This is a genomic window from Acinetobacter sp. ANC_7588 (genome assembly GCF_056783995.1).
This window is the reverse complement of the sequence record NZ_JBWYIU010000001.1, coordinates 230,687-346,029: the sequence shown is the minus strand read 5'-3', so window position 1 is coordinate 346,029 and position 115,343 is coordinate 230,687. Positions and strand designations below refer to the sequence as shown.

General features: G+C 38.8%; 111 protein-coding genes, 1 tRNA gene and 3 pseudogenes (2 of these 115 running past the window's edge). 48 read left to right on the top strand and 67 right to left on the bottom strand.

The features are described 5' to 3' along the window. The 3 genes from AC1M9J_RS01675 to AC1M9J_RS01665 all read left to right on the top strand — a co-directional run. Nucleotides 1-2,143, top strand: the 3' portion of a protein-coding gene (locus AC1M9J_RS01675; RefSeq protein ID WP_481951780.1) for a fimbria/pilus outer membrane usher protein. 371 nt of this gene lie to the left of the window's left edge; only the last 2,143 of its 2,514 coding nucleotides appear in the window; the start codon falls outside the window, past its left edge; it ends in the stop codon at nt 2,141-2,143. Continuing rightward, nucleotides 2,140-3,147 (top strand): fimbrial protein, encoded by a 1,008-nt coding sequence (locus AC1M9J_RS01670; RefSeq protein ID WP_481951749.1) that lies wholly within the window; start codon nt 2,140-2,142, stop codon nt 3,145-3,147. Before AC1M9J_RS01675 ends, AC1M9J_RS01670 begins: the two co-directional genes overlap by 4 nt. Before the next feature lie 102 nt (nt 3,148-3,249). Further along, nucleotides 3,250-3,522 carry a hypothetical protein gene (locus tag AC1M9J_RS01665; protein ID WP_481951748.1) on the top strand — a complete coding sequence of 91 codons (273 nt, stop codon included), beginning with the start codon at nt 3,250-3,252 and terminating at the stop codon, nt 3,520-3,522. An 89-nt stretch (nt 3,523-3,611) separates the two neighbouring features. Here the strand turns inward: AC1M9J_RS01665 and AC1M9J_RS01660 are convergent, their stop codons facing one another. Genes AC1M9J_RS01660 through AC1M9J_RS01640 form a run of 5 tightly spaced genes read right to left on the bottom strand, consistent with a single transcriptional unit; the run spans nt 3,612 to nt 8,251 of the window. Beyond that, nucleotides 3,612-4,400, bottom strand: a complete 789-nt coding sequence (locus AC1M9J_RS01660) for an ABC transporter ATP-binding protein (RefSeq protein WP_481951747.1) — start codon at nt 4,398-4,400, stop codon at nt 3,612-3,614. Next, a complete protein-coding gene (locus tag AC1M9J_RS01655; protein ID WP_481951746.1) occupies nt 4,397-5,413 on the bottom strand; it encodes a FecCD family ABC transporter permease in 1,017 nt (338 codons plus the stop codon). Before AC1M9J_RS01655 ends, AC1M9J_RS01660 begins: the two co-directional genes overlap by 4 nt. Nucleotide 5,414: 1 nt before the next feature. Next, nucleotides 5,415-6,452 carry a FecCD family ABC transporter permease gene (locus AC1M9J_RS01650; protein WP_481951745.1) on the bottom strand — a complete coding sequence of 346 codons (1,038 nt, stop codon included), beginning with the start codon at nt 6,450-6,452 and terminating at the stop codon, nt 5,415-5,417. Between the two features lies 1 nt (nt 6,453). Further along, nucleotides 6,454-7,404, bottom strand: a complete 951-nt coding sequence (locus AC1M9J_RS01645; protein WP_481951744.1) for an ABC transporter substrate-binding protein — start codon at nt 7,402-7,404, stop codon at nt 6,454-6,456. 37 nt (nt 7,405-7,441) lie between these two features. Beyond that, nucleotides 7,442-8,251: a siderophore-interacting protein gene (locus tag AC1M9J_RS01640; RefSeq protein ID WP_481951743.1), complete on the bottom strand. Its 810-nt coding sequence runs from the start codon at nt 8,249-8,251 to the stop codon at nt 7,442-7,444. Between the two features lie 232 nt (nt 8,252-8,483). On the opposite strand from AC1M9J_RS01640, the gene AC1M9J_RS01635 reads away from it, so the two are divergent. Next, nucleotides 8,484-9,806, top strand: a complete 1,323-nt coding sequence (locus AC1M9J_RS01635; protein WP_481951742.1) for a condensation domain-containing protein — start codon at nt 8,484-8,486, stop codon at nt 9,804-9,806. A gap of 37 nt (nt 9,807-9,843) precedes the next feature. Here AC1M9J_RS01635 and AC1M9J_RS01630 read toward each other — a convergent pair whose 3' ends face one another. Continuing rightward, the gene (locus AC1M9J_RS01630) at nt 9,844-10,614 is read right to left on the bottom strand and encodes an SDR family oxidoreductase (protein ID WP_481951741.1); all 771 of its coding nucleotides are present in this window, start codon (nt 10,612-10,614) and stop codon (nt 9,844-9,846) included. A gap of 160 nt (nt 10,615-10,774) precedes the next feature. On the opposite strand from AC1M9J_RS01630, the gene AC1M9J_RS01625 reads away from it, so the two are divergent. The 7 genes from AC1M9J_RS01625 (at nt 10,775) to epmA (ending at nt 18,007) form a co-directional block, all read left to right on the top strand. After that, complete coding sequence (locus tag AC1M9J_RS01625; protein WP_481951740.1) at nt 10,775-12,004, top strand: isochorismate synthase; 1,230 nt, start codon at nt 10,775-10,777, stop codon at nt 12,002-12,004. Between the two features lies 1 nt (nt 12,005). Next, nucleotides 12,006-13,670 (top strand): (2,3-dihydroxybenzoyl)adenylate synthase, encoded by a 1,665-nt coding sequence (locus tag AC1M9J_RS01620; protein ID WP_481951739.1) that lies wholly within the window; start codon nt 12,006-12,008, stop codon nt 13,668-13,670. A gap of 15 nt (nt 13,671-13,685) precedes the next feature. Beyond that, on the top strand, nt 13,686-14,330 hold the full coding sequence (locus tag AC1M9J_RS01615; RefSeq protein ID WP_481595607.1) for an isochorismatase family protein: 645 nt from the start codon (nt 13,686-13,688) through the stop codon (nt 14,328-14,330). Nucleotides 14,331-14,332: 2 nt separating this feature from the next. Beyond that, complete coding sequence (locus tag AC1M9J_RS01610) at nt 14,333-14,566, top strand: phosphopantetheine-binding protein (RefSeq protein ID WP_092765993.1); 234 nt, start codon at nt 14,333-14,335, stop codon at nt 14,564-14,566. 119 nt (nt 14,567-14,685) lie between these two features. Then, on the top strand, nt 14,686-15,852 hold the full coding sequence (locus AC1M9J_RS01605) for a type III PLP-dependent enzyme (RefSeq protein WP_481591300.1): 1,167 nt from the start codon (nt 14,686-14,688) through the stop codon (nt 15,850-15,852). Between the two features lie 110 nt (nt 15,853-15,962). After that, nucleotides 15,963-17,030 (top strand): 4-phosphoerythronate dehydrogenase, encoded by a 1,068-nt coding sequence (locus tag AC1M9J_RS01600; RefSeq protein ID WP_481595606.1) that lies wholly within the window; start codon nt 15,963-15,965, stop codon nt 17,028-17,030. After that, entirely contained in the window at nt 17,027-18,007 is a 981-nt protein-coding gene (gene epmA / locus AC1M9J_RS01595; RefSeq protein ID WP_481595605.1) for an EF-P lysine aminoacylase EpmA, read from the top strand. The genes AC1M9J_RS01600 and epmA overlap by 4 nt, the downstream gene beginning before the upstream one ends. A gap of 13 nt (nt 18,008-18,020) precedes the next feature. Here the strand turns inward: epmA and AC1M9J_RS01590 are convergent, their stop codons facing one another. After that, nucleotides 18,021-18,476, bottom strand: a complete 456-nt coding sequence (locus AC1M9J_RS01590) for a GNAT family N-acetyltransferase (protein WP_481595604.1) — start codon at nt 18,474-18,476, stop codon at nt 18,021-18,023. A 166-nt stretch (nt 18,477-18,642) separates the two neighbouring features. Here AC1M9J_RS01590 and AC1M9J_RS01585 point away from each other — a divergent pair, with 166 nt between their 5' ends. Then, entirely contained in the window at nt 18,643-19,269 is a 627-nt protein-coding gene (locus AC1M9J_RS01585; protein WP_481595603.1) for a LysE family translocator, read from the top strand. 35 nt (nt 19,270-19,304) lie between these two features. On the opposite strand, the gene AC1M9J_RS01580 is transcribed toward AC1M9J_RS01585, so the two are convergent. The 8 genes from AC1M9J_RS01580 to AC1M9J_RS01545 form a co-directional block, all read right to left on the bottom strand. Then, on the bottom strand, nt 19,305-20,543 hold the full coding sequence (locus tag AC1M9J_RS01580) for a multifunctional CCA addition/repair protein (protein ID WP_481951738.1): 1,239 nt from the start codon (nt 20,541-20,543) through the stop codon (nt 19,305-19,307). Nucleotides 20,544-20,622: 79 nt separating this feature from the next. Beyond that, nucleotides 20,623-22,902, bottom strand: a complete 2,280-nt coding sequence (locus AC1M9J_RS01575) for an NADP-dependent malic enzyme (protein WP_481951737.1) — start codon at nt 22,900-22,902, stop codon at nt 20,623-20,625. Between the two features lie 133 nt (nt 22,903-23,035). Beyond that, on the bottom strand, nt 23,036-25,900 hold the full coding sequence (locus tag AC1M9J_RS01570; RefSeq protein ID WP_481591307.1) for an EAL domain-containing protein: 2,865 nt from the start codon (nt 25,898-25,900) through the stop codon (nt 23,036-23,038). Between the two features lie 169 nt (nt 25,901-26,069). Beyond that, entirely contained in the window at nt 26,070-26,780 is a 711-nt protein-coding gene (locus AC1M9J_RS01565) for a 16S rRNA (uracil(1498)-N(3))-methyltransferase (RefSeq protein WP_481591308.1), read from the bottom strand. A 100-nt stretch (nt 26,781-26,880) separates the two neighbouring features. Next, on the bottom strand, nt 26,881-27,717 hold the full coding sequence (gene metF / locus AC1M9J_RS01560; RefSeq protein WP_035266512.1) for a methylenetetrahydrofolate reductase [NAD(P)H]: 837 nt from the start codon (nt 27,715-27,717) through the stop codon (nt 26,881-26,883). Between the two features lie 76 nt (nt 27,718-27,793). Then, the gene (gene ahcY / locus AC1M9J_RS01555) at nt 27,794-29,176 is read right to left on the bottom strand and encodes an adenosylhomocysteinase (protein WP_481588499.1); all 1,383 of its coding nucleotides are present in this window, start codon (nt 29,174-29,176) and stop codon (nt 27,794-27,796) included. Between the two features lie 212 nt (nt 29,177-29,388). Further along, nucleotides 29,389-29,631, bottom strand: a complete 243-nt coding sequence (locus tag AC1M9J_RS01550) for a DUF6500 family protein (protein WP_481591343.1) — start codon at nt 29,629-29,631, stop codon at nt 29,389-29,391. A 47-nt stretch (nt 29,632-29,678) separates the two neighbouring features. Further along, nucleotides 29,679-30,173, bottom strand: coding sequence for a DUF2938 family protein (locus AC1M9J_RS01545; RefSeq protein WP_481591309.1), 495 nt, complete (start codon nt 30,171-30,173; stop codon nt 29,679-29,681). Nucleotides 30,174-30,244: 71 nt separating this feature from the next. On the opposite strand from AC1M9J_RS01545, the gene AC1M9J_RS01540 reads away from it, so the two are divergent. Further along, entirely contained in the window at nt 30,245-30,622 is a 378-nt protein-coding gene (locus AC1M9J_RS01540) for a MerR family transcriptional regulator (protein ID WP_092766006.1), read from the top strand. A gap of 84 nt (nt 30,623-30,706) precedes the next feature. After that, nucleotides 30,707-31,210, top strand: a complete 504-nt coding sequence (locus tag AC1M9J_RS01535; protein WP_481951736.1) for a cysteine peptidase family C39 domain-containing protein — start codon at nt 30,707-30,709, stop codon at nt 31,208-31,210. 130 nt (nt 31,211-31,340) lie between these two features. On the opposite strand, the gene AC1M9J_RS01530 is transcribed toward AC1M9J_RS01535, so the two are convergent. Further along, entirely contained in the window at nt 31,341-31,853 is a 513-nt protein-coding gene (locus tag AC1M9J_RS01530; protein WP_035265647.1) for a tetratricopeptide repeat protein, read from the bottom strand. 292 nt (nt 31,854-32,145) lie between these two features. On the opposite strand from AC1M9J_RS01530, the gene AC1M9J_RS01525 reads away from it, so the two are divergent. Further along, a complete protein-coding gene (locus AC1M9J_RS01525) occupies nt 32,146-33,744 on the top strand; it encodes a bifunctional 3-(3-hydroxy-phenyl)propionate/3-hydroxycinnamic acid hydroxylase (RefSeq protein WP_481951735.1) in 1,599 nt (532 codons plus the stop codon). Between the two features lie 76 nt (nt 33,745-33,820). On the opposite strand, the gene AC1M9J_RS01520 is transcribed toward AC1M9J_RS01525, so the two are convergent. The 4 genes from AC1M9J_RS01520 to AC1M9J_RS01505 form a co-directional block, all read right to left on the bottom strand. Continuing rightward, a complete protein-coding gene (locus tag AC1M9J_RS01520; RefSeq protein WP_481612843.1) occupies nt 33,821-34,714 on the bottom strand; it encodes a LysR substrate-binding domain-containing protein in 894 nt (297 codons plus the stop codon). A 153-nt stretch (nt 34,715-34,867) separates the two neighbouring features. Then, nucleotides 34,868-35,206: a DUF3325 domain-containing protein gene (locus tag AC1M9J_RS01515; RefSeq protein ID WP_092766011.1), complete on the bottom strand. Its 339-nt coding sequence runs from the start codon at nt 35,204-35,206 to the stop codon at nt 34,868-34,870. Nucleotides 35,207-35,211: 5 nt separating this feature from the next. Beyond that, nucleotides 35,212-36,990, bottom strand: a complete 1,779-nt coding sequence (locus tag AC1M9J_RS01510) for a PepSY-associated TM helix domain-containing protein (RefSeq protein WP_481951734.1) — start codon at nt 36,988-36,990, stop codon at nt 35,212-35,214. Nucleotides 36,991-36,993: 3 nt separating this feature from the next. Next, the gene (locus AC1M9J_RS01505) at nt 36,994-37,347 is read right to left on the bottom strand and encodes a hypothetical protein (RefSeq protein ID WP_035265656.1); all 354 of its coding nucleotides are present in this window, start codon (nt 37,345-37,347) and stop codon (nt 36,994-36,996) included. Between the two features lie 165 nt (nt 37,348-37,512). Here AC1M9J_RS01505 and rutD point away from each other — a divergent pair, with 165 nt between their 5' ends. The 7 genes from rutD to AC1M9J_RS01470 all read left to right on the top strand — a co-directional run bounded on the left by rutD (nt 37,513) and on the right by AC1M9J_RS01470 (nt 43,769). Then, nucleotides 37,513-38,307, top strand: a complete 795-nt coding sequence (gene rutD, locus AC1M9J_RS01500) for a pyrimidine utilization protein D (RefSeq protein WP_481951733.1) — start codon at nt 37,513-37,515, stop codon at nt 38,305-38,307. A 300-nt stretch (nt 38,308-38,607) separates the two neighbouring features. Continuing rightward, nucleotides 38,608-39,720, top strand: coding sequence for a pyrimidine utilization protein A (gene rutA, locus AC1M9J_RS01495; protein ID WP_035265660.1), 1,113 nt, complete (start codon nt 38,608-38,610; stop codon nt 39,718-39,720). Beyond that, nucleotides 39,717-40,466, top strand: a complete 750-nt coding sequence (gene rutB, locus AC1M9J_RS01490) for a pyrimidine utilization protein B (protein WP_481594187.1) — start codon at nt 39,717-39,719, stop codon at nt 40,464-40,466. The genes rutA and rutB overlap by 4 nt, the downstream gene beginning before the upstream one ends. Nucleotides 40,467-40,499: 33 nt before the next feature. Further along, nucleotides 40,500-40,880: a pyrimidine utilization protein C gene (rutC, locus tag AC1M9J_RS01485; RefSeq protein WP_481951732.1), complete on the top strand. Its 381-nt coding sequence runs from the start codon at nt 40,500-40,502 to the stop codon at nt 40,878-40,880. A gap of 70 nt (nt 40,881-40,950) precedes the next feature. Next, entirely contained in the window at nt 40,951-41,490 is a 540-nt protein-coding gene (gene rutF / locus AC1M9J_RS01480; protein WP_481951731.1) for an NADH-dependent FMN reductase RutF, read from the top strand. Between the two features lie 28 nt (nt 41,491-41,518). Next, nucleotides 41,519-42,889 carry a pyrimidine utilization transport protein G gene (gene rutG, locus AC1M9J_RS01475; RefSeq protein WP_481951730.1) on the top strand — a complete coding sequence of 457 codons (1,371 nt, stop codon included), beginning with the start codon at nt 41,519-41,521 and terminating at the stop codon, nt 42,887-42,889. A gap of 13 nt (nt 42,890-42,902) precedes the next feature. Beyond that, a complete protein-coding gene (locus AC1M9J_RS01470) occupies nt 42,903-43,769 on the top strand; it encodes an NAD(P)-dependent oxidoreductase (RefSeq protein WP_481951729.1) in 867 nt (288 codons plus the stop codon). Nucleotides 43,770-43,840: 71 nt separating this feature from the next. Here the strand turns inward: AC1M9J_RS01470 and AC1M9J_RS01465 are convergent, their stop codons facing one another. From AC1M9J_RS01465 to lipA, 4 genes are all read right to left on the bottom strand, one after another. Next, nucleotides 43,841-44,224, bottom strand: coding sequence for a carboxymuconolactone decarboxylase family protein (locus AC1M9J_RS01465; RefSeq protein ID WP_179998434.1), 384 nt, complete (start codon nt 44,222-44,224; stop codon nt 43,841-43,843). Nucleotides 44,225-44,274: 50 nt separating this feature from the next. After that, the gene (locus tag AC1M9J_RS01460; protein WP_481588487.1) at nt 44,275-45,456 is read right to left on the bottom strand and encodes a thiolase family protein; all 1,182 of its coding nucleotides are present in this window, start codon (nt 45,454-45,456) and stop codon (nt 44,275-44,277) included. 258 nt (nt 45,457-45,714) lie between these two features. Further along, complete coding sequence (locus AC1M9J_RS01455; RefSeq protein WP_481951728.1) at nt 45,715-48,189, bottom strand: acyl-CoA dehydrogenase; 2,475 nt, start codon at nt 48,187-48,189, stop codon at nt 45,715-45,717. Between the two features lie 282 nt (nt 48,190-48,471). Continuing rightward, on the bottom strand, nt 48,472-49,485 hold the full coding sequence (gene lipA / locus AC1M9J_RS01450; RefSeq protein ID WP_481951727.1) for a lipoyl synthase: 1,014 nt from the start codon (nt 49,483-49,485) through the stop codon (nt 48,472-48,474). Nucleotides 49,486-49,695: 210 nt separating this feature from the next. Here lipA and sthA point away from each other — a divergent pair, with 210 nt between their 5' ends. After that, on the top strand, nt 49,696-51,111 hold the full coding sequence (gene sthA, locus AC1M9J_RS01445) for a Si-specific NAD(P)(+) transhydrogenase (RefSeq protein WP_035265673.1): 1,416 nt from the start codon (nt 49,696-49,698) through the stop codon (nt 51,109-51,111). Between the two features lie 72 nt (nt 51,112-51,183). Here the strand turns inward: sthA and chrA are convergent, their stop codons facing one another. Further along, the gene (chrA, locus tag AC1M9J_RS01440; RefSeq protein WP_481951726.1) at nt 51,184-52,389 is read right to left on the bottom strand and encodes a chromate efflux transporter; all 1,206 of its coding nucleotides are present in this window, start codon (nt 52,387-52,389) and stop codon (nt 51,184-51,186) included. 124 nt (nt 52,390-52,513) lie between these two features. After that, complete coding sequence (locus AC1M9J_RS01435; protein ID WP_481607065.1) at nt 52,514-53,377, bottom strand: pirin family protein; 864 nt, start codon at nt 53,375-53,377, stop codon at nt 52,514-52,516. Between the two features lie 99 nt (nt 53,378-53,476). Here AC1M9J_RS01435 and AC1M9J_RS01430 point away from each other — a divergent pair, with 99 nt between their 5' ends. Next, the gene (locus tag AC1M9J_RS01430) at nt 53,477-54,403 is read left to right on the top strand and encodes a LysR substrate-binding domain-containing protein (protein WP_481588482.1); all 927 of its coding nucleotides are present in this window, start codon (nt 53,477-53,479) and stop codon (nt 54,401-54,403) included. Nucleotides 54,404-54,531: 128 nt separating this feature from the next. On the opposite strand, the gene AC1M9J_RS01425 is transcribed toward AC1M9J_RS01430, so the two are convergent. The 5 genes from AC1M9J_RS01425 to map all read right to left on the bottom strand — a co-directional run bounded on the left by AC1M9J_RS01425 (nt 54,532) and on the right by map (nt 60,628). After that, a complete protein-coding gene (locus tag AC1M9J_RS01425; RefSeq protein WP_481951725.1) occupies nt 54,532-55,746 on the bottom strand; it encodes an MFS transporter in 1,215 nt (404 codons plus the stop codon). Between the two features lie 140 nt (nt 55,747-55,886). Then, nucleotides 55,887-56,987, bottom strand: a complete 1,101-nt coding sequence (locus AC1M9J_RS01420; protein ID WP_481951779.1) for an OmpW/AlkL family protein — start codon at nt 56,985-56,987, stop codon at nt 55,887-55,889. Between the two features lie 160 nt (nt 56,988-57,147). Next, nucleotides 57,148-58,218 carry an OmpW/AlkL family protein gene (locus tag AC1M9J_RS01415; RefSeq protein WP_035265681.1) on the bottom strand — a complete coding sequence of 357 codons (1,071 nt, stop codon included), beginning with the start codon at nt 58,216-58,218 and terminating at the stop codon, nt 57,148-57,150. Nucleotides 58,219-58,451: 233 nt separating this feature from the next. Next, nucleotides 58,452-59,540, bottom strand: coding sequence for an OmpW/AlkL family protein (locus tag AC1M9J_RS01410; protein WP_081403241.1), 1,089 nt, complete (start codon nt 59,538-59,540; stop codon nt 58,452-58,454). Nucleotides 59,541-59,803: 263 nt separating this feature from the next. Further along, nucleotides 59,804-60,628, bottom strand: a complete 825-nt coding sequence (gene map / locus AC1M9J_RS01405; RefSeq protein ID WP_035265682.1) for a type I methionyl aminopeptidase — start codon at nt 60,626-60,628, stop codon at nt 59,804-59,806. A 209-nt stretch (nt 60,629-60,837) separates the two neighbouring features. Between map and rpsB the strand changes: the two genes are divergently transcribed. From rpsB to AC1M9J_RS01375, 6 genes and pseudogenes are all read left to right on the top strand, one after another. Further along, nucleotides 60,838-61,590 carry a 30S ribosomal protein S2 gene (rpsB, locus tag AC1M9J_RS01400; RefSeq protein WP_035265684.1) on the top strand — a complete coding sequence of 251 codons (753 nt, stop codon included), beginning with the start codon at nt 60,838-60,840 and terminating at the stop codon, nt 61,588-61,590. Nucleotides 61,591-61,730: 140 nt separating this feature from the next. Further along, nucleotides 61,731-62,606: a translation elongation factor Ts gene (tsf, locus tag AC1M9J_RS01395; RefSeq protein WP_035265686.1), complete on the top strand. Its 876-nt coding sequence runs from the start codon at nt 61,731-61,733 to the stop codon at nt 62,604-62,606. Between the two features lie 113 nt (nt 62,607-62,719). Beyond that, nucleotides 62,720-63,232, top strand: a complete 513-nt coding sequence (locus AC1M9J_RS01390; protein ID WP_481951724.1) for a DUF3465 domain-containing protein — start codon at nt 62,720-62,722, stop codon at nt 63,230-63,232. A 103-nt stretch (nt 63,233-63,335) separates the two neighbouring features. Next, a complete protein-coding gene (locus tag AC1M9J_RS01385; protein WP_481951723.1) occupies nt 63,336-64,151 on the top strand; it encodes an AraC family transcriptional regulator in 816 nt (271 codons plus the stop codon). Between the two features lie 93 nt (nt 64,152-64,244). Then, nucleotides 64,245-64,944: pseudogene (locus tag AC1M9J_RS01380) on the top strand (AzlC family ABC transporter permease). A gap of 2 nt (nt 64,945-64,946) precedes the next feature. Next, nucleotides 64,947-65,264: an AzlD domain-containing protein gene (locus AC1M9J_RS01375; RefSeq protein WP_092766028.1), complete on the top strand. Its 318-nt coding sequence runs from the start codon at nt 64,947-64,949 to the stop codon at nt 65,262-65,264. 49 nt (nt 65,265-65,313) lie between these two features. Here AC1M9J_RS01375 and AC1M9J_RS01370 read toward each other — a convergent pair whose 3' ends face one another. The 7 genes from AC1M9J_RS01370 to AC1M9J_RS01340 form a co-directional block, all read right to left on the bottom strand. Beyond that, nucleotides 65,314-65,757, bottom strand: a complete 444-nt coding sequence (locus AC1M9J_RS01370; RefSeq protein ID WP_481951722.1) for an Mpo1 family 2-hydroxy fatty acid dioxygenase — start codon at nt 65,755-65,757, stop codon at nt 65,314-65,316. Between the two features lie 172 nt (nt 65,758-65,929). Beyond that, nucleotides 65,930-66,541 (bottom strand): septal ring lytic transglycosylase RlpA family protein, encoded by a 612-nt coding sequence (locus tag AC1M9J_RS01365; protein ID WP_218947276.1) that lies wholly within the window; start codon nt 66,539-66,541, stop codon nt 65,930-65,932. Nucleotides 66,542-66,824: 283 nt separating this feature from the next. Further along, nucleotides 66,825-67,766, bottom strand: coding sequence for a lytic murein transglycosylase B (gene mltB / locus AC1M9J_RS01360; RefSeq protein WP_416224309.1), 942 nt, complete (start codon nt 67,764-67,766; stop codon nt 66,825-66,827). A 309-nt stretch (nt 67,767-68,075) separates the two neighbouring features. Continuing rightward, nucleotides 68,076-68,729, bottom strand: a complete 654-nt coding sequence (locus AC1M9J_RS01355) for a hypothetical protein (RefSeq protein ID WP_035265692.1) — start codon at nt 68,727-68,729, stop codon at nt 68,076-68,078. A 25-nt stretch (nt 68,730-68,754) separates the two neighbouring features. After that, nucleotides 68,755-69,573 carry an NADPH-dependent 7-cyano-7-deazaguanine reductase QueF gene (gene queF / locus AC1M9J_RS01350; RefSeq protein ID WP_481951721.1) on the bottom strand — a complete coding sequence of 273 codons (819 nt, stop codon included), beginning with the start codon at nt 69,571-69,573 and terminating at the stop codon, nt 68,755-68,757. Beyond that, nucleotides 69,573-70,346 carry an ABC transporter permease gene (locus AC1M9J_RS01345; protein ID WP_481951720.1) on the bottom strand — a complete coding sequence of 258 codons (774 nt, stop codon included), beginning with the start codon at nt 70,344-70,346 and terminating at the stop codon, nt 69,573-69,575. Before AC1M9J_RS01345 ends, queF begins: the two co-directional genes overlap by 1 nt. Further along, nucleotides 70,343-71,278: an ABC transporter ATP-binding protein gene (locus AC1M9J_RS01340; RefSeq protein WP_481951719.1), complete on the bottom strand. Its 936-nt coding sequence runs from the start codon at nt 71,276-71,278 to the stop codon at nt 70,343-70,345. Before AC1M9J_RS01340 ends, AC1M9J_RS01345 begins: the two co-directional genes overlap by 4 nt. Nucleotides 71,279-71,465: 187 nt before the next feature. Here AC1M9J_RS01340 and AC1M9J_RS01335 point away from each other — a divergent pair. Both AC1M9J_RS01335 and AC1M9J_RS01330 read left to right on the top strand, forming a co-directional pair. Continuing rightward, nucleotides 71,466-71,541, top strand: a tRNA-Arg gene (locus AC1M9J_RS01335). 470 nt (nt 71,542-72,011) lie between these two features. Beyond that, the gene (locus AC1M9J_RS01330; RefSeq protein ID WP_481951718.1) at nt 72,012-72,665 is read left to right on the top strand and encodes a hypothetical protein; all 654 of its coding nucleotides are present in this window, start codon (nt 72,012-72,014) and stop codon (nt 72,663-72,665) included. A 477-nt stretch (nt 72,666-73,142) separates the two neighbouring features. On the opposite strand, the gene AC1M9J_RS01325 is transcribed toward AC1M9J_RS01330, so the two are convergent. Further along, nucleotides 73,143-73,499, bottom strand: a complete 357-nt coding sequence (locus AC1M9J_RS01325; RefSeq protein WP_481592887.1) for a hypothetical protein — start codon at nt 73,497-73,499, stop codon at nt 73,143-73,145. A 258-nt stretch (nt 73,500-73,757) separates the two neighbouring features. Then, nucleotides 73,758-74,459 (bottom strand): putative quorum-sensing-regulated virulence factor, encoded by a 702-nt coding sequence (locus AC1M9J_RS01320; protein ID WP_481951717.1) that lies wholly within the window; start codon nt 74,457-74,459, stop codon nt 73,758-73,760. Nucleotides 74,460-74,862: 403 nt separating this feature from the next. Between AC1M9J_RS01320 and glyA the strand changes: the two genes are divergently transcribed. Both glyA and rnk read left to right on the top strand, forming a co-directional pair. Then, nucleotides 74,863-76,116, top strand: a complete 1,254-nt coding sequence (glyA, locus tag AC1M9J_RS01315) for a serine hydroxymethyltransferase (RefSeq protein ID WP_035265704.1) — start codon at nt 74,863-74,865, stop codon at nt 76,114-76,116. Between the two features lie 144 nt (nt 76,117-76,260). After that, nucleotides 76,261-76,665, top strand: coding sequence for a nucleoside diphosphate kinase regulator (gene rnk, locus AC1M9J_RS01310; protein ID WP_481588470.1), 405 nt, complete (start codon nt 76,261-76,263; stop codon nt 76,663-76,665). A gap of 38 nt (nt 76,666-76,703) precedes the next feature. On the opposite strand, the gene AC1M9J_RS01305 is transcribed toward rnk, so the two are convergent. The 5 genes from AC1M9J_RS01305 to AC1M9J_RS01285 form a co-directional block, all read right to left on the bottom strand. Further along, nucleotides 76,704-77,108, bottom strand: a complete 405-nt coding sequence (locus tag AC1M9J_RS01305) for a DUF3106 domain-containing protein (protein WP_481595544.1) — start codon at nt 77,106-77,108, stop codon at nt 76,704-76,706. Further along, nucleotides 77,098-77,424, bottom strand: coding sequence for a hypothetical protein (locus AC1M9J_RS01300; RefSeq protein WP_481595543.1), 327 nt, complete (start codon nt 77,422-77,424; stop codon nt 77,098-77,100). The genes AC1M9J_RS01305 and AC1M9J_RS01300 overlap by 11 nt, the downstream gene beginning before the upstream one ends. Continuing rightward, complete coding sequence (locus AC1M9J_RS01295; RefSeq protein WP_171260669.1) at nt 77,414-78,034, bottom strand: RNA polymerase sigma factor; 621 nt, start codon at nt 78,032-78,034, stop codon at nt 77,414-77,416. The genes AC1M9J_RS01300 and AC1M9J_RS01295 overlap by 11 nt, the downstream gene beginning before the upstream one ends. 160 nt (nt 78,035-78,194) lie before the next feature. Then, the gene (locus tag AC1M9J_RS01290) at nt 78,195-78,971 is read right to left on the bottom strand and encodes a TrmH family RNA methyltransferase (protein ID WP_481595542.1); all 777 of its coding nucleotides are present in this window, start codon (nt 78,969-78,971) and stop codon (nt 78,195-78,197) included. A 50-nt stretch (nt 78,972-79,021) separates the two neighbouring features. Further along, nucleotides 79,022-79,996, bottom strand: a complete 975-nt coding sequence (locus tag AC1M9J_RS01285) for a class 1 fructose-bisphosphatase (RefSeq protein ID WP_180027536.1) — start codon at nt 79,994-79,996, stop codon at nt 79,022-79,024. A 172-nt stretch (nt 79,997-80,168) separates the two neighbouring features. On the opposite strand from AC1M9J_RS01285, the gene AC1M9J_RS01280 reads away from it, so the two are divergent. Further along, on the top strand, nt 80,169-80,354 hold the full coding sequence (locus tag AC1M9J_RS01280; protein WP_035265716.1) for an NF038105 family protein: 186 nt from the start codon (nt 80,169-80,171) through the stop codon (nt 80,352-80,354). 47 nt (nt 80,355-80,401) lie between these two features. Here the strand turns inward: AC1M9J_RS01280 and pal are convergent, their stop codons facing one another. From pal to ybgC, 6 genes are all read right to left on the bottom strand, one after another. Continuing rightward, a complete protein-coding gene (gene pal / locus AC1M9J_RS01275) occupies nt 80,402-80,974 on the bottom strand; it encodes a peptidoglycan-associated lipoprotein Pal (RefSeq protein WP_481595541.1) in 573 nt (190 codons plus the stop codon). 28 nt (nt 80,975-81,002) lie between these two features. Beyond that, nucleotides 81,003-82,286, bottom strand: coding sequence for a Tol-Pal system beta propeller repeat protein TolB (gene tolB, locus AC1M9J_RS01270; protein WP_179998402.1), 1,284 nt, complete (start codon nt 82,284-82,286; stop codon nt 81,003-81,005). Nucleotides 82,287-82,423: 137 nt separating this feature from the next. After that, nucleotides 82,424-83,641 (bottom strand): cell envelope integrity protein TolA, encoded by a 1,218-nt coding sequence (gene tolA, locus AC1M9J_RS01265; RefSeq protein ID WP_481595540.1) that lies wholly within the window; start codon nt 83,639-83,641, stop codon nt 82,424-82,426. Nucleotides 83,642-83,644: 3 nt separating this feature from the next. Next, nucleotides 83,645-84,094, bottom strand: coding sequence for a protein TolR (gene tolR / locus AC1M9J_RS01260; protein WP_481951716.1), 450 nt, complete (start codon nt 84,092-84,094; stop codon nt 83,645-83,647). Next, nucleotides 84,095-84,793, bottom strand: coding sequence for a protein TolQ (gene tolQ / locus AC1M9J_RS01255; protein ID WP_481595538.1), 699 nt, complete (start codon nt 84,791-84,793; stop codon nt 84,095-84,097). A gap of 23 nt (nt 84,794-84,816) precedes the next feature. Further along, on the bottom strand, nt 84,817-85,224 hold the full coding sequence (gene ybgC / locus AC1M9J_RS01250; RefSeq protein ID WP_035265725.1) for a tol-pal system-associated acyl-CoA thioesterase: 408 nt from the start codon (nt 85,222-85,224) through the stop codon (nt 84,817-84,819). Between the two features lie 262 nt (nt 85,225-85,486). On the opposite strand from ybgC, the pseudogene AC1M9J_RS01245 reads away from it, so the two are divergent. Then, a pseudogene (locus AC1M9J_RS01245) lies at nt 85,487-86,714 on the top strand (acetamidase/formamidase family protein). Between the two features lie 50 nt (nt 86,715-86,764). On the opposite strand, the gene AC1M9J_RS01240 reads toward AC1M9J_RS01245, so the two are convergent. Beyond that, a complete protein-coding gene (locus AC1M9J_RS01240) occupies nt 86,765-88,108 on the bottom strand; it encodes an amidohydrolase (protein ID WP_481951715.1) in 1,344 nt (447 codons plus the stop codon). Between the two features lie 206 nt (nt 88,109-88,314). Between AC1M9J_RS01240 and AC1M9J_RS01235 the strand changes: the two genes are divergently transcribed. Beyond that, the gene (locus AC1M9J_RS01235) at nt 88,315-89,190 is read left to right on the top strand and encodes a hypothetical protein (RefSeq protein WP_051586525.1); all 876 of its coding nucleotides are present in this window, start codon (nt 88,315-88,317) and stop codon (nt 89,188-89,190) included. Nucleotides 89,191-89,213: 23 nt separating this feature from the next. Here AC1M9J_RS01235 and ruvB read toward each other — a convergent pair whose 3' ends face one another. From ruvB to AC1M9J_RS01220, 3 genes are all read right to left on the bottom strand, one after another. Continuing rightward, the gene (ruvB, locus tag AC1M9J_RS01230; protein ID WP_035265728.1) at nt 89,214-90,221 is read right to left on the bottom strand and encodes a Holliday junction branch migration DNA helicase RuvB; all 1,008 of its coding nucleotides are present in this window, start codon (nt 90,219-90,221) and stop codon (nt 89,214-89,216) included. 11 nt (nt 90,222-90,232) lie between these two features. Continuing rightward, nucleotides 90,233-90,835 carry a Holliday junction branch migration protein RuvA gene (ruvA, locus tag AC1M9J_RS01225; protein ID WP_481595535.1) on the bottom strand — a complete coding sequence of 201 codons (603 nt, stop codon included), beginning with the start codon at nt 90,833-90,835 and terminating at the stop codon, nt 90,233-90,235. A gap of 120 nt (nt 90,836-90,955) precedes the next feature. Then, nucleotides 90,956-92,296, bottom strand: a complete 1,341-nt coding sequence (locus AC1M9J_RS01220; protein WP_035265731.1) for a deoxyguanosinetriphosphate triphosphohydrolase — start codon at nt 92,294-92,296, stop codon at nt 90,956-90,958. 428 nt (nt 92,297-92,724) lie between these two features. On the opposite strand from AC1M9J_RS01220, the gene sohB reads away from it, so the two are divergent. Then, a complete protein-coding gene (sohB, locus tag AC1M9J_RS01215) occupies nt 92,725-93,687 on the top strand; it encodes a protease SohB (protein WP_092766081.1) in 963 nt (320 codons plus the stop codon). Between the two features lie 52 nt (nt 93,688-93,739). On the opposite strand, the gene AC1M9J_RS01210 is transcribed toward sohB, so the two are convergent. Further along, entirely contained in the window at nt 93,740-94,381 is a 642-nt protein-coding gene (locus AC1M9J_RS01210; RefSeq protein ID WP_481951714.1) for a DUF2238 domain-containing protein, read from the bottom strand. A gap of 161 nt (nt 94,382-94,542) precedes the next feature. On the opposite strand from AC1M9J_RS01210, the gene AC1M9J_RS01205 reads away from it, so the two are divergent. Next, a complete protein-coding gene (locus AC1M9J_RS01205) occupies nt 94,543-94,782 on the top strand; it encodes a hypothetical protein (protein WP_481951713.1) in 240 nt (79 codons plus the stop codon). Nucleotides 94,783-94,856: 74 nt separating this feature from the next. Here AC1M9J_RS01205 and purB read toward each other — a convergent pair whose 3' ends face one another. From purB to AC1M9J_RS01185, 4 genes are read right to left on the bottom strand one after another with little or no spacing between them, the layout of a single operon-like run. Then, nucleotides 94,857-96,245 (bottom strand): adenylosuccinate lyase, encoded by a 1,389-nt coding sequence (purB, locus tag AC1M9J_RS01200; protein WP_092766083.1) that lies wholly within the window; start codon nt 96,243-96,245, stop codon nt 94,857-94,859. A 55-nt stretch (nt 96,246-96,300) separates the two neighbouring features. Beyond that, complete coding sequence (gene hflD, locus AC1M9J_RS01195; protein WP_092766084.1) at nt 96,301-97,032, bottom strand: high frequency lysogenization protein HflD; 732 nt, start codon at nt 97,030-97,032, stop codon at nt 96,301-96,303. A 14-nt stretch (nt 97,033-97,046) separates the two neighbouring features. Beyond that, nucleotides 97,047-98,180 (bottom strand): tRNA 2-thiouridine(34) synthase MnmA, encoded by a 1,134-nt coding sequence (mnmA, locus tag AC1M9J_RS01190; protein WP_481951712.1) that lies wholly within the window; start codon nt 98,178-98,180, stop codon nt 97,047-97,049. Between the two features lie 4 nt (nt 98,181-98,184). Beyond that, a complete protein-coding gene (locus tag AC1M9J_RS01185) occupies nt 98,185-98,670 on the bottom strand; it encodes an NUDIX hydrolase (RefSeq protein WP_481951711.1) in 486 nt (161 codons plus the stop codon). Nucleotides 98,671-99,051: 381 nt separating this feature from the next. Here AC1M9J_RS01185 and AC1M9J_RS01180 point away from each other — a divergent pair, with 381 nt between their 5' ends. After that, a complete protein-coding gene (locus AC1M9J_RS01180) occupies nt 99,052-99,804 on the top strand; it encodes an acetolactate decarboxylase (RefSeq protein WP_153371340.1) in 753 nt (250 codons plus the stop codon). Between the two features lie 127 nt (nt 99,805-99,931). Here the strand turns inward: AC1M9J_RS01180 and AC1M9J_RS01175 are convergent, their stop codons facing one another. From AC1M9J_RS01175 to AC1M9J_RS01160, 4 genes are all read right to left on the bottom strand, one after another. Continuing rightward, nucleotides 99,932-100,330 carry an Imm63 family immunity protein gene (locus AC1M9J_RS01175; protein WP_481951710.1) on the bottom strand — a complete coding sequence of 133 codons (399 nt, stop codon included), beginning with the start codon at nt 100,328-100,330 and terminating at the stop codon, nt 99,932-99,934. A 66-nt stretch (nt 100,331-100,396) separates the two neighbouring features. Then, nucleotides 100,397-100,927: a gamma carbonic anhydrase family protein gene (locus AC1M9J_RS01170; protein WP_481596841.1), complete on the bottom strand. Its 531-nt coding sequence runs from the start codon at nt 100,925-100,927 to the stop codon at nt 100,397-100,399. Nucleotides 100,928-101,012: 85 nt separating this feature from the next. Continuing rightward, nucleotides 101,013-102,161 (bottom strand): D-alanyl-D-alanine carboxypeptidase PBP5/6, encoded by a 1,149-nt coding sequence (gene dacC, locus AC1M9J_RS01165; RefSeq protein WP_035270478.1) that lies wholly within the window; start codon nt 102,159-102,161, stop codon nt 101,013-101,015. A 119-nt stretch (nt 102,162-102,280) separates the two neighbouring features. Then, complete coding sequence (locus AC1M9J_RS01160) at nt 102,281-102,679, bottom strand: MCR_0457 family protein (RefSeq protein WP_481588451.1); 399 nt, start codon at nt 102,677-102,679, stop codon at nt 102,281-102,283. A gap of 291 nt (nt 102,680-102,970) precedes the next feature. Between AC1M9J_RS01160 and surE the strand changes: the two genes are divergently transcribed. The 3 genes from surE (at nt 102,971) to AC1M9J_RS01145 (ending at nt 105,745) form a co-directional block, all read left to right on the top strand. Next, a complete protein-coding gene (gene surE / locus AC1M9J_RS01155) occupies nt 102,971-103,741 on the top strand; it encodes a 5'/3'-nucleotidase SurE (protein WP_035270482.1) in 771 nt (256 codons plus the stop codon). Between the two features lie 128 nt (nt 103,742-103,869). Then, nucleotides 103,870-104,709: a peptidoglycan DD-metalloendopeptidase family protein gene (locus AC1M9J_RS01150; protein ID WP_035270483.1), complete on the top strand. Its 840-nt coding sequence runs from the start codon at nt 103,870-103,872 to the stop codon at nt 104,707-104,709. 103 nt (nt 104,710-104,812) lie between these two features. After that, complete coding sequence (locus tag AC1M9J_RS01145) at nt 104,813-105,745, top strand: LysR family transcriptional regulator (RefSeq protein ID WP_179998372.1); 933 nt, start codon at nt 104,813-104,815, stop codon at nt 105,743-105,745. Nucleotides 105,746-105,798: 53 nt separating this feature from the next. Here AC1M9J_RS01145 and AC1M9J_RS01140 read toward each other — a convergent pair whose 3' ends face one another. After that, the gene (locus tag AC1M9J_RS01140; RefSeq protein ID WP_481951709.1) at nt 105,799-107,010 is read right to left on the bottom strand and encodes an acetylornithine/succinylornithine family transaminase; all 1,212 of its coding nucleotides are present in this window, start codon (nt 107,008-107,010) and stop codon (nt 105,799-105,801) included. 161 nt (nt 107,011-107,171) lie between these two features. Here AC1M9J_RS01140 and grxD point away from each other — a divergent pair, with 161 nt between their 5' ends. Then, complete coding sequence (gene grxD / locus AC1M9J_RS01135) at nt 107,172-107,513, top strand: Grx4 family monothiol glutaredoxin (protein ID WP_092766094.1); 342 nt, start codon at nt 107,172-107,174, stop codon at nt 107,511-107,513. Nucleotides 107,514-107,646: 133 nt separating this feature from the next. Here the strand turns inward: grxD and AC1M9J_RS01130 are convergent. Then, a pseudogene (locus AC1M9J_RS01130) lies at nt 107,647-110,190 on the bottom strand (Lon protease family protein); the annotation flags it as partial. Between the two features lie 183 nt (nt 110,191-110,373). Between AC1M9J_RS01130 and AC1M9J_RS01125 the strand changes: the two are divergent. From AC1M9J_RS01125 to rpmE, 4 genes are all read left to right on the top strand, one after another. Next, nucleotides 110,374-112,551 (top strand): AmpG family muropeptide MFS transporter, encoded by a 2,178-nt coding sequence (locus AC1M9J_RS01125; RefSeq protein WP_481595524.1) that lies wholly within the window; start codon nt 110,374-110,376, stop codon nt 112,549-112,551. Between the two features lie 9 nt (nt 112,552-112,560). Next, entirely contained in the window at nt 112,561-112,962 is a 402-nt protein-coding gene (gene gloA / locus AC1M9J_RS01120; protein WP_481588447.1) for a lactoylglutathione lyase, read from the top strand. 98 nt (nt 112,963-113,060) lie between these two features. Further along, on the top strand, nt 113,061-114,032 hold the full coding sequence (locus tag AC1M9J_RS01115) for a bile acid:sodium symporter family protein (RefSeq protein WP_481595523.1): 972 nt from the start codon (nt 113,061-113,063) through the stop codon (nt 114,030-114,032). 216 nt (nt 114,033-114,248) lie between these two features. Continuing rightward, a complete protein-coding gene (gene rpmE, locus AC1M9J_RS01110; protein WP_004971624.1) occupies nt 114,249-114,473 on the top strand; it encodes a 50S ribosomal protein L31 in 225 nt (74 codons plus the stop codon). A gap of 55 nt (nt 114,474-114,528) precedes the next feature. On the opposite strand, the gene AC1M9J_RS01105 is transcribed toward rpmE, so the two are convergent. Beyond that, nucleotides 114,529-115,343, bottom strand: the 3' end of a protein-coding gene (locus AC1M9J_RS01105; RefSeq protein ID WP_481951708.1) for an EAL domain-containing protein. The gene runs 1,396 nt beyond the window's last position; only the last 815 of its 2,211 coding nucleotides appear in the window; the start codon falls outside the window, past its right edge; it ends in the stop codon at nt 114,529-114,531.

The window sequence follows — 115,343 nt, the reverse complement described above, 5'->3', positions numbered from 1 at the left end:
TATTGAAAATTGGGTGGAAAATGCATTTTATGAGTTTGATTCTGCTCGTTTAAGACTAGATATTTCTATTCCTCAAATTGCGATGCAACAAAATGCTCAGGGCTACATCGACCCAAGTGCTTGGGATCGAGGGATTAATGCTGGATTTATTTCATACAGTGCCTCAGCATATAAAACAAAAAATAACTCTGAAACCAATCCCGAAATTAACAATGCCTTCATGTCTTTGTCAACTGGTGCAAATTTAGGTGGGTGGCAACTCCGTCATAATGGTCAATGGAAATGGTCTGATCACGAAGATCAGGGGCGTAATAAAAGTAGTTACGATGCAGTCACGACTTATGTACAACGTGCCTTTCCCCAATATCGAGGTATGTTGACACTCGGTGATTATTTTACCAATGGTGAATTATTTGATTCTGTAGGTTATCGCGGTCTTGATTTCACAAGTGATGAACGGATGTTACCCAATAGCATGACGGGTTATGCGCCCCGAATTCGTGGTAATGCTCGTACGAATGCTAAAATTGAAATTAAACAACAAGGTCAAATTATTTATCAAACTACAGTTGCACCGGGTAGTTTTGAAATTAATGATCTTTATCCCACTGGCTTTGGTGGTGAATTAGAAGTTTCAGTCATTGAATCTGACGGTCAAATTCAGCGCTTTTCTGTACCTTATGCATCAGTTGTACAAATGCTAAGACCTGGTATGAACCGTTATTCATTTACGATAGGTGAGTTTAGAGATAAGGATATTGATTTAGATCCATGGGTTGGTCAGGCAAAATATCAACATGGGATCAATAACTATATTACAGCCTATTCAGGGCTACAATTTTCTGAAAATTATCAGGCATATTTAGTCGGTACAGCTTTTGCGACACCAATTGGTGCGATTGCAATTGATATCACGCAATCTGATGCTAAGTTTGATCGAAGAAAAGATCAGACTGGACAAAGTTATCGTTTGAGTTACAGCAAGTTAATTAGCCCGACGAATACGAATTTAACTTTGGCTGCCTATCGTTATTCAACTGAAAACTTTTTGAAACTACGCGATGCCTTTTTAATCCAAGATCTGGATGAAAAGGGGGTAAGCTCAGGTCATGTAGGTAAGCAGAGAAGTGAGTTTACCATCACGTTAAACCAAGGATTACCAAATAATTTAGGCAATTTCTATGCTACAGGTTCTTGGAGTGATTATTGGAACACCAACCAAAAGTCTAAACAATATCAAGTCGGCTATAGTAACACTTATAATTTGCTGACGTATGGCTTATCTGCCATTAAACGTGAATTAGAAAATAATAATACGAATATTCGTAGCAACGATACGGAATATATGCTGACGCTTTCTTTGCCGCTCACATTTAAAAAGAGCGCTTTAAATCTCAGCTCAATTACCACGCAAGATCGTATTAATGTAGGTGCGAGTGGTACAGTGGGCGAAAAATTCAATTACGGATTTTCGACTTCCGCGGATTATGGCAATAATCCAAGTTTTAACACCAACGTACAATATCGAACAAATTATTCAACTCTTGGCGCGTCTTATAGTTTGGCGGGTCGATATCAACAAATGTTAGTCACTGCCCGAGGCAATATAGTTGTACACCGTGATGGCGTACATTTTGGACCAGATCAGGGGCAAACGATGGTCTTGGTCTATGCCCCTGAAGCCTCAGGTGCAAAAGTAAATAATTCAACAGGTCTGGAAATTAATAAATCTGGTTATGCGATTATTCCTTATGTCACACCATATCGTCTGAATGACGTTAGCTTGAACCCTGAAGAGATGTCGACAGATGTAGAGTTAATGCAAACTAGTCAAAGAATTGCACCTTATTCAGGCGCGATAACGAAAGTGAATTTTGCGACTAAATCAGGGAAGGCAATTTATATCAAAAGTACGCTAAAAGATGGACAATCATTACCATTTGCAGCAGAAGTATTCAATTCTCATCAAGAAAGTATTGGTTTAGTTGCTCAAGGTGGTTTGGTTTATGTCAGAACCGCAGTACTCAAAGATACTTTAAACATCGTTTGGGGTGATGAGCCAGATGATCGTTGCCAAATCCAATATGATGTCACTGCGCATCAGTCTGAAAATATGATTACGACAGAGGCACTATGTCAATGAAAACTAAGATTTTAATAGGTGCTGTTGTACTCTCAGGTTTTGCCATAACTTCTGTTCAAGCAGCTTGTACACCTCAAGCAAACTTTAGAACAGTTGATATTAGCATGGCTGTTGGCAGAGTCGTAGTCAGACCATCTGATCCAGTAGGCCGAGTTTTAACCAAAAAAACGTTTCCAATTTCACCGAATGGTTCAAGTATTCGGTGTGATCGAAATCCTGTAAATATTAATGCAAGACTGATTCAAAATGGTCAGTTGAGTCCCGCTGGGGATTCTGTTTATGAAACCAATATTCCAGGTATTGGGATTAGGCTTTATCGTGAAGCCGCAAATAATCAAAATTTTTCAGGTTATTATCCATACTCTCGTAGGTTAACGGCTAATACAACTTATAACTTAGATAATGGTTTTTTTGTTGTCGAAATTATCAAAACTGCAGTGAATACGGGTTCAGGTGTAATAGCACCGGGACGTTATAGTACTTATTATGTAGAGGGCTATCCTCAGCAAGCTTTTTTAACCAGCACAGTATATGGTAATGCGATTACGATTGCTTCAAGTTCATGTGAGATCCAAGGAAATATCAATAAAACGGTGAATTTACCTACAGTAAATAAATCTGATTTTAAAGGTGTTGGATCTACAGCGGGTGAGCAGGCATTTGATATGAATATCTTATGTAATGGTGGAGATAATCCGACGAGTGTGACAGAAACAAACCGAATTAGCCTAAGCTTTGATTACACTTCAAATGGAAATAATTCAATCGTAAATGATGCAGCGTCAAATGTCAGAGCCAAAGGTGTAAATACACAATTAATTTCCAATTATCAAAATCAAAATAAAGTTATTACTCAAGGTGAGCAAATACAACTTGGCACCGTGAGCTCGAATCAAACGGTTCAATATAACTTGCCATTGAAAGCACGCTATATCCAAGTTGAAAACCAAGTAGAACCTGGTCGTGTGAGAGGTCAGTCAACGGTCACAATCCAATATCAATAGTGATATGTAGTTCACATTAATAAAAAATATTTAATTTATAATATTGTTTTAACTTTATTTTTATGTAAATTTAAAGATCGTATGCTTTATTGGGGAAAGGCAATGCGATCATTATTTATACTTATTCTAAATATGGTCATTTTGGTGCACGTCGTGCATGCTCAAAATATTGAATTTCAAGGTTCAGTCATTGAAAATTATAGCTGTTCTGAAAGTTCTTTAGAAAAATATTGTATTGAATTACATGAACTCATTCAGCAGTTAAAAGATCATCAAGTGACTCAAGATGATCGTTTAAGTTTAGATCATTATGTGGTTCAAGTAAGCAATGTAAATGGGCAAGATAAGAAAATGATTTCAGTTTATTACCACTAATTAATCTCAAAAGCTTGCAATGGAATAATGCTCTTCCATAAGAAATCTACGTTGTCATTAATGGAGATGGATTGAATTGGTATTGAAGATTAATCACCAAACTTATTTGGGATGACCAGTAACCTTTTTTTGAGTTGATCATCTTCAACCAGTCTGACTTCAGCATCTAAGTTATAGAGTTGATGGACTAATTGCTTTGTTAAAACATCTTCTGATTTTCCTTGTGCAATGATTTGACCATCTTTCATGGCAACTAGAAAATCGGCACAGCGTGCAGCAGTGGCTAATTCATGTAGAACCATCACTATGGTTTTACCTTGTGAGGCTAGAGAGCGGACTAAATTTAAAATATCGGCTTGATGACCGATATCGAGCATACTGATTGGTTCATCTAAAAGAATTAAAGGAGTTTGTTGTGCGAGTACCATTGCGATCCATGCACGTTGACGTTGACCTCCTGATAGATTACTTAAATTTTGATTTTTTAATTCGCTTAAATGGGTCGCAGACAAAGCGTCATCAATCGCTTTTTGGTCTTCGATGTTGAGTCGTTTAAACCAACCTTGGTGTGGAAAACGACCGAAGCGCACTAACTGCTCAACTGTCATGCCGTTGGGTGCAGTTACATGCTGTGGAAGTAATGCAAGTTGTTTAGCGAGCAACTTTTTACTGAGTATATTCAGTTGATTTTTTTCCCAAATGACTTCGCCTTGATCATATGGATGAATTTGAGCAATACATTTTAACAAGGTCGATTTTCCACAGCCATTTGGACCAATGAGGACGATGACTTGACCCTGCTGAAATTCAGCATTGATACCCTTCAAAACTTGATGATGATTATATCCAGCACTTATTTGATTGATGATTAAACTCATGTACGACTCATACTTCTAGAATGACGATATAACAACCACAACAACAATGGACCACCAACCATGCCACTAATAATGCCTGCGGGAATTTCGACAGGGGCAAGCAAATTTTTTCCAAGTAAATCAGCACTTAAAACCATTAATGCACCAATACACATGGTTTGGAAAATCGGAAATAAATGATGAGGAAATGATTTAAATGCGATGATTGGTGCGGCAATAGCCACGAATCCAATGGGGCCCGCAATACTGACAGCGGTCCCAGCGAGAAACGCAGCAATAATAATGAGCATCAGTCTAATTTTAGGTAAGGGTTCTCCTAGACTATCAATGACAGAATCAGGGAGAACCATTGAACTAAATAGTCGCCGCCACAGCACAATAATACTGACAAGCAGCATGATAAAAATCGAAGTTGGTAGCAAGATGCTGTAGCTTCGACCAATCAAACTACCACTACTAAAAATTAAAATATTACTGGTGTGCATTACTGGCAGTGTCGCAAGGATAAGGTCAAAACTGGCTTTCATGAGTGTTGCAATTCCGACCCCGATGACCAAAATACGATACCCCTGTGTTCCTACGCCGCCTGAAGCAATTAAAATAAAAAAAACACAGAAGATCGCACCCACTAATGCTTGCCACCATTGACCTAACATACTAGCGCTTGAGAGGAGAATGGTGAATGCCAAAGCAAGCACTGCACTGTCACTGATACCAAAAACATCTGGGCTCGCAAGAGGGTTTTTGGTGATAATTTGAAGAATGAGACCAGATAAGGCGAGTGCAGCGCCAATCAATAAGGCTGCCAAAAGTCGTGGTAATCTAATCTTTTCAACGAGAAGTTGATGTGGAGCTGACGCATTGCCTGTCAATACATTCCATAGCGTATTCAAATTTAATGTGATTTCACCGTACATCAGGCTAAATAAACTGAGTGATATCAGTAAAATCGCAATGATTATCCAAGCCTTTATCACTGATTTTTGTTTTAAACGACTCAACAGAGAATACATATTATTTCTCCGCTTGAATGATATTTTGTAAGTTATTTTGACGTACCATCCATATCAAAATAGGCGCACCTAATAAGGCTAAAAGAATACTGACAGGGGCTTCGAAAGGTTGCACGACTGCACGTGCGATGATATCCGCGATCAGCAACAACAACATGCCAAATAGTCCGCTATAGATGAGTTGTTTCTGAATACTCTGAGCACCAATAGCTCGTGCAAAGTAAGGTGCAATCAAGCCTAAAAAGGCAATTGGTCCTGTTAATGCAACGGCACTTCCAGTTAATAAAACCACAGCTAAAATGCACAATGCATCAAGTAGTTTCGTATTTAAGCCTAAGCTATTCGCCAGTTGATCACCAACTAAGCTAAGACCCAGGGGGCGTATCACCAATATAGCGATGATGAGTCCGATCGCCATTAAAATTAGTGCAAGACCGAGATATTGAATATCAACGCGATTGAGCGAACCCAAAACCCAAAAACGATAGTCATCTAAACCATTTTGGAAACTCAGAAGAATGGCAGCCATAAAACCTTGGAATGTACTGGTGATTGCCAGTCCAGCCAAGACTAAACGTGTAAGTGAGCTATGATCTGTCATTTGACGAGGGGTGATGGCAAAGACCAATAATGCACTCACTAAAGCTCCAATCAGCGCCCAAAAAAATAGTCCGAAGGTATCCATTTGAAGAACAATGGCCAAAACAATGGCAAGAGATGCACCACTATTGATTCCGATTAATCCACTATCAGCCAAAGGGTTTTTAAGCAAGTTTTGAAGGATGACGCCTGAGATCGCTAAAGCTAATCCGACACTCACCGCCGCAATAGTACGTGGAATTCTAATTTCCAATAGGGGAGTGATTGGTTCTAAGGACCATTGACTTAGTGCCTGAAGAATAAGTTGCAAACTGTCTGTAAAGTAGGGCTGACCAGCGCCGTACGCGATCGACAAAACAGCGCAACATAAAATAATCAAGCTAAGCACGATTCCCATCAGCGGGAATCGGTCAAGTACAGTTGTAGCATTCGTCAGCATATTAATTATGGAGATGCTTCATTACATCATCAATGGCATGTCGAGCAGCATGTGGTCCACCTATGCCAGTCCACATAGATGCATCAACCACGAAATAATGCTTGTTTTTTGCAGCATTAAGACGTTGGAATTCTGGTAATTTTTCTAGTTCTGCCAGTTGCTTTTCCGAGTTTAGATGATTGCCAATGATGAGCCAGTCTGCATCAATTTGATCAAAACGCTCTCGACTGATTGGAGGCGTATGGCTTGCACCTGGTTGTTGCTGATGTTGAGGTCGTGTTAAGCCAATATCTTTTAAAACTTGGCTCGCAAATGAATCATTTAGCATATACACAGGTCCATTGGCTGTCCAACGAATGACACTGACTGATTGACCTTGTTGAGCTTGTAATTTCTGTTGAGCTTCTTGCGCATATTGATCGTACGCTTCTAGAGCTTTTTGGGCTTGTTGTTCTTTGTTTAATAAATGAGCTACCTTTTTGAAACTGTCTTTCCATGGCTCTCCGCGTGCAAAACTGACTGCAGTGGGTGCAATCTGCTGCAATTGATTAATCATTTGTGTATCAATCATGCTTCCAGCAATAATTAAGTCAGGTTGTAACGTGAGAATTTGTTCCATGCTCGGTTGTCCAAAGTTACCGACGGAGGCGATTTGTTGTGTTTCATTTTTGAGGTAATCTGGAAAATTACTTTGACCTCGAACATAACTACTGCCTATAGGTTTTATTCCAAGCGCAATAGCACTATCCAAATCAAGTTCACTTAAAACCACAACACGTTGTGGCTGTACAGGAATTGTGACTTGACGACCTAAAGCATCTTCAATTTGTCGTGTCGTATTTATTTGAGATTCAACCGTCGCTTTATTGTCTCGTGAAGAAGGTTCATTTGACTGAGAGCATGCTGTGAAGAGAGTGATAGCACTCAACATAATTGCAATTTTATATTTCATATCTTTCTACATATTTCATTAAAATAATTCTATTCACTTATTCAACGGCATCCATCACTTGATGGCGTTCCTCATGATAAGCCTCTTCGTTGTGACCTTGCTTCCAATAAGGCACAGCATATAAATTGCTCTTGGGTAGCTGGAAGTTTTGTCTCAGTATTTTACGAAGTTCAACCACCGTTGAATTTTCACCTGCCAGTGATACTGAAATATCTTTATTTTTCCAGTCTAAGTTTTGCAAAGAATCACGGATGTTATTATTCAATTCATGAGGGCCTTTGCACCAATGAACCTTAATGTGTTCAGGCTTATTCAGATGTATTTGGTCTGAATCATCTTCGATCTCGATCCAAACTTCACCATGAGCGTCTTTTGGTAATTGTTCAAGTGAGGCAGCGATCATCGGGATTGCTGAAAGATCTCCAACAAAAATCCAATATTCTGCATCGATTTTAAAACGTGCTGGTCCTCCTGGACCGGCTAGACCTAACAGATCACCTGGACTGGCATGCTTTGCCCAATCAGCCGCTATACCAAAATCTTCATGTCTTACAAAATCGATGACTAAAAGTTGCTGTTCTTCATCGAAATCTCGAACAGTATATGTCCGCGTAATTGGTTTCTTTCCATTTGGCCACGTAATTTTGCCTAAAGAATTTCGAAACGGGAGGTCAGGTGCTTGTTGATCAGGGTTCGGAAAAAACAATTTGATGTGCGCACCACCATCACATTTTGCATAACCTGTGAAATCCTTACTTTTAAACCTAATACGCTGTAAATGAGAGGAAATTTGTTCTGTTGAATGGACAGAAATATGTCGAGCTAGAGGAGGAGATTGTGTCGTCATTATTTAATCTTCTGTACTTATCAATGGAGTGAAGATCGTCGATACAGTAATACGTGCGTCAGTCGACAGATTTGAATGGTTATTAATCTAAATCAAACAAATTAAATTTGCAAATGATAATCATTATATTTAATAATGTTTTTGTGCCAAAGTGTAATCACAAAATATGAAGGTTGAAATATTTTGTAAAACTTTGATTTTATAATGAAAATTAAATTTATGCGGTTGTCTTATGCAAATCAATGAATCCCATGATCTATTAACTCGTGCACAACACAGTATGTGGAAAGGACATCATTATCATGGCAGTTATCCTTTTCATACGGCGGAGTGGTTGGTTATTGAGGGACCATTAGATCGAGAGCTTTTTCAAAAAGCAGTTTATCTCACATTAAAGGAAGCTAAATCGCTTCATTGGCGAGCTTTAGTTCAGGGTGAACACGTCTATCGAGTAGATGATGTCACGATACGGAAACCTAGCTTCGTTGATTTATCTCAGCTTGATGAGGAGGAAATTTTAGCGTGGGCTGAAAAAGAAGTAGAACCAGCATTTAATTTAGAATCGGGTCATTTATATGACTATGTGTTTGCACACTTAGGTGAGCAAAAGTATGGATTATTTTTTAAAGCGCATCACGTTGCATTAGATGGCTACGCTTACGGACTGATGATTAGCCGATTTATTGATTATTATCAATCTCTCAAAAATGGTACTGAATTAAAAATTAAAGGGTTCGATCATTATGAAAAGTTTATTGTAGAAGAACAGCACTACCTTCACTCTGAAAAAGCTAAAAAAGATTTGGACTTTTGGAAGGCTAATTTTTCGTATGAGAAAGCCCCTAAGAAACGACTTAAACGAAAATTAAAAGAACCATTTTCACAAGGGCCACGTTATGAAGAGGTAATTGATTGGCCTACACAGCTACAATTAAATGCATTAGCAACTGAATTAAAATTGCCCAGTGCTCTTATCGTTATGGCGGTGATGATGAGTTATTTAATGAAACAGTCTAAAGATCCTCAACAATGCTTTGGGGTACCTTTTATGTCTCGGTTGGGAACTTCATCTATGCGTATTCCGTGCTTAGTCATGAATATCCTGCCATTAAGGTTGGGCATTACTGGACAGGAAAACTTAAAAGAAATCATTTTATTATTAACGAGAAGGTTTGCCGAAATTCGACCGCATCAGCAAAGCTATTTTGAGCAAATGCGATTTGTATTAGAAGATTTTGATCCCTATGAAAATATCTTATTTGGACCTATTGTGAATTGGATTCCTTATCCTTTACCTGAACATTTCGAAGGGTGTAAGTTAACAAAAACAACCATATCCGCTGGCCCAATTGAAGACTTTGATACCGCGATTACCAATAAGTTTGTTGATGGTATTGAACGATTGTATCTCGCTGTTGACGGACATAAAGAACTTTATGATGTGCCGAGTCTCAAAGCTTATTGGTATGATTTTATGGAGATGATGAAAACTTGGTTAGCTCAACCAGAACTTGTTTTTGAACAACTTCAAATTCACAAACCACTGCCAGAATAGTCTGGCAGTTTATCCTTTGAATGAGGCAATAGGGCTGTTACACGCCTAGAGTTGCTCCACCATCAACCACTAATTCGTGCATTGTGATTTGGCGTGCTTGCTCTGAAAGTAAAAACATCACGGCATTGGCAATATCTTCAGCCTCAGCAATCTTTTGCAATGGAATACCATTTCGGAATTGTTCTAGATTTCCGTTGACAATGCCTGCTGGAGGGCGATCCTCAGTCCATAGTTGTTTTTGCATTTGTGTAAGGGTTGAGCCAGGTAAAACTAAGTTACAGCGAATATTGTGAGGCGCGAGTTCCAACGCAAGATTTTTAAAATAGTGACTCACTGTAGCTTTGGTCGTTGCATACAGACCCATATTCATTCTTGGAATGAGGGCTGCATTTGAACTGATGCTCACAATCGCACCTACTCTTTGAGGAATCATTTGGTGAGCGACCCAACGACTAAGTTCGGCAGGGCCAATGAAATTTATCGACAAATTTTCATGCCATTGTTCAACAGATGTATTTAATAAAGATCCCATTTCTAAGACCCCCACAGCATTCACTAACCCCGTGATCGTGCCTTTAAAAAGTATAGAATTTTCAATGTGCTGAATAATCTGATTGGTCTTACGAATGTCACAGCTGATGTGGTCTAGATGGTTGAGTGATGCTTCAGGAATTAATTTAAAAAGTTCCCATTGATTGATGTCATCAATCCGATCAATTGCGATGACTTGATGATCCTTCTGCAATAGTTGACGACAAATTTCAGCACCAATTCCTCTGGCTGCACCCGTCACGATATATAAACCCATTTAAGTATCCTTTAATTTTATTAACAAATTGAAACGATAATCATTTTCAATTGGGAATAATAATTATTATATTGGTTGCGTTCAACTCCTAGAGGTTGTCCTTTTGTGAATGTTGAAAGTTTGATGCACGCAGTGTGAACAGATAATCGTGAGAACAAATATGTTGCCAATAGAACCGTCAGTTTTTCAAAATATGATAGGCATAAAAAAGGAAGAGTTAATTGAGGAAGATCAACCTGGCTTCGTGTTCGCAACGCCAACGGGGACCATTTCAAGTAAAAAGTTAGTTGAACATATCGAATTTGATCGAGCTTCTCATTTAAATTTTAATCAGCAGCAAGCACAGTGGCTCGAACAAGCAAAATCTGCACTACAAAAAAAAATCGAATTAACAGCGAATAAAGATCTTATTTTGGTCGGGAGCTTGCCTTTTGATCATCGAGATTTACCAGAAATCTCGATTGCGGAAGCAAAAAACACATTTGTAAATGAGCGCATTGATCAATCGGTTCAGTCTTCTCTTAATGATCAAGTGCAAGCGACTCTCATCCCAGCACAAGAGGAATACATTGCTGGTGTGGTTAAATTGGTTGAATTGATGAAGTCATCACCGCTAGAAAAAGCAGTATTGGCTCGGGCAATTGATCTTAAAACCCAACACAAAATTAATATTATTGATTTATTTTACCAGTTGTTGGCCTCTAATCCTGATGGCTACACATTTGCGTTGGCCCAAAACCCAAAACAATCTGGTTGGTTTATAGGGGCAAGTCCAGAACTTCTCGTTGCGAAGCAAAATGAATATTTGTTTAGCCATCCAGTTGCAGGAACATTAGCACGTCATTCAGATCCAACACTGGATCAACAACAAGCTGAAAAATTGCTTGCTTCGCAAAAAGATCAGCATGAACACGCCGTCGTCATCGAAGCCATTGCAGATCAACTCTCTCCCTTGTGCAAAACGCTTAATATCCCAAAATCACCTTCACTGATTAAAACAGAGGCGGTTTGGCACTTGGCGACCAAAATTCAGGGAACGTTGAAAGATCCAGAGCAACATATCTTTGATGTGGTCTCAATTTTACATCCAACGCCAGCAGTCTGTGGACAACCAGCCCCTATGGCTCGCCAGTTGATTTCGGAACTAGAGCCTTTTAACCGTAACCTTTTTGCTGGAACCATGGGGTGGTGTGATGCCCGAGGGAATGGTGCTTGGGCAGTGAATGTACGTTGTGGGCGTATCTTTGACCATTATGCGCGTCTTTATGCGGGTGCAGGAATTGTCGAAGCTTCACAGCCGACCAGTGAACTGTCAGAAACCATCGTGAAATTTAAAACGATGTTAAATGCATTGGGTTTAGATTCTCAGCACTTAAATCATGGGGAATAAAATGAATGCAAATGTAAATGACGAGTCTTTGCTCTGGGATGGCATCGTGCCATACCCAGAAGAATTCGTAGAACGTTACATTCAAAAGGGATATTGGAAAGGTCAAACCATTTCTGAATTTTTTCAAGAATCAGCCCAGAAATTTGCCAATCAGGTGGCATTGATTTGTGGTGATCGCCAGTATTCTTATCAAGAGCTGAATCAAAATATTGAACAATTTGCAGTCTTCTTGACTAAACAAGGCTATGGGCTGGCAGATGCTGTTGTGATTCAAATGCCAAATATAGCAGAGTTTTTTATTGCTTATTTTGCAGCTTTGCGGATAGGGATGCGACCAGTGATGAGTTTACCAGCACACCGTCATGCCGAAGTAAGTCATTTTATTCAGCAAACAGATGCCAAATTGTATATCTGTGCAGATAAGCATCAAGGCTTTGATTACAGATCCTTAGCGCAAGAGTGCCAGGGCAGATGTCCGACTTTACAGCAAGTGATTGTCGTTGGTGATGCAGGCGATTTTGATCCTTGGCCGAATCTTACATCGTTTAAAAATCATATGGTTTCAAAGCCCAAAATAACGGCTCGCCATGTGGCTTTTTTTCAACTTTCAGGGGGCAGTACTGGCACACCGAAACTTATACCACGAACACATGATGACTATTTGTATAGTGTTCGTGCCAGTGCAGATATTTGTGAACTTCATACAGAAAGCCGTATGCTTATGGTGCTTCCAGTAGCACATAATTTCAGTATGAGTTCGGCTGGTTCATTGGGTCTATTTTATGCAGGTGGAACACTTGTTTTAGCGAAAGATCCTTCTCCCCAAACTGCATTTCCACTCATTGAAGCGCACCATATTACGCATGTTGCTCTTGTCCCTGCATTAGCAGCAACATGGTCTGAAGCAGTTCAATACGGCGCAACAAATATTTTTAAGAAATTAACGGCTTTACAGGTCGGTGGGGCAAGGTTGCCAGATGCTTTAGCTGAAAAGTTGATTGATCAATACCAATGCCGATTACAACAAGTATTTGGTATGGCAGAAGGCTTGGTGAATTACACGCGTTACGATGATCCGAAAGAAGTCATTATAGGTACCCAAGGTTCCCGTATAAGTCCAGATGATGAAATAAAAATCGTCGATGAGGAGGATCACGAGCTGCCATTGGGCGAGGTGGGGCATCTTTTAACTCGCGGCCCTTATACCATTAGAGGTTATTATCGGGCTTCAGAACATAATCGAAGTGCTTTTACCTTAGATGGATTTTATCGCACTGGTGATTTAGTACGATTAACGCCAGAAGGCAATATTATTGTTGAAGGACGAAGTAAGGAACAAATTAATCGTGGCGGTGAAAAAATCGCGACGGAAGAAGTCGAACAGGTTTTAAATCAACACCAACAAATCATCTTGTCCGCCTTGGTTGCACAACCAGATCCAAAGTTAGGAGAAAAAAGTTGTGCATTTATTCAATGGCGACCTAACGATCAAGATGCATCAGAAACAAGGCTGAAACTGCAAATTAGACAATTCGTTCAAGCATACGGTCTGGCGACCTATAAGATCCCAGATCGCATCGAATTTATTGAAGAAATGCCTTATACGGCATTGGGCAAAATCGACAAGAAACAACTCAGAAAACGCCTCACCGAAGACACGATTTAACTAAGGAAATAAAATATGTCAATCCCACGTATTGCAAGTTATCCCATGCCATCTGCTCAAGATTTTCCAGTTAACAAAGTTGATTGGACTTTAGATGCGTCACGGTCGGTTTTATTGGTACATGATGTTCAGCAATATTTTTTAGATTTTTACGATCAGACCCAAGCGCCCATTCCCACATTAATCCGAAATTGTAAAGCCCTTATTGATCAGGCACATGCACTAGGAATTCCAGTCTATTACACCGCACAACCTGGAGATCAGACGCAAGAACATCGTCAACTATTAACGGATTTTTGGGGTAAAGGTTTGTCAGCTGATCCAGCATTGACCAAAATTATTGATCCGCTTCAACCAAAAAATGAAGACACCGTGCTGACAAAATGGCGCTATAGCGCATTTAAAAAAAGTGATTTTGAGCAGCAAATCAAACAAGCCAATCGCGATCAATTAGTGATTTGTGGAGTATATGCCCATATTGGTTGCTTATTAACAGCTGCCGAAGCATTTATGTTGGATATTCAAGCATTTATGGTGGGTGATGCCTTGGCGGATTTTAGCCGAGAAGAACATGATCTTGCACTAAAGTATGCGACTGGGCGCTGTGCAAAAGTCATAGATACTCAGACTGTGATTAACGCCTTAGGTCAGGGGCAATGATCATGAATGAATTAAGCATGCTTGAGTTAAAAAATATGGTCGCTCATCAATTGAATTTACCTGTAGATGAAATTCAGCAGGAGGATAATTTATTTATGTTAGGACTTGATTCAGTAAGTCTTATGACGCTGGTTGGATTGCTACGTGAAAAAGGCTTTCAAATTGAATTTCAAGATCTGGTGGAGGAGCCAACGTTGAATGAATGGAGTGATCGTCTTAAATTGGATAGAGATTAATGTAAGACTAATGTGCATACCTTGAAAATCAACACATGCACAATCAACGGCCCTAGCCAAAACACTTATAGCCAAAGGTCATTTTCGTTAAATTATTCGCTAACGTGAGTGGATCTTACATGCAATTAGAAAAATACTATTCTGATCAACAATGGAAAAAAATCCAAAATTTTGCCGAAACAAAGCAAAGCCCTTTTTTAGTTGTTGATTTAGATCAAGTGCAAACTCAATTTATTGAGTTGCAAAATAGCTTTCCAAAAGCCCATATTTATTATGCAGTGAAAGCAAATCCAGGTCGTGAAATTATTCATAAACTTGATCAACTTGGCTCATGTTTTGATGTTGCATCAATTTATGAGTTAGACAAAGCGCTTGAATGTGGAATTCATCCAGATCGTATTTCATACGGTAATACTATTAAAAAAGCTTCAGACGTTGAATACGCTTACCAAAAAGGAATCCGTTTATTTGTCACTGATGCTGAAGCAGATCTCGCCCAAATAGCCGAATTCGCACCGAACTCTAAAGTCTTTGTCAGGGCAATGGTAGAGTCAGGAGGTACAGCAGATTGGCCACTATCACGTAAATTTGGATGCCATCCAGATATGGCGGTTGATTTAATGGTGAAAGCTAGACAATTGGGTTTAATACCCTTTGGCGTGTCATTCCATGTCGGTAGTCAGCAACGTGATGTCACTGTATGGCGTTCAGCTTTAACGATAGTGAAGCAAATATTTAATACTTTGAAAGACCAATACGGTATCAGTTTACAATTAATCAATTTGGGTGGTGGTTTCCCAGCACATTACTTAGCTGATGTTGACAGTATCCAAAGTTATGCGCACGAGATTCAACGCTATCTTGATGAACACTTTGATGATCAGGTGATATTATTTTTGGAGCCAGGCAGATCGTTGGTGGGTAATGCTGGTGTGATTGTTTCAGAGATTGTTCTTATCGCCAATAAATCAGCACATGATGATAAACGATGGGTCTACACGGATGTGGGCGTCTTTAATGGACTAATTGAAACTTTAGGTGAGATGATCAAATATCCTATATACACACCTAAAATGCATTCAGCACCTGAGCATTCAAGTGTTGTGCTTGCAGGCCCGACCTGTGATTCAACTGATATCATGTATGAAAAAGTGCCTTATCAGTTACCTAAAAACTTGAGCATTGGAGATCGACTCTATTGGTTAAGTACTGGAGCTTATACAACCTCTTATGCTTCGGTCGAATTTAATGGTTATCCACCTTTAAAAACGTTCTATTTAGATTGATTTAAGGAATGGTGCTATGTGGTTGGTAGTCAGTCGCTCAAGCTGCGAGCCACATAGCCTAACCCTCCCAGAAGCGTTATCATAATGCTAAAATCTTGATGGGTAGGCTCATGAAAATCGTTGCAGATGAAAATCTCGCATTCACAGATTATTTCTTTTCAGAATTTGGCGATATTGATAATAAAGCTGGTCGTACCTTAAAGCATGAAGATGTGGTCGATGCTGAAGCCTTATTAGTACGTTCTGTGACGAAAGTGAATTCTGCGCTCATTCAAAATACTGCATTAACCTTTGTGGGTAGTGCAACGATCGGCACAGATCATTTGGACATTCCAGCAATTGAACAACAAAATATTCATTGGTCAAATGCTGCAGGATGTAATGCCCAAGCTGTTTCTGAATATGTTATTACTGCGTTATTAGCTCTAAATCCTCATCTTCTAGATGCTGAACAAGATTTCACTTTAGCCATTATTGGGCTGGGTAATGTCGGTTCACGACTCGCACATATGGCGAAACTATTGGGATGGAGCGTCATCGGGGTTGATCCTTTTGTACAAAGAGAAAATATTCAGCAAGTCACTTTAGATGAAGTTTTTTCAAAAGCAGATGCAATTTCTATCCATGTGCCATTAACCACTTCAGGGATGCATGAAACCCGACATATGTTTAATGCTGAGACCTTAAAAAAGCTTAAACCATCTACAATTTTAATTAATTCTGCCCGTGGGCCAGTCATTGAAGAACAAGCTTTGATTGCAGATATTCGAGCAACAGGTCGTAAAGTTGTACTAGATGTCTTTGAGCATGAACCAGTCATTACGGAAGAGTTACTGGATCTTGTGCAATTGGTGACACCTCATATTGCGGGGTATAGTCTTGAGGGTAAAGCGCGTGGTACCCAGATGATTTATGATGCTTTCTGTCAGCATTTCGGTCATCAACCTTCAAAACAGTTCGAAACCCAATTGCCTACATGTGAACAATATTTTAACAATAGTGATCTCAAGCACACGCTGAAAACTCAATTAAACCATATCTACGATATCTTTAGAGATGATCAGAACTTAAGAGCATGCCTCAAAGATGGGAAAGTAGATCAAGCCTCATTTGATCAATTACGCAAAACATATCCATTACGTCGTGAATGGGCTGCTCATGGAGGGCCTCAGGCATGACTGACTCTCTGAGCTATCTACCAACTTGCGATTTTGCTGCCATGAAAGCCAGAGCGAGGATGTATCAACAGATTCGCCAATTTTTTTTAGAACGTGATGTTTTGGAAGTGGAAACTCCAATTTTGTCTCATGCTGGAGTAACCGATGTCCACTTGGCGTCAGTTGAGGCAAGTCGTCATGTGCATGGTCATTTGAAAAAGCACTATCTTCAAACTTCACCAGAATTTGCCATGAAACGCCTGTTGGCAGCAGGAGTAGGGCCAATTTATCAAATCTGTAAAGTTTTTCGTGATGATGAACATGGCCGTAAACATAACAGTGAATTTACCATGCTTGAGTGGTATAGACCTGATTTTAGTCTCAAAGACTTAATGTTTGAAGTTACAGATTTACTCAATGTCACTTTGGCACATCGTTTTGGCGAAGTGCGACCTACGATTTTAAGTTATAAACATGCATTTATAGATCGCTTAGATCTCAACCCACTTAAATCCACATTAAAGGAATTAAAGGATTGTTGTAATCGTGTTGGGTTAAATCTAGATCTGGGTGATGATCGTCTAGGTTATATCGACTTGTTATTTTCGCATATGGTGGAACCGAGCTTAGGTTTTGATACGCCTGTATTTTTAACAGATTTTCCACCAGAACTTGCATCTCTTGCAAAAACTCGAGTTGATGAAGATGGGGAATTGGTTGCAGCACGTTTTGAGCTTTACATTGAGGGCTTAGAGTTAGCAAATGCTTATGATGAGTTGATTGATGCAGATGTATTGCGTTCCCGTTTTGAAGCTGATAATGCTGAACGCGAAAAATTAGGCTTAGATGTTATGCCAATAGATGAAAATCTCTTAGCCGCATTGCCTAAAATGCCAGAATGCTCAGGTATCGCATTAGGAATCGATCGTTTACTGATGGTGGCAACAGAGAAAATGAAATTAGAGCAAGTGATTACATTTCCTGCTGATCGCTCATAAGTTTTTTTTATCCTCAGAATAAAGGACGATCTTGAGGAGCTAATATTTTGACAAATGTCGTGCTATACGCTTTAAAACCGTGATTTAAATAAAACTGATGTGCAGGTAATCGTTCAGCACGATTACCACTACTGACCACAATTTTTTGAATACCTTGTTGACTGGCTATATGTTCAACGTGAGCCAACATTTTTTGACCAATCCCTTTATCGCGATGCGCCTGATCTACAATGAGTACTAGAATGCGAAAATACGGATCAGTACATTCCCATGATATTTCTTCAACAAAACCAATATATGCGACAACTTGTCCATGATCGATAAATACTAGGGTTGTATAACGCTCCTGAGCTTGCAACCTCATTAAACGTTCTTTCATAACTTCTGTTCGAGTTGGATAGCCAAGTTGGGTAGTCAATTCAGCGATCGCTGCAACATCATGGTTTAAATTTACAGGTTTAATCAGCATTGTCGTGGCTCTTGAAACATGGTTTATAAGTATGAATTGAAGTATGTTTAAATAATTTAATCTTTCATGTATTTTGTTTAGATAAATTTAATATTTTATCTTTTAATATTGGATTTAATTCATCTTTCCGATTTGAAGATTTAAAACAATAATCATAGGCGACTATATGTCTTTTTCTATATTTTTATCTTTTGTAATTTATACAATTGTGACATCCATAACACCGGGACCTAACAATTTGATGGTCGCAACCTCAGGAGTGAATTTTGGACTCCGTGCGACTTATGGACACATTTTAGGTGTAGCGATCGGTTTTGGGGTCATGGTGATTTTGGTTGGTTTAGGGATAGGTACATTACTGAGTCAAAATCAATTGGTTTACGAAATTCTAAAGTTGATCGGTATTGCTTATTTAATCTACTTAGCCATTAAGATTGCTCAATCAGGCTCAGTTGAATTAGATAAAACTCAAGCAAAACCCATTACTTTTTTGCAAGCTGCATTATTTCAATGGGTCAATCCAAAAGCTTGGATTATGGCAATGGGCGCGGTGACGACTTATTTAGCTGCAGGCAGTGAATTTTATTGGTATATCATTTTGGGTGTTGTGTTTGGGTTAGTCTGTATTCCATGTACGGGAGCTTGGGGAATACTCGGAGAAAAATTACAAACTTTGGTGCGTACACCACAGCATCTAAAAATTTTCAATTACAGTATGGCGCTACTATTAGTGGCTTCAATCATTAAACCAATGGTTGATTCTTTTAAATATTTTCAACAATCATTCTTTTAAAATACGATTACCTCCTGAGTCTCAGGAGGTAAATATTATGCGTTTACCAAGGATTGATGTTTTTCTCGGTGCGTTGCCAAAGCCTCGATTCTTTTTTGTATCAGCATTTCACCAATATCAGGGCCTTTGATCTCAGGCGGTAAATCAGATGCTTTAATTGAACGAACAATCTGTACCGCATCTAATACATATTTTGCTTGAGGATATTCACGGTCTTCGAGACCTAAGCGACCTTTGGCATCACATTCACATGCTTGTACAAAAGCCTCAACACGTTCAGGACGGCGTAATACATCTAAACGTTGTAATAGACGCCAAAGTGTTCCTGGTTTTAATGTAAACGCCTGATGGCATTTAAGATGTTCTTTGCACACCGCAATTGCCAATTGTTTGGTTTGGGTCGGAACTTTAAGACGTTCACATAAATCAGTCGCGGGCTGAACACCACGTTCCTCATGCATGATATGGCGAGGTAACTCATCTTTAGGCGTGAGTGCTTTACCCAGATCATGCACTAATACTGCGAAGCGTACATCCATCGAGTAGTCTGCTTTACAAGCTTGTTGTAATGACATCAAGGTATGAATACCACAGTCAATTTCAGGATGGTATTCAGGACGTTGTGGTACACCAAATAATGCTTCGATTTCTGGAAAGAGGATTTTGAGAGCATCACACTGACGAAGGACTTCGAAATAAATATCAGCATCACGTTCCATTAAAGCACGAGAAGTTTCTTTCCAAACACGTTCAGGTATAAGTGCTTGCAATTCACCAGAATCAGCCAAATTTTTCATTAAGGCTATGGTTTCTTCAGCTACTTTAAAACCATACTGATGATAGCGAGCTGCAAAACGGGCAACACGCAATACTCGTAGTGGATCCTCTGCAAATGCATCAGAAACGTGACGTAAAATGCGTTGATTCAAATCTTGAAAACCATGATAAGGGTCGAACAACTCACCATCTTCATTCATGGCCATTGCATTTATGGTCAAATCACGACGAATTAAATCATCTTCAAGGGTTACCGAGGGATCGGTAAAAAATTCAAAGCCATGATAACCATGCCCAGATTTACGCTCAGTACGAGCGAGGGCGTATTCATCTTTAGTTTCGGGATGTAGAAATACAGGAAAATCTTTACCAACAGGTTGGAAACCTTGGTTTAAAAGTTGTTCTGGTGTTGCACCGACAACGACATAATCTTTTTCATGATAGGGGTGTCCGAGCAACTGATCTCGCACTGCGCCGCCTACTAAATAAACTTGCATAAAAAACCTCTATTCTTAGCACCATCATGCATCAGAATAGAGGTTTTCTCAAGTCACAAAACGTGCCCTAAATGAAGGATTAGAGCGCGTTTTTTTCCTCTTCTTGAATTTCTGCAACAGTTAATGCAGTCATATTCACAACACGGCGCGTAGTTGCTGTCGGTGTTAAGATATGAACTGGCTTAGCCGCACCTAATAAGATTGGACCAATTGTTACATTATTTCCTGAAGTTGACTTCAACAGGTTGAATGAAATATTTGCAGCATCTAAATTCGGCATAATCAATAGATTCGCAGAACCTTTGAAGCGCGAGTTCGGGAATGCAAAGCTACGGATATTTTCATCAAGTGCTGCATCTGCATGCATTTCACCTTCAACTTCAAGTTCAGGTGCGATTTCAGAAAGGATTTCATACACTTTACGCATTTTTTGAGCGCTAGGATCAGTCTGATCAGAACCAAAACTTGAGTGCGACAACAATGCTACACGTGGAGTAATACCGAAACGACGGACTTCATCTGCTGCTAATATAGTCATTTCAGCAAGCTGTTCAGCCGTAGGGTTACGATTGATGTATGTATCTGCAATGAACAAGTTACGATCTTCGAGCATCAACGCATTTAAGGTAAAGAAAGTGTTATGACCTTCTTTTAAACCAATGACATTGCTCACGAAATCTAAATGAATATCGTAGCTAGAATACGTACCACATAGCATACCATCTGCTAAGCCGTGACGTACTAACATCGCTGCGATCAGGGTCGAACGACGACGTGATTCACGTTGTGCATACTCAGGTGTTACCCCTTTACGCATCATCAGATTATAGTAATCATCAGCAAACTTTTCGTAATCAGGATTTGTTTCTTGATCAACGATAGTGATATTCACACCATTTTCTAAACGTAAACCTAATTTCTTAATATTCGCTTCGATGACAGCAGTACGACCCACCAAGATCGGTTTTGCCAAGCCTTCGTCTACTGCAATTTGAACAGCACGAAGAACACGAAGATCTTCACCTTCCGCATAAGCAATACGTTTAGGATCAGTTTTCGCTTGAGCAAAAATTGGTTTCATCATAAATGCTGAGTTGTAAACGAACTCAGAAAGACGCTGATGATACACGGAGAAATCTTGGATTGGACGAGTCGCTACACCAGAATCCATCGCAGCTTTTGCAACAGCAGGCGCAATTTCAAGAATCAAGCGTTGATCTAGTGGGCGTGGAATTAGGTAATCACGTCCAAATGATGCAGATTTTTCACCATAAGATGCAGCATCAGCTTCTACATGTGCCATACGAGCAATTGCGTGTACGCATGCAATCTTCATTTCTTCGTTAATGGTTGTTGCACCTACATCAAGTGCACCACGGAAGATATATGGGAAGCAAAGCGCATTATTGACTTGGTTCGGATAGTCTGAACGACCCGTCGCCATGATGACATCATCACGAACTTCATGTGCATGTTCAGGCAGAATTTCAGGATCTGGGTTAGCAAGCGCGAAGATAATTGGATCCTTCGCCATGACTTTGACCATTTCTTTAGTCAAAATACCCGCAGCTGATAGACCAAGGAACATATCTGCACCAGCAATTACGTCGCCAATCTGAGAACCTTCGATATCTTGAACATAGCGTTTTTTAGACTCGTCTAAACCTTCACGTTTTTTTGTTAAGAGTCCACGAGAGTCAGCAACAATGATATTTTCTTTTTTAGCACCAAGCGCACAAAGAAGATCTAGACATGATAGTGCTGCAGCACCTGCTCCAGAAGCGACGATCTTGATATCTTCAATTTTTTTGCCGTTCAATTGCAAAGCATTTAAAAGCGCTGAACCAACAATAATTGATGTTCCATGCTGATCATCATGAAAAACTGGGATATTCATACGCTCGCGAAGTTTCTGTTCAATATAGAAACATTCTGGAGCTTTAATGTCCTCGAGGTTAATACCGCCGAAAGTCGGTTCAAGAGCAGCAACAATATCTACGATTTTATCTGGATCGTTTTCTGCAATTTCGATATCGAAAACATCAACGCCTGCAAACTTTTTAAACAGGACGCCTTTACCTTCCATCACTGGTTTAGAGGCGAGGGGACCAATATTACCCAAACCGAGTACTGCAGTACCATTACTGACGACTGCGACTAAGTTACCACGTGCAGTATAAAGCGCTGCTTTAGAAGGGTCTTTTTCAATTTCCAAACATGGCACTGCAACACCTGGGGAATATGCTAATGCTAGATCATGTTGGTTGACGAGTTGCTTACTCGGAGTAACGCTGATTTTTCCTGGCGTTGGAAATTCGTGGTAATAGAGTGCTTGCTGTTTTAAAGATTGATCGTCCATCTGAATCCCAGTTATTACAATGTTCCAGCCTTGCTGGTTTTTTGGTTATATCGGTTCGAATATACCACTAGTTGCACATTGATCACAGTTAAAAGTCGAAATTTCATACATATTTAGGACTTTGGTCTAGCCTTTATTTAATTTTTGAGAATTGATATTCATTTTGCAGAAATTGAGTGCTATCAGCGCTATTTAATGGTCTCGAAAAATAATAACCTTGGAAATAATCACAACCTTGTTTTTTTAAATATTCAATTTGCTCGATATCCTCAACACCTTCAGCAACTAATTTCATCCCCATCGTTTTCCCCATTGAAATAATTGCATCGACAATAGCATTATTTTTACGAGTGCCAATCTTTGAAATAAAGGCGCGATCAATCTTGAGTGTATCAATAGGATAGTCGGCAAGATATGCAAGTGAAGAATAGCCTGTTCCAAAGTCATCTAAGGCAATTGAGAAATTTTTATCCTTAATTTGGTCTAACAAATCAAAAACATGAGATGATTTATCTAACAATGATGACTCGGTAAGTTCAAACTCTATAAACTCCGGTTTGAGTGAGTATTTAAGCACGGCTTGATCAATAAAATTGAGAAATTCCCCACGATGGATCTGTTGCGCCACGACATTAATAGAAATTTGTAACTTATCAAAACCTAATTCATGCCATATTTTAAGTTGCTTACATGTCTGGAAAATAACAAATTTTCCGATATCTGAGATCAGACTAGTCATTTCAGCAATCGGTATAAAACGATCTGGCATGATGATGCCGTACTTTGGATGATTCCAGCGGATTAACGCTTCAAAGCCGCTCACTTGCATCGTTTTACTTTCTATCTTAGGTTGATAGTAAATTTCTAAGTCCTGATTTTTTATAGCAAGTCGTAAATCTCTTTCGAGCTCAATATCACTGCCAAAAATGGATTCAGGCTTGTTGTCATAATAATAGGCTGTGCTGCCCCCTAGTTTTTTTGCTTCTGTTAAAGCGCTTTCCGCGTGACTATTTAAGCTACCAATTTGTCTACCATGATTGGGGTAAATTGCGATACCCAGTGAGACATGAATCATGTGTTCTTGCCCATCGATGATAAAGGGTATTTCAAAGGCCTCAAGGATCTGATCGACGACTTGTTGGATCGTGTAATGACTATGATTTAAGTTGTAAATCATAGCAAAGTCATCATTATTTAAATATGAAATCAGAACAGCTTTAGAACAGGTATATTTCAGTCTTCGGGAAACTTCTTTGAGAACTTCATCTCCAGTTTGATGATTAATAAACTCATTAAAATGTCTAAATCGATCAATGTTAAGACGAATAATAGAAAAATGGCTCAGAATTTTAGATTTACTAATTAGATACTGGTGTAACTGTAAATTAAAATAAACACGGTTAGGTAAATCTGTAAGTAGATCGTAATTCTCTAAGTAGGCCATTCTTTCAAGATTTTGTTTCCGTTCAGTCAAATCTGAAATGATGCCTACATAATTTAAAATTCTATTTTTATCATCACGAACTGCATTGATATGCAGCCACAAGGTTAATATCTTTCCTGAAATAAATTCTTCTGTGACCTCAGCATCATATTGTCCGGTGAGTAACACCGTTTGAGTTATATCGGCGTGATGTTGGCTGAGTTGGGATGTGGAAGATTTGGTAATATCAAAGATGTGTTTTGAGATAATATCCTGCGGTGGGATGTTGACCAATTCACTAAAATAAGGATTAACTTCTAAAAAACACAAGTTATTGTCTAAAACGAAAACTCCTTGGGCCACTTGATTAAATACATTCGAAGCTAATTTCAATTTTTCTTGTGCTTTTTTTTCACTTTCAATGTCTTGGAAAATACCCACCATTTTAAGAGGTTTATTATTTTCAGGATCACGTGTAATAACTCGACCAATATCTTTAATCCAAAACCACTGATCTTTTACTTTAGTTCTATAATGTGCTTCAAAACGTTCAGTATTTCCTCTTAAATGTTTACGGAGCTCTTTACGATAATTTTCTTGATCTTCTGGGTGAATAAACTCGTTAATTTGATCAGTTGCACTTTGGTAATGTAAAACCTGATTACCATATTTAATGCCTGAAATTTCAATGGTTCTTTTCTCAATATTCCATAGCCAAGATGAAATTCCAGCAGTTTCATGCGCAAAATCAAGGTTAGCTTGATGGTGCTGCAGTCGATCGTTGATCTTATTAATATCGTAGGTTCGTTCAATTACTTTTTGTTCGAGTAATTGATTATGCATTTGTAATTGGCTTTCAATTTCTTTGGATTTTTCAATCTCATTTTTTAGCTTTTCTTGGAGAAGTGATGACTCCATAAGATGTTTTCTAGATTCAGATAAATAGAATTTATTGTGACTATTTAATATTCCAAGACGGCGGTACATCTTATGGGTAAGGAGAGCGCAAATAAGTAATACACCAAACCAGATATTAAAGATTAAACTAAAAACATCAGGAGTATTATCTAAAAAAAGGAAATTGGAGAGGACTATGGCCGAAGCTGAAGGCAAAAAAACATAAAGGAAGTATCTTAACCGCTGTGATAAAAATACAATAGCAAAAGTATAAACAATAGATAACATTAACCCAGCTAAAGTCAACATATGTATATCTTTGACTTCTGGATTATGTTCGGGGATAAGCTGTAATACGGTATAAATACCAATAGCTAGACCAGCTCCAGTAATTAAGCAAACCAATTGTGCCCACATGTCTAAATTAAAAATACTAATTTGATTAGATTTTTTAAAAAAGAGGGTAAAGCAAAAACAGATTAAAAGAATGGCGGTAAATATAATGAGCCAAATGGTATAAGGTATTGAAAAGCTTTTGAAATAAAAGAAGTAAATAAGTTGATTATAGATGCAGGCAAAGAGCACCCACGCTAAAAAAAAATGCAAATTAGAAGTCGCACTTTTGATCTGGCTATCGAGTACAGAGTTGGAAACATGCTCTCCCTGAACTTCACTCATAACTGGCAATACCTTAATTTTCTTTCTACTTTATTTGTATTATTTTTGAGTACGAACTTAAAAAAATATAAATTTAGCGCGACAACTCTTTTCTCCTTAAAGTACTGTCTAATTGGAAGAAAATCAATTCTATTGTGAGTTAAATCACGGAATTTTGAGAAAATATTTATTAAAATTTGTAATTTAAGATCGATAAAGCAACCACTGGTGCAGTTTCTGTACGTAAAACACGTTCACCAATACACCAATTGATAAATCCATGCTGATTTGCAGATTGGATTTCAGCTTCACTTAATCCACCTTCTGGACCAATGAGTAGCGTTATATTTGAGGAGGCATCATTTAACACATCGACCTCATCTTTATTGGGGGCTAAGACTAATTTCGTTTCAGGGAGTGTGCTATTTAACCATTGTGCCAAAGGGAGTGGAGCTAATATTTTTGGAACAATATTCATTCCACACTGCTCGCAAGCTGCAATTGCTACACCTTGCCAATGATCAAGTTTTTTCTGATCACGGTCGTACTTTAAACGCATTTCGCAACGTTCAGAGGTGAGAAGTTGAATTTCAGATACGCCTAACTCAACCGCTTTTTGAATAGCATAATCCATGCGGTCACCTTTACTCATTACTTGACCAAGTAAGGCATTAAAGTTTGGTGTGCGATTGGCTGGGTTAAATTCTTGAACTAGAACCGAGGCTGTTTTTTTATTGGCTTCAGTTAATTCAACTTGATATTCGCCACCTTGACCATTAAACAAGGTCGCTTTTTCACCGACTTGTGCACGTAAAACTTTGACCCAATGATGAAATACAGTTTCAGTCAGTTCAACTGTTGTATTTACATTAAGTTCTGCTTCAATAAAAAAACGAGGCATGTGCATTACTCTAAAATCGGTAAAATAAAAACTTCTTTTATCTTCAGTCCTTACATCAAATAAATTGAACCTAAGCTGTCGATAAAAGAAGTCAGGAGACTTATGCTAGACCGAGGTCTTTTACAAGTTGACGAGTTGGATCAGTGGTGTTCATCGTATAAAAATGCAGACTTGGTGCACCACCAGCAATGAGGCGTTCACATAGCTTTACAATCACTTCATGACCAAAGGCTTTGATTGATGCAGTATCATCACCATAGGCTGCCAGTTGCTTACGAATCCAACGAGGGATTTCAGCACCTGTACCATCTGCAAAGCGAATTAAGTTGCTTGCATTGGTAATTGGCATAATGCCAGGTGCCACAGGAATATTCACACCTTCTTTTTGAATGCGCTCTACAAAGTAAAAATACGCATCTGGATTAAAGAAGAATTGAGTTAAGGCTGCATTTGCACCTGCATTGGCTTTCTCACAAAAGCGTTTAATGTCTAAATCAAAGCTATCTGCTTGTGGGTGCATTTCAGGGTAAGCTGCAACTTCAATCTGGAAGTGGTCACCCGAATGTTCACGGATAAAGCGTACTAAATCCTGAGCATACGGTAATTCACCTAAGCCAACTTGACCGGAAGGTAAGTCACCGCGTAGTGCAACAATACGGTCAATCCCTTGAGATTTATATAAATCTAAAAGTTCAGCGATACGTTCTTTACTATCACCAATACAAGAGAGGTGAGGAGCAACAGGCGTGCCTTTGCCATTAAAATCAGCTAAAGTCGAAAGTGTACGTTCACGTGTAGAACCACCTGCACCATAAGTCACAGAGAAAAACTCTGGATTCAGCAACTGCAGTTCTTGGTGAACAACTTTAAGTTTTTCCGCACCTGCATCAGTTTTGGTTGGGAAAAACTCAAAAGAAATTGGAATCTGTTTAGACATGTTCAAATCCTTTGTACTTATTTCAGCAAAATAGAATTCAAAGAAAAGCAGGCTGTTCAGCCTGCTTGTTCAAAGATTAGTATTTATAAGCGTCAGATTTGAATGGACCTTCAACAGCAACCCCAAGGTAGTCCGCTTGTTCTTGAGTTAATTGAGTCAGAACACCACCGAAACCTGCAACCATTGCTGCAGCAACTTCTTCATCTAATTTCTTAGGAAGAAGTTCAACACGAATCGCTGCTTGTTTTTGATCTTCAGGAAGATCAGCAAATTTCTCTGCGAACAAGTGCATTTGACCTAAAACTTGGTTCGCAAAAGAACCATCCATCACGCGTGATGGGTGACCAGTTGCATTGCCAAGATTTACTAAGCGACCTTCAGAAAGAAGAATGAGGTAATCATTTTCATTTTCTGAACGATATACTTGGTGAACTTGTGGTTTAACTTCAACCCATTTATAACCACGTAAGTAGTTGGTATCGATTTCAGTGTCAAAGTGACCGATATTACAAACTACTGCACCTGCTTTTAATGTATCAAGCATTGCAGCGTCACAAACGTGGTAGTTACCAGTCGTTGTTACGATTAAGTCAGTATTTTGAAGAAGGTCAGCGTTAACGTCTTCTTTTTTACCTGTTTGTACGCCATTCTTGTATGGAGAAACTACTTCGTAACCGTCCATGCAGGCTTGCATTGCACAGATTGGATCGATTTCAGAAACACGTACGATCATGCCTTCTTGACGAAGCGATTGCGCAGAACCTTTACCTACATCACCGTAACCAATTACAAGTGCACGACGACCAGATAACAGCATGTCAGTTGCACGTTTGATGGCATCGTTTAGAGAGTGACGGCAACCGTATTTGTTGTCGTTTTTAGATTTAGTGACTGAATCGTTAACGTTGATCGCAGGCACTTTCAATGAACCGTCTTTCCACATTTCGAGAAGACGTTGAACACCTGTCGTGGTTTCTTCAGTAATACCGTGAATTTTTGCGAGTACTTCTGGGTATTTTTCATGAACAAGCGCAGTTAAGTCACCACCGTCGTCCAGAATCATGTTGGCATCCCAAGGCGTACCATTTACATTAATTTGTTGTTCAAGACACCACATGTATTCTTCTTCAGTTTCGCCTTTCCAAGCAAATACTGGAACACCAGAAGCTGCAATAGCTGCCGCAGCGTGGTCTTGAGTTGAGAAAATGTTGCAAGATGTCCAACGAACTTCAGCACCAAGCTCTACCAAAGTTTCGATAAGAACAGCTGTTTGGATTGTCATGTGGATACAACCCAAAATTTTAGCACCAGCAAGTGGTTTAGCCGCAGAGTAACGCTTACGCAGACCCATAAGGGCTGGCATTTCAGCTTCTGCAAGTTTGATTTCTTTACGGCCGTAGTCAGCAAGTGAAATATCGGCAACTTTATAATCTGTAAATGAAGCATTAACCGCGTTCATCACGATCTCCTTATAAAAAACAAAAATTGATCATTATGTTCGCGGATGCCGTTGTTGGTCCATCTGAGCAGATTGACCGATCGTCGAGCCTGGCGCTTTTACATTTTGTACTTGTAAAACGTCGCAGCATCCCTCGACTAGGGCAGTATTGTACTTATAAACTTGCGAATTTCCAATGTTAAGTTGGTTATTGGTGATTCAAAGTATTTCAATTAAATCGCGTCAACTTCAGATTCCGATGATATTAGAGATTTTATTTTCTGTGCTTTTTCAAAGTGGTCAAGTTTATGTTTCATGATCCACCAATGAGCTACTTCCATGAGTGCATCGGGGTCATTATTTTTATTTGAAAAGAAAGCATAAAATGACAAACCTACAGATTCTCCCTTCCGATCGATTTTTTCATCACAAATTCGAATAATTTTGTCTTTGATTGATTTATTTTGGCAACGTATTAGAAATTTAATTTAAAATTTTTATCATTCAATCTATCAAGCTTTCATTAGTGTAATGTTGAGAAAATGTAGGATTGAATAATTTGGGCTATAAATAAACCGATTCCGAAGTTTAAATGTGCCACTAAGCTATTTTTTATGCTGATCCATTGATTGGGCGTTTTACTCGCAAAGAAACCAAATCCAAGAATAGGTTGCATCACCAAAAATGGGATAATAGCAGTTGAAAGTCCAAATAAAATAGAAGATATAAAAGCTTCCAAAGTAGTATGTGAATTATCGATATAAGTATAAATTAAAGCGAAAAAAATACCGGTTATATAATGAAATACCCAACCCGTAATGTATTCAAATTTGTGTACAGGGGCTTCGGTAATATTTCTGTATACGTATTTTTTATTTTTAACTAAAAAGAAAAACCTACCCAAATAAGCATAGTTAAATGAGGGGATTTTAAAAATCATCGCTCTTGCCCAACCTAAAAAATCCATAATTAAAGTAGCGCTTAGGCCTAAAGCTAAAATATAAATTAAAATATTCATGAAAGGATGACTCTCTAATTTAAGTCATGCTAGTGTGCAACTTAAAGCTAACTTGAAGTCAAGGTGCATTAATGGAAATAGATATAGGTGATCTAGCTGATCGGACAAATACTTCAACTGCCACGATTAGGTTTTATGAATCAAAAGGACTTATTCGATCTATTGGAAGGAAAGGGCTTAGAAGACAGTATTCATCCCGAGCAATACAGAATATCTCATTAATCAAGATCTTCCAAAATGGTGGTATGACGCTGAGCCAAATTAAAAATATGGCAATTGATCATGAAAAAATTAAAATTAAAAGAGATCAAGTTAGGGAAGCAAAAAACGAAATCAAAGATAAAATTGAGACTTTAAATAACTTACTCTTAATTTTGACACACGTTGAAAAATGTCCATACGATGACCATTTACAATGTCCAGACTTTTTGAAACTTTTAGATGAGTGAGCTTGAATTTTGTATTTAATTTCTTAAATTTTGAAGAAGATTATTTGTTATAATTGATAGCTCAATAAATAATATATATTTTTGATGGAAATTCCCGAAGAACTCGCCAATCTAGAAGCCAATGCTGGTATTTATGCCGTATGGATGCTCTTTCAACATCTTGGGTTAGACCCAGACATTGAACAACTAAAAGAAGTCTGTGGTTATGTAGAGGGTGATGGAACGACCACGATCGGTCTAGCGGTGGGACTTAAAAAATTTGGCTTAGATGTGGAATTTACCACAGATGAAGACAATGCACTTCAAGAGCAAGAAAAGCTAAGTTATTTAGAAGCTGAAAAACTTGCGCTAAAAATATCCCCCGCAATCAGCTATCAAGATATTCAAATCGCATTTGATGCCAATAAGTTCGTGATCGTGTATTACGATACTTTAGAAGGCATTGGTAATCATTCCTTGATTTATGACATCAATGAAGAGGAAATCTGCTTTTTTGATAGCTTTGAAGCAATGCCTAAAAAAGTATTTGAACAGCAAAGGGCAGTAGACGGGATCTGTAGACAAGCCATCATCGCTGAAGTTAATTAATATCTAAAAGTAAGTCACTATCTTATAGTGGGTTGCTATTTTAAGGTATGTTATAGTTTAAAAAGATCTAAAGTAGTTCATTAAAAAGCCTTCAATCATGAAGGCTTTTGAGTCAAAAACGAGATTTATCTTAAGTGCTTGATTGAGCCTTTTCCTGCCAATAATCAGCTTTTTCCTCGTTTACATCCACACCTAAACCATGTGCATAGATGGCAGATAAATCACGCATTGCTTGAGTATCACCAAGTTCAGCGGCTTGAGTCACCAATTCAACAGATTTTTGTACATCTTTTTCGACCACATTACCACGACGGTAATAACCTGCGAGCTCTAAAATCGCAGCAGCATGTTGATGTTTACTTGCTTGCGTGAGCCAGTTAAAACCGTACTCAAAGTTTAGTTTTGCATCTTCAGGATCTTCTTCTAAAACTTCTTTTGCATAATGGGTATAACCTTCCCCTAACCAGTACATCGCTTCGACATGACCCAATTGACCAGCACGTAAAGCCCATTCTTCTGCAAGCGCAATGTCTTCATCATGTTCACTCGTCATATAAAGTTCAGCAAGTTCAAATTGAGCAGCGGCATTACCTGCATGAGCACGATTTTCGAGAGCAATCGGGACGGTAACACGTTTAGTCATAGTGGGATTCCATGGCTTCAAAGCGAAGCAAAAAAATATTAAATTACTCCCTTATTATACTGTAAAACTGATCCAAAGCTTGAATAGTATGGTTTGAGCATATTCACTGAGATATTTTGTAGATGAATTACAAATTCAACCATAGGTAAAAACTATAGATGTGCGACGTAAATTAAGGTTTTTTGATGGAATTGAAGTAAACGTGACAGTTTTTTAAATTTCATAAGACCTTAGCATAACTTTTTCCTATGCTGAAAATCCTCTCTAATGCGAATATTAGAGGAGATTGACCATGTCACAGACCAACACTTATTCAGCAGATGTGATCGTACTTGGTGCAGGCCCAGTCGGTTTAACGATGGCGAACGGCCTTGGCCTTGCGGGCTTAAAAGTAAAAGTGATTGAACAGCTCGATCAATTGATTGATTATCCTCGTGCAATTGGTATTGATGATGAATCTCTAAGAACAATGCAATCGATTGGCTTGATCAACAAAGTATTGCCGCATACCACTCCCGATCATGCGATGCGTTTTCTTACGCCTTCAGGCCGTTGTTTTGCAGATATTCAACCTAAAACACGTGAGTTTGGTTTCCCTCGTCGTAACGCATTCGTACAACCTTATGTTGATGCAGAATTATTGGAAGGTTTAGAACGTTTTGATGATGTGGAAGTACTTTTTTCTCGTCAACTTCAAAGTTTTAAGCAGACTGAAGATCAAGTTGAAGTTCAAATCCAAAATAAAGATAAAACAATTGAATATATAACTGCAAAGTATCTAGTGGCATGTGATGGAGGTAATAGCTACGTTCGACGTATGTTGAATATTCCTTTTGAAGGTAAAACTGCACCAAACCAATGGATTGTTGTCGATATTGCAAACGATCCATTGGCGACACCACATATTTACTTATGTTGCGATCCAGTACGTCCATATGTGTCAGCGGCTTTACCACATGGTATCCGTCGTTTTGAATTTATGGTGATGCCAGGGGAGACGCAAGAGCAACTGAGTCAACCTGAAAACATGGCTAAACTTTTATCCAAAGTATTACCAAACACTGAAAATATCGATGTGATCCGAAATCGTGTTTATACCCATAATGCACGTATTGCCAGTAGATTTAAAGAAGGGCGTATCTTACTTGCGGGAGATGCAGCGCACATTATGCCAGTATGGCAGGGACAGGGTTATAACAGTGGAATGCGTGATGCGTTCAATTTATCTTGGAAACTGGCTATGGTCGTACAAGGTAAAGTAGATGCTAAAGTTCTAGATTCTTATCAAGAAGAGCGTCATGATCATGCCAAAGCGATGATTGATTTATCTGTTACAGCAGGCCATGTGCTAGCTCCGCCTAAAAAATGGCAAGGTACTGCGCGTGATGCTATTTCATATGTTCTAAATTACATTAAACCCGTTAAACAATATTTGTTGGAAATGCGCTTTAAGCCAATGCCACAATATAAATCTGGTATTTTGGTTGGACAGGTCAATAAGACATCACCAATCGGTAAAATGTTTATTCAACCTAAAATGCAAGATAGCACAGGTCATGTGAAATTACTGGATGATTTTATTGGTCAAGGCTTTGCTATTATTGCTTGGGGAGTAGATCCGACTTGGGGACTCACACCAACAAGTATTCAAAAATGGAAAGCCTTGGGTGTGAAATTTATTAAAGTCGTTCCACCTGAACAATTGAAAACTGATGCTCATGAAGATGAAAGATTGACACTTGGGGATACAGAGCATACGATTCGTGCGTGGTTTGGTCGCACTCAATACTCGATGGCATTTTTAAGACCAGATAAATTTGTGGCGGGCTTAAGTATTCCTCAGACGAGCGAAGAGCTCAGCCAAAAACTATTTGATAAACTTGGCGTTTAATCAAAAAGTTTAAGACTAATCTAAAAAAAACCTGCAAATTTGCAGGTTTTTTATTTTTAAAATAGCGTTCAAATTTTTAAAAAATATGACAATGAAAGTGTTGGCTAAGAATATTTTTGACAGTTTGCAAATGCTTACTTTGATCTTGCTTTCTGAAACTCAAATATAAGCTGATATTCGGTAAATCGATTTCAGTTGATTTAATTAAGACATTTTCACTGAGCAAGCTTTCAACATATTTTGGAACAATGGTCCAACCGACTTGCATCGCTACAAGATTAATATTCATTAAAATGTTACTCGAGTATTGAGCAACTTGAATAGATGTATTTAGGGCTTCAAAAATATTTTGAATTTTTTGGAACAAAATCGGTGAGGCAGTTTCCTCGCTCATGATAAATTTTTGGGCAATTAAATCCTGTTTTGAAATACAGTCTAAATGCGCATGGGCTGAATGACGAGGAATCAGCAAGATCAGGGGCTCACTGAACAATTCGATAGAGGCAATATGTTCATCATCGATACATTGGCGAGTGAATGCGACATCAATTTTTTGATCACGAAGTGCTTGGATTTGATGTAAACAGCTCAAACTATGAAATTGAATATCTAAATCAGGCTGTTGTGCACGAATAATAGGCATGACATAGGGAAAAATTTTCATTTCTGCCACAGGTAAAAAGCCAATATTTAATTTATTTTTCTTGGTATTCGCCATAATTTGAATCTTGTGTTTGGCGTCTTGAGCAAGTTTCAATATATGTCGAGCATCTTTTAAAAAAGTTTCTCCTTCCTCTGTGAGCGATAAGCTTCTGCTTTTACGAATCAGCAGGGATGTACCTAATTCCGCTTCAAGATCTTTAATTTGCTGACTTAAAGAGGGCTGCGCTATAAAAAGTTTTTCTGCAGCACGCGTAAAATTAAGTTCTTCGGCAACTGAGACGAAATATTTCAAATGTCGAAGTTCCATGCGTACCGATCCTTAATCGCCATAATAAATGAGGTTGATTATACGTTTGAATTGCTAGAACTTCAGCGTGATTCACGTTTAAAGCTAATTTAAGAAGAAAAAAACCGACCCATATTGAAATGAAATATGGGTCGGTTTTTATCAAGTAAAGTATTAAATGATTGAGAAGATCAAGCTAATGAATCCAATAAAGGATACGCCCAAAATGATTTTTTTTATTTGTGACTCAAAATAGGTCAGACAAAGTGCAACAAAAAGCGCAGCGAATGTCAGTACACCAACCCAATAACTCATCATATTACTGACTTGTCCTTTGCTCATGCAGAGGATAAGCCCTAACGACAGGAATCCCCATCCAACCATTGAGGCTATTTTCTGGTGTTTAATACTCAATGTTTGACCAAAAATTTGTTTTTGATGCTTTTGCATTGCACTGGCTAAACCTATAAAACCTAAAGTACAAACTGCCCAAATGAGGAGAAAAAAGCTCATGGTGATTACCCCTCTACCTTAGGTAAAACTTGACTCTTTTTTAATGGAGTTCCTTGATGATTTTGAACTTTGTAAAGTGCAAAATAAAAAACTACTGCTAAAACTAGCATCGCCAGATCGAACGAAGCGATAACCCATTGTCCGTGAGCTATAGAACGCCATAAAGGTTGACCACCTGTGATAAAGTTTAAAAGCGGAAGTAAAGCAAAAAGCAGGGTAGCGAGACTCAGTAATTCAAGCCAAGCTTGGCGATGGGTGCGAAAAACAGCATAAACCAGTGTGAAGAGCCACACTATAAAGAATGTACGGATTTCCCAGTTTATACGCATTTCCATATCAACAGGGATAAAACGGTTTGCATAAAAATAAGCTGCACAAGCAATTGGTAAGCCGATAATCGCAGCGATGTTGGTAATCTCGACCGTACGATACCCAAAGGATTTATAACCTTGTTTCGCTTGTTGAGGTGCACGTTTGACGCACCATAAAATTAATCCTGTTGCGACCATTAGCGTGCCAACGATACCAGAAAAAAAGAGTATCCAACGTAAGGCTAAATCAACTCCTCGTGCTTCATGTAGAACAGTGACAACATTGTAAATGCCATTGGGAATAGAAGGATTTTTGAGTTGAGCGGAATCATCTGTAATGTTTTGACCTGTCACACCATTGAAGTCTAAAGTTTCATATACGCCACGATGAGCGATACTTGCGCCGTGTAAAGCACGTAACTCAATGGTCGCCTTCGATGTATTTGGTGCTTTAATTGTGATCGAACCAATCGGATTGTTTTTCCACTTCGCTTCAGCTTGAGTGAGGATCGGAGCAATATCTGTAAGTGGTGCAGGTTCAGCTTTTCGATCTTGGTTGCGCGTACGTCGACTTTCACCTCGATTCTTTCTCTCACCATCCATGTTGTTAGTATGTTCATTTGATGCTGACTGCGTACCACGAGCCTCAATTTCTGTACGAGCATTCATCATTGAGCGCTGATTTCCTTGCGGTTGATCAGTACGAGTCTGCCCTTGTGGTTCTGCTGGATTTTGAATTAAGGATTTTCGTTGGTCTTGTAGAAAGGCGCCACGATTGTCATAAATTTGCTGTACCCCCCACGGCATGATGGTAAACAATAATAAAAGTAAACCACTAAAAGTGATCATGATATGAAAGGGAAGTGCGAATACAGCTGTTGCATTATGTGCGTCTAACCAAGAACGCTGTCCTTTACCTGTTCTAAAGGTAAAGAAATCTTTAAAGATTTTCTTATGGGTGATGATGCCACTAATAATTGCAACAAGCATAAACATAGTTGCTATGCCCACAATCCAACGTGACCATATACGTGGCATTCCGTATAATTCAAAATGGAAACGATACAGAAAACTACCACCACGGGTTTCACGTGCTTCTAATACTTCACCTGTGGCACTGTCAATCGTCACACGTTCACCACCGCGACGAGCATTGGGATCTTCTCCGACACTCCGGATATTCAGTGTGGTGTAATTTTGACGAGCATTGGGTAATTGAATTCCCCAGCTCCCTGCATCAGCATGATTATTCTGCAAATATTGCAGAGCCACTTGCGTCTGCTCAAGTTGAGATCGGCTTGGAATCGATTGGTGATACTCGGGTTTCATCCATGTGCTGATTTCTGCTTGGAAAAAACTCAAAGTACCGGTTACAAAGATGGCATACAGCAACCATCCTAGTATCAAACTAGCCCAAGTATGTAACCATGACATAGACTGGCGTGGGCCTTCAGCTTTGGCATCACTTCTCATGAATTAGTTCCCCATGATTTTATAGATGAGAAATAAAGCAAGGCTAGGTAAGACGATGCCCAGTGTAGCTTTTCTGGTTTTGTGAACCATAAAAACCCAAATAAACGCTGCACACTGTAAACAGAAAGCAATGAGCGTTGCTGACATCGCTGCGCTAGATTGATATGTGCTAAATGTTTGTGCAATCACGATAGCAGAGAGGGATGCAAGCAAATAACCTCCAATACCCGCCAATAAAAAACGATAGAGCACCATCAGGCGATAACTAATAGAAACTGATTTAGTAGTTTTACGAGTTTTTTTTACTTGATTCCCAAGTGTTAACTCGCCTGGTAGTTCGAATTCTGTACTGTTCATAAAAGTAAGAAAGTGTGAGTGTATGTAATTATTGTAAATGATAACAATTATTGTTTATCTTTAGAATTATAAATTTAGCATTTTAGAAATAAATTTTTTTATTGAATTAGCTTGGGCATGTTAATTGCAGAGTTGTAGATATTTTTTTATCGATAGTTAAAATTTATGACGTATCAAGTTTTTTACTGCAAAGCTAATCCTGATGCTCAATTTGTGTTGTTATCTTCAGGGTTAGGAGGGCATGGACATTTTTGGCATCCACAATTAGATATATTGACTCGATTTTTTCATGTTATTACATATGATCAAGAAGGATGTCATGCAGATGCTGCATTACTAGCACCAACTTATTCAATGACCGATATGGCAATACAAGTGATACAGATTTTAGAGGATCTAAAGATCGATGAATTCCATTTTATCGGTCATGCTTTAGGTGGGCATATTGGAGCGGAGTTAGCCGTTTTAATTCAAAATACAAAATTGGAAATGTTGAGTTTGACCAGTATTAATGCGTGGGACTCACTAGATCCACATACGCTCAAATGTTTTGAAGCTCGAGAATCGTTATTACAAAATGCTGGTGCAGAGGCATATGTTAGAGCTCAAGCATTATTTCTTTATCCACCTGTATGGATCTCTGTTAATATCGATCAAATACAACAAGCAGAAAATAATCAACTCCGAAACTTTCCACCAAAAGAGAATGTATTGAGACGTCTGAAGGCTTTAAAGGAATTTAAAATAACGAATGAACATATCACCGCACTTCAACGAACTCCAATTCACTTGATTGCAAATCGTGATGATTTCTTGGTTCCAGTACATAAGACTCTTGATCTTCAGAAAAATTTTGTACATGCACAATGCTCAATTTTTGATGTAGGTGCACATGCTTCTACTGTGACTGAGCCAAATATCACTAATCAGGCACTTATTCAATTTCTTCGATCACTCTAGCATTTGAAACTTTTCAATTGCATATAAAAAACCACGATTGAGATCGTGGTTTTTTTAATTATTTTACCAAATGGTATTTTTTGGAACATCTTGTGCACTTTTTTATGACGTTATTTAGGAGTAATGGGTATTGGGATTATATGATTAATTTATCATAAGGTAAAATATAAAATTATTAAGTTGTTGTAATATATAATAAAATAATAATTGGCACATCATTTGCTAAATATCTAATACAAGCTCGAAAGCTTAATCCTACTAAATCGAATTTAACTGATCGTTAAATTAGGAGTGTTAGATATGAAAATTGGTGTCTTTTGTCCGATCGGAAATAATGGCTGGTTACTCTCAGAAAATGCTCCTCAATACAAACCAAGTTTTGAGTTAAATAAAAAAATTGTCCAACGCGCAGAGCATTACGGTTTTGACTTTGCATTGTCTATGATCAAGCTGCGTGGTTTCGGGGGTAAAACTGAGTTTTGGGATCACAACCTTGAAACTTTTACGCTTATGGCGGGTCTTGCTGCAGTCACCAGCAAAATAAAAATTTATGCAACAGCTGCGACGCTAGTGATGCCGCCTGCCATAGTTGCACGCATGGCATCTACGATTGATTCAATTTCGAATGGTCGTTTCGGCCTAAATGTCGTCACAGGTTGGCAAGCGCCAGAATATACCCAAATGGGCATGTGGCCCGGTGATGAATATTTCGGAAAGCGTTACGAATACTTATCTGAATACGTACAAATTCTGCGTGAATTATGGGCAACAGGTAAATCTGATTTTAAAGGTGACCATTTCCAAATGGATGATTGCCGAGTTAGCCCACGCCCGCAAGCAGAGATGAAAATTATCTGCGCTGGTCAATCGGATACAGGTTTGGAATTTTCTGCTCAACACGCTGATTACAATTTTGTTTTTGGTAAAGGGCTTAATACACCAACAGCATATGCAGAAATCAACGATCGTTTAAAAGCAAAAACAGATATTACGGGTCGTGATGTTCAAACCTACGTTTTGTTCATGATTATCGCTGCTGAAACAGACGAAGAAGCGATGGCGAAGTGGCAACATTATAACGATGGCGCTGATATTGAAGCGATCAACTGGTTAATGAATCAAGGCGGAAAAGATACTAAATCTGGTGCAGATACTAATATTCGTCAAATGGCTTCATCAGTATCACCAGTCAACATCAATATGGGAACGTTGGTGGGTTCTTACGAAACTATCGCAAAAATGCTAGATGAGATTAGTGAGGTGAAAGGAACTGAAGGCATTTTACTGACATTTGATGATTTTGTTGAAGGTGTTGAAAGTTTTGGACAACGGATTCAGCCGCTTATGAAATGTCGTGAACATGTTGTGGTTGAAGGAATGAGTTCAGAACCTGTGTTGGAGAAAATCGCATGAGTCATTTAGAAAATACCGTTGAAGCTGGATTTACTGCACAAGCGGGTACGGGTGTAAAACTCAAAGCCGAACCGGAAAATATTGTGCTTGCACCAGAGCAAACAGCATTAATCGTGATTGATATGCAAAATGCGTATACGTCAAAAGGTGGTTATTTAGATCTTGCTGGGTTTGATGTGTCGACGACAAAACCTGTGGTTGAAAATATTAAAAAGGCAGTTTCTGTAGCACATGATGCTGGTATTCAAGTGATCTATTTCAAAAACGGTTGGGATAATCAATATCGTGAAGCAGGTGGTATTGATTCACCAAACTTTCATAAATCAAATGCACTGAAGACCATGCGTAAGCGTCCTGAGCTACAAGGAAAATTGTTAGCAAAAGGGGATTGGGATTTTGAGTTGATTGATGAGTTGGTGCCAGCTCCGCAAGATATTGTGATTGAAAAGCCTCGTTATAGTGGATTCTTTAACACAGCGCTAGACAGCATGCTCAGAGTGCGTGGAATTCGTAATTTGGTTTTTGTCGGTATCGCGACCAATGTATGTGTTGAATCGACGCTCAGAGATGGCTTCTTTCTAGAATATTTTGGCGTGGCTTTAGACGATGCCTGTCATCAAGCAGGACCAAAAGAAGCCCATGTCGCAAGTATGTACAACATAAAAACCTTCTTTGGATGGGTGTCGGATACAGAAAGTTTTGTCAGTAGTTTTGCAGATCAACCAACACTCGCTGAAAGCGCATAAATATTTATAGATTCTAAAATTAGGAAATAAGTCATGTCAAAAGAAGTCATTATTCCAGTGGGTTCAGGTAAACCACTCGCACCGTATTCGCCAGCAACTAAAGGAGACAACATTGTCTATGTTTCAGGCACTTTGCCTTTTGATGAAAACAACAATGTAGTTCATGTTGGAGACGTAGCAGCACAGACACGCCATGTCCTTGAAACAATAAAGAAGGTCATCGAAACTGCTGGCGGGACAATGTCGGACATTACTTTCAACCATATTTTTCTGACAGATTGGGCAAACTACGCTGCAATGAATGAAGTATATGCCGAATATTTTCCGAATGCAGAGCCAGCTCGTTACTGTGTTCAAACAGGATTAGTCAAACCTGATGCACTCATCGAAATTGCTTCGATTGCTCATGTTTAATTTGAAAGCTTTCATCACCCTATTATGAGTCCCTCACTGACTGCTTAGGAGACGAGGGATGGAGAACACTATGAATGCAAATGTGAAATCAATCAATTTACCCGAGGCAGTGAGTGCCACACTCAACATTGACCAACAGGTTTTTAGACAAGGAATGTCGAATTTAGGTGCAGCTGTCAATGTCATTACTACAGCTGGTCTAGCAGGAAAAGCTGGCTTCACAGCTTCAGCTGTATGTAGTGTGACAGATACGCCACCAACATTGCTGGTATGTCTAAATCGATCAGCATCAGTATTTGAAACATTTAAAAGTAATCAGGTTTTGTGTGTCAATACTTTAAGTAGTAGTCAAAAGCATTTATCGAATGTGTTTGGGGGTAAAACTCCAATGGCAGAACGTTTCGAAAAGGGGGGCTGGTCAACATTAGTCACAGGTGCACCTATTTTAGAAGGTGCACTAGTAAGTTTTGATTGTGAAGTCGTACAAAGTTTATCGGTGGGTAGTCATGATGTTTTGTTCTGCCAAGTAAAGGGGATGAAACAGCAAGCAGGTGAAAAAGCCCTCATGTATTTTAACCGCGCATATTGCGAGCCAGTTCCAATGGTCTAAAACAGCATGCTTGATCAGGAGAAGGTCGATGAGCACAAAAGAAACATGGTTTCCAAAATTTAAACCTTTCCAAGGAAATCTAGACACGACCGCAGTTCAAGTAGATGAGTACTTGCCGCCAGTTAAAAGTATGGTATTGGGGCTGCAGCATGCATTTGCAATGTTTGGAGCAACAGTACTTGCCCCTTTACTGATGGGTTTCGATCCGAATCTTACAATGTTTATTACGGGTATTGGGACAATATTATTTTTCCTAATGACTGGGGGGCGTATGCCGAGCTATTTAGGTTCGAGCTTCGCTTTCATTGGAGCAGTCATTGCAGTCACTGGTTATACCGGTGTTGGCTTAAATCCAAACTTAGGCTTAGCACTTGGCGGTACCATTGCATGCGGTATTTTGTACGCCTTGATCGGTTTGATCGTGATGAAAACTGGCACAGCATGGATTGAAAAATTGATGCCACCAATTGTGACTGGAGCAATTGTGATGATCATTGGTTTGCATTTAGCGCCAGTGGCGATCAAAAGTGTCTCTGCTAATCAGTTTGATTCATGGATGGCTCTAATCACGATTATTTGTATTAGTGTAATCGCCGTATTTACTAAGGGCATGATCCGTAGATTGTTATTGCTCATTGGCTTAGTGGCTTCTTACTTTATTTATTTTTTACTCACTAATGTTTTGGGTTTTGGCACAGCGATCGATTTTACTAAAGTCAGTGAGGCAGCTTGGTTCGGTTTACCTACTTTTCATGCGCCAGTGTTTGAATTTAATGCCATGCTGCTTATTGCTCCTGTAGCGATCATCTTAGTTGCAGAGAATCTAGGACATTTCAAAGCGGTATCTGCAATGACTGGACGTAGTCTTTCACCATATATGGGACGAGGTTTCTTTGCAGATGGTGTATGTACGACCTTGTCTGCATCAGTTGGTGGAACAGGAATGACAACATATGCTGAGAACATTGGTGTGATGGCGGTAACCAAAATTTATGCGACCACCATATTTTTATTTGCTGGTGTATTTGCAATTTTGCTAGGTCTATCACCAAAATTTGGCGCGGTTATTAGTACGATTCCTGTCGCATTATTAGGGGGAGCTTCGATTGTTGTTTTTGGTCTGATTACAGTGGCCGGTGCTAAAATTTGGGTGGACAACCGCGTAGATTTTACCAAAAACAGTACTCTGTTGATTGCTGCTGTCACCTTAATTATGGGAACAGGCAATTATAGTTTACAAATTGGTAATTTTGATTTGGGTGGAATAGGGACTGCAACATTAGCGGCTATTTTATTGAATCTTTTCTTAAATCGAGAAGATAAGAATGCGCAAACAGTAGAGCTCGAAAACGAACCGCATTCAGCAGAAGCAATGGCACTCCCTAACACTCAAATTTAAGGTGAAATTAAAAATGAAAATTGCATTTATCGGTTTAGGTGCTATGGGATGGCACATGGCGAGCCATTTACCAAAACTAGGATTTGAAGTTTTAGTTTGGAACCGTAATTTTGAAAAAGCAGAAGCACATGCACAAACATTTGGTACTAAAGCGACCTCTGTCGATCAAGCAGTGAAAGCAGATTTTATTTTCAGTTGCTTACCCACCAGTGCAGATGTCGAACAGCTTATTGCTCAAAATCCTCCGGTCAAGGGGAGCGTATGGATCGACTGTACCAGTGGTGTACCTGTAAGTGCTTTAAAACTTGCAAATCAGTTGAAATTTAATGGTGTTGAATATTTAGATGCCCCCGTTTCTGGGCAAACTATAGGCGCTGAAAAAGGGACATTGACGGTAATGGTTGGGGGTGATGTCGATGCTTATAAGCGTGCAAAACCGATTATTCAGGCATTTGCAGGATTAATTGAATATGTCGGGGAGAGTGGTTCTGGATTTGCTGTTAAAGCAGTGAATAACACGTTGATGGCAACCCATCTATGGGCACTCGCAGAAGGATTGACGGTATTAAAGTCAAAAGGAGTAGATTTGAATAGTGCATTGAATTGTATTAATCATTCTAGTGGTAAAAGTTCAATGTCTGAAAATATTATGGCGCAACGTGTTCTGAGTCGTGCGTTTCCAAAAACCTTTGCGTTAGATCTTTTACAAAAGGATATAGGAATTGCGACTGATCTAATTCAAGAGCAAGCGTTGAATTTGCCAGCGATGCAACTTATACAAAATCAGTATATGCAAATTGAAAAAGTGAAAGCTCAAGATTCTGATTTTTCAGCTGTGGTTCAGGTGCTTGAACATCAATCTAAAATTGAATTAAGTTAAATCTAGCGTCCAAATACCTTAAATACCGCTTAATGTAGATTAAGCGGTTTATCTATGAATGCTCAATGAGATTAGCTTTGTTGATATTCATTAATGACTTCTAACGCGGCTCTAAATGCTTCTTGTGTAGCTGGAGCACCACAGTACGGCAAGCTGTGCAAAAGAACCTCTTGGATTTCCTCAACAGTTGCGCCGTTATTTAAAGCACCACGTACATGACCTTTAAGTTCTGTTGGGCTTTTTTGGGCTGTTAAAAATGCAATCGTGATTAACGAACGATACTTGCGTGGTAAAACGCCTTCACGTTGCCAAGTTGAACCCCAGGCATGCTCATTAATCCAATCTTGAAGTGGTTGAGTAAATGGAACTGTATTGTCTTGTGCACGTTTGACAAAAGTTTCTCCCATCACTTCTGTACGAACTTTTAAACCATTTTCATAATCTTGTTTTGACATTTTTTTCCTCATAAAAAAAGCGCATCTTGAGATGCGCTATAGCATAAATATTAAGCTGGGATTTCAATCGCAATCGCAGTTGCTTCTCCACCACCAATGCAAAGTGCGGCAACACCTTTTGTTTTACCTAAGCGTTTTAATGCATGGATGAGAGTCAAAATAATTCGTGAACCTGATGACCCCAATGGATGTCCGAGTGCACAAGCTCCACCGTGGATATTCACTTTTTCAGGATCTAAATGAAAAGCATCGATCGCTGCCATGGTCACCATCGCAAACGCTTCATTAATTTCCCACAAATCCACGTCTTCAACAGTCCAGCCCGCTTTGTTTAATACTTTTTCTATTGCACCAACAGGTGCGATGGTAAATTCTGATGGGTGTTGAGAGTGCGTTGCGTAAGCTTTAATCGTTGCTAAAGTTGAAAGTCCCTTTGCTGTTGCGAGTTCAGCAGAAGTCACTAAAAATGCTGATGCACCATCACTAATTGAACTGGCATTGGCTGCAGTAATTGTACCGTCTTTAGCAAATGCTGGGCGTAGCGTAGGAATTTTATCAATTTTTGCTGTAAATGGATTTTCATCTTGGGCAACGATGACATCGCCTTTACGTGAACTTACTGTAACGGGGGTGATTTCATCTTTGAAATAATTATTTTGAATCGCATTCTGAGCACGAGTTAAGGAGCGAATCGCGAAATCGTCTTGTTGTTCACGTGTGTAGTTTTTCTTATCTGCCATTTCTTGAGCAAGAATACCCATTGAATAGCCAGTTTCAGCATCTTCCAAACCTTCTTGGAACATGTGATCAATCACTTTGCCATGTCCCATACGGTAACCTGCGCGTGCTTTGTCCATGAGATAAGGTGCATTCGACATGGATTCCATTCCGCCAGCGACAATAATATTTGCCGAGCCAGCTTTAATGGCATCTGCAGCTTGCATCACGGCTTTCATGCCAGACCCACAGATTTTATTGATCGTTGTTGCACCTACATGATCTGGTACACCTGCAATTCGCATCGCTTGACGAGCAGGACCTTGTTTTAATCCCGCAGGTAAAACACAGCCCATAATCACTTCATCTAATTGGTCTGCAGCAAGCTTAGATTGGTCAAGTACGGCTTTAATGACTTCAGCACCAAGTTGCGGGGCTGTTAAGCTTGAAAGTCCTCCCTGAAAGCTACCCATAGCGGTACGGCTACCTGCAACTAATACGATTTCTTGACTCATAGCGTTGATCCTTGTCCTGTAGTTTATATGATTCAAATGCGTGTCAATTTCATATGTTCAAAATTTAATGACAGCTATTTTATTAGTTGTAATCACATTATCATAAAAAATGAATAAAGATTCATTATTTTGTTTTCATTTAATTTCGCTTATTTTGATGTTGTTTTCTATAACACCATAGTGGAATGAAATATAAAAAGTGGAATGAAAAATAAAAAACGACCCTTTAGGATCGTTTTTTCAGAAGCAATTGAGTGACTAGTATTGTGTAGATTTTGACAACACCTGAGCGTGAGGGTTCTCAAGTTCTAAACTCTGGTTAAGTTCAGTATCGAAAACATCGGTCAACATACTGTCAAAACGTTTAGCGTTATACGTAAGTAACTGATCTGCTTCAGCCTGAGTGATGAACTTGTCATTAAGAGCAGACTCAATGTGCTCTTCAAAAGTCAGACCTGTAAATTGGCCTTTGGATTCAGCCTTTTTAAACTTATTCCATAAATCCTCAATTTGAAGCAACATTTGGAATGTAGACTCCATACGCCCATTGACATCATCGGGATCAGTACTATAGAAGACATGTTTTTTTAATTCATCGCGGAAAGCATTTTCCTGAAGAATTAGTTCACCTAATTTAAGTTTCAAGGCATCCGATGGTTGAGTAATAGGACGACCAAAAGGGAAACAAATGAGTTTGACTAAGCTTGCCGCGATTTTTACAGGGAAGTTATCAAAAAGGCCATAGAACGCTTCTTGAGATGCATATAATGCTTTCTCAAGTGCGAGTTTAGCATGCAGTTGTTCAGATTCAGTACGTTGACCATTTTCATAAAATTTAAGAATTGCAGTCGCAATAAATAAGTGTGAATGCATATCTGCTAATCGTCCAGACAGCATTTCTTTGCGTTTGATATCACCTGCGAGGAGGCCTAAGCACATATCTGCGACTAAGGCAAAATTAGCACTCAAACGATTAATGGTTTTGTAGTAAGGGCGACTGAAATCATCAGCCTTTGCTGAGCCTTCTGTTGATCCGCCTATAAAACCATAAGCAAATGATTTAGCGGTTCGATTGAATGTATAACCCAAATGCTTATAAAGAATTTCATTAAACTCTTTTAATGCTGCATCTTTATTTTCGGCTTGTAAAAGTTGTAATTCTTCAAATAAATAGGGATGACAACGCATCGAACCTTGACCAAAAATCATCAGTGAACGACTCAGAATATTGGCACCCTCAACAGTAATCGAAACAGGGATCGCTTGGTACATGAGCGCCAAGAAGTTACGAGGACCCATTTGAATAGCACGCCCGCCCACAATGTCCATACTATGATTAACAATCTTACGCATGGTCTCAGTTGCGTAGTATTTTGCCATTGCAGTCATGACTGCAGGTTTACCCCCTTGGTTTAGGCCACAAGTCACTAGGTAACGGAATGCTTCAAGCATATAGGTATCGCTAGCGATATCACTTGAAACCTCTTGAACACCTTCGAATTTACCGACTGAAATTTTGAATTGTTGACGGACACGCGCAAAGGCGCCGACATTTAAATAACACATTTCACCTGCAGCTGTTGATAGTGCTGGAAGAGAAATACCGCGGCCAACTGCCAGACATTCCATCAGCATACGCCAGCCTTTACCTGCATTTTCTACACCACCAATAATCCAATCCAGCGGAATGAAGACATCTTTACCATCCACGGTACCATTCATAAATGGTGAACCTGGATTATGGCGTGCTCCTACAATCACACCTTCATGATCAGCTGGTAATAGGGCACAGGTGATTCCGTATTCAGTTTTGTTTTTATCACCTAGTAAACCTTCAGGGTCATATAATTTGAAAGCTAAACCGACCACCGTAGCAACAGGGGCAAGTGTAATCCAACGTTTGGAAAAATTCATTTTTAGGCCAAGAACTTCTTGTCCTTCAAATTGACCATAACAAACCACACCTGTGTCAGGAATTGCACCTGCATCTGAACCTGCTTCAGGGCTTGTTAAACCAAAACAAGGAATTTCTTCACCTTTTGCTAAACCTGGTAAATAACGATTCTTTTGATCTTCAGTACCGTAGTGTAAGAGTAATTCTCCTGGACCTAAAGAGTTAGGCACCATACAACTGACAGCAGTGGTAAGTGAGCGCGAGGCAATCTTACTCATGATACGGCTTTGCGCAAATGAGCTGAATTGTTTACCGCCGTATTCTTTAGGGATAATTAAACCCAGAAAACCTTTGGATTTGATAAATGACCAGACTTCTTCAGGGAGGTCTTTACGATGATGGTGAATATCCCATTCATCCAGCATCTGGCAGAGCTGTTCGACTTCATGATCGATAAATGATTGTTCTTCTTCAGACAGTGTGGGGTACGGATACTGATCAAATTTCTTCCAGTCTGGTGCCCCCATAAATAATTCTTTTTCCCACCAACTGGTTCCTGCATCTAATGCTTCACGCTCGGTACTACTCATTGTTGGCATTGCATTGGCTAGAGCTTTATAGGCAGGTTGTGTAATAAATTTCATCCTTAACGTATCAATACTGACAATCAATGAAATTAGGATAAAAGGAATACCGAGTATCAGCGACCAAGGGCTGATCAACGCAACTAAAATAGATACGACTGTGAGTGCGATAGCCCCAGAAGTTCTTGAGAATTCGAAATAAAAAATAGCCCAGAGTGTTATAAATAGAATAATTAAACTGAGTATAAAAAACATTATGAACTGCTCCATTTATGATTTGGTCATGGAGCCAATACCCACAGTAAATTTAATCAAAGCACAAACATCAGATCTACAGCGATATTGGATCATGAAATGTGAAACGAAAGCGTTGAGTTCTAAAACGGACGCATATTAATACTTATATTGGATAAGATTGTTTGAAAAATATTCAAAATTCAAGCTGAAGAGAGATAAGAAATGTGTCAATAAGTAATTGAGAATTATAAAAACCACAAACAAAAAAGCCCTCATACGAGGGCTTTAAAGTAAGAAGAATTATGCTTCGATTGTTTGAACAGTAATTTTCTTTGCAGGATCAGCTTTACGACGAACTGCTGGTACTGGTTCGCCATAGTATTGACGATCAGCAAAATAACTTGAACGTACCATTGGTGCAGCCCAAATATTTTTAAAGCCTAATTTTTGCCCATGTGCTGTATAGCGTTCGAACTCTTCAGGTGTGACGAAGCGATCAATTGGTGCATGTTCTTTCGATGGTTGTAAATATTGACCAATTGTTACGTAGTCAACATCGTGTGCTTTAAGGTCATCAAGAAGTGCGAGAACTTCTTCTTCAGTTTCGCCAATACCTACCATCAAGCCACATTTAGTTGGAATATCTGGGCAGTATTCTTTAAACATTTTAAGAAGGTTTAAGGAATGTTGATAGTCTGAACCTGGACGCATTGCTTTGTATAAACGTGGTACGGTTTCAATGTTGTGGTTAAACACATCTGGAGGACATTCCGTCATGATGCGTAATGCAACATCCAAACGACCACGGAAATCAGGTACTAAAATTTCCAATAATGTATTAGGACTTAAAGCACGCGCTTCTTTAATACAATCAACAAAGTGTTGCGCTCCACCATCGAGTAGATCATCACGGTCTACAGATGTTATAACAGCGTATTTCAAACCTAAGTTTGCAATTGTCTCAGCCATGTGGCGTGGTTCATCTGGGTCTAATGCATTCGGACGACCATGTGCCACATCACAAAATGGGCAACGACGTGTACAAATGTCACCCATAATCATGAAAGTTGCTGTACCACCACCAAAACATTCAGGAAGGTTTGGACATGCAGCTTCTTCACATACTGTATGTAATTTTTGTTCACGTAAAGTTGATTTAATGCGTTGAACCTCTTCTGGTGCAGCCATTTTGACGCGAATCCAGTCTGGTTTACGAGGTGCTTCAACCGTAGGAATCACTTTTACAGGAATACGTGCAACTTTCTCAGCGCCACGAAGTTTTTCACCCTGTACTGGTTTACGGTTTTCTGACATATTCAACGATTCCACTAATGTGTGACGGGAGGAAATATTAAAAATAGGTCTCTTATTATAGCGAATTTATGCATAAATTGGGCAAAAACGATATTCATAAAATAAATGTGGCTATCAAGCAATATATGGTATTGAAATACAGCAAATGTGCGCATTTTCAGTCATAATATAAGTCAGATAAATGAAGAGATAATTGTATAGGAGCATTGAATGCCGCGTAAGAAAGAGGTCGTGAGTGGAACCTTTGTCAAATATGATGCAGTCGTTTTAGGTTCAGGCCCTGCTGGTGAAGGTGCGGCAATGAAACTTGCCAAATCAGGCAAGCGCGTTGCAGTAGTTGATATGCGTGAACAACTTGGTGGTAACTGTACTCATGTAGGAACCATTCCAAGTAAAGCTTTACGTCAAACGGTTTCTAGCATTATCCGTTATCAACGTGATCCAATGTTCCAAAAAGTGGGTGATTGGAAACAATTCACCATGAAGCAAGTGCTTCGTAATGCGCATAAAGTGATCCAACAGCAAGTGGATACACACTCGCGTTTTTACGACCGTAACCGCATTGATATTTTCCACGGTCGTGCTTATATCCAAGATCAAAATACGGTGGTGATTTTCACGCCTGAAGGTGTGAAAGAAACGATTATTTTTAAACAGTTGGTGATTGCGACGGGTAGTCGTCCATATCGTCCTTCAATTTTAGATTTCAATCACCCACGTGTGTTTGATTCTGACAAAATCTTAGATCTAGATTTTTCAATTCAAAAAATCATTATTTATGGCGCTGGTGTCATTGGCTGTGAATATGCATCTATCTTTATTGGCTTAGATCACAAAGTTGATTTGATTAATACTCAGCATAAATTACTGAGCTATTTAGATGACGAAATTGCTGATGCATTGTCATATCACTTACGTGAACAAGGTGTATTGATTCGCCACAATGAGCAGATTGATCACTTAGAAACATTTGATGATCATGTGGTGTTGCATCTTGAAAGTGGCAAGAAAATTAAAGCTGATGCAATTCTATGGTGTAATGGTCGATCTGGTAATACAGATGGTCTTGGCTTGGAAAATGTTGGCATCAAACCAAACAGCCGCGGACAACTATCAGTGAACGAGCAGTATCAAACTGAAGTTGAAAATATTTATGCTGCGGGTGATGTAATTGGTTGGCCGTCTCTAGCTTCAGCTGCATATGACCAAGGTCGTTGTGCTGGCGCGATTATGAGTGGTGAACAAGGTATCCAACCCGTAGTTGATATTCCTACTGGCATTTATACCATTCCAGAGATTTCATCAATTGGTAAAACTGAGCAGGAATTAACGGAAGAAAAAATTCCTTATGAAGTTGGTCAGGCGTCTTTCCGTCACCTTGCTCGTGCACAAATCACGGGAGATACAGTGGGTGAGTTAAAGATTTTATTCCATCGCGAAACCTTAGAAATTTTAGGTGTGCATTGCTTCGGTAATAATGCTTCTGAAATTATTCATATTGGTCAAGCCGTGATGAATAGCCCGAACAACACGATCAAGTATTTTGTTGAGACAACGTTTAACTACCCAACGATGGCTGAAGCTTATCGCGTAGCAACGTTAAACGGGATGAATCGCTTGTTCTAAGGCAAAGTGATGACAATAAACTCGCAAGTTCAGACTTGCGAGTTTTTTTATTTTTTCATTTAAGTTTGATCTTTAAATTAAAAAATACAATAAAGCTCCATAGCTAACAAAGCTCGCTAATAAAGAGATGATGACAGGAATTTTTGATCTCAGTAAAAGAATGACAATGCCGATAAAAATAAAATCATAAATTGAGTGTAGATGTTTTTCAGCCATTTGAGCAATTAAACAGAGTAATAATCCGATGACCGCTGCATTAATAGCAGCGACGGCTGCTGCAATCTTTTTGTTTTTGACCCATTTTGACCAATAAGGGAGCGTGCCGAAAATAAGCAGAAATGAGGGCAGGAAAATTATACTGGTTGCAATTGCAGCGTTAAGTAAAGGCGATGCGGTAAATCCTAAATATGTGCCAACGTATCCTGCAAAACTAAATAAAGGGCCTGGAATAAGTTGAGCAAATGCATAGCCTAAGTCAAATTGTTCCGCAGTGATGTGTTGAGTAAGCACAAAATCTTCATACATGAGTGGCAGGATGATATGACCGCCTCCAAAAACCATTGAAGCAGTGTGATAAAAGCTTTCTAGATTGCTAAGCAAGCTTGATGAATAGATAAATTGCAACGCAGGAAAAATAATAAATAAAGCGACAAACAGGATGAGCCAGAGATAATGATATTTTGGAGATGTCTGAGTGGTTTTGATGTACGGTGATGGCTGAGATTTTCCTTTTTTTGTAAAAGCTAAGCCAATGAATCCAGCCACTAAAATTAAGAAAATTTGACTATAGCTCCACTGTGTAAAATAAATAAAAAAAGCAGAACTCAGCATCAGGACATACTGCCAAATTTCAGTACAGAAGCTTTTGAACATTTGTAAAAAAGCCCAAATGACGACGGCTATTACAATCAAATGGATGACGTGAAAGAGTTCGAGAGGTATATCGGAAAAAAAATATTGACCAAAAATAGCAAATGAAGTCATTAGAATGAAGGCAGGTAATGTAAATCCTAACCAAGCAATAAAGCCCCCCCAATATCCTTTGGATAAATATCCTATCGATAACCCCACTTGACTACTGGTCGGACCTGGCAACAATTGCGCTAATGCGACCAATTGTCCATATTCATGAGAGCTTAACCATTTGAGTTGATCAACAAAAGTGCGATGAAATAACACTAAATGCGCTGCAGGACCGCCAAATGAAATACATCCTAATTTAAGAAAAATAAAAAATAGTGCTGATAAGCTAACTTTAGGAAAATTATCTGATTTCATTTATTAATCGTACGATGTTTTTGAACTAAGTCTAATAGGCGATTATGACAAGTATTTGAAATGAATGAAGGAGTGATGAGGGGTAAGCCTTATCTTGAAAATGATAAGGCTTGTGGATGTTAAATTAAGCAAAATTTCCATTTCTGAAATCATCAAATGCTTGCACGATTTCTTCCTGAGTATTCATGACGAAAGGACCGTGGGCAACAATGGGTTCATTCAATGGTTCACCACTTAAGCAAAGAATTTTCGCCGTACGATGAGCAAATATTTCGACCTGTGTTGATTTTGGGTCAAGATAAAGCGTTTGCATGGCTGTATAGATCTGACCATCAATCTCAACTTCTCCATCAAGGATGAAAATCAGATGATTCCAGTTTGGCATAAGATTTAATGGAAGGCGTGCTCCATGATTAAGTCTAATGTCATAAACATTCATGTTGCTAAATGTTTGAGCTGGTCCTTGATAAACAGTTGAGCCGATTTGATATTGACCAGCAATAACACGAATCTTGGTTTGCTCATCGTGAGATAAAACTTCAGGAATATTTTGCTCAGTCAATTCCTGATATCTCGGCTCAGTCATCTTGGCATGCTCTGGTAGATTTACCCAAAGTTGAACCATATCCAAAACTCCGCCAGTTTTTGCAAAAGCTTCCGAATGGTGTTCTTCATGCAGAATACCTTTACCTGCGGTCATCCATTGCACTTCGTTTGGACCAATTTTTCCATGATTGCCTTTTGAGTCACGATGCTCTAATTCGCCGTCATAGACAATCGTCACCGTTTCAAAACCACGGTGGGGGTGTAAACCAACACCGCGTTGGTGGTGACTTGGAGAAAATCGATATTGACCTGTATAACCCATTACCAAGAATGGGCTGGTATGATTTCCTATTTCATGCATGGGTAACATGGAGTTTGTTGGAAAACCATCACCCACCCATGTGCTTCGATCGCTGGTATAGACTTTCTGAACTTGTGTCATTTGTATTCCTCTATATATCGTTCTAATCATGATATTGAGGTATATTGATGAGATTACAGGGCGATTCTCTCAACAGATAATTCCAAAAATGAAACAATTATGCAAAATTTAAATGATTACTACTATTTTGTGCAAGTCGTTAAATATCAAGGTTTTACTAAGGCAAGTGAAGCTTTAGGTATTACAAAATCTAAGTTGTCTCGTCATATTTCAGATTTGGAAAACCGTTTACACGTAAGATTATTGCAACGAAATACACGAAAGTTTGCCGTAACCGCAGTTGGTCAAGAATTTTTTGAATATTGTATTAAGATTTTGGATCAGGTGGAGGCGGCAGAAAATTTTGTAGAGCAAAGTTTGTCGAGCGAGCCTTCAGGTTTAATTCGAATCTCGTGTCCAATTGGTTTGGTTGAGTTTCCGTTGGGTAATATGATTGCTAAATTCATGCAACATTACCCACGTGTTCAAGTTCATCTGGTCGCAACAAATCGTAAAATTGATCTCATAGAAGAGGGGATTGATTTGGCTGTGAGGGTGAGAAATTTACCACTTGAAGATAGCGACTTGATTGTACGAGAGCTTGATGCTTGGCAACATGTGTTAGTGGCAACGCCTGAATTAATTCAACAGATTCATGAGCCTATCCATTTGGATAACCTTGCACAACTTCCGAGTATAGGTTTTCATGTCCCGAAATCGATTTGGAGATTTCAATCTAAAGTTGACACAGTTAATCAGTTTCAAGAAATAGAATTCTTTCCAAGACTCAAAACTGATAATTTTGCCGCCATGAAATCTGCAGTGTTGAACAGTGTTGGAATAGCATCATTACCTAGAGTGTTTGTATATGAAGAGCTTAATCAAGGCACTCTTGTAGAATTAGTCCCTGAATGGGAGTTGCCACGTGGCGTTATTCATGTTGCCTATACATCACGACAAGGCATGATGCCTGCCGTGAGATGTTTATTAGATTATTTAATTGAGGAGTTTAAAAAACTGAGCTGTCAAAACCATGAAATTATATAAATTAATGTGCGCAAAAAGCTTGGTTAAAATATGTAAATAAATCAGGAGTGTTCATCCACAAAGCAATTGATAGACTAAGCAGAAGGATGACTCCGATGAATATGCTGATGTTGAGCAAATTGAAGCGATTAGTCATTGACGACATTCTCCTCATTAACAAATAAATGAATGAATACACCGAAGATACTGAGCGCAATACACATCATCCAAATAATATTGTAATTGCCTGTCATATCATGATTTAAGCCACCCAACCATCCTCCAAAAAATGAACCGACTTGGTGAGTAAAAAATACAATTCCACTTAGCATGGTGAGATACTTAACTCCAAACATATTCGCAACAATACCATTGGTAAGGGGAACGGTTGATAACCATAACAACCCCATAATGATGGCAAAACTATAAATCGTAAAGATCGAGAGTGGCAATGCGAGGAATAAAATGATGGCAATGCAACGTAGTCCATATAACCACATGAGCAATTTAGGTTTGGAATATTTATCACCCAGCCAACCAGCTGTGTAAGTTCCAACAATATTAAATAGCCCAACCAAGGCTAAAAACATAGTACCAGTGGTGGTGCTGAAACCATGGTCAGTTAAATAACCCGGCAAATGAATGCCCAAAAATACGACCTGAAATCCACAAACTAAAAATCCTAATGCTAACCAGATAAAAGGTTTGTGGTTTTTAGCAACAATGAGTATTTGTTTAAAACTTAAAGAAGGTTTAGCAATCGCATCAACTGCTTGAGGCGCTTGATACATTGGAGCTTTTAGCATCCAAGCCAAGGGTACAATTAATGCAATTAAAATCGCTGTGATGAGTAGCGCCGATGACCAACCAAAATTTTGTAAGAGTAAAAGTGTGGTTGGCAACATAATAAATTGCCCAAAAGAGCCTGCTGCGCTGGCAATACCCATAGCCATACTACGTCGACTTGGGTGCGCTGCACGTCCGACAGCAGAGAGCAAAACAGAAAATGAAGTAGCTGATAAAGCCAAACCAATGATTAGACCTAGACTAAGATTGATGAGAAGCCCTGTTGAGCTAAATGCCATCATCACAAGTCCAATCGCATATAAAGCGCCGCCTACGGCAACGACTTTTTTACTCCCATATTTATCTGCTAGCGCTCCCGTAAAGGGTTGAACAGCACCCCATAATAAATTTTGAAAGGCAATTGCTAAACTGAAAACTTGATGATTCCAATTAAACTCATGACTCATTGGAACTAAATACAAGCCAAACCCATGTCTGACACCTAAGGAGAGTGCCAAAATAAAAGCACTCCCAATGAGCATAAAGATGAGGGGTTTTGAAAATTTGGTTTCTGACATGGTCAATCCGCTTAGCATTTTTTGTAATTTTAAAAGATCAGTAGCATCATGACGACAGAATAAAAATTTATCAATCAATAAAATTTAGTTATTAGAATGAATAAAGCGGCACTTGGCCGCTTTATGAAGACTGATGGAAATTAGAATCGATAACCAATACCGGCATATCCCAGAATCGGATTAATTTCGATATCTGATTTTGCATTGATTAATTCACCAAGTTCAGTATCGTTTACTGTAATTGTTGTTTCACCTTTAAGATGCGCATAGGAAATTGACCCGACTGCAAACCAACGATCATTGAAATCATAAGTAAAACCGGCAGTAGCTACAGGGGCGAAAGCATCTTTAGCTTCGAGTTTAACTTTAGGATTCGCAGTACTTTCAATTCCATCAAGTGCTTTCCCAGCTTCACCTAATTTGATGTTCGCAATTTTATGACCTGCAGCGACTAGATCAGCTTCAAGGTTGGAGTTCATTTCCAATTCATTGAAGTATGCATACATCAAACCAAGCCCTACATAAGGTCTAAATTTATTTACGCCTGTTTTACCAAAATGGTATTGGAATTCGAATGCTGGCGTCCATGCACGAGCTTCTGCGACTTTACCGTGGGCTGATAAATCAGTGATTGGTAGATTTTTTTCTAAGTACATTTCTCCAAGTTCAATACCACCAGGGATTGACTCAATAAGATCTAATTCTGGTTTTGCTGTAGCTTTAAAAGGTGCATAAATTTGACCTTTACCTTGGATATCGACTTTAGGTGGAATACCAGCTTTGATTTCAAATGAAATATTATCGGTGAAAAAATAGTTGGTCATGATACCGAGTGTTGTGACATCATCAGCTTCTAAACCAGTACCTTCAGCTTTCCACTGTGACAAATTATAGATATCAGCAGTACCGCTTAGCTGGCTAGGTAATTGATTAAGTCCTGAGTTGTCAAGAAATTTAACTAAATCAGCTAAACCTGTATTTTCTTCAGTTAAATTATCAATAACTGAATTCATAGAGATATCACCTACGCGAGTGTTTTCACCCTCGGCTACAGCAGTGTTAATACTAATCGGTTGAGCTTTACCCTGAGGCATTACATGTAATGCACCCACTGATACAGAAAAACGTTTAAAGCCATCTCCATCTTTCAAACTAAAATAAGGTGAATCTGCATAACTGAAGACTGGAAAACTTAACGCACTGATAGATGCAACTAAGTAAGCTAGTTTTTTTTTCATTATGGAACTCCATGTCCAAAACTGTAAATAAAGAGTGATTATTTTTGTATTTTTATTATCAAATTTATTTTTAGACACATTGTAGTAATAATTTGCCAATTATGTTTGGTTTTTGTTTGATTACAAAAAAAAGAGGCAATTGCCTCTTTTCTTACTCTATGCGTTAGAAACGCATGCCAACCCCAGCATAGCCTAATATCGGGTTAATCTCGATATCAGCTTTTGAGTTGATTAACTCTTGTCCAGTATTTTCATTGACGACTGTGATCTTCGTTTCATTCTGCAAGTGAGCGTAACTAATAGATGCTACTGCATACCATGTATCATTAAAGTCGTAGGTGAATCCAACTGTAGCTATAGGTGCAAAAACATCAGTTGCTTCTAAATTAACTTTCATTTTTCCATTGGTATCTTTCTTATCGAGTGCTGCACCAGCATTTTGATTAATAATATTTTGGATCATATGCCCAGCGGCGACTAAATCTTTTTCAATACCTGGATCCATTTTTAGCTCATTAAAATAAGCGTACATTAATCCAACGCCAACGTAAGGGCGGAATTTATTAATCCCGGTCTCACCAAAACGATATTGTAATTCAAAAGCAGGGGTCCATGCTCTAGCTTCAGCAGCTTTTGAAGATTGTTCTAGATTAGTAATATGAATATTATTTTTGAGGTCTAAGTTCCCCGCAATTCCACCTAACGGTGCTGCAGTAGCTGAGAAGGGGGCTTTAATATTTCCAATACCTTTGATATCCACTTTAGGTGGAATTCCACCTTTTATTTCCACAGACAAATTATCTGTAAAGTGATAACTACTCATGATGCCAACTGTTGTAACTTTATCAGCCTCCAAGCCCGTATTCGGATTATCCCATTCAGCTAATCCATTAATATAGGATTTTCCACTAATAGCCCCTGAGACATTGCCTTGAAAAGCAGAAATTAATTTAACAATACCTTCTACTAAATAATTTGGTTTACGATCTGGGTCAAGGTTATCGATTACCGTGGAAGCATTAATATCCCCAACTTTTGATTCATAATTGTCATTTATGACTGTTTTTACATTAAAAGGTTGGGCCTTACCTTGCGGCATTACATGTAATGCACCCACTGAAATTGAAAAACGCTTAAACCCCTCATCAGAAAGGCTGAAATATCCTGACTCCGCATAACTCAGAGTAGATAAGAATGAACTTGCGAATAATGTAGGAACTAAAAACTTCTTCATTGTTTGAAGGACTCCATGTCCAATTTTTAGTTCATTTTATATTCATTAAATCATCTAAATGCAAAGCAGTTTGTTCACTTGAAATCAAATTTATTATCCTAATTTACAATTGTTAAATTATTGAAAAATATGATATAAGTTGGATTTTAAAGTGTGTGTTAATTGTCTTATTTTTTCTTTATTTGTGATAGGTTGGGCATATTGGGGTATGGCTTCAATATGCCTCAAGTGTTTTAGAAGCGATAGCCTACACCAGCATAACCAATGATAGGATTTACTTCTAAATCAACTTCCGATGAAAATAATGTTCCGAGTTTATCATCGTTGACTTCAATTGTGGTTTTACCTGTTAGATGTGCATAACTAATAGATGCAACTGCAAACCAGTTCTGATTGAAGTCGTAAGTAAACCCAAGCGTGGCTATTGGCGCAAAACTCAATTCGGACTCAAGTTTAACCTTGGGATTTGCTGTACTTTTTTTACCTTTAATTAATGCATCGCCACCGCGTCCATTTTTCATATTGGCAATCATGTGACCTGAATCAATTAGGTCTTTTTCAAGACTTGGATTCAATTCTAATTCATTGAAGTATGCGACCATAAGTCCAAGCCCAACATAGGGTCTAAATTTATTGATCCCAGTCTGTCCAAAATGGTACTGCAATTCCCACATTGGGGTCCATGCACGAGCTGTCGCAATAGAATTTCCATGACTTTCAAGATCTGTAATTGGCAGATCATTCTTAAGATAGATTGTTGGTAAAGGTATACCTAAAAGTGTTGAATTAGCTTCGGCTGTAAATGGTGCTGTAATCTTACCTTTACCTTGAATATCTACTTTTGGGGGGAATCCAGCTTTACTCTCGAATGAGATCTTATCGTTGAAATGGTAATTGATCATGATGCCAAGTGTTGTGACATCATCTGCAGTCATTCCAGAACCATCCATACTCCAACTTTCAATGCCGCTTACAGTTGAAGTTCCACTTTGACTGGCTGGATAAGTATCACTAAAAGCATCAACGATCTTCAAAAGCGCTTGCATACTTTGATTTTCTTTTTCTTTATCAGGATCTAAGTTCTCAAAAACTGTAGAAAGTGTAATATCACCATTTTTTGCAACTTCACCATTTTTTACTGCTGTACGAATTTTAGGTGCCTTGGCTTTACCTTGAGGCATAACATGTAATGGTCCGACTGAAATTGAATATCGTTTAAACCCTTCAGTTTCATCCAGATTAAAAAATGATGATTCTGCATAAATAGTTGTAGATGCAAAAACAATAGGTACGACCATGCACCAGAATGCTTTTTTCGTCATTTTGGACTCCCTGTCCGATTTTGTTGCTAGTTGTTGTTTTACATTCTTTAAGCGTTATATAAACATAAAATGAATCAGTTTGAAAAGCGTTTTTACTCATTTTTGTGATAAAAAATTTTTAAAAATCATGAATTTAAATTTTAAAAATCCAACATTTGTTAGGTTTGTTTGTTAATTTATTTCTTATTGAGTGACTTAGCAAAATAAAAAGTCAGATCAATTTAAATTGGTCTGACTTTTTTAACTTTATTAATTAACTAAAATTATTGAAATCGGGATAAATCCTCTTCAGGGCGAGCAGTTAATACCTCGACACCTGTTTTAGTGACTAAAACAGTATGTTCATATTGCGCAGATAATTTATGATCTTTCGTTACAACTGTCCATTTATCACCAAGAAGTTTAGTTTGCCATACACCAGCATTGACCATTGGTTCAATTGTAAATGTCATACCTTCTTCTAAAACCATGCCTGAATTTGGTTGACCGTAATGAAGCACTTGAGGTTCATCATGGAAAACAGTGCCAATACCATGACCACAATATTCACGAACGACACTGAAACGCTCTGACTCAACATATTTTTGAATCGCATGACCAATATCACCGATCGTCGAACCAGGTTTTACCGTAGCAATACCACGATACATTGCTTCTTGTGCAACTTTGCATAAGCGATCTGCAAGAATAGAAGTCTCGCCACCCACGATGTACATCATGTTGGTATCACCATGAAATCCATCTTTAATCACTGTGACATCAATATTCAAGATGTCACCTTTCTTTAAGATTTTGTTTTCAGAGGGAATACCGTGGCAAACCACATGGTTTACTGATGTGCAAATCGTATGCTGGAATGCAGGACGGCCAGGCGCAGCACCATAGCCTAGGCAAGCAGGAATGGCATCTTGTTTATTCACAATATAATCATGACAAATCGTATCCAATTCTAGTGTACTCACACCAGGCTTGATATGCGGTTTGATCATATCCAAAACTTCTGCCGCTAGTCGTCCCGCCACACGCATCTTTTCGATATCTTCAGCAGATTTAATTAAACGACGTGGTGCTTCATAAGTACTGTTCATGATCTTTAAAAACTTTTGGAAATTTGTGTGTGACTATGGTATAAATAGCCGCCCAATTTATCAAATGCTTTTCGTGAATAGATTCACTTAATCGGATGATATGTTGGTTAATAAAATCCGCACATATGTCGACACATTACTCTGGGTGCCCGTAAGGGTGGAGAATGCGGACATATGGAGGCCTAACCCAAACTTTTAAGGTAAAGAAAATGGCAGATTACAACGTAAGCATGCGCGACCTTCTTCAAGCTGGTGCGCACTTCGGTCACCAAACTCGCTTCTGGAACCCAAAAATGCGTCAATACATTTTTGGTGCGCGTAACAAAATTCACATCATCAACCTTGAGCACACTGTTCCTGCGTTAAATGATGCATTGAACTTTGTTAACAACCTAGCAAGCAAAAAGAACAAAGTATTGTTCGTTGGTACTAAACGTGCTGCTTCTAACATCATCCGTGAACAAGCTCAACGTGCTGGTCAACCATATGTGGATCACCGTTGGTTAGGTGGTATGTTGACGAACTGGAAAACTCTTCGTCAATCAATCAACCGTCTTAAAGATCTTCAAACTCAGTCTACTGACGGTACTTTCGCTAAGCTTACTAAACGTGAAGCTTTAGAGCGTACTCGTGAAATGGAAAAACTTGAACGTGCTCTTGGCGGTGTTAAGAACATGGGTGGTTTACCTGACGCATTGTTCATCATCGACGTTGACCACGAAGCGATTGCAATCAAAGAAGCTAAGAACCTTGGTATTCCAGTAATCGGTATCGTTGATACTAACTCTAACCCAGATAACGTTGATTTCGTTATTCCTGGTAACGATGATGCGATCCGCGCTGTAACTCTTTACGCTACTGCGATGGCTGATGCGATTATTGCTGGTAAAGAATACGCTCAAACTCAAGCTAATGCGCAAGCTAAAGGCGAAGAAGCTGCTAAAGAAGCTCCTGAGGCTTAATGCGATTTGATGCGGATTTGTCATTTTTGCGACACGTAATCGTGGCATCTTAAGCATCAATCAAGCAAAACGGCCCAGATGATTAATTTGGGCCGTTTTTGTTAACAGATACATATCTCGACCGAATTTAGGAGAATAACATGACTGCTATTACTGCAAGCATGGTTAAAGAGTTGCGTGATCGTACTGGTCTAGCAATGATGGAATGTAAAAAAGCGTTGACAGAAGCTGGTGGCGATATCGAGTTAGCGATCGACAACCTTCGTAAATCTGGTCAAGCAAAAGCTGCTAAAAAAGCAGGTAACATTGCTGCTGATGGCGCGATTACAATTGCTCAAGAAGGCAATAAAGCAATTCTTTTAGAAGTAAACTGTCAAACTGACTTCGTTGCTAAAGACGAAAACTTTGCTGGTTTCTCTGCAAAAGTTGCTGCTGCTGCGCTTGCTGCGAATGTAACTGATGCTGCTCAAATTGCTGAATTGAAACTTGAAGATGGTGCAACTGTAGAAGAAGCTCGTATTGCGCTTGTTCAAAAAATCGGTGAAAACATTCAAGTTCGTCGTGCTCAAATCGTTGAAGGTGAAAACCTTGCAGTTTACAAACACGGTTTAAAAATCGGTGTTGTAGTTTCATTTGCTGGTGATGCTGCTACTGGTAAAGGTATCGCAATGCACGTTGCTGCGTTCAACCCAGTTGCTGTAAATGCTGAAGGTGTTTCTGCTGAGTTAATCGCTAAAGAGAAAGAAATTGCTGAAGCAAAAGCAATTGAATCTGGTAAACCAGCGAATATCGTTGAAAAAATGGTAACTGGTTCAGTTGAAAAATACTTAAATGAAGTTGTTCTTGAGCGTCAAATGTACGTTATCGACAACGACAAGAAAGTTGCTGATGTTCTTAAGTCTACAGGTACAACTGTTGCTCAATTCGTACGTTTCGAAGTGGGTGAAGGTATTGAGAAAAAAGCTGAACTTTCTTTCGCTGAAGAAGTTGCTGCTGCTCAAGCTGCTGCAAAATAATTGATTCAATTATTTTGAAAAAGAAAAAGCCCTTTAAGGGCTTTTTCTTTTTTTTGATGAGTCTAAATGATATAAACTTTAGGATGAAATAAAAATATAACTTAGAGATCAATATGTCTCAGAAATCAAAAATGAGTATTGTTGCGTTAATTGCAGTGTTGGTCGCAGCATATTTCGGTGTCGATTTAAAACAGGATTTAAAACAGAGTAATGAGCACGCACTAAATCCTACAGATGCAAGTACTCACTATAGTGATGCTAACCAACGAGAACTATCCTCTGCGGATAATGATGATGCCGCAAAAATAGCGACACTTTTTCAAAAAAAGATCAGTGATGTGCAAGTTAGGGCTTCTGGAGAAGTTGTTGCAATATTAAAAGAGGATAATGAAGGATCTAGACATCAGAAATTTATTTTAAAACTTAATCATGGCCAGACGGTTTTGGTGGCTCATAATATAGACTTGGCACCACGTGTTGAAAATATTCAAAAAGGGGATATCGTCGAGTTCTATGGTGAATATGAATATACCGACAAGGGTGGTGTAATTCATTGGACTCACCATGATCCTCAAAAACGGCATATTGATGGTTGGTTAAAGCATCAGGGTCGAAGTTATCAATAATTTTATAAAAATAAATATATGAGATGAGCAATTTCATTCTAGATTTAAAATGCAGGCGTGATAATTTTTATGCAATTTTATAGGCGTAATATCCAGAAAACAGATGCAAGAGTCTGCTAATTATCTTCATTTCAAAGAATTGGGCGGATTGGAATTATTAAAAGCTCAATTTCAACGTAAGCAATTTTCAAAACATGCTCATGAGGGCTATTGTATTGGTGTCATTGAAGAGGGGGCACAAAGTTTTTACCGCTCTGGAAAGCTTCATATCGCACCTAAAGGCGATATTATTCTGGTGAATGCTGATGAAATACATACTGGTTCATCCGCTGTGGAAACTGGTTGGAAATATCGAGCAATTTACCCAACACCTGAAATGATATTAGATCTGAGTCGAGATTTTTTTACAACCAAGAATGCAGTCCCATGGTTCTCGGATGCAGTGATTCATGATTTGGGTTTGGCGAGGCAACTAGTATTTTTATTCGATTTATTTGAGCAGGGCGAGGATACTTTGCTTAAAGAAAGCCTCTATTTGACGACATTGGCCAGATTGATCTATTGCTATGGGCGGGCGAAATTGAGTCCAATCAACACACCAGAAATGAGAAAAAAAGTTGAACTAATAAAAGAACTTATGAGTAGTTTTCCTGAACATGATTATTCTCTACACGAGTTGTCTGAATATGTAGATACAAGCCCATGGCATTTATTACGTGAATTTAAAAAACATACGGGATTGCCTCCACATAGTTGGCTTGTTCAAAGAAGAATTCAAAAAGCTAAACAATTGCTTAAGCAGGGGGTGCGAATAACTGAGGTTGCACAACTCACTGGATTTTCTGATCAGAGTCATTTAAATCGACATTTTAAAAGTGCAATAGGTGTAACGCCTAGACAATATCTTTTGAACTATTAATTTTCCTTAAATTTGCGCCGCAATATTATTCAAGATCAATCATTACTCATCAGATGATAATAATCGATAAGTGAATCAGATTAAGATGTATTGATGAAAAAGATGAGTGATACAAAAAAGAATTTTATACATGGTGTGCTGGGTATTATGCCGTTGGCAATTGCAGTCATGCCATGGGGGGGTATTGGCTGGCTCTTTGGCGATACAGACTGGATTGAATGCGATACAAGCTTTTGCAATGTCATTGTTTATGTTTGCTGGTGCTGCACAATTAGTGAGCTTAGGATTGGTTTCGGGGCAGGCTTCGCTGATGACAATCTATCTGACGATATTTTTTCTGACGAGTCAGCATTTAATTTACGCGCTTAATTTTCGAAATGATGTTAGTAAATTTCCACTATTTAAACGTATTGTATTTGGCTTTCTGCTGACGGATGAATTATTTGCGGTTGGAGTAAAAAATAAATCACAACGATCATTCGCATATTTATTTGGAGCAGGACTTTGTTTTTATATTTTTTGGCTGATATTTAGTTTATTTGGGATTGTGCTTGCTCACTTCATTCCTAATTTATCAAATTTGCATCTTGATTTCTCAGTCGTTGCACTGCTTATATTAATTATAGTGCCAATGATAAAAAATCTTACAATACTTGTTGGTGTTGTGATTACCATAATTTTTTCTTTAATTTTAGAAGCTTACCAAGTAAATGCAGCGTTAATTATTTCTGGTCTATGTGGAATGTTTGCCAGTGTGATAGTTGAAAAATGGCAAACAACAGAAGGGGATTAAAAATGAGCTGGATGCTTTTGCTGGGGTTGTCGATCATGATCTTTATTAATCGATATTTATTCTTGGAGCCAAGGGTAAATGTGCCACTTCCTAGAATTTTGAAAAAGATGTTGAAATATTCTGCGCCATGTTTGTTGACTGCAATATGTGTACCGATTGTGTTTTATGAAGCAGCAGAATTAAGGGTTATGTCGAGTAATCACTATTTATGGGCAGCAATATTTTGTGTACTGCTTGCGCTAATAAGTCAAAAAGTTATCAGTAATTTAGTTTTTACTTTACTGTTTTTCTATCTCATAAATTACTTAATTAGAGCATGAACATCGGGCTAAATTAAATTCTAATTTAACCCATGCTGTATTTGCTAATTTAAGCGCTGATTTGGCGTGATTTCCAATTGGGTAGTATCTTATCTAGGTAAGCATCCATACACCATAGAGGGCCAATCATAAGGAATTGGAGGTCTTTAAAGAAAGAAGGCTTTTTCCCTTCAATTTTGTGCCCATAAAATTGACCTATCCAAGCTAAAACGAACAGAGCAATATAGAATCCTTTCCCGAATGGAAGAATAATAATAAGCCAAGACATGACCAATAATAATGCTGCCATTGCAACCGAGAGTACAAGATCTAATCTTGCATAAAAGATGAGTGTTAACACCAGTAAAAGGGTAGTCAGTAATGCGCTGAAATGAGCAAGTATGCCAATAATCGAGAATAGAATCGTGGGTACGCAAATCCAGTGTAATGTTTTATTGGTTGGGTTTTGATGGCTATCACTATATTCATCTAACCATTCTGTAATTGTCTTCATCCTATTTCCTTCACTGATTATTTGAATTTTATTTATTCTATAAACGACAGTATGACATAAGATGATAAATCAAGATTCTTTTTTGTATATTGGTCACATCAAAAAAAATTAAAAATAATAAAGCCACTCAATGAGTGGCTTGTCGTTAAATGCTTCGCTGAATCATGAGGACCTAAGAATTTGGACCATCCACACGTTCGATGCTGACACGCGCAGTACCAGCATTGGTAATACCAAGAGATTTCGCAGCACCGTAAGATAAATCTACAACACGATTACCATGAAATGGGCCGCGATCATTTACTTTAACAACGACGCTTTTACCATTTGATTTATTTGTTACACGAATATAGCAATTAAGCGGTAAGCTACGATGCGCTGCAGTAAGTGCATTCATATCAAACGTCTCGCCACTTGCAGTTTTACGACCATGAAATTGACGACCGTACCAAGAAGCAACACCTGTTTGGCTAAAACGACGAACAGTGTTTGAAGCAACATTATTAAGTTTGTCAATCACTGAAGGCTCTTCAACAGGTACTTGAATTTTCGCTGCGATTGTTTCACGACGAATTTTATCACCTGAACTTTCAGTAATTGCTAAACTGTTTAAATTCGAGAAGTGTGAATTGAAACTTGTAGAGTCTTTGCTAATCACGCGTGAAGCAAGACTTGATTGGTCAACATCATTATTTAGATAAGAGGATTGAACCAACTCGGCATGAGTTTGAGTCAAAGCCAAACTAATACCTAATATTGATAACATTTTCAGCGAAGCATGCATCGTTTAACTCCTTGGAACCCTAAGTTAATTATCTAAGTTGCTGATAATTAACCTAAATGGTCTGTAAATTTACTTGTGCAACTGCATTTAACGGTAGTGGATGATATTCATCCTGATACAAAAGTGTCTAGCTTTATTTTCACTTTAGTTACAAAAACGACAAATTATCACAAAATATGGTTAAAAATTAATCAATAGTGTAACAAAATATGTAAAATGTGCAAATAGTGAACTTAATCACAAAAATATTTATTGACTTTTGTGAAAACAAGTAGATTTATATTTATCTACTCGCGATTTCAGTCCCTAAAAGCCACAGTGCAGTTGCATACATTCGACTACGGTTATAGGTCGTAATGACTTGAAAATTAGGATATGTAAGGTAATAAGCTGGTCCATAATTTTCTTGTAGTTGAATCACATTGACCATGTCTAAGTCATCTATTTTAACAATAGGATTGAGTGGGCTAATGCCTTGAACTTTTAATGCACCATATGGAGTAGGTTGTGTTAAGTCTTTGGCTATGATGGCATCCGCATTATTTCCTTGGTAGCGTGCGGCAAAAGCAATCGGTTGATCACGTTGCCAACCATGTTGAGCAAGATAATTTGCAATAGAACCAATTGCATCTACAGCAGAGTTTCTGAGATCGATATGACCATTACCGTCATAATCCACACCAAATTTCGGAATATTGCTTGGCATAAATTGAGGATAGCCCACAGCACCAGCATAAGAGCCAACGACTGAATTAGCTGGAATGCCGTCCTTATAAGACCATGCAATCAAAGCGCTTAATTCGTCTTGAAAGTATTGTGCACGTCGTTCATATCCAAACCCTAAAGTGGCTAGGGCATCACGTGTGATGAATGAGCCTTTATTTGCCCCAAAACCTGTCTCTACGCCGAGAATACCGAGAATGATGGACTGGGGAACACCGAACTGCTGTTCTGCTCGATTTAAAGTGTCTGCATATTGATTTTTAAAACGCACACCACGTTGAATTGTACTTTCTGCTAAAAAATTCTTTTTATATTCGTACCAAGGCTTGCTTTCTCCTGGGCGATTCATAATGTTGATAATATTTGGTAGGTTTTTTGATCCATTCATGGCCCAGTCAACTTGCTCAGCACTCAAACCATAGGTCTGCATCGTTTTTAGTTTAAAATTTTGATATTGAGGATGTTGAGCGAAGTCATTGGCTTGAACAAAACTTGTGATCATAAACGCACTGAGTGCTAAACCAATACGTTGTAATTTAACATTAAAATTTTCAAATAACATAACAGCAGAAGATCCAATTATTATCGGTGGTAGACGCAAAGGTATAAGTGTTGATAAGGATTAAAAGTTCAACATCATTTGATTAATCGCAATGTTTATTAAGATAACATTAGGTCGTGATGGATTCACAAAAACCTACATAAAAAGTGTAAAAATGGATGAATTATGTCTTTTATTTATTCAATATTGTTGAACCATCTTTAAAACATAAAAAAACCTAGCTTTAGCTAGGTTTTTGATTAATCTGATTTATTCCTGAATAAATAGCGTGTCATGATATTCAGCTGCAGCTAACAATTCTTCTTTAGTGAAGTTAGGAATGAGCTTATCAATAGCAATATGAACAGCTTTGATAACCGCTGAAGAAGCGATATCAGACGCCTTACGTTTAATCATACCCAAATCTAGGGTCTTATTAAAATCATTCATAAAGTGACGAACTGCAGCTTCACCGAATTGTTTGTATTGTTCAGACAGAACTGCACGATTGACATCATTGCCTGCACGTACTTCTGCAAAGCTATTTTTTAAGTTTGTTACTAAATCAGCGGGTAATGGAGCACCGACACGATAATTACCCTCTGGATCTTTGAATAAACTCTTTTCAGAGAATTCAATCGATTGTCTCACGACGTCATTTGGTGCTTTACCCAATAACTGTTTAAGTAGTACCGATACTGTTGATTTAATATAACCAGCAAGTTTTTCAGCTGTTTCTCGTTTGTCACTTGCAGGGAAACGACGTACAAGTTCAACTAAAATTGCATCGATAATTTCATCATTAATAGCGAGTGCAGTTTGATCACGCAAAGGGTAAAGTGGTTCGTTTGAATTTTTTTTCTCAATTCCAGTTTGAATATTCTTTAACAAAGATTCAGATGGAATAAAACCAAAATATGACATCGTATAACCTCAACTATTCTTCAATTTATTGTCGCGCCAATCGAATTGGGCTTGGCATCCATGCAAAGTCCGATACACGACAAGGGTTAATGTCTAAACCACCACGGCGTGTATAAGTCGCATATACCATCAACTTTTCAGGATTAAAGTTTTCCCAAATGTCTGCGTAGATTTGTTCAACGCATTGTTCGTGAAAGCCATTATGCTGACGATAGGAGATAATATAAGCTAAAATTGAACGATAACAAGGTTTTTTGCCACGATATCTTAAAAAAACTGTGCCCCAATCAGGCTGTCCTGTGACTGGGCAGTTACTTCTTAACAAATGCGAATATAATTGAATTTCAACGATTTCTTCGGAAGACGCTGCATCGAGTTTGAGTAAGCTCGCATCAGGGTGGTTTTCAAGACGTTCAGGCTCATAATGGTCGATGCATATTCCTTCAGGCTGGGCAATATTCAACTGATCAACATCGAATAATTCAAGTCTGACTTCTGCATTAGCAGCTTTAGCAAGATCACGCTCGACTGTCTCAATAAACTGATTTTGAGATTCAAATTGAGCAAAATTCAGACTATTGAAATATAGCTTAAGAGATTTTGACTCGATGAGATAAGGTGATGAAGCAGGAAGATGCATTCGACCAATCGCAACTTGAGGAATCCCTGACAGATTCAACCAAGAAATTTCAAAAATATGCCACCAATCTATTCCTTGTTTAATACCGTCTACATGTGCGTACTTCGCTCGTGCTTCTGCGCGAGCAATTGGAAATAGCACCTCAGGTTGATATTCAGTTGGATAGTTGGTGTCTTTGCCTAAAAGAGATTGTTCAACGCTCATTATTCACGCATTCCTGAACCACGGGAGAGTAAGTGATAAGCGACCGCATATAGCACGGCGCAACACGCTGTGATTACTAATAAAGAAATAGATACATTTACATCGCTATGGCCAAGAATTCCATAACGGAATGCATTGACCATATATACGACAGGGTTAATCAAAGATAGATTTTGCCAAAATGGACTTAATGCAGAAATTGCATAGAACACCCCACCTAAATAGGTCAACGGAGTTAAAACAAAAGTGGGAATAATCGAAATATCATCAAATGACTTTGCATAGACCGCATTAATAAATCCACCTAATGCAAACAGTAGTGACGTAATCAGGACGGTATAAATTGTGACGAACCAGTTGGTAATATATAAGTCAGTAAAAAATAAACTCATCGCAGTCACAATGATAGCAACCAATAAGCCTCGAGCAACACCGCCAAGCACATAACCCCAAAGTATGGCATGTAAAGGCACTGGACTCATGATCAGTTCTTCAATACTTTTTTGAAATTTAGAACTAAAAAAGCTTGATGAAACGTTGGCATAACTATTAGTAATGACAGCCATCATAATTAGACCAGGTACAATGAACTGCATGTAGGTAAAGCCACCCATTTCCCCAATTCTTGAACCGACTAGATTTCCAAAAATCACAAAATACAGTGACATGGTAATTGCTGGTGGTAACAATGTTTGTGGCCAAATGCGCATAAATCTACGAATTTCCTTATGGATAATCGTATATAAAGCTACAGCGAGTTGGTTAAAATTCATTGCGCAGCTCCATCAAGATTCTTTTCGACCATTTTGACGAATAACTCTTCTAAACGATTTGATTTATTACGCATACTTCGAACTTGAATATTTTGTGATTCTAGAAGTTGGAAAAGATCATTCAAGCTGTGTGCTTTATCAAGCGTAATTTCTAGAGTCAGCGGATCAACCAAATTAAATTTCACACCAATAATGTCAAGTTGAATCGGTTCTATAGGTTCAGCCAAGTCAAAAATGAAAGATTCTTCATTTAATTGATTTAAGAAATTCTTCATGGTGGTGTCTTCTTTAATGACGCCACGATCAATAATTGCAATTTTGCGACACAGTACTTCTGCTTCTTCTAAATAATGTGTTGTGAGAATGATAGATGTACCTTTCTGATTCATTTCTGTTAAGAAGTCCCACATCGAGCGACGTAGTTCAATATCAACGCCAGCAGTTGGTTCATCTAGAATTAACAGTTTTGGGTCATGCATCATTGCTCGGGCAATCATGAGGCGGCGTTTCATTCCCCCAGATAGCATACGGGCTTGAGTAGAGCGTTTTTCCCATAAACCTAATTTGGTCAGGTACTCCTCTGCACGAGCTTCAGCAACTTTTTTTGGAATGCCGTAATAACCTGCTTGCGTGACTAAAATATCGAAAGTCTTCTCAAATTGCGCAAAGTTAAATTCTTGGGGGACTACACCCAAGCATTGTTTAGCTTGTGAAGGATGTGTATCGAGGTTATGACCAAAAATCTCGACAGTGCCTGCAGTTTTTTTTGTAAGAGAGCTGATGATGCCAATAGTGGTTGATTTACCTGCACCATTAGGGCCTAGAAGTGCATAAAATTCACCTTCTGGAACATCTAAATTAATTCCTTTTAGTGCTTGAAAACCATTTCGATAGGTCTTCGACAAATCCCTTAAGGTCAATGCATCAGTCATGAATATCTCGAATGGTGAAAAGTTGAGATATTGTGAGTGATCTTGAAAAATAAACCAAGCTTTGTAATCAGAATTCTCTGTTTTGATGATGAAACGCTGTATAAAGCATGAGCACTAAAAATTGGAAAGATATATAGTTGCTTTACCTTAGAGTTTTTTTTGTTATGATGTGCGCACTTCCTAAAATGCGCTCATAGCTCAACTGGATAGAGTACAGGTCTCCGAAGCCTGTGGCGTGGGTTCGAGTCCCGCTGAGCGCACCATTTCTTTTATGTCTTTCAAACAAAACATAGTCCGTCAATTAAAATATTTTTAGTAAATTTTATCAAAATTTAGTGCGTAATCTGAATTGTTAATCTGAGTCGATTGAATCGTGAGATGCACCAATATTGAAAAATAATAATATATCTAGTCTCAAAATAAACATAAAAATGCAAAATTTGTCACATAAAATTCACATGGCTTATTTTAAATTTAAATTTCGGTATTGTCGTATAAATCACATAAATTGTGAATAATTCAAATAAGAGGCACAACAATGTACGAAGAAAAAGTTTTGATCCAAAATCGAATTTCGTGGGCGAGTATTTTCGCTGGCGTTATTGTTGTCTTAGCATTTCAATTTTACTCTCATTACTAGGCGTTGCATTAGGATTTGCGCTCCTAGATCCACTCTACCACTGATATTACAAATGGCTCATGGATAGCAGTAAGCGTATGGACAATTATTTCATTGTTAGTATCGTTGGCTATTGGTGGATTTGTTGCAGGTCACTTGGCTCAAGCTGATGGTGCAATCCATGGCTTTATTGTGTGGTCACTTTCATTGCTGTTAGGTATCTGGTTTGGTGCAATGACCATTAGCGGCGCGGCAAAAATTACTGGTAGTGCGATTAGTTCAGTCAGTAGTGCTGCGGGTAGTGTAGCATCAGGAATTGGTCAAGGTGGCGTTAATTTAACTCAGATCGGAGTTCAAGCTTTTGAGGAATTAGTTCCTTTACCAAAGCTTGAAAATAGTGATGAAAAGATGTCAGAAGTATTACGCAAAACTGGGATCGAGGAACTGCAACCCGAATTCTTAAAAGCGCAGGGTGAGTGGGCAAAGGAGCAAATTAAGGTTACTGCAAAAGAGTTGGTGATTCATCCAGATAACAGTGATGCTATTATTCAAACGTTATCAGAACAATTAAAAACTCGTGCACAATCTGTGACTGCTTCTATTAATAAGAATGAAGTCAGTGCTGCTTTAGCGAAAAATTCATCTCTAATTCCGCAAGAAGCGAATCAAGCTGTCAATAATTTCCTTATACAGCAGGATAAATTCTTTAATGATTTAGAGGCGAATATTCAATCTGCTAAATTAAAATATGCTGAACTAAAAGATTAAGCTCGTGAAAAAGCAGCTAATGCGACTAAAGCTGCTGCAAAAGCTGCTTTATGGTCATTCATTGGTTTATTGATTGGATTGATTGTGACGATTTTTGCTGGACGTTTTGGTGTAAATCATTCAAATAATCGTTCACGTCATTTGGCTTAATTCTGAGCTTAAAATTAGAATTAAAAGTCGACCCATTTGGGGCGACTATTTTGAATTAAAACTTTGTTCATATTCGCGAAACTTATTCTTATCTATAAATAAAAAAATTCAATTGTATTTTTTTTATACAGTTGTTGAAAAGTGTTAAAGTTACTTCACATCACATATTGAAAGTATTAAATTAAAAATCACAGTAGGTTGTAAATATTCAACGCTACTGACGAGTTGGACGGATCAATGACAGTTAGTTGAGTTCAGTTGAACAATAAATCTAACACTAGCCTTCCAACATAAAGCCCGCGTAAAGCGGGCTTTTTCATATCGGAATTATGCTTTAAACATGACTTCAACATCATATTTTCGAAATTCACTGAGCAGGTCTTGAATGATCGATCCACCCGTTTGTTCTGAAGCATTGAGCAGGACTTCTTTATTTTCAAGGCTATCAAAACATTCTATGTGATTGATTTGCCATTGATGTTCTTGATCAGCTTGCTCAATGATAATACGTCGAGGCTGCAATGAGCCATCTGCTTGACGCGGAATAACATTGGTAATGGCGAGCTGGATTTTCTCCACCTGGTCATGGGCATGCAAGAAGGTGAGAACCCAATTTCCGACTTTTTTAAGATACATAGGATTATCTAAAGGATCAAATTCTAGAATTTGGCTGAGTTTAGACATAAGGCACCTATTTATACCGTTGTTGTATGATCGTATTAATATATTTATGACAAAGATGTTCTACTTCGCCTTAGTCTAATAGCGGATGAGGTGGGCAGTGTTGAATGAATAAAAATAATAAAAAATATTTAATTATCATGTGATTATATTATTTTAATTATTGGTGTAAATTTTAGTTTAATCGTTTAAAAGTATTAAAAAAATAGTTAATTTCTCACTTTGAGGTTTAGGTTCAAAGTGAGAGTCATGAAATATTGCTTAAAGCGTATCAATTAAAGTTTTTTCTAAGGCTTTTTTCAAATAGGGATCCAAGTCTTCTTGTCTTAGTAACCATGAAACATAATCACTTGGAAGATCTACAATGGCTGTCCCACGATGTTTACCGAAGTTAATTGTACGAGGAATACGTGCATCTTCAGATACTTCATAGAGTTCTTCAATGTTTTGAATACCTAAATGATGAATAATGTGCATTAAGATATTTGCAGTCAAAATAATATCTGCGTCAGCTCGATGGGCACCTTTTAACATCTCTCTAGCTTTGCTACTGCCTTTACTAATCATATAAATTAAAGCAGAAATGTTGTGTGCTTCTGCATGAGGCCAAACTAGTCGAGAAAGAGCGAGTGTACAGATGGCTTTAATATGACTTATTTCAACGCCGCATTGCTGAATAGCTCGAATATCATAATCAATATTATGACCAATAATATACGTCGTTTCTTGAGGTAACTCGAAGGTTCTGAAGTTGGGTTGATCTACTAAATCGCTTTCAAGAATATGATGTACCGCCATTGCAGCATAGGAAATTTTTTCGTCACCAATGCTATATAGTTGGTCAAAGATTTTGTCGCGATCAAGACTTAATTTGCCTTGTTCAATCTGAATAGGAGCATATGCAATTTCTATGGGCAAACCGTTTAATGTATGGGTTTCAGTATCCAAGATAATGGCTTGCATGCAAATGTCCAAGTAAATGATAAAGATGTAATTAATTTAACATTTTCAAATCTGAGCTCACAGTAATAAAGTCAATGAATTGTATAAATTATGCTGAATTGAACAAATTATGGGAATTATTTAGATAAGGTGCTCATTTAAAGAAATTTCGTTTTCTATGATATTGACGCTGCAAGTTTAGACTGTAGGTTGTTAAAGGCAATTTTCAAAAATGAATGAATTTAAAAAAGAATAGTCATAATTCAGATATTTGTTTTTAATAGTAATTGAATAAACACACAGGAATTAATCAAATTTAATTGCAAACTGTTTAAACTTCATTCTCGAAATTTAACAAGTTCATGTTACAATACGCGCCAATCTTAGCACGGCTTAAAAGCCCTACATTAATAGGACCTCGCTAATGTTTGCCAATATCTCTATTGCTGACTTTGATCCAGAATTAGCTCAAGCTATTACGAGTGAAGATGCTCGTCAGGAAGCTCATATTGAGTTAATCGCTTCAGAAAACTATTGCTCTCCAGCAGTAATGGAAGCTCAAGGTTCAAAACTCACTAACAAATATGCAGAAGGCTACCCAGGCAAACGCTACTATGGCGGTTGTGAATATGTAGACGTGATTGAACAATTGGCAATTGACCGTGCTAAAGAACTCTTTGGTGCTGATTACGCGAACGTTCAGCCTCATGCTGGTTCTCAAGCAAACTCTGCAGTTTATCTAGCGCTTCTTAACCCAGGCGATACTGTTTTAGGTATGAGCTTAGCTCACGGTGGTCATTTGACTCACGGTGCTAAAGTTAGCTTCTCTGGTAAAACATATAATGCGATCCAATACGGTTTAAATCCAGAAACGGGTGAAATCGATTACGAAGAAGTTGAACGTTTAGCTGTAGAACACAAGCCACGTATGATTGTCGCTGGTTTCTCTGCTTATAGCCAAATCGTTGATTGGCAGCGTTTCCGTGAAATCGCAGACAAAGTAGGCGCTTATCTATTCGTTGATATGGCTCACGTTGCTGGTCTTGTTGCTGCTGGTGTTTATCCAAGCCCAGTTCAAATTGCTGACGTAACTACAACGACGACTCACAAAACACTTCGTGGTCCACGTTCAGGTTTAATCCTTGCAAAAGCAAATGAAGAAATTGAGAAAAAACTTCAATCTGCTGTATTCCCAGGTAACCAAGGTGGCCCTTTAGTTCATGCTGTAGCGGCTAAAGCAATCTGCTTCAAAGAAGCAATGGCTCCTGAATACAAAGCATATCAACAACAAGTTGTGAAAAACGCGCAAGCAATGGCTGAAGTGCTAATCGAACGCGGTTATGATGTTGTTTCAGGTGGTACGAAAAACCACTTGTTCTTGTTGTCTCTCATCAAACAAGACATTACAGGTAAAGATGCTGATGCTTGGTTAGGTGCGGCTCACATCACTGTGAACAAAAACTCTGTGCCAAACGATCCACGTTCTCCATTCGTAACTTCTGGTATCCGTATCGGTACTCCAGCTGTAACAACTCGTGGTTTCGGTGAAGCAGAAGTACGTGAACTTGCAGGTTGGATCGCGGATATCTTAGATTCTAAAGGTGATGAAACTGTCATCAACGCTGTGAAAGCTAAAGTTGAGACTGTATGCGCTAAATTCCCAGTTTACGCAAAATAATCTTCGACTTGAGAAAAGCCCCCTCAAGGGGGCTTTTTTATTGAATGTTGGAATGTCAAATCTGTCATTTTTAGATAGTTCTGATATAACTGATGTATCTATTAATTATTCAATTGTCGTTATACATTTGAATTGGAGCAGAAAATGAGTCATCCAAATATTATTATTTCTGAACAGGATTTAAATCGTTTAGAAACCATGTTGGAACATCAGAAGCAGGTAACTCCAACGATGGAGCATTTAGAAAATGAGTTGGCTCGTGCTGAAGTCGTACAGCCTAAAGATATCCCTGCCAATGTAGTAACGATGAATGCTAGAGTGCTGATAACGGTTGCACCGTCCACTGAATCTACAGAGATTGTGCTGGTATATCCCCATGACTTTAAAGGTGAAAAGGGGCAGGTTAATGTGATTGCACCTATTGGTGCAGCAATCCTAGGTTTGGCGGAAGGACAAGAAATTGAATGGCCTCAGCCTGATGGGCAAACAATGAAAGTGAAAATTGATAAAGTGCTCTATCAGCCTGAACGTGAGGGTATATATCTTTAACTAAAAAATAAAGCCTCTTGTGGAGGCTTTAAAGTTTATTATTTCATCGTGGTTTGTTGCATATATTTATTTATATAAGTTTCGCGTATTTCCCTGCGCTGCTCGGCAGTCGTCGCGTTCATCATTTTTTTACGCAAATCATTTCGTTCACTTGAGCTCATCTGTTGCCAAGTTTCGCGCATTTGTATTTTTTCTTGTTCAGGCAGTTTAGTAAACCAATCCATTCTTTGTTGTAGAACAACACTTTGCTCTTCAGGAATTTCTTTCAAATTTTGATAGCGTTTAATCAGTGCTTTTTGTTCTTCTTCAGAAAGCGATTCCCAAGATTCATTAAGTTCAGAATTATTGTCTTTCGAGAAGATCCAAAAACGTTCATAGCCTGCAAAACTGGTTTGTAAAAAACCTAATGTGCAGAGTGCAATCGCTAAGCCTTTAGCTGCCATGAGCTGATTTATCCTCACCAAAAACAGATAACATTTCTAGATCTTCCATCATTTGCGGAGAAAGTTTAGGGGTGACAATCACTTGTTGTGGGCTTGGAGCTTCTTCCAAATCAAATGCATTTGGAAGTACCACAAATCCTGTGATCGCGGCTGCTAATGCAAAACCAGTAACTTTCCAAGTCATCAACTGAGAAAATAACGGTTTGTCTTTAATCTCATCGAGTACATGCTCCATCACGACCGCTTTATTGCGATGTTTTGATGCCAGTACATTCAATTTTTCAGTCACTTGTTTCGTAAATTCATCATGATTCATCCGATGATCCCCCGTCATTTGGGTTTAAGTGAGACAAAGCAGATCTTAAGCCCTGTATAGCTCGATGGTAATGGGTCTTCACACTGCCTTCTGAACAATTCATGATTTCGGCTGTGGTTTGTGTGTCAAACCCTTCCCATGCTCGCAACATAAATGCTTGTTGTTGGCGAACAGGTAACTTAGAAATTGCATTTTGAATCTCCTCAACAGCCATCTCTTGTGCAAGAAATTGCAGCGGATTAGGTGTTGATTCATCCACAATATTGATGGTTTCGTCATCATCTTCATCGTGGTTATTTTTTTTAAATAACGAGAATGGAAAAGCCCGTCGAGATTCTTTACGACGCCAATCCTGAAGTTTGTTATTTAAAATGGTATAGAAAAGGGGATACCACTCTGCAGTGGATTTATCAGCATATGATTTATGCAAAGATATAAAAGCTTCTTGGACTAAATCCATGGCAATGCCATTGTGTCCTTGAGTTGCGCTTTCCATCATCACCAATGCACGCCCAGTGACGTCTTGCATAAAATATTTAAGACGTTGTTCTGCCGTATTCAAAAGAACACTCGAATCTTCAGGCTTGACTTTTTTTGGTGCTAAATCCATAGAGATGGAAAATCCCGTCATTGGGTACCCACCATTATTTTCTAATCGTTACTTATATAACGTCAAAACATAATGGTAGGTTGACAATCTAAGCAACTATTTTTTAGCAGTTTAATAGATTTTTTTATTTTCAGTGACTTCGTTAATATATTTTAACGAATCATATCCGTTGGCGTACCATTTCAAAGAAACAAATCGATCCGGCAACTGCAACGTTTAATGATTCTTGACCACCCGGTTGGGGAATGGTAATTGCTGAAGCATGCGCTAGGGCATATTCCGAAACGCCTTGACCTTCATTGCCCAGTACCCATACGCAAGCTTGAGTTAAGTCTTTTGCATATAAACTTTCTGATTCATGTGAGCTCGTGACATACACGGGAATTTTGAATTGAGACAGCACATCTTCAAGCGCAACGTTTTCATAGGTTTTTAATGAAAAGTGCGCACCCATTCCTGCTCGTAATACGCGAGGAGACCACAAAGATGCTGAACCTTTGGTGCAAACAACTTGTTCAATACCTGCAGCCGCAGCTGAACGAAGTAATGTACCCACATTGCCTGGATCTTGAACATTTTCAAGAATTAAAGTGTCTTGAGTGTAATCTAGAGCATCACGTTGAGTTGGTAAATCTACAATCGCTAAACATGCTAAGGTGGTTCCTAGCGTGCTAATGTCTTTATAGAGTGATTCACTAATAACAAACACTGAACCTGTATAGTGTTGTGCGATTTCGTCAAAATCGGCGTGTTCCATTGCTTTTTCAGTGGTAAAAATCGAATTCAGCTTACGATTTTTTTCTAACCAAGCTAAGCACAAATGTGTGCCTTCAAGAACAGTTTGGCCTTGCTTTTTACGGTAACTATTTTGATCAATTAAACCACGTAAATGTTTAATTTTCGGGTTGTCTTTAGATTCTAAAAAGATAATGGCCATTCAGTTTGACTTCCATGAGAGCCTAAATCAATAGGCTCTCAATTGTAAAATTATTGATGATAAGCAGTAACAAGCTCAACTTCATTTTTTGAACCAATGACGACTGGTACACGTTGGTGAAGTTCAGTCGGTTGGATTTCCATAATACGCACGCGACCTGTTGTCGAAGCACCGCCTGCTTGTTCCATGAGCATACTCATTGGATTTGCTTCATACATAAGACGTAAACGACCAGCTTTTTTAGGATCTTTGGTATCGTAAGGATATAAGAAGATCCCACTACGGCAAAGAATACGGTGGATATCACCGACCATGCAGGCAACCCAACGCATGTTAAAATCTTTTTCACGTACAGATGTTTTACCCGCTTGTAGCTCACCAATATAGCGTTGAACAGGTTCTTCCCAATGACGTTGATTTGAAGCATTAATGGCGTATTCTTTTGTATCGGCATCCACTTGGATATTTTCAGTCGTCAACAGGAATGTTTTTGACTCTGGATCAAATGTAAAGAAAACAGTACCTGCACCAACGGTTAATGCCATCATAGTTGATGGGCCATATAACACATAACCAGCTGCGACTTGTTCAGTACCTGCTTGAAGGAAATCTTCTGCTTGTGTCACTGAATTTTTGGCAGGTAGGATAGAGAAGATGGTGCCAACACACATATTGATATCGATATTACTTGAGCCATCTAGTGGATCGAATAAAACTAAATACTTACCGTTCTCTTGTGCTGGGGTAAACTCATCGAGTTCTTCAGAAGCTAAACCGCCAACATTTTCGTTGTTTTTTAGCGCATCAATTAAATAGTCATTTGAAATAACATCTAATTTTTTTTGCGCTTCACCTTGTACGTTTTCATTACCAGCACTACCTAACACACCCGCTAAGGCACCCTTTTGCAATGCTGAATCGATGGTTTTACACGTTTCAGCAATTGTTTCAATCACATTAGAGAGTTCAGGCGTTAGATTTCCTTGTTGTTGTGCAAGATATTGTGACAAGGTGAGGTATGACATTACAAGGACGCTCCTAAAAGCTTTAAAAGAATAAAATTTGGATCTTGGGCTATTTTAGATGAGTTCAGTGCAAAATAGAAATTATCCTGCGTTATTTGTGGTGATTTTGCACTTGCCAGAGTTTTAGAACATGGTATGTTGATAGGAGGATGATTTTAAAAGGAGCTTTAAAATGAGCATTCAAAAGTTTGAAGCAACTCCAACGCCAGGTGAGGCAATCGACTTAAACGAAATTAGTTCAGAGAGTTCCAAGGAAGCATGGAAACAGTACGAGGCTAAACCTGAATATAAAGAGTTTAATAAGCATGACATGATTGAGTCTATGCAAGTGCCCATGCCAGACTCGCAAAGGTCTTAAACCTGATATAAAAAAAGCGCTCGAATTGAGCGCTTTTTTTGCATTCATTAGCGAAGAAGTGGTGGCACTGCTTCATAATTGAGTTCTACACGACGGTTTTCTTTCCACGCAGCTTCATTGTTACCTGTATTAATTGGCATTTCTTTACCATAACTCACAGCTTCGAGTTGGTTTGGATTTACACCATTTGTAACCAAATAACTTTCAACTGCTTTGGCACGTCGCTCACCCAAAGCCATATTGTATTCACGCGTTCCACGTTCATCGGTATGACCAGTTAATGCGATTTTAGAGTTTGCATTTGCCAATAAAAATTGTGCATGTGCTTGGAGGGTTTGATAGTCCTCAGTAGATAGCTCACTGCTGTCATAATCAAAGTGAACAACACGTTTAGCCAAGAAAGCTTTATTGGCTTCAGTTACCCCTTTAGCAGAAGCACCCGTTAAGTTTTGAGCATTTAATGCTGCATCTTCACTGAGACCAGTCGTATTTACAGAGGTGGACGTTGATGGTGGTGTCATCGTAGTGGTATCTGTAGTTGCTGGTTTACGGCTTGCGCAACCCGTCATTACTAAACTTACAGCAATGAGTGGAAGAGCAAACGTTTTAATCGCGTACATGTTCATCTCCTTGAAAGATTAAATTCGATTATTTAGGTGCCCAAGCAGGTTCACGAACTTCACCTTGCTCGCTAGGTAAATTCATGCGGAAGCGGCCGTCTGTAGACATAATCGATAACAATCCACGGCTGCCTTCACGTGTCGCATATACGACCATTTGACCATTTGGTGAAAAGCTTGGTGATTCATCTAAACTGGTTGGCGTTAATATGTTCGTGATCCCAGTGGAGATTTCCTGAATTGCTACCTTATAGTTGCTACCTGAAGGGCGATGTACTAAAGCAACATATTTACCATCGGCACTTAAACTGCCACGTGCGTTGAATGCTCCGCGGAAAGTCAAACGTTTTGTTGAACCATCAGCAAACGTGTAATGATAGATCTGTGCTGAACCACCACGGTCTGAGGTAAAGATAAAACCTTTACCATCTGGGGTATAGCGAGCTTCTGTATCAATTGCTGTATTATTTGTCATACGCTTCACTTGGCGCGTATTTAAATCCATTTGATAAATTTCAGGGTTGTCATGCATTGAAGCAGTGAACAACATGCTTTTACCATCAGGGGAAAAACTTGGCGCACCGTTTAAGCCACGGAAGCCAGCTAATTTTTCACGTTGTCCAGTCGCTAAATCTTGAACATAGATCGCTGGACGTTTGGTTTCGAATGAAACATAAGCGATTTTTTTGCCATCAGGCGTCCAAGCAGGGGATAAAATTGGATCGCGCGAACTCAATACAGTACGTGGTTGTTCGCCGTCCGTATCTGCGATTTGTAAAGTGTAGCGATTATCAGGAGTCGCAGGATTTCGCAAAACATAAGCGATGCGACCACTAAAGTCACCAGGAATACCTGTTAATGCTTGGTAAATCGCATCACTGATCATATGTGCTGCAGATCGAATGCGCGATGGTGGTACAGTTAATAGTTCATTGAGCAAATATTGTTGTTTTTGGACATCATAGAGTTGGTAATGAACAGCCAATGAACCATCAGGATTGGTTTTAACTTCACCATTCACAACATAAGGTACGCCTGCAGATTGCCAAGCAGCACCATTGGCTTGATTGATGGTTGCTGTTGCAGGTAAATTTTTAGATGAACTGGTAAAGCGACCTGAACGGTTTAAATCTTGCTCTACAACAGGGTATAAGCGTTGATCACCTACGAATGGCACGATAGCAATTTTTGGTGCTTCTTCAGGTGCTTTAGCAATTTCAAGATGAAGCTGTGCATAAGAGGTCGTAATGAGAGCAGGGCTAAATGCTGCCAAAATTGCTAAACCGAGAAGATGTTTTGAGATCATTTTCATGAGAGGTCACGTACTCAAGATACTAATTTTTCGAATATTCTAGCTTTTTAGCATATAGCTCCGTACCGAATCTATATAAAGCGTGTAATTATCCGCAATTCATGAAAAAACCTTTCGACGAATCGAAAGGTTTTTTATTATTTCACGGTGAATGAAGAAGTGAAACTACGAGCTTCACGCCTTGCATCAGGATCGGATGGCATCGGATATGGTGCTGCTGCACGAACAGCCTGTTCGACACTGGCTTTGACATCTGGATCTGATGCATTGACGATGACTGAAGTCACAGAACCACTGTCAGATAATGTCACGCGTGCTGTCGCTTTTTGACCTGAAGAGCCTATTGGCATTCTCCAAGCACCTTTAATTTTTTGCTCAAAGTCTCTTTTTGCTGAAGAAGCGATGCGTTTAGATTCAGCTTTTTTGTTGGCTGCTTCTTGTCTAGCTTTTTCAGCGGCAGATTCTCGAGCTTCAGCTTCGGCACGTTCTTTGGCTTCAGCATCTGCTTTTCTTTGTGCTTCCTGACGAGCTTTCGCATCAGCCTCTTGTTTAGCTTTTGCATCTGCTTCCGCTTTAGCTTTACGATCAGCATCCTGTTTGGCTTTTGCATCTGCTTCCGCTTTAGCTTTACGATCAGCATCTTGTTTTGCTTTGACTTCAGCAGCAGCTTTGGCTTTCCGGTCGGCTTCTTGTTTGGCTTTAGCATCGGCCTCCGCCTTAGCTTTCCGATCAGCATCTTGCTTAGCTTTGGCTTGAGTTGCCTCAGCTTTAGCTTTTCGATCAGCTTCTTGTTTCGCTTTTAAAGCCGCATCAGCTTTCGCCTTTTGTTGTTGTTCCTGTTTTGCGCTTTGCTCAGCTGCTTTGGCTTTTTGAGCGGTCTCTTGTTTAGCTTTAGCATCGGCCTCAGCTTTAGCTTTCCGATTCGCTTCTTGAGTCGCTTTACGTTGTGCTTCAGCCGCAGCTTTACGTTCGGCTTCTTGTTGAGCTTTAACCGCTGCCACTTGCTCAGCTTTACGGTCGGATTTTGGCTCTTCGGCTTTTGGTTGAGTTGGAGGAGATACAGGAGGCGCAACAGGAATCACAGGAGCATTTTTAATCGGCTCATTGGTCTGTTGAACATTTTCTTGAACGTTCTGGTGCGCTGTATCTGAGTGATCAGATTCAACCAATGGTGTGGGTTCAGGTGGTACCAGATCTTCAGGTTTCACTAAAACTGTTTTAACAGTTTTAGTTGGCTCAGGAGGTTGAGTCAATCCAAGAAACAATAAGCCTGTGATCGCAATCACATGGACCGCAACAGTGAATCCGATTGCAATTTTCTTTTCTTTTGAAAAGCGGGAGTTAGATTCTTTCATAGCTTATTGAATCGGTTTGGTCAGCAAGCCAACTTGATTGATCCCTGCATCTTGTAAGTTAGACATGAGCGTCATCACCTCACCATAAGGTCGAGTATTATGACCATTGATGACGACACTAAATTGTTTATTCTCACGTTCAGCAATTTGTTGTGCATCACGAAGTGTCTGTTGTAATTCTTGCAAGCTCAGTGGATTTGGTTGGCTACCCTTGTATTCTAAAAAGTATTGTCCTTGTTGATCTAAAGTCACCATAGCTGGTGCATCCTTAGATTCAATCGGTACACTATTTGCTTCAGGTAAATCAACTTTTATGCCACTTGTGATCATTGGTGCGGTCACCATAAAAATCACCAAAAGTACTAACATGACGTCAATATAAGGAACTACATTCATGTCACTGTTAAGTGGTTTTTTGATGCGTTGGAAACGCCCTGAACGACGAACGACCATTTATTCAGCTTCCTGTGTAGAACCCACAGAACGACGTTGTAAAAGCGCCACCATTTCTTCAGCAAACAAGGAACGATCTGAGTAAATTTCTTCACTTTTGGCCGTATAGTGGTTGAATGCAAGTACTGCAGGAATCGCAGCAAATAAACCAATAGCAGTCGCAATGAGGGCTTCCGCGATACCTGGTGCGACAGTTGCTAGCGTCACTTGATCGACTTGGGCTAAGCCGATAAAAGCATTCATAATGCCCCAAACTGTACCAAATAAACCAACATAGGGCGCAACTGAACCAATACTGGCAAGTGCACTGACGCCTTGCTCCATACGGCTCTGATCTCGGCTTAAACCCACCCCAAGAATACGCTCTGTGCCATCAATGACTTGTGCTGTTTCAGCTTTGGTTTTTTTGAGTTTGAGAAACTCTGCAAAACCAAGATAAAAAACATCTTCCAAGCCTTCACGCTTAGAGTTGACTTGTGCATTGTTATATAAAGTGTTGAGTTCTGCACCAGACCAAAAAATCTTTTGAAAATGATCATCACCTTGGCGAGCTTTTTTAAACGTCATATGTAACTTGGCAATAAGGTACCAGCTAAAGAGTGAAGCTAGTACCAACACCAGCATGACCAGTTGTACGACTGGACTCGCTTGAAGAATTAAATCTGTGACGTGAAGTGAAGATTCGAGTTGTGTTGCCATAGTTACATGTGCCAATCATATTTTTATGCGTGGGCTAATTCTTTTTCGATTAGATCACGGATTTCATTTGGAATTCTCAGCGGTTTCATTTCGGCGCTAATACACGCCAATTCTACTTCCCCTGAAGCTAGCATGATTTCACCACGATAAATATTTTGTTGCAATACAAAAGACGTTGCTTTACACGAAACTACACTTGCTGTAACAGTAATTAAGTCATCCATTAATATTGGGCGTGAATATTTAAGCGCTAATTTATGCACGACAAAGTTGTAATCTTTTTGATGCCAGTAATGTGAAATCCCTGAAGCGCGTAACCATTCTGTACGTGCGCGTTCCATAAAGCGAATATGATTGGCATGATAAACAATGCCTCCTGCATCTGTATCTTCAATATACACTCGGATTTGAAATTCAAATTTGTTCGCCATACAGGTGTTCCATTACTTTAAATAGTCCAGTGTTTTGCAACATTCTTGACAAAGAATGCGAAACGCTGATTTATACAATGTTTGAAAGGCTTGAAGTTTAGCACTCCATTTTTACAGACCAATGGCACAAGATTTCAAAAATAGCTGTAGATTGGGCGAAATATTTTAAGATGAAAATGCAGATTTAATTGAATTTTAATCATGTTTGGCATAGGGATTGCTTAAATAAATTCACATGAAATTTATAGTTGGATTTGAGTGCATGTTAAAAAAGTTAGCTTTATCGATTTCGATTGCTACATCAATATTAAGTTTTTCGACTTTTAGTTCGGCTGAAGATTTTAAAATTTTAAAACAGATTGAAAGCAAGCCAACTTTACTAAAAAAAGGGGAATATGCTGGACACTATTATATTCCAAGCACACTCAATACTATTCAATGGGGTTATCTACCGAATAAAGATGCTAAGCCAGTTTTAACGTTTCCATCGGGGGAGTCATGTGACTTTTGATACAGTGTCACATGAAGGTTTATTAGAGGATCAAGGGCGTGATGCTGAAAAATACTTTACATCTAAAGGTGTTAAAAAAGAGCACATTTTAGATGAAGCGAAATTGATCACCCGCTCTAATTTAAAGCATGATTTCCATAAAGATGGTCCACACATTATTACTGGTCCGATCTACGTTGAAGGTGCAATGCCGGGAGACGTGCTTAAAGTTGAAATATTGAAAATAGAACCACGTGTTCCTTATGGTGTTATTTCGAACCGCCATGGTAAAGGTACATTGCCTGAATTCCCTAAACGACAAAAACATGATCATGCTTCGCCAGAAAATCCAGATGCTTATGGCAATGTTTCAGTATTTACACCCATTGCGCAAAATAAAGAGGGTGTATCGGAGGGGGTGATTCAAACAGAATCTGGTAAAGCGATTCGTTTTCCATTAAATCCGTTTATGGGAACAATGGGTGTTGCACCAAATACCAGCGAACCTGTTCACTCAGTTCCACCCTCATTTTATGGTGGAAATATTGATATTAATGATTTAACTGCTGGGGCAACCGCTTATTATCCTGTTCAAGTTCCAGGTGCATTATTCTACACAGGTGATAGTCATTTTGTTCAAGGTGATGGTGAGGTTGCATTAACTGCTTTAGAAGGTTCAGCGCGTGCAACGTTTAAAATTAGTGTGTTAAAAGCGGGTAAAGATTATATTCCAGGTAAGCAACTTTCTCAGCCATTAGGTGAAAATGATCAATTTTGGATTACACCTGGCTTAGATGAAGATTTGGATGAAGCAATGCGCAAATCTACGCGTGAAGCAATCAATTTCTTAGTAAATGAATATGGCATAAGTGAAGAAATTGCATATGCTTATCTCAGCGCTGCGACTGATTTTGAAGCTTCTCAAGTTGTAGATAAAACCAAAGGCATCCATGCGATGATTCGTAAAGCAGATTTTAAAGAGTTCGTCGAGCAGAAATAAATTATTGAAATAAAAAAATCCTCCATCAAGGAGGATTTTTTTTATGATGCTTAAGATTTGTTATTCCAATCTTGTTGAACTTGTTGTGCAATAGTCGGATAGTCCATCACAAAACGAATGTGGCTTTCAACGCCAGTTTTTAATGTCGCATCATCTACAATAAATTGAGGGTTATGATTGGGTGCAGCCTTACTCATCTCTTGATCTTGAGGTGTTGCACCAATGAAAATGAACAATGAAGGCATAAGTTGACCATAATAGGCAAAGTCTTCACTGGCACTCGCATTGTTCTCAAGCACATGTAATTTATTTTCGCCATGAACTTTCGCAAGTGATGGCGCGATGAGTTGAGTTAGCGTTTTATCGTTCGTGGTAACGGGGGCATAAGCGGCAATTTCTACTTTGGCTTTTACGTCATTTGCATGAGCATTATGTTCGATCAATTTCGGTAAATCCTTGAGAATATTCTGGCGGACCTCTTCATTATTTGATCGAATCGTGCCAACCATATTGACTTGCTCTGGTATCACATTTCCTACCGTTCCACCTTGGATACTGCCAATACTGATTGCCCCCATACCTTTGGTTAAATCTGCACGACGGCTGATCAAACTCTGCATATTACTAATCATTTGAGATGAAGCGTAAATGGGATCGCGTCCAAGCCATGGCATAGAACCATGAACTTGTTTTCCACTGACCTGAATGCGCAAGTGATCTGCACTGTTTAAAATAGTGCCATCTTTATAAAAAATATGACCACTTGGCATACCTGCCATAACATGCATACCGAAGATCACTTCAGGCTTAGGATTTTTTAAAGCCCCATCTGCAATCATCTTACGTGAACCAATTTGATCACCATGGCTAAAGTTATCAATATCTGCTCCACCTTCTTCAGCTGGTTGGAAGACAAACACAACAGTACCTGCAATTTTATCTTTATTTTCCGAAAGCACTTTTGCAGCGCCGAGTAACATTGCTGTGTGAGCATCATGTCCACAGGCATGCATCACTGGCGTTTCTTTACCTTGATAGATTGCCTTTGCCTTACTCGCAAAAGAAAGTCCTGTTTTTTCCTCAATCGGTAATGCATCCATATCTGCACGTAATGCCATCACTGGGCCAGGTTTTGCACCTTTAAGAATTCCGATTACACCTGTTTTGGCATAGCCTGTGCGGACTTCAATTCCATATTTTTTTAATTCTTTTTGAACCAGAGCCGAGGTTTTAAATTCCATATTGCCGAGTTCGGGATGTTGGTGAATGTGCTGTCTTAATTTGATGGTATGTTGTTCAACAGCGTTCACACCGTCATCAACCCAATCTGCAAAACTCAAGGTTGAACAAAGGGGCAAGATGGTACAAGCAAAAAATAGCCTAAGTGAGATCATAAACTCAATGTCCTAAAAATCCTAAAGTTTTAGGAGCTTCTCATTCACTTCTGATGGTTGCAAAACTTAACAGGTATATCGAAATACATGAAAAGTATAGTGACCATGAAGCATTGATTTTTAATGCTTTATCCATAGATTTAAAGTTGTTATTATTTGTAAATTATTCATTTTAAATAATTATTTTAATAGTTGTGGGGGAGCTAATGGGCGTTGAAGAAGAACTAAAGCATAATCAAGATGTCATGATTCAACTTCCATGGACTGTACCTCAACAACCTTTATATACGGCGAGTATTCAAATTGATCCTGAAACGCAGAAAATTCCTTTGGATTTGAATGTAAGCTCAACTGATACGACTGCAATTTGGTCTTTTATGATTGCAATGGCGATAGCTTTTATTCTAGGAATTTCAGCGACAATCATTGCAATTTGGTATGGTGTCAGAAGTTTTAAATTAACTGAAATGTCTTTTAATACAGTAGTACTAGAAATAAAAAGTTCACAACAAATTGCTTTTAATCTCAATCAAAAATTATTTGAGCAACAAAGAGAGTTAGGAAAACAAGAATTTCAGTACACTAAGCAACTTAAATGGGAAGATGAGATCATAAGTATTACATCGGATTGTCTTAACTCTTTAGCTAAGTATATTCAAAAAGTTATGATATTTAAGGATAATTTTGTTAATTTTCCTGTAGCTGATAAAAGTGATTATTCAACATTAGTTGGTTCAAAATTAAAAGAAATTTTAGACGTTACAGAAAATACTAATGCTTGTTTAACTAAACTAAATTTATATTTTAGTGTTGGGCATGAAAAAGAAAAAATAATTTCTCAACTTGGGAAACTTTTGATCATCTCAATAATGCATTTTAACAATCAATTAATAAAACAGACCGATACCAAAGACATTTATGTGAGTAAGTTTATTATTGAAGAGGGTTTAATAAGAAAAGTTAATAAGATATTAATAGATGCTAGAAAGTGGGATGAATCAAATGATTTATTATCCTTGACTGACATTGCAAATTTGGGTGATCAGTTGGCAGATGAGTTTAAAAAAATTCTCAATAAATAAGCAGCCTAAGCTGCTTTTATAAATCACTTCTCTTTCGGTTCAGGTGGTGTCATCCCAAACTGCAAATACGCCTGATTTGTTGCAATACGACCACGTGCGGTACGCATCACATAACCTTGCTGAATCAAGTAAGGCTCAATCACATCTTCCAGCGTGCCTGAATCTTCTGCCATTGCCGCTGCTAGAGCTTCAACACCTGCAGGACCACCATCAAAACGTTCTAATAACATGGATAAATAACGGCGGTCGAGTGTATCTAAACCATCCTTGTCCACATTCAACATATCAAGCGCACGTTGCGCCATTTCTTGTGTGACCTCACCTGTACCTTTCACTTGAGCATAGTCACGTACACGACGCAGTAAACGGTTTGCGATACGAGGCGTACCACGAGAACGACGAGCCACTTCCTTCGAACCAGCTTCAGTGATTGGAACATCCATCAGATTTGCAGAACGAGTCACGATATGGGTCAAATCTTCAACTGAATAAAACTCTAATCGCTGGACGATACCAAAACGATCTCGAAGCGGAGAGGTCAATAAACCAGCACGAGTAGTCGCAGCGACTAAAGTGAATGGCGGTAAATCTAACTTAATTGAACGCGCAGCAGGGCCTTCACCAATCATAATATCCAGTTGGTAATCTTCCATTGCAGGATAAAGGATTTCCTCGATCACTGGAGAGAGACGGTGAATCTCATCAATAAATAAAACGTCACCTTCTTCTAAGTTAGTGAGCATTGCTGCCAAATCACCAGCGCGCTCTAACACAGGACCTGAGGTGGATTTGAGGTTGCCACCCATTTCACGCGCGATAATATTGGCAAGTGTGGTTTTACCTAAACCCGGAGGACCAAAAATCAAGGTATGGTCTAAAGCTTCACCACGTCCACGAGCTGCACCAATGAAAATTTCCATCTGCTCACGCACAACAGGTTGACCAATATAATCATCTAATGATGTTGGTCGAATGGCACGATCAAAATGATCTTCTGGTTTTTCAGAACCACTGATAATACGGTCTTGCATAATATGAGATCTTATTTATTCATCGATTTTAAAGCAGCACGGATAATATCGGATGCCTCAGTGAAGTCACCTTTAACGGTATTGACTAACTTTTGTGCTTCTAGTGGCTTGTAACCTAATGACTGTAAAGCAGCTTCAGCCTCAGCGACAGCAGAGTTACCCGTAAACTGAATTTGCGCTGTTGTAGAGTTTGATGTGGATGGCTGAGCTGCAAGCGCTTTAAAGCGATCTCGAAGTTCAATCATCAAACGCTCTGCGGTCTTTTTGCCTACACCCGGAACTTTGACTAAAGTGTTTACATCTTCATGTTCAACAGTATGAATAAGCATGTCTACGCTGAGTGTTGAGAGAATACCCAGTGCCATTTTTGGACCAACGCCGTTCACTTTAAGTAAAGTGCGGAAAATACTTTTTTCTTGTGCGTTGGAAAATCCATACAGTAATTGAGCATCTTCACGTACAGCCAAGTGCGTCCACAATGTGACTTTTTGTCCTTTCTGTAATTGGCAAAATGTTGAGAGAGGTGTATCAACCTCATAGCCAACACCATTTACATTCAATAAAACTGTTGGTGCTTCTAAAGCAAGCACTTCACCAATAAGACATCCAATCATTCAATTATTTCACTTATTTGTCGATGTTAAATTCACTATGTCAGCATAGTAGTGTTCATTGCTTCAGAACGCAAAATCAAAAAACACTTTATGCTCTTTTCCTGAACACTAATTTAAGGTTTATAAAAATCCAACTTTATTCCCTTGAAGTTCCTGTGCCAAATGATAAGCCTGATGATCCGAAAATTTTGAGATCACATCTAAGACTTGCATGATATTGTCATAGTGATCATCACTAAAACGTACACCTAAGCCTGAGATAATAGACAGTAAACGTCCTTCCTTAAAATTATGAATTTTATTGGGGGTCGTAAGCGGAATAAAGGCATCTAGTATGTGCTGTAAGCTTTGATGTGCAATGATTTCTAAACCAGATTTTTGAGGATGCTCAAAGATTTTTTCCCGCGCTAAATTCTTTGCACAATCAATTCCTGCTTCGATATCGGGCGAGCAATATTGGAGCAAACTACCTTTAAGCTGTCCTGACAAAATTTCAAAATGATGTTTAGCAAAAGCGGAAGTGACTTCATCAACCAAGCGTTTCATCACACGACCACGCAATGCTGCAATCTTTTGTTGCCACGTGGTGTATGGCATTGCAAGTTCAGCAGGCGTGCCATAGTCACCAAGTAGATTTAAGAAAATAGGTTCGACTTGCTCATAGCTGAGCATGTTAAGAATAATGCCATCTTCTAAATCGATCAGGGCATAACAAATATCATCCGCAGCTTCGAGTAAATAGGTGAGTGGATGGCGACAGAAATGATATTCACCATATTGTATAAGACCTAATTGGTGACCAATTTGTTGCAAAATTTCTTTTTCAGATTGATAGCAACCAAACTTAGCTCGTTTACTGGCAGGCGTATTTCCCTGAGAGTCAATGGTTTTAGAAAGCCATGGGTACTTTAAGTAAGCTCCTAAGGTTGCGTAAGTGAGGCGCATTCCACCGTCATTAGGGTGATAGTCAATTTTCGTGAGTAAACGAAGACCTTGAGCATTGCCCTCAAACTGGCGAACATCGGCCTGCTGTTCAGGGGTTAAACTCGATAAAAAATCGCCGTGTGATGCATCATCAAACCATTCACGAATAGCGTACTCACCTGCATGACCAAAAGGAGGATTACCAATATCGTGTGCAAGACAAGCTGCTTGAATAATTGCACCGACATCTGCAGGAGAGATCCACATAGGTAACTCATCACGAATTTTTTCAGCTGCCAGCATTCCCAAAGAGCGTCCGATGCAAGAAACTTCAAGGGAATGTGTTAGACGCGTATGAATGCCATCATGTTGAGTCAGGGGGTGAACTTGAGTTTTACGGTTAAGTTGCCTAAAACTCTGAGAAAAAATAATACGATCGTAATCTTTATGGAAGGGGCTACGTGCTTGTTCTGTATTTTGTTTTGAACTACCAAATCGAACTGTTGATAACAGTTCCAGCCAACGCATTTGAGTCATTTATCATTATTCATCATTACTGTATGGAACCATCATGCCAAAAAAATAGTGAAAAATATATGCTGACACGACATAATTTGGCGCATTGAAAATGCATTTCAGAAAAGTTTAAGAAGTAAAATAATAAGTATTAAGGTGTTGATTTTAAGAATTATTATCCTAATATAATTCAATTTCTTCACTCTCAAATCATATAAGAGTCTCTAATTGATTTTAAAGATAGATATCAATCATGAGATGATGCGTGGATGCTCATCGGTTCGATAATTTTTTATCGAGATAGTATGCATAATGTATCTACTTTTTATGCCGATTGTTGATCAAATTGATCCTACGATTGGCATAACATTTCAATAAAGCTATTGAAATTTGTCTATTTTGACCTCATGTTATCCTCATAAAGATGAATTATAGAGATGTGAATTTATATGTTATTTCATTTGCCGAAACTTCCTGCCGAAATTCGAGTCACTCACTTAAATGCGCGTATTAATGAACAACGAAAAAAAATTGCGCAAAGTACTGCATCTAAACTTGAACTTCTGCAGTTGTCTCAGCAGTTTTCAAAAGAAGCACGCACGCGTAAAAAGAATAATCAGAAAGTATATGTAATTGATTTTAAAGGTGACATGGCAGCTTCAGCTGTAGAGAATCTTCGTGAAGAAATTACTTTGATTTTGGCGACTGCTAAAGCCGGGCGTGATCGTGTTGTAGTTCGTTTGGAAAGTCCAGGTGGGATGGTACATGGTTATGGACTTGCGGCTGCTCAACTGGTGCGTCTGCGCGATGCTGGTTTTCATTTAACCATTTGTGTTGATAAAGTCGCAGCAAGTGGTGGATACATGATGGCATGTATCGGTAACGAAATTATTTCTGCTCCATTTGCAGTGATTGGTTCAATTGGCGTTGTTGCTCAAGTGCCTAATTTTAATCGTTTACTTAAAGAACATAATGTTGATTTTGAGCTTTATACTGCGGGTCAATATAAACGTACCGTGACCATGTTTGGTGAAAATACGGAAGAAGGTAAAGCAAAGTTTGAAGAAGAGTTGCAACAAACGCATGCATTGTTCAAGCATTTTGTTGAAAAGTATCGTCCACAGTTAAATGTTGAAAAAGTAGCAACAGGTGAACATTGGTACGGTCAAGATTCATTAGATTTGAATTTGGTTGATAAGCTTCAAACCTCGGATGAGTACTTATTAAGTTTATTGACAGTGCATGATGTTTACTTGATTCAAACTCGCCGTAAACCTACCTTAGGTGAGAAATTAGGACTGCAAGCGGCTCAAATTGCGGACAGTTTGATTCCTGCTGTGATGAATAAAGTTATGGACACTTTAGTCAAAACTAATGCGAACTTAGTGCAACTGCGTGATCCTAAACTTTAAATTCGATGAAATAAAAAAAGCCAATCTAATGATTGGCTTTTTTTATGATTTATCATTTGTATGGTCGAGAGTCTAATTTTCGATATAACATCACTATTCCTGTGATCATGGACCCAAGTGTTGCGAACAGCATATCTTTATGGGCATCCCAAATATCACCTTGTTGACCATTATAATTTTCTGCTGCCTCAGGGGAAAGATTAATCGCAATTAACCATTCAATCCATTCGTAAATGAGACTGGTGGCCATGACAAACTGAACCACAATAAAAAAAAGTACTCGTTCAGATAATTGGGGTAAATAGAATTGAATGATCCTCAGGAAAAAAGGATAGAGAAGTAGACCATAGGCAAAATGGACCAAGCGATCATACATATTTCGCTCCCAACCCATCTGTGCATTTAAATCTATGCCGAAGTTGTGCATCAACCATTCATTATAGGGAACATACGAATATAAATAGTGTGCCCCAAGAATATGAATGATCAGAAATCCAATATAGAGAGAAAATGCGATAAAACTCAAACCAACTTTCTTTTGTATATAGATCAAAAACACCAGCATTAAAGCTGTGCCAAGTTGATGTAAGCCATAAGAAGCATATTCAAGAGGCTTTATACTTGCCAAGATCAGCACCATTATGAAAATGAAGAATACGAGGTGGTGTTTAGGAGTAAATTTTTTGTAGTGCATTTTGTTATATGTTGATTTGATTAATTTCTTCATATGATTGTAATGGATCAATCCTGAGAATAAGCTGCAGATCGCATTATTTTTATAAATAGTTGTTGATATCAATAGCTCATTGCAATCAGGATGATCAGTTAGAATATGATTTATTTTGAGTTTTTATTATGACGGTTTCAGCTGCTTTTCTTGCACAGCAAAATGCATATTTTCATTATGAGTTTGAAGAGCTTACTTTGGATGACTTTCCTGAAGAGATCTCAGTATCACTCCGAGGAATAATGTTTAGGCATGACATTCAATATGCTCAAGTGACTCATTATATTTACTATAGCGATGTTTTAACTGGTGATGAATTAGAAAAGCTCAGAACTGACTTTATACGTTACTGTCCTGATGAAGCATGATTTTTATTGAAACATTTGATGAGTCTCATACAAAAAAAGCGAAGCCTAAGCTTCGCTTTTTTATTCAATACTATTTAGATTTTAGCAATCAAATCTTTAATTTGTTTCGCTTGCTCAGCAGCATTACCTGTATAAGATGCAGGTGTCATTTCAGCAAGACGCGCACGATCTGCTGCAGGAACAGCTTCTAATTCGTTACCATTCACAAAATTCACCATCATTTCGCGAGTCATTGCTTGACCACGAGTAAGGGCTTTAAGTTTTTCGTATGGTTTTTCAACGTTATAACGACGCATTACTGTTTGAATTGGTTCAGCAAGAACTTCTTGAGCATTGTCTAAGTCTTCAAGAATACGGTCGGCATTCAATTCAAGTTTGCCCACACCTTTCAAGCAAGCTTCAAATGCGATCAAGCTTTGTGCAAAACCAACGCCCATGTTACGAAGAACAGTAGAGTCAGTTAAGTCACGCTGCCAGCGAGAAATTGGAAGCTTTTCACCAAGGTGAGCAAGGACTGCATTAGCAATACCCAAGTTACCTTCAGAGTTTTCAAAGTCGATTGGGTTCACTTTGTGTGGCATTGTTGAAGAACCAACTTCACCTTCTTTTAATTTTTGTTTGAAGAAACCAAGAGAGATATAACCCCAAACATCACGGTTGAAATCGATAAGGATTGTGTTAAAACGGCGAAGCGCATCAAACAATTCAGCCATGTAGTCGTGCGGCTCAATTTGAGTTGTATACGGGTTAAACGTGAGACCTAAAGATTCAACAAATGCTTGCGAGTGAGCAGGCCAGTTAATTTCAGGGTAAGCAGAAAGGTGAGCATTATAGTTACCTACCGCACCATTGATTTTACCTAGAAGCTCAACATTATTGAATTGTTTGATTTGGCGTGCAAGACGGTATGCCACGTTCGCCATTTCTTTACCCAATGTTGTTGGGCTTGCAGTTTGACCATGTGTACGAGACAACATTGGTTGATCAGCGTGTTTTTCTGCAAGTGCAACAATTGAGTCCACGATTTGTTGCATAGACGTAGCTAGTACTTCACGACCGCTTTTCAGCATAAGCGCATGAGACAAGTTGTTGATGTCTTCAGATGTACAAGCAAAGTGAATGAATTCACCTGCATTTTTAAGTTCATCAATGTTTGCAATTTTCTCTTTTAAGAAATATTCAACCGCTTTTACATCGTGGTTGGTTGTGCGTTCGATTTCTTTGATACGGTTAGCATCGTCTTCAGAGAAATTTGCAACGATTGCATCTAAAGCTGCATTTGTTTCGTTAGAAAAAGCTGGCACTTCAGTAATTTCTGGGCGATTTGCAAGTGCTTGTAACCAGCGCACTTCAACAGTCACACGAGCATGGATTAAACCAAACTCAGAGAGGAAAGGGCGCAAAGCATCACATTTGCTAGCGTAGCGACCATCTAATGGAGAGAGTGCGGTTAAAGCGTTCATAGCAATTCCTTAAACTTTGGAATGAAACGTAAAACAGAACTCGATATACATCAGGTTAAACCACCTGAAACTGTAAACGAGCGAGATCTTGAATATCTTTCAGTAACTTGCGTTTGGTGAAGATCATGCTCCATGAACTTCCACCTGACTGACGCCATAAATGCGCCATCTGTAAACCTGTAAACAATGAAGCACGAATACGATTGGTGTGCGAAGAATCCTTAAAAGCTTCTGCATTGCCTTTCACCATAATGCGAGGATTAATCTGTCCTGCAGTTTCGACATAGGTTTGAGCAAGGTTTGCAAGAATACTTGGATGTAGATAATTATGATCAAAAAAGGAGAGTTGTTTTAGTATTTTTTCTTGTGATTTTTCAATAATTTCAACGAATTTTGGGTTGCTATATACTTTCTTTTCTAAATGTAATAATGCCATTGCATAGGACATTGGAAGTTTTGCATTGGCAAATTTAGGTATTCTTGATTTTGGTGCAGTATTGAATGGTTGGGTGATGCTACTTTCTAAAGTTTTCAATCCCAGAGAAATATCTGCAAGCTGGTTAAAAAAATCTAAGGTTTGACAATTCTTATTGGAAGTAGGGCGAATATTTAAACTCGCCTTAATTAATTGTTCTAAATAGAAGTTACCGTTTTCACCAATATTTTGTCGACCTGCAATGGCTGTCATATGTGTCAGCTGAGTCGATTGAAATACTGCTGCCAAAGCCAAAGCTCTGTTTTGACGATCATTCAGAGTCTGAAGCTGCTGGAACGGTAACTCTGTCATGCCTGAAAATTCCTTTAAATAAAATCAGGTTTAGGCGCATTGGTATGATGAATCACACCGCCACCTAAACAAACTTCATCCGCGTAAAACACAACGCTTTGTCCTGGCGTAACAGCACGTTGAGGTTCATCAAATTCTACACGTACACCTTGCGGTGCATTTGGGTCTTTAAATAAGACACATGCTTGATCAGGTTGGCGATAGCGAGTTTTCGCTGTGCAACGGAAACCATTTTCTGGAATCTCTTGCTCACCTGCAACCCAATCAATTGCTTCAGACCATAACATGGTACTTTGCATGAGGGGATGCTCATGACCTTGGCCAACAACTAAACGATTGCCTTCGATATCTTTGTGTAATACGAACCAAGCACCTTCTTCAGCGCCTTTCATTCCACCGATACCAATACCACCACGCTGACCGAGCGTATAGTACATTAAGCCGTGATGATCACCAACCTCTTTACCATCTTCAAGGACAATTTTACCCGGTTGAGCAGGTAAATATTGCTTCAAGAAGTCATTAAATCGGCGTTCACCAATAAAACAGATACCTGTAGAGTCTTTTTTCTTCGCTGTTGCAAGACCTAAATCTTCAGCAATTTTACGAACTTGAGGCTTTTCGATCTCACCCACAGGGAACAAGGTCTTGTTAATTTCACGACCATGAACGGCATGTAGGAAATAAGTTTGGTCTTTGTTGTTATCCACGCCACGGAGTAAAGGCGCATATTGCTCACCTTTAGAGTTGGTCATGGTTTCACCGCGACGAGCATAGTGTCCTGTTGCGATGAAGTCAGCACCTAATTTCATGGCATGGTCGAGGAATGCACGGAACTTAATTTCTTTATTACATAAAATATCTGGGTTTGGGGTGCGCCCCGCAGCATATTCAGCCAAGAAGTGCTCAAATACACGATCCCAATATTCCATTGCGAAGTTGGCTGTATGTAATTTGATACCGATACGATCACATACGGCTTGCGCATCTGCAAGATCATCCATAGCCGTGCAGTATTCTGTGCCGTCATCTTCTTCCCAGTTTTTCATGAAAAGACCTTCAACTTGATATCCTTGTTGAAGTAATAAAGCCGCAGAGACAGATGAGTCTACACCACCTGACATACCGACGATGACACGTTGTTGCATAGGATTAGGCATCCAAATTTGAAATTAAGGGAGAATTTTGGTGCTCATAAACGAGCGATAAAGGAAATTTTTGTCCTGATTGGGCATCTTGAATGGCTTTGATGACCAATGGGCTACGCGCGCGTGCCGTTTCTAACAGCTCATCTAGGCTCATCCAAACTGCACCTACGATACCTGTATCTAGTGTTGCATCTGCAAAATACTGTGTTGATTTTGCTAAAAAACAGAAGCGGTAATAGGTACGATCCGGAAACATAGGTGGGGTATAGGTGTATATACCCAATAAATCTGTGACTTCAACTTGGTGACCTGTTTCTTCCATGGTTTCACGAACCGCGGCTTGAATAAGGGTTTCACCAGCTTCTACATGACCTGCAGGTTGATTAAAAACGGTGTGCATGACACCTTCTGTTTGTTCTTCTACAAACAGATATTTACCATCTTTTTCAACCACTGTTGCAACAGTGACGTGAGCAGTCCAAGCGGTCATAAAAAAGCACCAGATGAAGGGAAGGCATATTGTATAAAATTTTGAGGTGTGTGGCTATGATACGAGGGGATTTCTTTGAAGGCGTTCTATCTTAAGTTTAACTAAGAAGTTCTTTGGATCAATAATTTAATAAAGGGCGTGGAACATGAAGAATCAACAAAAAAGCCCAGTTTAAGTAAATAGGGCTTTTGAATGTAATTTAAGATTATGATTTATATGAAATAAAAAAGATAATTTCGCATAAGGTGTATTATGTTAATTTTAGAGATTCTTAACTTCAGAATATCGAAATTATAATAACTTTGAGTAATCATTTGTTCAGATTGACTAAGTTATTGGTTTCTCTTCTAATAGCTATACTCTCTAAATATTGAAATCAAAATGAATCATTTAAATCGTCTTTTCAGCATCTTAGCTATTGCTAGTACAATCACTACTAGTTCTATTGCTGCAGATATGCCTTTCAAATTTACTCATTCCGGTAACTTTAAACATATGATCTATACCGGTGATGATCGAGGCACTATTAAACTATCAGAAGTACCGCAACAGGAAAATACCTGGGGGCTAGGGGCACTTGCGGGACGTACAGGTGAAATTATTCAAATTGATGGCAAAATTCTAGTCAGTCCAGGTAGTGATTTAGAAGGAAAAATCTTGCCTCATGATCCTAATGAACAGGCCTTTCTTTTCGCAAGTGGCCAAGTATCGAAATGGCATGATATCTCCTTACCCGTGGATATGAATCAATCCCAATTAGAAGAATTCATTCTCAAAGAGGCAAAACGATTAGGATTATCAACTGAACAACCGTTTGTATTTCGTCTGCAAGGGAAATATCCTGAATTACGTTGGCATGTTGTAACAGGTAAAAAAACTCAGACAATGAATGAGCACACATTCAGCCATGCCCCTCATACAAAAAAACATCATGTAGAAAAGCATATTTTTAATAATCTTAATGCTCAAGGACAATTGATTGGAATCTATAGTGGTCCTCAATTAGAAAGTGTAGTAACCCACCCAAATGAGTATTTTCATGCTCACTATGTTGATGATCAGGCAAAAATTTCTGGTCATGTAGAAGCTTATTCAGTAGCAAAGGGCACAATTCTCAAGTTGCCTCTTGAATAATATATGGTGTAATACCGAAGAATTTATAGGCCTCAAATTTGAGGCCTTTTTACATCCATTTAACATAATGGCTGTTATGCGAAATTCCATAGATATTTTAATTCTCTTGAAAATAAATATTTATAAATCAGACATCTCTAAAAGGAGCTGATTCCAATACTTTTTTTATCTCATTTTCTTTTTTTACTTTCCATTGATCACTGATTAAACCAAAAAGTTCAATTTGTTTTGAAAAAGCGAGTCGACGGGAATCTTGTCCTCTAGTTCTATTCTTAAGTTCAAACTCAAACGAATAGCTAGATATAAAATTATCCATTATCCAATAAAGCAACTCATCAAAATCCTTAGTTGTTTTTTCAAAAAAAACTTCTCCTCTTTCTTCAGAAATATACCAATATTTATTTTCATGGATTAATACATATGGAGCTCCATCATTCTGAACTGCGGGCCAAACTCTTTTTTTTCCCAGCCCAATTTTTTCACAAATTTGATCAACCTTACCTTGAATTTCTAAAAATGTAAGCATTATTCTTTGATTCTCCAAATGTTCTTAATATCTATTTAACATAGAATCTCTTATGCGAATTCAAAATTATTTATAATTCCCCGAAACCTTTACATAATTCTGTGCTGAATACGGCAGAAACGCTTTTTCTTTATCATTCAGTGGACGCACTTTTTTGACAGGACTGCCCATATATAAATAGCCACTTTCCAAAACTTTATTTGGCGGAACAAGCGAACCCGCACCGATCATCACATCATCTTCAACAATCACATCATCTAAAATAATCGTACCAATCCCGACTAAAACACGATTACCAATGGTACAACCGTGTAATTTCACATGATGACCCACGGTGACGTCCTCACCAATAATGAGCGGTGAGCCTTCAGGTTTATCCGCTTTCTTATGACTAACATGCAACATGGAATGATCTTGGATATTGGAATTTTTACCAATCCGAATAAAATTAACATCACCGCGGATCACAGCATAAGGCCAGACTGAAACATTCTCAGCCAAGACAACATCACCAATCACTAACGCAGTTGGATCAATATAATTTGTTGTATCAAATTTTGGGTAAGTCTCTAAGTATTTGCGGACATTTTCAGTCATAAAAAATTGCCTGTTTTTATTCATTATAAACAAAAAAGCACCCAAAAGAATTTGAGTGCCTTTATATCTTTAGTCAAGCTGCGACTTAAAACAAATTACTAAAGAACTGTTTGATATGATCAATCATACGCGAGAAGAAACCAGCTTCTTCAACAGCTTGCAAAGCAACAAGCGGCTTCTCCGCAATAACTTTGCCGTCAAGTGTCGCTGTTAATTTACCTACAACTTGCCCTTGTTGAAGAGGGGCATTTAAGTTCGGTTGAACCGCGATTTGAGTCTGAATGGCATTTGCTTGACCTTTTGGCATAGTCACGTTGAAGTTCTCAGCAAGCCCCACACTCACTTGATTAGATTGACCAAACCAAACTTTAGAAGTGGTCAACTCTTTGTGAGCGGGTTGAACACTGACAGTTTCAAAGTTTGCATAACCCCAAGATAACAAATCACGTGTTTGTGTTGCACGTGCTTGCATTGATGGAGCACCAAAAATCACTGAAATTAAACGCATTGGGCCACGTTTAGCTGAAGTCGTTAAACAATAACCAGCTTCAGAAGTATGACCTGTTTTAAGACCATCTACACTCGGATCTGTATATAGCAACGCGTTACGGTTACCTTGCTTGATCCCATTAAAAGTAAACTCTTTTTCAGAGTAAATAGGATAATACTTTGAACTGTCATGAATGATGTGCTTCGCAAGGGTAGCCATATCTTTCGCTGTAGAATAATGACCTTCAGCAGGCATACCTGTTGAGTTCATAAAGTTCGTGTTGGTCATGCCAATACGCTTTGCTTCTTGGTTCATGCTGTGTACAAATGTACCTTCATTACCAGAAATATGCTCAGCCATCGCCTTAGATGCGTCATTACCAGATTGAATGATAATCCCGCGTAACATTTCCAATACGGTTGCTGTGCCGTTGAGAGGTACATACATACAAGATTCTGTACTACTACCACGACACCAAGCAGACTCGTTCATCCGAACTTTTTCATCTTCCGTGAGTTCACCGTTCAACAACTTTTGTTCAATAATGAAACTGGTCATCATTTTGGTCATTGAAGCAGGAGCAAGTTTTTCATTTTCATTTTTACTTGCGAGAATTTGACCTGTTTCATAATCCATCAAAACGTAAGACTTGTTATTGAGTTCTGGTGGTGAAGATAAAACAGTTGCTGCATAAGTAAATGAAGGTAATAGTAATAATGCAGCAATGGCGCTTTTTCGGGTCATTCTATGTAGTTCCAATCTTGTATGAACGCAAAAATCAGCTTTGCATTCTAGGACAAAGCAAAGCCGACTTCTAGCAGTGGAGTCGGCTTATTTCAATCGAATTGTAACTATTTCGTGCTCTATTTAACTGAAGACTGATATTTTTTTATATCCTCGCACACTTGTTGATTTGCTTTATCTCCAGCGTTTTTCGCATCTTGTCTCGCTTGAGCTAATGCTTGCTGATAATCCTGTTGTTTAATTAGATTGTTCAGCGTGGTTTGAGGTGAATTTTCATTAGGTAAATAGTCTTTTAATAGCTTTTGATAGCCTGCTTTAAACGCTGCATCTTCTTCTACTAAACTTGGGCATGATTCTGAAAATACATAGATTGCAGCGAGTTCATCTTTAGTCACTTTTTGTTGAGTAACTTCGATATTTTCTTTTAAGTCTTGAGTATTGGCGAAAGTGAAACTTGAAAACAACATTGAACTACTGATAAATGCTGTTGAAATCAATTGTAAAAAACGTTTTTGCATAAATGACTCAAAAATTAGTAAGTTAGTTATAAGAATAGAATAATCTTTTTTCGTGTTTAAAAAATAGAGAAAGTGTATTAATGCTGTTGGAACTCAGAAAGTAATGACGAAAAGTTCAGGTTTGAACAGGGGGGATGACTACTTGTGTAGTTCTCAAGATTAAAGGATAAGCAGATTATCAAGATTAAAGGCGTTTAAAACCTCAACATCCAAGCGTGTGCTCATTGTTGTGTGGGGGGATTTTGATTAGGCTATCGAACAGATGGGATTACATGAATTGAGTGAATTGTTTTGAATATTTTGATTGCCAACGATGACGGTGTGTTCGCACCAGGAATACAAGCATTAGCACAAGCATTAAAACCTTTGGGTCGAGTCGTAGTGGTTGCTCCAGAAAGTGAGCGGAGTGGTTTTTCAAGTGCATTAACGCTTGATCGTCCATTGCGACCCGTGCAAATTTCAGAGGATGTATGGGCAATTAATGGCACACCAGCGGACTGTGTTTATCTGTCCATGAATGGTCTATTTGATTTTGAATTTGATCTAGTTGTAAGCGGGATCAACAGTGGAGCGAATTTAGGTGATGATGTGTTGTATTCAGGTACAGTTGGGGCCGCGTTTGAAGGCCGACTCATGAAACAACCTGCAATCGCAGTTTCATTGGCTGGTCCAAATGTTCGTTCGTATCAAGATGCTCAAGATTATGCACAAGCTGCAAATTGGGTATATGAGTTTATTAAAAATGGTTTGCCTGAGTTACCACCGCGTCATATTTTCAATATTAATATTCCGGATACGGCTGAAATAAAAGGGACATTAGTGACTTATCAAGGAAGAAGAAAACAAACGAAACCGATTACCACACAAGTTGACCCGAGAGGCCGTCAAGTTGTTTGGATTGGTTTGGCTGGAGAGGCCGTAACAGATCCCGAAAAAAGCCAACTGGGTTATCAGTCAGACTTTTATGCCATTGCAAATGGATATGTCAGTGTGACACCGATCCAAATGGATGCTACCAACTATCAGGTGTTGGCTTCACTTGAATCTCAGTTAGAGCTTTAATTGAATGACCACAGGTAGGATGTGTTATAACTTTGTGAAAAATATATTTGAAACGGTGAATTTAGCATTAATTTTGCTACTCTTAAGCCGAATTCAGTCTTTTTAATCTTTTGTCAGAGAGGGAAATCATGCTTTTGGCCAGACCCAAAACAGTTTTGAAGTTGTCTAAACCATCTATTCACTCAGCATTGATCGCGGTTGCTGTCGCTTCTTTTCTTGGTTTGTCGGGCTGTGCATCGAAACCCCAAATCCACAATTCTGCTCGTTATGCGGTTGCTCCTGACTTCTATACAGTTCGTTCTGGCGACACTTTAAGTAAAATTGCGGCACGTTATGGATTGAGCTATTTGAGCATTGCGGAGATGAATGATATTGCACCGCCTTATCGCATCTATGTAAATCAATCTTTAAGATTAAAACCCTCTGGCAATCGACAAGTGACACGTTCGACCACGCGTCCTTTGACAGCGACTGAAACTCAGATTCAACGTCAAACCATTCAGTTACCAACAAAACCAGCTGTGGGTACGCCACCACCACAAACCACACCAGTACCAGCGGTAACTGCTGCAGTACCGACGACTTCGACTAAAGCAACTTCATTACGCTGGGTGAAACCATCGAATGGTCCAGTCATTGAAAACTTTAATGTGGCAAGTAATGTCAAGGGATTACGTTTTGGTGGCAATGTTGGTGATCCAATTTTTGCAGCAGCTGATGGTCAAGTGGTTTACGCAGCTGATGGTTTAAAAGAATATGGTAATTTGGTGCTCATTAAACATATTGATGGTTATATCACTGCGTATGCGCACAATAACCGGATGTTAGTGAAGAGTGGGCAAAACGTAAGTGCAGGGCAACAAATTGCAGAAATGGGCTCGAGTGGTGCAACCCGTACGATGCTTGAGTTTCAAGTTCGTTTAGATGGTAAGCCAATCAATCCAGCAAATATTTTGCCAATCAACTGAAGATATTTAGTGCAATTTAACAATTTCTTCGTATAATACAATGAGTTGCTTTTGTTAATTTTTGTTAATTAGAGAAGCATCTCATAATTTCAGAGGGAAATTTATGTTAGATCAACTTCGCTCGATGGGCGTATTTGCATGTGTTGTTGAAAAAAGCTCTTTCAGTGGTGCTGCTCGAGATTTAGGCATTACGACGAGTGCAGTTAGTCAGCAAATTCGTTCACTAGAACAAGAAATGGAAGTAACACTTCTGCACCGTTCCACAAGAAAACTAAGTTTAACGGAAGCAGGGCAGGCCTTTTTTCATAGCTGTCAAGAAATGCTCGCTGCAGCAGAGCGCGGTAAAATTCGAATTAATGAGTTACGAGACGATTTAGTTGGTGATTTACGTATTGCAACAACGCCAGAACTCGGTGCAACCCATGTAGTTCCTGCGCTGTCGCATTGGATTTCGGCACATCGTGGTTTAACCGTTCACTTTGAAGTTGAAAATCAGTTTGTCGATTTGATTCAAGAAAGAATCGATATTGCAGTGAGAATGTGTTCTCGCGTGGATGAATCTAATCACTTATCTTGTCTGCCGCTTGCACGTGTGGATCAAGTCTTGGTGGCTTCACCAAGTTATTTGAATCAAAATGCAGTTATTTCAAGACCTGAAGATTTAGCACAGCATGATTTGATTCCAGTAAATATTGTAAAAAATCAGCAAATGATGACATTTGAACACAGTACATCGCGTGAATTGGTGAATGTGTCCATGGAAAATCGTTTACAGACAAACAATGTTTATGTCGCTAAATCATTGTGCCAAAATGGTCACGGCATTGCGCGATTATTATATCTAGATGTGCAAAAAGAATTAATGAATGGCACATTGGTTGAAGTTTTACCTGAATGGAAGTTACCTGCATACACTTTGAATGCAATGACATTAAAACGTGAACAACAACCAATGAAAATTCATCGCTGCCTAGATGCTTTAAAACAATATTTCAGCCAGTTGCCTGGTGGTCGAGTATTCCAAGAGGCATCTTAAGTGTTCTTCTTAATAAAAAAGCCGCAATATGCGGCTTTTTTATTGATCTTGGCTTAAGCCAAGAAGTTTTTAATCGCTGGAACTAAGCGTTTTAATAAATCATCAGCTTGTTCTTGATTCATATTCAACGCTGGCAACAAACGAACGACATTACCTGCGGTGACATTAATAATTAGATTGTGCTCTATGCGTGCAATATCCACCAACTCTGCGCATGGTTTTGGTAATTCAATACCAATCATCATACCAAAGCCGCGAACAATAACGTTTTGATCTGCAAGTTGTGTACGGAATTGATCGACTAAGTATTGGCCAATTGTTGCTGCATTTTCAACAATATTTTCTTTTTGCATCAAATCGATAATCGTGTAGACAATGCGCGAACCTAATGCAGTGCCACTATAAGTTGATCCGTGGTTACCTGCAGTAAGAATACCTACACCTTTACCTTGAGTCATCACTGCACCAATTGGGAAACCATTACCCAAGCCTTTAGCTGTCGTCATGACATCAGGAATAATATTGGTATGTTGATACGCGAAATATTTTCCTGTACGACCGTTACCTGTTTGAACTTCATCTAGCATCATCAACCAATTATGTTGATTACAGATTTGACGAATTTCTTCAAGATAACTAAAACCTTGAGGGGCAGTATTTACACCACCTTCACCTTGGATCGGTTCAACGAGAATCGCGACGATATCTGGATGGTTGATTGCTGCTTCTTCAATTGCCTCAATGTCGCCAAAAGGTACTCGGATAAAACCTTCAACGAGCGGGCCAAAACCTTCTTGTACTTTTTTATTGCCTGTCGCAGAAAGTGTTGCCATTGTACGACCATGGAAAGAATGATCAGCTACAATGATTTTCGGAAGAGCAATACCTTGCATATGACCATATTTACGCGCAATTTTAATTGCACCTTCATTTGATTCAGCACCACTATTCGAGAAGAAAATTTCTTCCATACCAGATACTTTAGCTAACTTTTGCGCAGCTGCAGTCTGCCAAGGTACTTCATAAATATTACTGGTGTGAATAAGCGTCGCCGCTTGTTCTGCAATTGCTTCTGCCAAAACTGGATGTGCATGACCTAGACCACATACTGCAATGCCAGTCAGCGCATCTAAATATTCTGTACCTTCAGCTGTATAAAGATACGAACCTCGGCCACGCACAAAGCTGATCGGTTGACGGCTGAATATAGGCATCAAATGAGATGGTTGATCAGTTTGAACTGGAGCGAGGGTGATATTGTTCATGTCTAACTCGTATTTGTTAGGTGGAAAATAAAAGTTTATCTAAGCAAAATCTGCTTAAGATTAAAAGCCTAATTGCAAATTAAACTGGAAAAATTTACCAATCCATACTCTTTACGGCGGTTTTAGGTATAATGCAGGCAGAATAGTTGAGGATTTAATCAATGACTGAACAAGTGCGTGATACAGAAGCGTTAATTCGTGATCAAATTGCAAAACATGCAGTTCTTCTTTATATGAAAGGCACACCACAGTTCCCACAATGTGGTTTCTCTGCACGTGCAGTTGAAGCATTGAGCCAAATTGGTCGCCCATTTGCTTATGTAAATATTCTTGAAAACCAAGACATTCGTGCGACTTTGCCACAAATTGCAAACTGGCCAACATTCCCACAATTATGGATCAATGGTGAGTTGATCGGTGGTAGTGATATTATGCTAGAAATGTTCCAAACAGGCGAATTAAAAACGCTCGTGGAGCAATATAGCCCAGCGCCTGAAGCTTAATTTGAGCGCAATAAAAAAAGCACCGATGGGTGCTTTTTTTATTTTGAAAACTTCAAACTAGTTTGAAGTTTCATCAGCGAGTTGAGAATGTTGTTCTTCAACATTGATCGCTTTATCTTTTTTAGCTTTGTCTTTTTTCTTCTTTTTTTTTCTTTTTCTTTGGCTCTTCTTCAATTTCAGCGCCATCTTCAATGGCTTGCCAATATTCTAGCTGCTCCATGACAGCAGCGTAAATTGATCCTTTGGTATAGCGACCTTTTTTATTTAATTCTCCGACAGGACGCGCCATGAGAATCTCAAGTGCTTGATCAATTGTGTTGATGGCATGAATATGGAATTGACCGGCCTCGACAGCATCAATCACATCTTGACGTAACATTAGATGCTGCATGTTTTGACGTGGAATAATGACACCTTGTTTGCCTGTTAAACCTTGAAGTTTACATGCATCAAAGAAACCTTCGATTTTGGCATTGACGCCACCAATCGGTTGTACTTGACCCAGTTGATTCATTGAACCCGTAATCGCCCATGACTGATCAATCGGCAGTTGGCTGATCGCAGAAATTAAAGCGGAGAGTTCTGCAACGGTTGCACTATCACCATCGACTTGACCATAACTTTGTTCAAAAGCCAAAGCGGCAGAGAAGTGCAAGGTTTGTTCACGTCCGAAATGTGCTTTCAAGAAAGATGACATTAACAGTACACCTTTAGCATGAAGTGAACCTCCTAACTCCACGCTACGTTCGATATCTAAAATATCGCCGCCACCCTGATACACTGAAGCAGTCAATCGTGATGGTAAGCCAAACTCGACATCTGCGTAGTGAATCACAGACAAAGCATTAATCTGACCGAGTCGATGACCACGCGTTTCGATAAGCTGTGTACCACGAGATAAATCTTGCCAGTACAACTCTCGTAAATAACCTAGACGATATTGGCGGTGTTTGAGCGCAGTGCCGATATGTTCTGCTGTCACCATAGTTGCATTAGATTTGGATGCATGGTGATGAGATTCATGAATCAGATCACCTAAAGTTAAGGCATGTAGTGACAACGAACTCTGATCCTCTGCTTGACGACTTGAGTCGGTCAGTAAAGCAGCCAAGGCAGAACGATCAAATGGAAGGAGTTTAGAGGATTGAACATAGTCTGCAATCAAATGCATATAAGCTTGTTCATTTTCGTCATTACGTTGTAATGTGTCAGTAAAATCAGCTCTGATTTTAAAGATACTTCCTAACTCAGGCTCCACCTCCAGAATCTCATAATAGATTTCTGGTTCAGCCATTAAAATGACTTTCAATTGTAATGGAATCGATGCTGGCTCAATTGAAATGCTGCCCGTCAGCGTTAGCATGTGCTCTAGAGATGAGAGTTTAATTTGACCAGACTTAATCGCTCGTTTGAGTCCTTGCCATGCATAAGGTTGTTCTAAAAGCTGCTCAGCCTCAAGCATTAAAAAACCACCATTGGCACGATGCAGTGCACCAGGTCGTATTAAAGTGAAATCAGTGCTGATAGTGCCATTTTGCGTTAATTGTTCAACATGGCCAAGTAAGTTGTAATGTGTGGGGAAATCTTCAAAGATGACTGGTGCCCCAGAATTTGGCTTGTTGCTAATGACTAAATTTGCTTGATAACGCGCAGGGACACGGTTAAATAATGCAGGTGAAAAATCACTTTCTTCCTGTTCTAGTACGGTTTCCACATTGTCGATAATATCTTGAGCATATAATTTTAAGTATTGTTCAAGATGTTTGATATCTGGAAATTTATTTAAAATATGTTCCATGCGAGGAATAATGACTTGTTTGGCAATGTCACGATTCAACTCAGACACCATATCACGTGCTTCATCTTCAAGATCACCAATTTGTAAACCTAAACGCTCAAGCTTTTTATCCATATAACGGATATTGGACGCAATTTCAGAACGTTCTTTGCTACTCAGTGCATTGATGTCATCTTGAGACATCTCTTGAATTTTATTGTCTTTAATATGAACAGGAATAAAGCAGTGTTCTTCATTACGACTGATCAACTTTAAATCAAGCTCTTCACCTTCTTTGGTGAGCTCAATCAAAGCTTGTTGTTGTTCATGACCTGTCGTTAAACGAATTTTTTCTATCCGATTGTGATACGTTTCAGCACTAAAACGACGTTCGAGCTGTTTGAAAATGGTTTGCCATGTTTGATGTAGCGTACTTTGAAACTTTGCGCCTTGTCCTGCAGGAAAGTTAAGCGCAATTGGGTTGCGTGCATTTTTGAAGTTGTATACATAAACCCAATCATCCGGTGTAGGCATATCTTTGGCATGTTGTTGGAGTAAGCGCTTGATCATGGTGCGTTTACCCAACCCTGCCGTACCCACAGCAAAGATGTTATAACCTGAGTATGGAAGGGCAATGCCTGCTTCTACAGATGCTTTAGCACGATCTTGTCCTAAAAAATTATTAAGAGGCTTGATACGTTTTGTAGACGCAGGAATATTGTCATAATTTGGAATATGCGTCAGTTGTTCTGGTTTGAGTGCTGTTGCATTCAAGGTGTTTTGCGTGGCTTCAAGTTCAAATACGGATAGGAGCTTGTTTTGCGAGTTTTGTTCTAAGTTTGTGGATGTCGTGGTTAAAGCTACTGCGGTGGAACTAATTTGATCGTGTCTCTGGGTCACAGGTGAAATCCAAAACTATAATTTACATTTGATAGTTTAAGGTATACAGGTTTAGCCAAAAATATCAAGTTGAGATAGATCAAATTGATGAAATACTCGGTGAAGTTTGCGTAAATTATATTGAAACCAAGCGCATTACAGAGTTGAATAGCGAGAGTACTTTTCACTGAAAATAACAACGCAATGACATCACAATCTTCGTCACCAGAATCAGCTGGATGGACTTCGGCATTTAAAGCCTTTCTTGATCGACGCGCGATCATTATGCTTTTTTTGGGTTTCTCATCAGGTATCCCAATTTTTCTGATTTTTTCAACTCTATCTTTCTGGTTGAGTGAAGCCGGTATTCAGCGTAGTACCATTACCATGTTTTCATGGGCAGCCTTAGCTTATGCCTTCAAGTTCATTTGGGCACCTTTGATTGACCGATTACCATTGCCTTATTTAACAAGGAAATTGGGTAAACGACGAGGGTGGTTATTGGTTTCTCAGATTTTGGTCGCAATTGCTATTTGTTCAATGGCATTTACTGATCCGAGTATTCATGGAGGAAGTGTAGGGCCATTTTCAAGTTTAACGTTCATGGCGATATCCGCAATCTTTCTAGGATTCTCATCAGCGACACAAGATATTATCGTGGATGCTTATCGTATTGAGTTGACACAAGATACGAGTGTTCAGACGGTTATGGCTTCGACCTATAACGCAGGTTATCGAATTGCGACCATTGTAACTCAGCTCGGTGCATTACTCTTCGCTGCATCACTTGGTACAGCCATGGGTAACTATATTTATGAGGCGTGGCAGTCCACCTATTTACTTATGGCTGGATTGATGATGATTGGGATTGTGACGACTTTAGTGATTCATGAACCGGTAGTAAATCAAGAACCTCATCAATATCAAGCAAAGGATTATTTTCAGTTATTTATCGTCTTTGTGATTTCAACAGTAGTTTTCGTTTGTGGGTTTCTCCAATTTGGTGCTTGGATTTCACAGTTAAATATTGATGGTAATTTTTTGTCATTTATCGGGCAAGTTTTACGTTTCTTCGCGAGTGTGGCGTTGGCTGTGCTAGTCGTATTTGGATTAATCCGAGCAAAACTCATTGATGAAAAAATAGTCGTCGAGACATGGCTATCACCGATTTTAGATTTCTTCAAACGTTATGGTTTGAAAGTTGCGTTAGCTATTTTATTACTCATTGGTTTTTATCGAATTTCAGATATTGTCGCTGGAGTGGTTGCCAATCTTTTTTATCTTGATTTGAATTTTGATAAAGAAGAAATCGCTTGGTTTAACAAGTTTTTCGCCATTTTTTTTGTAATTTTAGGTGGCTTCCTTGGAGGCTTATTAGCTCAGCGTTATAACATTATGAAAATGATGTTGGTGGGCGCTATTGTTGCCAGCACGACCAATCTCATCTTTGTGGGGCTCGTAAAATCTGGACCAACGATGAATCAAGTCTTGGTACAAATGGGGGGGCAACAGCATCAAGTGACTCCTGATGAAGTGGGGAACTGGTCTTTAAAGCTCCCTGCATCTAATTTTGCTGAACATAATAGTATTCAAGTGTTATCCACCCCTGATGGTTATGATAAAGCCCTGAATGTTGAAATCCCGCTTCAACGCTATTCGAGTCAAGATGATTCTCAGATTTTCATCCAAGCCATTGGAGGGGATAATGTTCTCTACCAAGATGAGTTAAGCAAGGATGTCATTATTCGCGGTCAACTCTCGAACTTAAAAGCTGACAGCACACTACAAACACTGAATATTCGTATTTCAAATCAGCAAGTGATACCTGCGAAGTTGGATCAAAATAATTGGAGCGTGGTCGTCCCCGGAGACAGTCTAAAAGACCACACTAAATTTACGGTGCAAGCGGTTGTGCAGCATGCAGGTCAGGCGCATGAATTAACCCAAGATCATATTTATAAAACAGTTTCAACGATCCAACCGAAGTCACGTATGGCTTTATCTGATCTTCCAGCTGTTCAAGTTGATAGTGATCAAATAGTCGAACTCAAAGGTAAAGTGGTTGTCCCTTATAGCAAGGTGTGGCTGGTGATGGGGATTGTATTTGACAATCTCGCATCAGGACTTGCTGGTGCAGTATTTATTGCGTTCCTATCAAGTTTGACTAGCGTTTCATTTACAGCAATGCAATATGCAATTTTTAGTTCATTGATGTTATTACTTCCAAAGATGATTGGTGGCTATTCAGGTACAATAGTGACAAACTTCGGTTATTCATCATTCTTCTTTATGACTTTTTTAATGGGTTTACCTATTTTGTTACTTGTTATTTGGGTGGCGAAATTGTTAAATCAGTTGAAAAGTACATCTTTCAATCAATAGGTAAATTTTATGCGAATGTTACATACCATGTTACGTGTAGGCAATTTAGAGCGTTCATTGGCGTTCTATACTGAAGTACTCGGTATGACTTTGCTTCGTAAACGCGATTATGAAGAAGGTCGATTCACTTTAGCCTTTGTAGGTTATGGTGATGAAGAAAACAATACTGTTCTTGAGCTAACGCATAACTGGGATACAGACAGCTATGAGCTGGGTAATGCGTATGGTCATATTGCGATCGCAGTGGATGATGCTTATAAAGCGTGTGAAGAAATCAAAGCACGTGGTGGTAATGTTGTCCGTGAAGCTGGACCAATGAAAGGCGGTGTAACCGTAATCGCTTTTGTGGAAGATCCAGATGGTTACAAGATTGAACTTATTCAACAAGACAGTAATGCGAGAAATAATTAAGTTTCACTCGCTGATTGGTGAGTAAAATTTTAAAGATAAGCCCAATCGATGAGTATTGGGCTTATTTTCAATTTAGAGAATAAAAAGAGGGATATGGGGTGCTAAAGCTCTTAGCGTTAGATCGTTTCACGATATTGCTGTTTGTTATGGTGATTTTAGCGTCACTGATGCCAATTTCAGGTGTTGCTGCTCACTATTTTTCTTATTTCACCACGATTGCAATTGCAATCCTATTTTTTTTACATGGTGCAAAGTTATCACGTGAGGCGGTGATTCAAGGCATTAAACATTGGCAATTACACAGTTTGGTCTTTGCACTGACGTTTGCAGTTTTCCCAATTCTAGGGTTAATGGCTAAACCTGTATTGCTACCGCTACTTGGACAAGAACTGTATTGGGGCTTCTTGTTTATGTGCTTCTTACCCTCAACAGTTCAGTCTTCTATTGCATTTACTTCAGTAGCAGGTGGTAATGTCGCAAGTGCTGTGTGTAGTGCTTCATTCTCTAATATTATTGGTATGTTTATCACACCTATATTAGTGACCTTATTTATTTTAGGCCAGTCTGATCATGGGTTTGATCCAACCAGTGCGATCGTCAAAATTATTCTGCTGTTATTGGTTCCATTTATTCTGGGACAATTATTGCGTCCTATCGTTTTTCCTCTGATTCAAAAAGCCCCGAGTATTGTCAAAACTTTTGATCAAGGCTCAATTCTTTTGGTGGTGTATGGCGCATTCAGTAGTGCAGTCGTAGCAGATCTATGGAATGAAGTCAGTGGGGTGACCTTAATGTGGTTAATTATTGCATGCTCTGTGCTTCTGACTTTGATTATGCTTTTAGCCTATCACGCCCCAAAGTGGTTTGGATTTAATCGTGCCGATCAAATCGCTGTATTTTTTTGTGGTTCTAAGAAAACACTCGCAAGTGGAGTGCCTATGGCGCAAATTCTTTTCATTGGACAACCTATGGGGATGATCATATTGCCAATTATGATTTTCCATCAAATCCAATTAATGGTGTGCGGAATTATTGCAAATCATTGGTCCAAGCAAATTGAAAAGTCTTAAAGGAAAAATTCGCTATCTGAAATAAAGTGGCGTATAATGTCGTCCACTTGTTGTGCTTAGCTCTGACGGAAGCCGTCTCGGTGGGCCAAAAGAATGGTCTGTTGTGGTGTTGATCTGCTGTATTTCAGCCTTTCCTCTGCGTCTGTTGTAATGGATGAAGAGAGTGATCAATTGCGATGACAGCTAAAGCCTTCTTAACTCTATGGAGAATCGACCATGCGCGCCGATATTCACCCAAAATACGAAAAATTAGTTGCTACTTGCTCTTGCGGTAACGTAATCGAAACTCGTTCAGCTGTTGGTAAAGAAACACTTTACCTAGACGTATGCTCAGCTTGCCACCCATTCTACACTGGTAAGCAAAAGAACGTTGACACTGGCGGTCGTATCGACAAGTTCAAACAACGTTTTGCTGGTATGTCACGTTCTATCAAACGTTAATACCCAAAATAAAAAACAGGCGTTCAGCCTGTTTTTTTATGTCCAAAATTCGGATTTAACTTTGATCTTGAACATTCATGAGCTGATCCAATTTACGCTGGTAATAATCACCTTGTAAAAATCTCACGTCGACATTCCACGCGTTGGCAAAGCTATTCATATCATTGAGATTTTTGAGTAATAAATTGACTGATCGATGACTATTGAAGTATTCAATCGCTTGTTTAAAACGTTCAATACCTTCTTCAGTATTTAAATCATCTGTGAATTCTTCATGCAGCGTGAAATTCTGAATATTGGCAACTTTGAGAATGAGATTGCTACATTTACTTAATCCAAATTCACAAATGGCAATATCTGCACCTTGCGCTCTCAATACCTCAATCGCAGGCAGAATTTCATTTAAATGTTGAGCAATGTATTTTTCTTTAAACTGTAAAATCAGCGGTTGAGGTACTTTTGCGCCTACAATCATGAGCAGTTTTGAAATTAATTCTGCCAATTGATGATGCTTTAAAAGAACATGATGTCGTAAATTAATAATCAGTTTAGCTTCAGGATATTGTGTTAAAAAATTGTGCAGTTGCTTTGCTGCTTCAACCAAAATCCATCGGTCAATTTTAATAGACAACTCAGGGTCATCCACCAATTCTTCAATATCGTCCAATTGAATCCATTGGTTTTCAAAAATAAACCCACTGCTTACTTCATAGGTATTAAGACTAGTGTCTTCTTTATCATAGATTTGTTGGAACTTTAGCGTAATTTGATCGCGTTCAAGAACTTTACGAAGATGTACTAGGATATCGCCGTGAACTTCGTCTGACTGTACAGGTTCTTCACTTGCTTGAAATACAAATTCTGTTGAAT

Excerpts from the sequence above, each read along its gene's own strand:
- epmA (WP_481595605.1), top strand. The coding sequence starts at position 17,027 with ATGACTGACTCTCTGAGCTATCTACCAACTTGCGATTTTGCTGCCATG.
- AC1M9J_RS01620 (WP_481951739.1), top strand. The coding sequence starts at position 12,006 with ATGAATGCAAATGTAAATGACGAGTCTTTGCTCTGGGATGGCATCGTG.
- AC1M9J_RS01535 (WP_481951736.1), top strand. The coding sequence starts at position 30,707 with ATGGAAATTCCCGAAGAACTCGCCAATCTAGAAGCCAATGCTGGTATT.
- chrA (WP_481951726.1), bottom strand. The coding sequence starts at position 52,389 with ATGAAATCAGATAATTTTCCTAAAGTTAGCTTATCAGCACTATTTTTT.
- AC1M9J_RS01670 (WP_481951749.1), top strand. The coding sequence starts at position 2,140 with ATGAAAACTAAGATTTTAATAGGTGCTGTTGTACTCTCAGGTTTTGCC.
- AC1M9J_RS01220 (WP_035265731.1), bottom strand. The coding sequence starts at position 92,296 with ATGACTCAAATGCGTTGGCTGGAACTGTTATCAACAGTTCGATTTGGT.
- AC1M9J_RS01175 (WP_481951710.1), bottom strand. The coding sequence starts at position 100,330 with ATGCTTACATTTTTAGAAATTCAAGGTAAGGTTGATCAAATTTGTGAA.
- rutF (WP_481951731.1), top strand. The coding sequence starts at position 40,951 with ATGAATGCAAATGTGAAATCAATCAATTTACCCGAGGCAGTGAGTGCC.
- metF (WP_035266512.1), bottom strand. The coding sequence starts at position 27,717 with ATGTCTAAACAGATTCCAATTTCTTTTGAGTTTTTCCCAACCAAAACT.
- AC1M9J_RS01140 (WP_481951709.1), bottom strand. The coding sequence starts at position 107,010 with ATGAACAATATCACCCTCGCTCCAGTTCAAACTGATCAACCATCTCAT.
- AC1M9J_RS01150 (WP_035270483.1), top strand. The coding sequence starts at position 103,870 with ATGCTTTTGGCCAGACCCAAAACAGTTTTGAAGTTGTCTAAACCATCT.
- AC1M9J_RS01210 (WP_481951714.1), bottom strand. The coding sequence starts at position 94,381 with ATGCACTACAAAAAATTTACTCCTAAACACCACCTCGTATTCTTCATT.
- rutD (WP_481951733.1), top strand. The coding sequence starts at position 37,513 with ATGACGTATCAAGTTTTTTACTGCAAAGCTAATCCTGATGCTCAATTT.
- AC1M9J_RS01280 (WP_035265716.1), top strand. The coding sequence starts at position 80,169 with ATGAGCATTCAAAAGTTTGAAGCAACTCCAACGCCAGGTGAGGCAATC.
- ybgC (WP_035265725.1), bottom strand. The coding sequence starts at position 85,224 with ATGGCGAACAAATTTGAATTTCAAATCCGAGTGTATATTGAAGATACA.
- rpsB (WP_035265684.1), top strand. The coding sequence starts at position 60,838 with ATGGCAGATTACAACGTAAGCATGCGCGACCTTCTTCAAGCTGGTGCG.
- tolR (WP_481951716.1), bottom strand. The coding sequence starts at position 84,094 with ATGGTCGTTCGTCGTTCAGGGCGTTTCCAACGCATCAAAAAACCACTT.
- AC1M9J_RS01655 (WP_481951746.1), bottom strand. The coding sequence starts at position 5,413 with ATGTATTCTCTGTTGAGTCGTTTAAAACAAAAATCAGTGATAAAGGCT.
- AC1M9J_RS01325 (WP_481592887.1), bottom strand. The coding sequence starts at position 73,499 with ATGTCTAAACTCAGCCAAATTCTAGAATTTGATCCTTTAGATAATCCT.
- AC1M9J_RS01410 (WP_081403241.1), bottom strand. The coding sequence starts at position 59,540 with ATGACGAAAAAAGCATTCTGGTGCATGGTCGTACCTATTGTTTTTGCA.
- rnk (WP_481588470.1), top strand. The coding sequence starts at position 76,261 with ATGAGTCATCCAAATATTATTATTTCTGAACAGGATTTAAATCGTTTA.
- AC1M9J_RS01585 (WP_481595603.1), top strand. The coding sequence starts at position 18,643 with ATGTCTTTTTCTATATTTTTATCTTTTGTAATTTATACAATTGTGACA.
- rpmE (WP_004971624.1), top strand. The coding sequence starts at position 114,249 with ATGCGCGCCGATATTCACCCAAAATACGAAAAATTAGTTGCTACTTGC.
- ruvB (WP_035265728.1), bottom strand. The coding sequence starts at position 90,221 with ATGCAAGACCGTATTATCAGTGGTTCTGAAAAACCAGAAGATCATTTT.
- ahcY (WP_481588499.1), bottom strand. The coding sequence starts at position 29,176 with ATGAACGCGGTTAATGCTTCATTTACAGATTATAAAGTTGCCGATATT.
- AC1M9J_RS01540 (WP_092766006.1), top strand. The coding sequence starts at position 30,245 with ATGGAAATAGATATAGGTGATCTAGCTGATCGGACAAATACTTCAACT.
- AC1M9J_RS01515 (WP_092766011.1), bottom strand. The coding sequence starts at position 35,206 with ATGAGCTTTTTTCTCCTCATTTGGGCAGTTTGTACTTTAGGTTTTATA.
- AC1M9J_RS01645 (WP_481951744.1), bottom strand. The coding sequence starts at position 7,404 with ATGAAATATAAAATTGCAATTATGTTGAGTGCTATCACTCTCTTCACA.
- tolA (WP_481595540.1), bottom strand. The coding sequence starts at position 83,641 with ATGAAAGAATCTAACTCCCGCTTTTCAAAAGAAAAGAAAATTGCAATC.
- AC1M9J_RS01295 (WP_171260669.1), bottom strand. The coding sequence starts at position 78,034 with ATGGATTTAGCACCAAAAAAAGTCAAGCCTGAAGATTCGAGTGTTCTT.
- sthA (WP_035265673.1), top strand. The coding sequence starts at position 49,696 with ATGCCGCGTAAGAAAGAGGTCGTGAGTGGAACCTTTGTCAAATATGAT.
- AC1M9J_RS01285 (WP_180027536.1), bottom strand. The coding sequence starts at position 79,996 with ATGTCATACCTCACCTTGTCACAATATCTTGCACAACAACAAGGAAAT.
- AC1M9J_RS01650 (WP_481951745.1), bottom strand. The coding sequence starts at position 6,452 with ATGCTGACGAATGCTACAACTGTACTTGACCGATTCCCGCTGATGGGA.
- AC1M9J_RS01460 (WP_481588487.1), bottom strand. The coding sequence starts at position 45,456 with ATGAGTCAAGAAATCGTATTAGTTGCAGGTAGCCGTACCGCTATGGGT.
- AC1M9J_RS01345 (WP_481951720.1), bottom strand. The coding sequence starts at position 70,346 with ATGAATTTTAACCAACTCGCTGTAGCTTTATATACGATTATCCATAAG.
- AC1M9J_RS01635 (WP_481951742.1), top strand. The coding sequence starts at position 8,484 with ATGCAAATCAATGAATCCCATGATCTATTAACTCGTGCACAACACAGT.
- lipA (WP_481951727.1), bottom strand. The coding sequence starts at position 49,485 with ATGTCAGAAAACCGTAAACCAGTACAGGGTGAAAAACTTCGTGGCGCT.
- purB (WP_092766083.1), bottom strand. The coding sequence starts at position 96,245 with ATGAACGCTTTAACCGCACTCTCTCCATTAGATGGTCGCTACGCTAGC.
- AC1M9J_RS01235 (WP_051586525.1), top strand. The coding sequence starts at position 88,315 with ATGGGCGTTGAAGAAGAACTAAAGCATAATCAAGATGTCATGATTCAA.
- tolB (WP_179998402.1), bottom strand. The coding sequence starts at position 82,286 with ATGAAAATGATCTCAAAACATCTTCTCGGTTTAGCAATTTTGGCAGCA.
- AC1M9J_RS01385 (WP_481951723.1), top strand. The coding sequence starts at position 63,336 with ATGCAAGAGTCTGCTAATTATCTTCATTTCAAAGAATTGGGCGGATTG.
- AC1M9J_RS01290 (WP_481595542.1), bottom strand. The coding sequence starts at position 78,971 with ATGGCCATTATCTTTTTAGAATCTAAAGACAACCCGAAAATTAAACAT.
- AC1M9J_RS01505 (WP_035265656.1), bottom strand. The coding sequence starts at position 37,347 with ATGAACAGTACAGAATTCGAACTACCAGGCGAGTTAACACTTGGGAAT.
- AC1M9J_RS01575 (WP_481951737.1), bottom strand. The coding sequence starts at position 22,902 with ATGGACGATCAATCTTTAAAACAGCAAGCACTCTATTACCACGAATTT.
- map (WP_035265682.1), bottom strand. The coding sequence starts at position 60,628 with ATGAACAGTACTTATGAAGCACCACGTCGTTTAATTAAATCTGCTGAA.
- AC1M9J_RS01530 (WP_035265647.1), bottom strand. The coding sequence starts at position 31,853 with ATGACTAAACGTGTTACCGTCCCGATTGCTCTCGAAAATCGTGCTCAT.
- pal (WP_481595541.1), bottom strand. The coding sequence starts at position 80,974 with ATGTACGCGATTAAAACGTTTGCTCTTCCACTCATTGCTGTAAGTTTA.
- AC1M9J_RS01180 (WP_153371340.1), top strand. The coding sequence starts at position 99,052 with ATGAATCATTTAAATCGTCTTTTCAGCATCTTAGCTATTGCTAGTACA.
- AC1M9J_RS01125 (WP_481595524.1), top strand. The coding sequence starts at position 110,374 with ATGACATCACAATCTTCGTCACCAGAATCAGCTGGATGGACTTCGGCA.
- grxD (WP_092766094.1), top strand. The coding sequence starts at position 107,172 with ATGACTGAACAAGTGCGTGATACAGAAGCGTTAATTCGTGATCAAATT.
- AC1M9J_RS01370 (WP_481951722.1), bottom strand. The coding sequence starts at position 65,757 with ATGAAGACAATTACAGAATGGTTAGATGAATATAGTGATAGCCATCAA.
- AC1M9J_RS01305 (WP_481595544.1), bottom strand. The coding sequence starts at position 77,108 with ATGGCAGCTAAAGGCTTAGCGATTGCACTCTGCACATTAGGTTTTTTA.
- AC1M9J_RS01615 (WP_481595607.1), top strand. The coding sequence starts at position 13,686 with ATGTCAATCCCACGTATTGCAAGTTATCCCATGCCATCTGCTCAAGAT.
- rutG (WP_481951730.1), top strand. The coding sequence starts at position 41,519 with ATGAGCACAAAAGAAACATGGTTTCCAAAATTTAAACCTTTCCAAGGA.
- AC1M9J_RS01545 (WP_481591309.1), bottom strand. The coding sequence starts at position 30,173 with ATGAATATTTTAATTTATATTTTAGCTTTAGGCCTAAGCGCTACTTTA.
- AC1M9J_RS01435 (WP_481607065.1), bottom strand. The coding sequence starts at position 53,377 with ATGACACAAGTTCAGAAAGTCTATACCAGCGATCGAAGCACATGGGTG.
- AC1M9J_RS01610 (WP_092765993.1), top strand. The coding sequence starts at position 14,333 with ATGAATGAATTAAGCATGCTTGAGTTAAAAAATATGGTCGCTCATCAA.
- AC1M9J_RS01355 (WP_035265692.1), bottom strand. The coding sequence starts at position 68,729 with ATGTCATATTTTGGTTTTATTCCATCTGAATCTTTGTTAAAGAATATT.
- AC1M9J_RS01520 (WP_481612843.1), bottom strand. The coding sequence starts at position 34,714 with ATGGAACTTCGACATTTGAAATATTTCGTCTCAGTTGCCGAAGAACTT.
- AC1M9J_RS01240 (WP_481951715.1), bottom strand. The coding sequence starts at position 88,108 with ATGATCTCACTTAGGCTATTTTTTGCTTGTACCATCTTGCCCCTTTGT.
- AC1M9J_RS01510 (WP_481951734.1), bottom strand. The coding sequence starts at position 36,990 with ATGAGAAGTGATGCCAAAGCTGAAGGCCCACGCCAGTCTATGTCATGG.
- sohB (WP_092766081.1), top strand. The coding sequence starts at position 92,725 with ATGTTATTTCATTTGCCGAAACTTCCTGCCGAAATTCGAGTCACTCAC.
- tolQ (WP_481595538.1), bottom strand. The coding sequence starts at position 84,793 with ATGGCAACACAACTCGAATCTTCACTTCACGTCACAGATTTAATTCTT.
- AC1M9J_RS01665 (WP_481951748.1), top strand. The coding sequence starts at position 3,250 with ATGCGATCATTATTTATACTTATTCTAAATATGGTCATTTTGGTGCAC.
- AC1M9J_RS01525 (WP_481951735.1), top strand. The coding sequence starts at position 32,146 with ATGTCACAGACCAACACTTATTCAGCAGATGTGATCGTACTTGGTGCA.
- AC1M9J_RS01625 (WP_481951740.1), top strand. The coding sequence starts at position 10,775 with ATGTTGCCAATAGAACCGTCAGTTTTTCAAAATATGATAGGCATAAAA.
- rutA (WP_035265660.1), top strand. The coding sequence starts at position 38,608 with ATGAAAATTGGTGTCTTTTGTCCGATCGGAAATAATGGCTGGTTACTC.
- queF (WP_481951721.1), bottom strand. The coding sequence starts at position 69,573 with ATGAGCGTTGAACAATCTCTTTTAGGCAAAGACACCAACTATCCAACT.
- AC1M9J_RS01630 (WP_481951741.1), bottom strand. The coding sequence starts at position 10,614 with ATGGGTTTATATATCGTGACGGGTGCAGCCAGAGGAATTGGTGCTGAA.
- dacC (WP_035270478.1), bottom strand. The coding sequence starts at position 102,161 with ATGACCCGAAAAAGCGCCATTGCTGCATTATTACTATTACCTTCATTT.
- AC1M9J_RS01470 (WP_481951729.1), top strand. The coding sequence starts at position 42,903 with ATGAAAATTGCATTTATCGGTTTAGGTGCTATGGGATGGCACATGGCG.
- AC1M9J_RS01660 (WP_481951747.1), bottom strand. The coding sequence starts at position 4,400 with ATGAGTTTAATCATCAATCAAATAAGTGCTGGATATAATCATCATCAA.
- AC1M9J_RS01340 (WP_481951719.1), bottom strand. The coding sequence starts at position 71,278 with ATGACTGATGCATTGACCTTAAGGGATTTGTCGAAGACCTATCGAAAT.
- rutC (WP_481951732.1), top strand. The coding sequence starts at position 40,500 with ATGTCAAAAGAAGTCATTATTCCAGTGGGTTCAGGTAAACCACTCGCA.
- AC1M9J_RS01425 (WP_481951725.1), bottom strand. The coding sequence starts at position 55,746 with ATGTCAGAAACCAAATTTTCAAAACCCCTCATCTTTATGCTCATTGGG.
- AC1M9J_RS01185 (WP_481951711.1), bottom strand. The coding sequence starts at position 98,670 with ATGACCGCTTGGACTGCTCACGTCACTGTTGCAACAGTGGTTGAAAAA.
- hflD (WP_092766084.1), bottom strand. The coding sequence starts at position 97,032 with ATGACAGAGTTACCGTTCCAGCAGCTTCAGACTCTGAATGATCGTCAA.
- AC1M9J_RS01455 (WP_481951728.1), bottom strand. The coding sequence starts at position 48,189 with ATGTTTTTTATACTCAGTTTAATTATTCTATTTATAACACTCTGGGCT.
- AC1M9J_RS01570 (WP_481591307.1), bottom strand. The coding sequence starts at position 25,900 with ATGAGTGAAGTTCAGGGAGAGCATGTTTCCAACTCTGTACTCGATAGC.
- mnmA (WP_481951712.1), bottom strand. The coding sequence starts at position 98,180 with ATGCAACAACGTGTCATCGTCGGTATGTCAGGTGGTGTAGACTCATCT.
- AC1M9J_RS01465 (WP_179998434.1), bottom strand. The coding sequence starts at position 44,224 with ATGTCAAAACAAGATTATGAAAATGGTTTAAAAGTTCGTACAGAAGTG.
- glyA (WP_035265704.1), top strand. The coding sequence starts at position 74,863 with ATGTTTGCCAATATCTCTATTGCTGACTTTGATCCAGAATTAGCTCAA.
- AC1M9J_RS01170 (WP_481596841.1), bottom strand. The coding sequence starts at position 100,927 with ATGACTGAAAATGTCCGCAAATACTTAGAGACTTACCCAAAATTTGAT.
- mltB (WP_416224309.1), bottom strand. The coding sequence starts at position 67,766 with ATGATCACAAGTTTTGTTCAAGCCAATGACTTCGCTCAACATCCTCAA.
- AC1M9J_RS01390 (WP_481951724.1), top strand. The coding sequence starts at position 62,720 with ATGTCTCAGAAATCAAAAATGAGTATTGTTGCGTTAATTGCAGTGTTG.
- AC1M9J_RS01365 (WP_218947276.1), bottom strand. The coding sequence starts at position 66,541 with ATGCATGCTTCGCTGAAAATGTTATCAATATTAGGTATTAGTTTGGCT.
- AC1M9J_RS01430 (WP_481588482.1), top strand. The coding sequence starts at position 53,477 with ATGCAAAATTTAAATGATTACTACTATTTTGTGCAAGTCGTTAAATAT.
- AC1M9J_RS01640 (WP_481951743.1), bottom strand. The coding sequence starts at position 8,251 with ATGACGACACAATCTCCTCCTCTAGCTCGACATATTTCTGTCCATTCA.
- AC1M9J_RS01565 (WP_481591308.1), bottom strand. The coding sequence starts at position 26,780 with ATGCCTCGTTTTTTTATTGAAGCAGAACTTAATGTAAATACAACAGTT.
- gloA (WP_481588447.1), top strand. The coding sequence starts at position 112,561 with ATGCGAATGTTACATACCATGTTACGTGTAGGCAATTTAGAGCGTTCA.
- AC1M9J_RS01605 (WP_481591300.1), top strand. The coding sequence starts at position 14,686 with ATGCAATTAGAAAAATACTATTCTGATCAACAATGGAAAAAAATCCAA.
- AC1M9J_RS01205 (WP_481951713.1), top strand. The coding sequence starts at position 94,543 with ATGACGGTTTCAGCTGCTTTTCTTGCACAGCAAAATGCATATTTTCAT.
- AC1M9J_RS01160 (WP_481588451.1), bottom strand. The coding sequence starts at position 102,679 with ATGCAAAAACGTTTTTTACAATTGATTTCAACAGCATTTATCAGTAGT.
- AC1M9J_RS01375 (WP_092766028.1), top strand. The coding sequence starts at position 64,947 with ATGAGCTGGATGCTTTTGCTGGGGTTGTCGATCATGATCTTTATTAAT.
- tsf (WP_035265686.1), top strand. The coding sequence starts at position 61,731 with ATGACTGCTATTACTGCAAGCATGGTTAAAGAGTTGCGTGATCGTACT.
- AC1M9J_RS01600 (WP_481595606.1), top strand. The coding sequence starts at position 15,963 with ATGAAAATCGTTGCAGATGAAAATCTCGCATTCACAGATTATTTCTTT.
- AC1M9J_RS01415 (WP_035265681.1), bottom strand. The coding sequence starts at position 58,218 with ATGAAGAAGTTTTTAGTTCCTACATTATTCGCAAGTTCATTCTTATCT.
- AC1M9J_RS01145 (WP_179998372.1), top strand. The coding sequence starts at position 104,813 with ATGTTAGATCAACTTCGCTCGATGGGCGTATTTGCATGTGTTGTTGAA.
- AC1M9J_RS01580 (WP_481951738.1), bottom strand. The coding sequence starts at position 20,543 with ATGCAAGTTTATTTAGTAGGCGGCGCAGTGCGAGATCAGTTGCTCGGA.
- rutB (WP_481594187.1), top strand. The coding sequence starts at position 39,717 with ATGAGTCATTTAGAAAATACCGTTGAAGCTGGATTTACTGCACAAGCG.
- AC1M9J_RS01590 (WP_481595604.1), bottom strand. The coding sequence starts at position 18,476 with ATGCTGATTAAACCTGTAAATTTAAACCATGATGTTGCAGCGATCGCT.
- ruvA (WP_481595535.1), bottom strand. The coding sequence starts at position 90,835 with ATGATTGGATGTCTTATTGGTGAAGTGCTTGCTTTAGAAGCACCAACA.
- AC1M9J_RS01300 (WP_481595543.1), bottom strand. The coding sequence starts at position 77,424 with ATGAATCATGATGAATTTACGAAACAAGTGACTGAAAAATTGAATGTA.
- AC1M9J_RS01320 (WP_481951717.1), bottom strand. The coding sequence starts at position 74,459 with ATGCAAGCCATTATCTTGGATACTGAAACCCATACATTAAACGGTTTG.